General features: G+C 72.7%; 102 protein-coding genes, 1 tRNA gene, 3 pseudogenes and 1 riboswitch (2 of these 107 cut by a window edge). Of the genes and pseudogenes, 58 read left to right on the top strand and 48 right to left on the bottom strand.

The window, feature by feature from the left end; genetic code table 11:
- The 5 genes from ACZ6JS_RS18990 to ACZ6JS_RS18970 form a co-directional block, all read right to left on the bottom strand.
- Positions 1-271 carry the start of a 3-hydroxyacyl-CoA dehydrogenase NAD-binding domain-containing protein gene (locus ACZ6JS_RS18990; RefSeq protein ID WP_469299283.1) on the bottom strand. It extends 1,901 nt beyond the left edge of the window, so the window shows 271 of its 2,172 coding nt (coding positions 1-271); its start codon is at positions 269-271; its stop codon lies beyond the left edge, outside the window.
- Positions 272-315: 44 nt separating this feature from the next.
- Positions 316-1,530: an acetyl-CoA C-acetyltransferase gene (locus ACZ6JS_RS18985; protein WP_469299282.1), complete on the bottom strand. Its 1,215-nt coding sequence runs from the start codon at positions 1,528-1,530 to the stop codon at positions 316-318.
- Positions 1,531-1,597: 67 nt separating this feature from the next.
- Positions 1,598-2,740: an acyl-CoA dehydrogenase family protein gene (locus ACZ6JS_RS18980; protein ID WP_469299280.1), complete on the bottom strand. Its 1,143-nt coding sequence runs from the start codon at positions 2,738-2,740 to the stop codon at positions 1,598-1,600.
- 80 nt (positions 2,741-2,820) lie between these two features.
- The gene (locus ACZ6JS_RS18975) at positions 2,821-3,846 is read right to left on the bottom strand and encodes an LLM class F420-dependent oxidoreductase (RefSeq protein ID WP_469299279.1); all 1,026 of its coding nucleotides are present in this window, start codon (positions 3,844-3,846) and stop codon (positions 2,821-2,823) included.
- On the bottom strand, positions 3,846-5,033 hold the full coding sequence (locus tag ACZ6JS_RS18970; RefSeq protein WP_469299277.1) for a CaiB/BaiF CoA transferase family protein: 1,188 nt from the start codon (positions 5,031-5,033) through the stop codon (positions 3,846-3,848). Before ACZ6JS_RS18970 ends, ACZ6JS_RS18975 begins: the two co-directional genes overlap by 1 nt.
- A gap of 269 nt (positions 5,034-5,302) precedes the next feature.
- Here ACZ6JS_RS18970 and ACZ6JS_RS18965 point away from each other — a divergent pair, with 269 nt between their 5' ends.
- Positions 5,303-6,979, top strand: a complete 1,677-nt coding sequence (locus ACZ6JS_RS18965; protein ID WP_469299275.1) for a PKD domain-containing protein — start codon at positions 5,303-5,305, stop codon at positions 6,977-6,979.
- 197 nt (positions 6,980-7,176) lie between these two features.
- Complete coding sequence (locus ACZ6JS_RS18960) at positions 7,177-8,376, top strand: saccharopine dehydrogenase family protein (RefSeq protein WP_469299273.1); 1,200 nt, start codon at positions 7,177-7,179, stop codon at positions 8,374-8,376.
- 170 nt (positions 8,377-8,546) lie between these two features.
- On the opposite strand, the gene ACZ6JS_RS18955 is transcribed toward ACZ6JS_RS18960, so the two are convergent.
- Complete coding sequence (locus tag ACZ6JS_RS18955; RefSeq protein WP_469299272.1) at positions 8,547-9,224, bottom strand: endonuclease V; 678 nt, start codon at positions 9,222-9,224, stop codon at positions 8,547-8,549.
- Positions 9,225-9,250: 26 nt separating this feature from the next.
- Between ACZ6JS_RS18955 and ACZ6JS_RS18950 the strand changes: the two genes are divergently transcribed.
- Positions 9,251-9,550, top strand: a complete 300-nt coding sequence (locus ACZ6JS_RS18950; RefSeq protein ID WP_469299270.1) for a YciI family protein — start codon at positions 9,251-9,253, stop codon at positions 9,548-9,550.
- 189 nt (positions 9,551-9,739) lie between these two features.
- Here the strand turns inward: ACZ6JS_RS18950 and ACZ6JS_RS18945 are convergent, their stop codons facing one another.
- The gene (locus tag ACZ6JS_RS18945) at positions 9,740-10,801 is read right to left on the bottom strand and encodes a WD40/YVTN/BNR-like repeat-containing protein (protein ID WP_469299269.1); all 1,062 of its coding nucleotides are present in this window, start codon (positions 10,799-10,801) and stop codon (positions 9,740-9,742) included.
- 378 nt (positions 10,802-11,179) lie between these two features.
- Between ACZ6JS_RS18945 and ssgD the strand changes: the two genes are divergently transcribed.
- The 9 genes from ssgD to ACZ6JS_RS18900 all read left to right on the top strand — a co-directional run bounded on the left by ssgD (position 11,180) and on the right by ACZ6JS_RS18900 (position 18,690).
- Positions 11,180-11,596, top strand: coding sequence for a spore wall synthesis regulator SsgD (ssgD, locus tag ACZ6JS_RS18940; protein WP_469299267.1), 417 nt, complete (start codon positions 11,180-11,182; stop codon positions 11,594-11,596).
- A gap of 280 nt (positions 11,597-11,876) precedes the next feature.
- Positions 11,877-13,517: an ABC-F family ATP-binding cassette domain-containing protein gene (locus ACZ6JS_RS18935; RefSeq protein ID WP_469299265.1), complete on the top strand. Its 1,641-nt coding sequence runs from the start codon at positions 11,877-11,879 to the stop codon at positions 13,515-13,517.
- A 130-nt stretch (positions 13,518-13,647) separates the two neighbouring features.
- Positions 13,648-14,499, top strand: coding sequence for a helix-turn-helix domain-containing protein (locus ACZ6JS_RS18930; RefSeq protein WP_469299264.1), 852 nt, complete (start codon positions 13,648-13,650; stop codon positions 14,497-14,499).
- A gap of 135 nt (positions 14,500-14,634) precedes the next feature.
- Positions 14,635-14,856 carry a hypothetical protein gene (locus ACZ6JS_RS18925; protein WP_469299261.1) on the top strand — a complete coding sequence of 74 codons (222 nt, stop codon included), beginning with the start codon at positions 14,635-14,637 and terminating at the stop codon, positions 14,854-14,856.
- Positions 14,857-15,022: 166 nt separating this feature from the next.
- On the top strand, positions 15,023-15,994 hold the full coding sequence (locus ACZ6JS_RS18920; protein ID WP_469299260.1) for an acyl-ACP desaturase: 972 nt from the start codon (positions 15,023-15,025) through the stop codon (positions 15,992-15,994).
- A 72-nt stretch (positions 15,995-16,066) separates the two neighbouring features.
- Positions 16,067-16,369, top strand: coding sequence for a hypothetical protein (locus tag ACZ6JS_RS18915; protein WP_469299259.1), 303 nt, complete (start codon positions 16,067-16,069; stop codon positions 16,367-16,369).
- Positions 16,362-17,495, top strand: coding sequence for a hypothetical protein (locus ACZ6JS_RS18910; protein WP_469299257.1), 1,134 nt, complete (start codon positions 16,362-16,364; stop codon positions 17,493-17,495). The genes ACZ6JS_RS18915 and ACZ6JS_RS18910 overlap by 8 nt, the downstream gene beginning before the upstream one ends.
- A gap of 140 nt (positions 17,496-17,635) precedes the next feature.
- Entirely contained in the window at positions 17,636-18,112 is a 477-nt protein-coding gene (locus ACZ6JS_RS18905; RefSeq protein WP_469299256.1) for a hypothetical protein, read from the top strand.
- Positions 18,109-18,690: a hypothetical protein gene (locus ACZ6JS_RS18900; protein ID WP_469299254.1), complete on the top strand. Its 582-nt coding sequence runs from the start codon at positions 18,109-18,111 to the stop codon at positions 18,688-18,690. The genes ACZ6JS_RS18905 and ACZ6JS_RS18900 overlap by 4 nt, the downstream gene beginning before the upstream one ends.
- A 1-nt stretch (position 18,691) precedes the next feature.
- On the opposite strand, the gene ACZ6JS_RS18895 is transcribed toward ACZ6JS_RS18900, so the two are convergent.
- On the bottom strand, positions 18,692-18,943 hold the full coding sequence (locus ACZ6JS_RS18895) for a WhiB family transcriptional regulator (RefSeq protein ID WP_469299253.1): 252 nt from the start codon (positions 18,941-18,943) through the stop codon (positions 18,692-18,694).
- A gap of 457 nt (positions 18,944-19,400) precedes the next feature.
- Here ACZ6JS_RS18895 and ACZ6JS_RS18890 point away from each other — a divergent pair, with 457 nt between their 5' ends.
- The gene (locus ACZ6JS_RS18890; protein WP_469299252.1) at positions 19,401-19,781 is read left to right on the top strand and encodes a hypothetical protein; all 381 of its coding nucleotides are present in this window, start codon (positions 19,401-19,403) and stop codon (positions 19,779-19,781) included.
- Here ACZ6JS_RS18890 and ligD read toward each other — a convergent pair.
- Positions 19,718-20,737, bottom strand: a complete 1,020-nt coding sequence (gene ligD, locus ACZ6JS_RS18885) for a non-homologous end-joining DNA ligase (protein WP_469299250.1) — start codon at positions 20,735-20,737, stop codon at positions 19,718-19,720. The two genes, ACZ6JS_RS18890 and ligD, sit on opposite strands and share 64 nt — an antisense overlap.
- Before the next feature lie 75 nt (positions 20,738-20,812).
- Between ligD and ACZ6JS_RS18880 the strand changes: the two genes are divergently transcribed.
- A complete protein-coding gene (locus ACZ6JS_RS18880) occupies positions 20,813-21,880 on the top strand; it encodes an ATP-dependent DNA ligase (protein WP_469299249.1) in 1,068 nt (355 codons plus the stop codon).
- A gap of 51 nt (positions 21,881-21,931) precedes the next feature.
- On the opposite strand, the gene ACZ6JS_RS18875 is transcribed toward ACZ6JS_RS18880, so the two are convergent.
- Positions 21,932-23,377, bottom strand: coding sequence for an NAD(P)-binding protein (locus ACZ6JS_RS18875; RefSeq protein ID WP_469299248.1), 1,446 nt, complete (start codon positions 23,375-23,377; stop codon positions 21,932-21,934).
- A 178-nt stretch (positions 23,378-23,555) separates the two neighbouring features.
- Positions 23,556-24,572, bottom strand: a complete 1,017-nt coding sequence (locus tag ACZ6JS_RS18870; RefSeq protein ID WP_469299246.1) for an NAD(P)/FAD-dependent oxidoreductase — start codon at positions 24,570-24,572, stop codon at positions 23,556-23,558.
- Positions 24,573-24,637: 65 nt separating this feature from the next.
- Between ACZ6JS_RS18870 and ACZ6JS_RS18865 the strand changes: the two genes are divergently transcribed.
- A complete protein-coding gene (locus ACZ6JS_RS18865; protein ID WP_469299244.1) occupies positions 24,638-25,255 on the top strand; it encodes a helix-turn-helix domain-containing protein in 618 nt (205 codons plus the stop codon).
- Positions 25,252-25,770, top strand: coding sequence for a nucleotide triphosphate diphosphatase NUDT15 (locus ACZ6JS_RS18860; RefSeq protein WP_469299243.1), 519 nt, complete (start codon positions 25,252-25,254; stop codon positions 25,768-25,770). Before ACZ6JS_RS18865 ends, ACZ6JS_RS18860 begins: the two co-directional genes overlap by 4 nt.
- 259 nt (positions 25,771-26,029) lie before the next feature.
- On the opposite strand, the gene ACZ6JS_RS18855 is transcribed toward ACZ6JS_RS18860, so the two are convergent.
- The 4 genes from ACZ6JS_RS18855 to ACZ6JS_RS18840 all read right to left on the bottom strand — a co-directional run bounded on the left by ACZ6JS_RS18855 (position 26,030) and on the right by ACZ6JS_RS18840 (position 31,466).
- Complete coding sequence (locus tag ACZ6JS_RS18855; RefSeq protein ID WP_469299242.1) at positions 26,030-26,764, bottom strand: GOLPH3/VPS74 family protein; 735 nt, start codon at positions 26,762-26,764, stop codon at positions 26,030-26,032.
- Between the two features lie 45 nt (positions 26,765-26,809).
- Positions 26,810-28,906, bottom strand: a complete 2,097-nt coding sequence (locus ACZ6JS_RS18850) for a DHA2 family efflux MFS transporter permease subunit (protein ID WP_469299240.1) — start codon at positions 28,904-28,906, stop codon at positions 26,810-26,812.
- 72 nt (positions 28,907-28,978) lie between these two features.
- Positions 28,979-30,334, bottom strand: coding sequence for a 6-phospho-beta-glucosidase (locus tag ACZ6JS_RS18845; protein WP_469299238.1), 1,356 nt, complete (start codon positions 30,332-30,334; stop codon positions 28,979-28,981).
- A 142-nt stretch (positions 30,335-30,476) separates the two neighbouring features.
- Positions 30,477-31,466 carry a helix-turn-helix domain-containing protein gene (locus ACZ6JS_RS18840; RefSeq protein WP_469299236.1) on the bottom strand — a complete coding sequence of 330 codons (990 nt, stop codon included), beginning with the start codon at positions 31,464-31,466 and terminating at the stop codon, positions 30,477-30,479.
- Between the two features lie 216 nt (positions 31,467-31,682).
- Between ACZ6JS_RS18840 and ACZ6JS_RS18835 the strand changes: the two genes are divergently transcribed.
- The 3 genes from ACZ6JS_RS18835 to ACZ6JS_RS18825 all read left to right on the top strand — a co-directional run bounded on the left by ACZ6JS_RS18835 (position 31,683) and on the right by ACZ6JS_RS18825 (position 34,139).
- Positions 31,683-32,351 carry a helix-turn-helix domain-containing protein gene (locus ACZ6JS_RS18835; RefSeq protein ID WP_469299235.1) on the top strand — a complete coding sequence of 223 codons (669 nt, stop codon included), beginning with the start codon at positions 31,683-31,685 and terminating at the stop codon, positions 32,349-32,351.
- A 64-nt stretch (positions 32,352-32,415) separates the two neighbouring features.
- Positions 32,416-32,973 (top strand): toxin-antitoxin system, toxin component, encoded by a 558-nt coding sequence (locus tag ACZ6JS_RS18830; RefSeq protein ID WP_469299233.1) that lies wholly within the window; start codon positions 32,416-32,418, stop codon positions 32,971-32,973.
- Positions 32,970-34,139 carry an MAB_1171c family putative transporter gene (locus ACZ6JS_RS18825; protein ID WP_469299231.1) on the top strand — a complete coding sequence of 390 codons (1,170 nt, stop codon included), beginning with the start codon at positions 32,970-32,972 and terminating at the stop codon, positions 34,137-34,139. The genes ACZ6JS_RS18830 and ACZ6JS_RS18825 overlap by 4 nt, the downstream gene beginning before the upstream one ends.
- Before the next feature lie 79 nt (positions 34,140-34,218).
- Here the strand turns inward: ACZ6JS_RS18825 and ACZ6JS_RS18820 are convergent, their stop codons facing one another.
- Both ACZ6JS_RS18820 and ACZ6JS_RS18815 read right to left on the bottom strand, forming a co-directional pair.
- Positions 34,219-34,995 (bottom strand): bestrophin-like domain, encoded by a 777-nt coding sequence (locus ACZ6JS_RS18820; protein WP_469299230.1) that lies wholly within the window; start codon positions 34,993-34,995, stop codon positions 34,219-34,221.
- A 141-nt stretch (positions 34,996-35,136) separates the two neighbouring features.
- The gene (locus ACZ6JS_RS18815) at positions 35,137-35,724 is read right to left on the bottom strand and encodes a hypothetical protein (protein ID WP_469299228.1); all 588 of its coding nucleotides are present in this window, start codon (positions 35,722-35,724) and stop codon (positions 35,137-35,139) included.
- 148 nt (positions 35,725-35,872) lie between these two features.
- Between ACZ6JS_RS18815 and ACZ6JS_RS18810 the strand changes: the two are divergent.
- A pseudogene (locus ACZ6JS_RS18810) lies at positions 35,873-37,535 on the top strand (serine/threonine-protein kinase).
- A gap of 85 nt (positions 37,536-37,620) precedes the next feature.
- Here ACZ6JS_RS18810 and metG read toward each other — a convergent pair.
- Positions 37,621-39,336, bottom strand: coding sequence for a methionine--tRNA ligase (gene metG / locus ACZ6JS_RS18805; protein ID WP_469299226.1), 1,716 nt, complete (start codon positions 39,334-39,336; stop codon positions 37,621-37,623).
- 387 nt (positions 39,337-39,723) lie between these two features.
- Here metG and ACZ6JS_RS18800 point away from each other — a divergent pair, with 387 nt between their 5' ends.
- Together ACZ6JS_RS18800 and ACZ6JS_RS18795 are read left to right on the top strand one after the other, a co-directional pair.
- Positions 39,724-40,353: a sigma factor-like helix-turn-helix DNA-binding protein gene (locus ACZ6JS_RS18800; protein ID WP_469299224.1), complete on the top strand. Its 630-nt coding sequence runs from the start codon at positions 39,724-39,726 to the stop codon at positions 40,351-40,353.
- Between the two features lie 791 nt (positions 40,354-41,144).
- Positions 41,145-41,864, top strand: a pseudogene (locus ACZ6JS_RS18795) (IclR family transcriptional regulator domain-containing protein); the annotation flags it as partial.
- 407 nt (positions 41,865-42,271) lie between these two features.
- Here ACZ6JS_RS18795 and ACZ6JS_RS18790 read toward each other — a convergent pair.
- Positions 42,272-42,356 (bottom strand) — tRNA-Leu (locus ACZ6JS_RS18790).
- Positions 42,357-42,632: 276 nt separating this feature from the next.
- Between ACZ6JS_RS18790 and ACZ6JS_RS18785 the strand changes: the two genes are divergently transcribed.
- A complete protein-coding gene (locus ACZ6JS_RS18785) occupies positions 42,633-43,886 on the top strand; it encodes a low temperature requirement protein A (RefSeq protein WP_469299222.1) in 1,254 nt (417 codons plus the stop codon).
- Here ACZ6JS_RS18785 and ACZ6JS_RS18780 read toward each other — a convergent pair.
- Entirely contained in the window at positions 43,873-44,814 is a 942-nt protein-coding gene (locus ACZ6JS_RS18780; RefSeq protein WP_469299221.1) for a beta-ketoacyl-ACP synthase III, read from the bottom strand. The genes ACZ6JS_RS18785 and ACZ6JS_RS18780 overlap by 14 nt on opposite strands.
- A gap of 206 nt (positions 44,815-45,020) precedes the next feature.
- Between ACZ6JS_RS18780 and fdhD the strand changes: the two genes are divergently transcribed.
- Positions 45,021-45,848 carry a formate dehydrogenase accessory sulfurtransferase FdhD gene (gene fdhD, locus ACZ6JS_RS18775; protein WP_469299219.1) on the top strand — a complete coding sequence of 276 codons (828 nt, stop codon included), beginning with the start codon at positions 45,021-45,023 and terminating at the stop codon, positions 45,846-45,848.
- Here fdhD and ACZ6JS_RS18770 read toward each other — a convergent pair.
- From ACZ6JS_RS18770 to ACZ6JS_RS18760, 3 genes are read right to left on the bottom strand one after another with little or no spacing between them, the layout of a single operon-like run.
- Positions 45,838-46,161, bottom strand: a complete 324-nt coding sequence (locus tag ACZ6JS_RS18770) for a hypothetical protein (protein ID WP_469299217.1) — start codon at positions 46,159-46,161, stop codon at positions 45,838-45,840. The two genes, fdhD and ACZ6JS_RS18770, sit on opposite strands and share 11 nt — an antisense overlap.
- Before the next feature lies 1 nt (position 46,162).
- Positions 46,163-46,594, bottom strand: coding sequence for a (2Fe-2S) ferredoxin domain-containing protein (locus ACZ6JS_RS18765; protein ID WP_469299215.1), 432 nt, complete (start codon positions 46,592-46,594; stop codon positions 46,163-46,165).
- A 9-nt stretch (positions 46,595-46,603) separates the two neighbouring features.
- A complete protein-coding gene (locus ACZ6JS_RS18760) occupies positions 46,604-47,644 on the bottom strand; it encodes a bile acid:sodium symporter family protein (RefSeq protein ID WP_469299214.1) in 1,041 nt (346 codons plus the stop codon).
- A 158-nt stretch (positions 47,645-47,802) separates the two neighbouring features.
- Here ACZ6JS_RS18760 and ACZ6JS_RS18755 point away from each other — a divergent pair, with 158 nt between their 5' ends.
- The 7 genes from ACZ6JS_RS18755 to ACZ6JS_RS18725 all read left to right on the top strand — a co-directional run bounded on the left by ACZ6JS_RS18755 (position 47,803) and on the right by ACZ6JS_RS18725 (position 57,154).
- Entirely contained in the window at positions 47,803-48,654 is an 852-nt protein-coding gene (locus tag ACZ6JS_RS18755; protein ID WP_469299212.1) for a LysR substrate-binding domain-containing protein, read from the top strand.
- Between the two features lie 371 nt (positions 48,655-49,025).
- Positions 49,026-50,849: an AMP-dependent synthetase/ligase gene (locus ACZ6JS_RS18750; protein WP_469299211.1), complete on the top strand. Its 1,824-nt coding sequence runs from the start codon at positions 49,026-49,028 to the stop codon at positions 50,847-50,849.
- A gap of 127 nt (positions 50,850-50,976) precedes the next feature.
- Complete coding sequence (locus ACZ6JS_RS18745) at positions 50,977-52,245, top strand: ABC transporter substrate-binding protein (protein WP_469299209.1); 1,269 nt, start codon at positions 50,977-50,979, stop codon at positions 52,243-52,245.
- 9 nt (positions 52,246-52,254) lie between these two features.
- Positions 52,255-54,999, top strand: a complete 2,745-nt coding sequence (locus tag ACZ6JS_RS18740; RefSeq protein WP_469299207.1) for an ABC transporter permease subunit — start codon at positions 52,255-52,257, stop codon at positions 54,997-54,999.
- The gene (locus ACZ6JS_RS18735) at positions 54,996-55,760 is read left to right on the top strand and encodes an ABC transporter ATP-binding protein (protein WP_469299205.1); all 765 of its coding nucleotides are present in this window, start codon (positions 54,996-54,998) and stop codon (positions 55,758-55,760) included. The genes ACZ6JS_RS18740 and ACZ6JS_RS18735 overlap by 4 nt, the downstream gene beginning before the upstream one ends.
- A 109-nt stretch (positions 55,761-55,869) precedes the next feature.
- Positions 55,870-56,718 (top strand): aldo/keto reductase, encoded by an 849-nt coding sequence (locus tag ACZ6JS_RS18730; RefSeq protein WP_469299203.1) that lies wholly within the window; start codon positions 55,870-55,872, stop codon positions 56,716-56,718.
- 10 nt (positions 56,719-56,728) lie between these two features.
- Positions 56,729-57,154: an RICIN domain-containing protein gene (locus ACZ6JS_RS18725; RefSeq protein WP_469299201.1), complete on the top strand. Its 426-nt coding sequence runs from the start codon at positions 56,729-56,731 to the stop codon at positions 57,152-57,154.
- Between the two features lie 21 nt (positions 57,155-57,175).
- On the opposite strand, the gene ACZ6JS_RS18720 is transcribed toward ACZ6JS_RS18725, so the two are convergent.
- Together ACZ6JS_RS18720 and ACZ6JS_RS18715 are read right to left on the bottom strand one after the other, a co-directional pair.
- Positions 57,176-57,910, bottom strand: coding sequence for a class I SAM-dependent methyltransferase (locus ACZ6JS_RS18720; protein ID WP_469299405.1), 735 nt, complete (start codon positions 57,908-57,910; stop codon positions 57,176-57,178).
- A 29-nt stretch (positions 57,911-57,939) separates the two neighbouring features.
- A complete protein-coding gene (locus tag ACZ6JS_RS18715) occupies positions 57,940-58,245 on the bottom strand; it encodes a 4a-hydroxytetrahydrobiopterin dehydratase (RefSeq protein ID WP_469299199.1) in 306 nt (101 codons plus the stop codon).
- A 176-nt stretch (positions 58,246-58,421) separates the two neighbouring features.
- Between ACZ6JS_RS18715 and ACZ6JS_RS18710 the strand changes: the two genes are divergently transcribed.
- Positions 58,422-60,236 carry a hydroxysqualene dehydroxylase gene (locus ACZ6JS_RS18710; protein WP_469299198.1) on the top strand — a complete coding sequence of 605 codons (1,815 nt, stop codon included), beginning with the start codon at positions 58,422-58,424 and terminating at the stop codon, positions 60,234-60,236.
- A gap of 45 nt (positions 60,237-60,281) precedes the next feature.
- Positions 60,282-61,076, top strand: a complete 795-nt coding sequence (locus ACZ6JS_RS18705) for a helix-turn-helix domain-containing protein (RefSeq protein ID WP_469299197.1) — start codon at positions 60,282-60,284, stop codon at positions 61,074-61,076.
- Here ACZ6JS_RS18705 and ACZ6JS_RS18700 read toward each other — a convergent pair.
- The gene (locus tag ACZ6JS_RS18700; RefSeq protein ID WP_469299195.1) at positions 61,062-61,478 is read right to left on the bottom strand and encodes a hypothetical protein; all 417 of its coding nucleotides are present in this window, start codon (positions 61,476-61,478) and stop codon (positions 61,062-61,064) included. The two genes, ACZ6JS_RS18705 and ACZ6JS_RS18700, sit on opposite strands and share 15 nt — an antisense overlap.
- Before the next feature lie 258 nt (positions 61,479-61,736).
- Between ACZ6JS_RS18700 and ACZ6JS_RS18695 the strand changes: the two genes are divergently transcribed.
- Genes ACZ6JS_RS18695 through ACZ6JS_RS18685 form a run of 3 tightly spaced genes read left to right on the top strand, consistent with a single transcriptional unit; the run spans position 61,737 to position 64,710 of the window.
- Entirely contained in the window at positions 61,737-62,762 is a 1,026-nt protein-coding gene (locus ACZ6JS_RS18695; RefSeq protein WP_469299194.1) for a hypothetical protein, read from the top strand.
- Positions 62,759-63,208, top strand: coding sequence for a hypothetical protein (locus ACZ6JS_RS18690; RefSeq protein ID WP_469299192.1), 450 nt, complete (start codon positions 62,759-62,761; stop codon positions 63,206-63,208). The genes ACZ6JS_RS18695 and ACZ6JS_RS18690 overlap by 4 nt, the downstream gene beginning before the upstream one ends.
- A complete protein-coding gene (locus ACZ6JS_RS18685) occupies positions 63,205-64,710 on the top strand; it encodes an NAD(P)/FAD-dependent oxidoreductase (RefSeq protein WP_469299190.1) in 1,506 nt (501 codons plus the stop codon). Before ACZ6JS_RS18690 ends, ACZ6JS_RS18685 begins: the two co-directional genes overlap by 4 nt.
- 108 nt (positions 64,711-64,818) lie before the next feature.
- On the opposite strand, the gene ACZ6JS_RS18680 is transcribed toward ACZ6JS_RS18685, so the two are convergent.
- A complete protein-coding gene (locus ACZ6JS_RS18680; RefSeq protein WP_469299404.1) occupies positions 64,819-65,664 on the bottom strand; it encodes a bifunctional 5,10-methylenetetrahydrofolate dehydrogenase/5,10-methenyltetrahydrofolate cyclohydrolase in 846 nt (281 codons plus the stop codon).
- An 89-nt stretch (positions 65,665-65,753) separates the two neighbouring features.
- Positions 65,754-65,856: riboswitch (ZMP/ZTP riboswitch) on the bottom strand.
- A gap of 57 nt (positions 65,857-65,913) precedes the next feature.
- On the opposite strand from ACZ6JS_RS18680, the gene ACZ6JS_RS18675 reads away from it, so the two are divergent.
- The 3 genes from ACZ6JS_RS18675 (at position 65,914) to ACZ6JS_RS18665 (ending at position 68,938) form a co-directional block, all read left to right on the top strand.
- Complete coding sequence (locus ACZ6JS_RS18675) at positions 65,914-66,675, top strand: methyltransferase domain-containing protein (protein ID WP_469299189.1); 762 nt, start codon at positions 65,914-65,916, stop codon at positions 66,673-66,675.
- 215 nt (positions 66,676-66,890) lie between these two features.
- Entirely contained in the window at positions 66,891-68,486 is a 1,596-nt protein-coding gene (locus ACZ6JS_RS18670; protein ID WP_469299187.1) for an RNA polymerase sigma factor, read from the top strand.
- A gap of 95 nt (positions 68,487-68,581) precedes the next feature.
- Positions 68,582-68,938 (top strand): hypothetical protein, encoded by a 357-nt coding sequence (locus ACZ6JS_RS18665; protein ID WP_469299185.1) that lies wholly within the window; start codon positions 68,582-68,584, stop codon positions 68,936-68,938.
- A 6-nt stretch (positions 68,939-68,944) separates the two neighbouring features.
- On the opposite strand, the gene ACZ6JS_RS18660 is transcribed toward ACZ6JS_RS18665, so the two are convergent.
- The 6 genes from ACZ6JS_RS18660 to ACZ6JS_RS18635 all read right to left on the bottom strand — a co-directional run bounded on the left by ACZ6JS_RS18660 (position 68,945) and on the right by ACZ6JS_RS18635 (position 76,628).
- Positions 68,945-70,765: a vWA domain-containing protein gene (locus ACZ6JS_RS18660; RefSeq protein WP_469299183.1), complete on the bottom strand. Its 1,821-nt coding sequence runs from the start codon at positions 70,763-70,765 to the stop codon at positions 68,945-68,947.
- On the bottom strand, positions 70,762-71,823 hold the full coding sequence (locus ACZ6JS_RS18655; protein WP_469299181.1) for an ATP-binding protein: 1,062 nt from the start codon (positions 71,821-71,823) through the stop codon (positions 70,762-70,764). The genes ACZ6JS_RS18660 and ACZ6JS_RS18655 overlap by 4 nt, the downstream gene beginning before the upstream one ends.
- A gap of 100 nt (positions 71,824-71,923) precedes the next feature.
- Positions 71,924-72,358 carry an SRPBCC family protein gene (locus ACZ6JS_RS18650; RefSeq protein WP_469299179.1) on the bottom strand — a complete coding sequence of 145 codons (435 nt, stop codon included), beginning with the start codon at positions 72,356-72,358 and terminating at the stop codon, positions 71,924-71,926.
- Positions 72,359-72,412: 54 nt separating this feature from the next.
- Entirely contained in the window at positions 72,413-73,786 is a 1,374-nt protein-coding gene (locus ACZ6JS_RS18645; protein WP_469299177.1) for an amino acid permease, read from the bottom strand.
- Between the two features lie 75 nt (positions 73,787-73,861).
- Positions 73,862-76,072 carry a phage holin family protein gene (locus ACZ6JS_RS18640; RefSeq protein ID WP_469299175.1) on the bottom strand — a complete coding sequence of 737 codons (2,211 nt, stop codon included), beginning with the start codon at positions 76,070-76,072 and terminating at the stop codon, positions 73,862-73,864.
- Positions 76,073-76,223: 151 nt separating this feature from the next.
- Positions 76,224-76,628 carry a hypothetical protein gene (locus ACZ6JS_RS18635; protein ID WP_469299173.1) on the bottom strand — a complete coding sequence of 135 codons (405 nt, stop codon included), beginning with the start codon at positions 76,626-76,628 and terminating at the stop codon, positions 76,224-76,226.
- A gap of 141 nt (positions 76,629-76,769) precedes the next feature.
- On the opposite strand from ACZ6JS_RS18635, the gene ACZ6JS_RS18630 reads away from it, so the two are divergent.
- Together ACZ6JS_RS18630 and ACZ6JS_RS18625 are read left to right on the top strand one after the other, a co-directional pair.
- The gene (locus tag ACZ6JS_RS18630) at positions 76,770-77,546 is read left to right on the top strand and encodes an MBL fold metallo-hydrolase (protein WP_469299171.1); all 777 of its coding nucleotides are present in this window, start codon (positions 76,770-76,772) and stop codon (positions 77,544-77,546) included.
- A complete protein-coding gene (locus tag ACZ6JS_RS18625) occupies positions 77,543-78,202 on the top strand; it encodes a DedA family protein (RefSeq protein ID WP_469299168.1) in 660 nt (219 codons plus the stop codon). The genes ACZ6JS_RS18630 and ACZ6JS_RS18625 overlap by 4 nt, the downstream gene beginning before the upstream one ends.
- 48 nt (positions 78,203-78,250) lie before the next feature.
- On the opposite strand, the gene ACZ6JS_RS18620 is transcribed toward ACZ6JS_RS18625, so the two are convergent.
- From ACZ6JS_RS18620 to ACZ6JS_RS18605, 4 genes and pseudogenes are all read right to left on the bottom strand, one after another.
- On the bottom strand, positions 78,251-79,435 hold the full coding sequence (locus ACZ6JS_RS18620; protein ID WP_469299167.1) for an MBL fold metallo-hydrolase: 1,185 nt from the start codon (positions 79,433-79,435) through the stop codon (positions 78,251-78,253).
- Positions 79,436-79,510: 75 nt separating this feature from the next.
- Positions 79,511-80,728, bottom strand: a complete 1,218-nt coding sequence (locus ACZ6JS_RS18615; RefSeq protein WP_469299166.1) for an aminotransferase class I/II-fold pyridoxal phosphate-dependent enzyme — start codon at positions 80,726-80,728, stop codon at positions 79,511-79,513.
- Between the two features lie 150 nt (positions 80,729-80,878).
- On the bottom strand, positions 80,879-81,328 hold the full coding sequence (locus ACZ6JS_RS18610; protein WP_469299164.1) for a TIGR03086 family metal-binding protein: 450 nt from the start codon (positions 81,326-81,328) through the stop codon (positions 80,879-80,881).
- Positions 81,250-81,444: pseudogene (locus tag ACZ6JS_RS18605) on the bottom strand (hypothetical protein); the annotation flags it as partial. The gene ACZ6JS_RS18610 and the pseudogene ACZ6JS_RS18605, both read right to left, overlap by 79 nt.
- A 75-nt stretch (positions 81,445-81,519) precedes the next feature.
- On the opposite strand from ACZ6JS_RS18605, the gene ACZ6JS_RS18600 reads away from it, so the two are divergent.
- Entirely contained in the window at positions 81,520-82,350 is an 831-nt protein-coding gene (locus ACZ6JS_RS18600; RefSeq protein WP_469299163.1) for a methyltransferase domain-containing protein, read from the top strand.
- Between the two features lie 42 nt (positions 82,351-82,392).
- On the opposite strand, the gene ACZ6JS_RS18595 is transcribed toward ACZ6JS_RS18600, so the two are convergent.
- The 3 genes from ACZ6JS_RS18595 to ACZ6JS_RS18585 form a co-directional block, all read right to left on the bottom strand.
- Positions 82,393-84,360 carry a DUF5107 domain-containing protein gene (locus ACZ6JS_RS18595; protein ID WP_469299162.1) on the bottom strand — a complete coding sequence of 656 codons (1,968 nt, stop codon included), beginning with the start codon at positions 84,358-84,360 and terminating at the stop codon, positions 82,393-82,395.
- A 58-nt stretch (positions 84,361-84,418) separates the two neighbouring features.
- On the bottom strand, positions 84,419-85,324 hold the full coding sequence (locus tag ACZ6JS_RS18590) for an arginase family protein (RefSeq protein WP_469299160.1): 906 nt from the start codon (positions 85,322-85,324) through the stop codon (positions 84,419-84,421).
- Positions 85,325-85,421: 97 nt separating this feature from the next.
- The gene (locus tag ACZ6JS_RS18585; RefSeq protein ID WP_469299158.1) at positions 85,422-85,979 is read right to left on the bottom strand and encodes a GNAT family N-acetyltransferase; all 558 of its coding nucleotides are present in this window, start codon (positions 85,977-85,979) and stop codon (positions 85,422-85,424) included.
- A 34-nt stretch (positions 85,980-86,013) separates the two neighbouring features.
- Between ACZ6JS_RS18585 and ACZ6JS_RS18580 the strand changes: the two genes are divergently transcribed.
- Entirely contained in the window at positions 86,014-86,739 is a 726-nt protein-coding gene (locus ACZ6JS_RS18580) for a hypothetical protein (protein ID WP_469299156.1), read from the top strand.
- 123 nt (positions 86,740-86,862) lie between these two features.
- A complete protein-coding gene (locus tag ACZ6JS_RS18575) occupies positions 86,863-87,921 on the top strand; it encodes a vWA domain-containing protein (RefSeq protein WP_469299154.1) in 1,059 nt (352 codons plus the stop codon).
- Between the two features lie 3 nt (positions 87,922-87,924).
- On the opposite strand, the gene ACZ6JS_RS18570 is transcribed toward ACZ6JS_RS18575, so the two are convergent.
- The 4 genes from ACZ6JS_RS18570 to ACZ6JS_RS18555 all read right to left on the bottom strand — a co-directional run bounded on the left by ACZ6JS_RS18570 (position 87,925) and on the right by ACZ6JS_RS18555 (position 92,891).
- Positions 87,925-89,922 carry a prolyl oligopeptidase family serine peptidase gene (locus ACZ6JS_RS18570; protein WP_469299153.1) on the bottom strand — a complete coding sequence of 666 codons (1,998 nt, stop codon included), beginning with the start codon at positions 89,920-89,922 and terminating at the stop codon, positions 87,925-87,927.
- A gap of 13 nt (positions 89,923-89,935) precedes the next feature.
- Entirely contained in the window at positions 89,936-91,333 is a 1,398-nt protein-coding gene (locus tag ACZ6JS_RS18565; protein ID WP_469299151.1) for a M20/M25/M40 family metallo-hydrolase, read from the bottom strand.
- A gap of 1 nt (position 91,334) precedes the next feature.
- Positions 91,335-92,168: a M55 family metallopeptidase gene (locus ACZ6JS_RS18560; RefSeq protein WP_469299150.1), complete on the bottom strand. Its 834-nt coding sequence runs from the start codon at positions 92,166-92,168 to the stop codon at positions 91,335-91,337.
- 273 nt (positions 92,169-92,441) lie between these two features.
- A complete protein-coding gene (locus ACZ6JS_RS18555; protein WP_469299148.1) occupies positions 92,442-92,891 on the bottom strand; it encodes an SRPBCC family protein in 450 nt (149 codons plus the stop codon).
- A gap of 164 nt (positions 92,892-93,055) precedes the next feature.
- On the opposite strand from ACZ6JS_RS18555, the gene ACZ6JS_RS18550 reads away from it, so the two are divergent.
- A complete protein-coding gene (locus tag ACZ6JS_RS18550; protein ID WP_469299146.1) occupies positions 93,056-94,087 on the top strand; it encodes an Rv2578c family radical SAM protein in 1,032 nt (343 codons plus the stop codon).
- A 112-nt stretch (positions 94,088-94,199) separates the two neighbouring features.
- On the top strand, positions 94,200-95,771 hold the full coding sequence (locus ACZ6JS_RS18545) for an alpha/beta hydrolase (RefSeq protein WP_469299145.1): 1,572 nt from the start codon (positions 94,200-94,202) through the stop codon (positions 95,769-95,771).
- A gap of 240 nt (positions 95,772-96,011) precedes the next feature.
- On the opposite strand, the gene ACZ6JS_RS18540 is transcribed toward ACZ6JS_RS18545, so the two are convergent.
- Positions 96,012-96,566: an adenylosuccinate lyase gene (locus tag ACZ6JS_RS18540; protein ID WP_469299144.1), complete on the bottom strand. Its 555-nt coding sequence runs from the start codon at positions 96,564-96,566 to the stop codon at positions 96,012-96,014.
- A 394-nt stretch (positions 96,567-96,960) separates the two neighbouring features.
- Here ACZ6JS_RS18540 and ACZ6JS_RS18535 point away from each other — a divergent pair, with 394 nt between their 5' ends.
- The 11 genes from ACZ6JS_RS18535 to ACZ6JS_RS18485 all read left to right on the top strand — a co-directional run bounded on the left by ACZ6JS_RS18535 (position 96,961) and on the right by ACZ6JS_RS18485 (position 110,111).
- Entirely contained in the window at positions 96,961-98,757 is a 1,797-nt protein-coding gene (locus tag ACZ6JS_RS18535; protein WP_469299142.1) for a 3-hydroxyacyl-CoA dehydrogenase family protein, read from the top strand.
- 163 nt (positions 98,758-98,920) lie between these two features.
- Positions 98,921-99,736, top strand: a complete 816-nt coding sequence (locus ACZ6JS_RS18530) for a TetR family transcriptional regulator (protein WP_469299140.1) — start codon at positions 98,921-98,923, stop codon at positions 99,734-99,736.
- Positions 99,737-100,124: 388 nt separating this feature from the next.
- A complete protein-coding gene (gene ccrA / locus ACZ6JS_RS18525) occupies positions 100,125-101,462 on the top strand; it encodes a crotonyl-CoA carboxylase/reductase (RefSeq protein ID WP_469299139.1) in 1,338 nt (445 codons plus the stop codon).
- A 31-nt stretch (positions 101,463-101,493) separates the two neighbouring features.
- The gene (locus ACZ6JS_RS18520) at positions 101,494-103,575 is read left to right on the top strand and encodes a protein meaA (protein ID WP_469299137.1); all 2,082 of its coding nucleotides are present in this window, start codon (positions 101,494-101,496) and stop codon (positions 103,573-103,575) included.
- Entirely contained in the window at positions 103,572-104,546 is a 975-nt protein-coding gene (locus tag ACZ6JS_RS18515; protein ID WP_030962723.1) for an HpcH/HpaI aldolase/citrate lyase family protein, read from the top strand. Before ACZ6JS_RS18520 ends, ACZ6JS_RS18515 begins: the two co-directional genes overlap by 4 nt.
- A 4-nt stretch (positions 104,547-104,550) precedes the next feature.
- On the top strand, positions 104,551-105,063 hold the full coding sequence (locus tag ACZ6JS_RS18510) for a MaoC family dehydratase (protein WP_030027414.1): 513 nt from the start codon (positions 104,551-104,553) through the stop codon (positions 105,061-105,063).
- A 2-nt stretch (positions 105,064-105,065) separates the two neighbouring features.
- Positions 105,066-106,271 carry an acyl-CoA dehydrogenase family protein gene (locus tag ACZ6JS_RS18505; protein WP_469299135.1) on the top strand — a complete coding sequence of 402 codons (1,206 nt, stop codon included), beginning with the start codon at positions 105,066-105,068 and terminating at the stop codon, positions 106,269-106,271.
- Between the two features lie 186 nt (positions 106,272-106,457).
- Entirely contained in the window at positions 106,458-107,114 is a 657-nt protein-coding gene (locus ACZ6JS_RS18500) for a phosphatidylserine decarboxylase (RefSeq protein WP_469299133.1), read from the top strand.
- 64 nt (positions 107,115-107,178) lie between these two features.
- Positions 107,179-107,961, top strand: coding sequence for a CDP-diacylglycerol--serine O-phosphatidyltransferase (gene pssA / locus ACZ6JS_RS18495; protein WP_220818446.1), 783 nt, complete (start codon positions 107,179-107,181; stop codon positions 107,959-107,961).
- 155 nt (positions 107,962-108,116) lie between these two features.
- Positions 108,117-109,601, top strand: coding sequence for an AlkA N-terminal domain-containing protein (locus tag ACZ6JS_RS18490; RefSeq protein ID WP_469299132.1), 1,485 nt, complete (start codon positions 108,117-108,119; stop codon positions 109,599-109,601).
- 9 nt (positions 109,602-109,610) lie between these two features.
- Entirely contained in the window at positions 109,611-110,111 is a 501-nt protein-coding gene (locus ACZ6JS_RS18485; protein ID WP_469299130.1) for a methylated-DNA--[protein]-cysteine S-methyltransferase, read from the top strand.
- On the opposite strand, the gene ACZ6JS_RS18480 is transcribed toward ACZ6JS_RS18485, so the two are convergent.
- Positions 110,093-111,163 carry a class I SAM-dependent methyltransferase gene (locus tag ACZ6JS_RS18480; RefSeq protein ID WP_469299128.1) on the bottom strand — a complete coding sequence of 357 codons (1,071 nt, stop codon included), beginning with the start codon at positions 111,161-111,163 and terminating at the stop codon, positions 110,093-110,095. The two genes, ACZ6JS_RS18485 and ACZ6JS_RS18480, sit on opposite strands and share 19 nt — an antisense overlap.
- 203 nt (positions 111,164-111,366) lie before the next feature.
- On the opposite strand from ACZ6JS_RS18480, the gene ACZ6JS_RS18475 reads away from it, so the two are divergent.
- Complete coding sequence (locus tag ACZ6JS_RS18475) at positions 111,367-111,756, top strand: SHOCT domain-containing protein (RefSeq protein ID WP_469299127.1); 390 nt, start codon at positions 111,367-111,369, stop codon at positions 111,754-111,756.
- A gap of 7 nt (positions 111,757-111,763) precedes the next feature.
- On the opposite strand, the gene ACZ6JS_RS18470 is transcribed toward ACZ6JS_RS18475, so the two are convergent.
- Together ACZ6JS_RS18470 and ACZ6JS_RS18465 are read right to left on the bottom strand one after the other, a co-directional pair.
- Positions 111,764-112,192, bottom strand: a complete 429-nt coding sequence (locus ACZ6JS_RS18470) for a hypothetical protein (protein ID WP_469299125.1) — start codon at positions 112,190-112,192, stop codon at positions 111,764-111,766.
- A gap of 36 nt (positions 112,193-112,228) precedes the next feature.
- Positions 112,229-112,331, bottom strand: partial view of an NUDIX domain-containing protein gene (locus tag ACZ6JS_RS18465; protein WP_469299124.1) — the 3' portion only. Its footprint extends 398 nt past the window's final position; the window shows 103 of its 501 coding nt (coding positions 399-501); its start codon lies beyond the right edge, outside the window; it ends in the stop codon at positions 112,229-112,231.

The raw sequence follows: 112,331 nt of genomic DNA, 5'->3' as shown, positions 1-112,331 counted from the left end.
CGGTGCCGGTGTCGAAGGCGAGCTGCGCGTGCTCGGGGCGCAGCCGGATCATGTCCTTGAGGTCGCCGCCCGCGAAGAAGGTCTTCTTGGCGGAGGTGTAGATGATGCCGCGGATGGAGTCCTTCTCGGCCTCGGCGCGGTCGGCGACGGCCGCGATGGAGTCCTTGAAGGCCTGGTTCATGGTGTTGGCGGACTGGCCCGGATCGTCGAGGATCAGGGTGACGACGCCGGTCTCGTCCTGTTCCCAGCGGATCGTGGTGGACTCGCTCATGTTCGCTACTTCCGTGTCGGAGGGGTCGGGGGATACAGGACGGTTCAGAGGCGTTCGACGATGGTGGCGACGCCCATGCCGCCGCCGACGCAGAGGGTGACGAGCCCGTAGCGCTTGTCCTGGCGCTCCAGCTCGTCGACGATCGTGCCGAGGATCATCGCGCCGGTGGCGCCGAGCGGGTGGCCCAGCGCGATGGCCCCACCGTTGACGTTGACCTTGTCGAGGGAGAGGCCCATGTCCTTGACGAAGCGCAGGACGACGCCGGCGAAGGCCTCGTTGATCTCCACCAGGTCGATGTCGTCGATGGTCAGGCCGGCTTTGGCGAGGGCCTTGCGGGTGGCCGGGGCGGGGCCGGTGAGCATGATGGTGGGCTCGGAGCCGGAGACGGCCGCCGAGACGATCCGGGCGCGGGGCGCCAGCCCGTTGCGCTCTCCCGCCTCGCGGGAGCCGATCGCGACGAGCGAGGCACCGTCGACGATGCCGGAGGAGTTGCCCGCGTGGTGGACGTGGTCGATCTTCTCGATCCAGTGGTACTTCTGGAGCGCGACGGCGTCGAAGCCGCCGAGTTCGCCGATGTCGGCGAAGGACGGCTTGAGCTTGGCGAGGGTGTCGGCGGTGGTCCCCGGGCGGACGAACTCGTCGTGGTCCAGGACGGTCAGGCCGTTGCGGTCCGTGACCGGGACGACGGACTTCGCGAAGCGGCCGTCCTTGATCGCGGCGGCGGCGCGCTCCTGCGACAGGGCCGCGTACTCGTCGACGTCGCGCCGGGAGAAGCCCTCGATGGTGGCGATCAGGTCGGCGCCGATGCCCTGCGGCACGAAGCCGGTGTCCCAGTTGGTCATCGGGTCGGCGAACCAGGCGCCGCCGTCCGAGGCCATCGGCACGCGCGACATCGACTCCACGCCGCCCGCCAGGACCAGGTCCTCCCAGCCCGAACGGACCTTCGCGGCAGCCAGGTTGACGGCTTCCAGGCCGGAGGCGCAGAAGCGGTTCTCCTGTACGCCGGCCACCGTGTCCGGGAGCCCGGCCGCGATGGCCGCGATACGGGCGATGTCGGAACCCTGGTCGCCGACCGGGCCGACAACGCCGAGGACGATGTCGTCGATGGTCGCCGGGTCCAGGCCGGGGTTGCGCTCGCGCAGCGCGTCGATGAGTCCGACGACCAGGTCGATCGGCTTGGTGCCGTGCAGGGAGCCATTGGCCTTGCCGCGGCCGCGCGGGGTGCGGATCGCGTCGTATACGTAAGCTTCGGTGCTCACTGGTCAAGCCTTTCGGTGTGCTGGAAGGTCCTGGGAAGGTCCTCGGCGGGGCCGCGGGGTGAGGGGTTCAGCTGAGGAGGGACCGGCCGATGATCTCCTTCATGATCTCGGTCGTGCCGCCGTAGATCGTCTGGATCCGGCCGTCGGTGAAGGCCCGCGCCACCCGGTATTCGGTCATGTACCCGTACCCGCCGTGGAGTTGAAGGCAGCGGTCCGCCACGCGCTTCTGCAGTTCGGTGGCCCACCACTTGGCCATCGAGGCGTGTACGTGGTCCAGCTCGCCGTTGGAGTGGTCGGTGATGCACCGGTCGAGGAAGGTGCGGGTGACGGCGACCTCGGTGGCCATCTCCGCGATCTCGAACCGGATGTGCTGGAGCTTGGACAGCGGGCGCCCGAAGGCCTCGCGCTCCTTCACGTACTGCGTGGTGATCTCCAGCAGGTACTCGGCGGCGGCGATGCCGGCCATCGCGATGCCCATCCGCTCCTGCGCCAGATTGGTCATCAGGTGGACGAAGGCGCCGTTGAGTTCGCCGAGCAGGTTCTCCTTCGGGACGCGCACGTCGTGGAAGAACAGCTCGGCGGTGTCCTGCGCCTTCTGGCCGATCTTGTCGAGGTTGCGGCCGCGCTCGAAGCCCTCCGCTCCGCGCTCGACGACCAGCAGCGACAGGCCGTGCGCCCCGCCTTCGGGGGTGGTCTTGGCGACCACGATCACCAGGTCGGCGAGGATGCCGTTGGAGATGAAGGTCTTGGAGCCGTTCAGCACCCAGTGGTCGCCGCGGTCCTCGGCCGTGGTCCGGATCCCCTGCAGGTCGGAGCCCGCACCCGGCTCGGTCATCGCTATGGCGGTGATGGTCTCGCCGGAGCAGAAGCCGGGCAGCCAGCGGCGCCTCTGCTCCTCGGTGGCGAGCGAGGTCAGGTACGGCCCGATGATGTCGTTGTGCAGGCCGATGGCGAGTCCGGGCGTGCCCGCTCTGGTGAACTCCTCGGCGATCACTGCGGCGTAGCGGAAGTCGGTGTTCCCGCCGCCCCCGTACTCCTCGGGGACGGCCAGCCCCAGCAGCCCCTGTCGGCCGGCGGCCCGCCAGGCCTCGCGGCTGACGATGCCGTCCTTCTCCCACTGCTCGTAGTGCGGCAGCACCTCCTTGGTGAGGAAGGTGCGGACGGTCTCACGGAACGCCTCGTGGTCGGCGTCGAAGATCAGGCGCTTCATCGGACGGCTCGCTTCATCGCAGGACTCGTATCATCGGACGGCTCGCAGCATCGGGCGGTTCGCAGCATCGGAAGGGCTCGTCAGAGCCAGTTCTTGACGGTTTCGATCAGGCGGGCCGGCTCGGGGCCGACGGGTGTGACGTTGAGCATGGTGACGCCGGCCGCGCGGAAGGCCTCGACGCGCTCGCGCACGTAGCCCTCGGGCCCGCACAGGGTCATCAGCTCGCAGAACTCGTCCGGTACGGCGGCCGCGGCGTCGCGCGTGCGTCCGGCGAGGTAGAGCTCCTGGATCTTGCGGGCCTCCTCCTCGTAGCCGTAGGCGACCGCGAGGTCGTTGTAGAAGTTCTTGCCGACCGCGCCCATGCCGCCGACGTACAGCGCGATCTGCGGGCGGGCGCGTTCCCTTACGGCGGCCGCGTCCTCACCGATGGCGAGCAGGCCGCCCGCGACGGTCTGCAGGGGGCCGAGCTCCGGCGACCGCTCGGCCGTCCCCTCCGCGAGCGGGCCGCCCCACACGGCGGCGGCCTTCTCGGGGATGAAGAGCGTCGGCAGCCAGCCGTCCGCGATCTCGGCGGTCATCCGGACGTTGGCCGGGCCGAGTGAGGCGATGTAGACGGGAACCGCGTCGCGCACGGGCCGGGTGAGGATCTTCAGCGGCTTGCCGAGTCCGCTGCCCCGCTCCGGCGGCAGCGGCATGTCGGTGATGCCGTGGTGGTCGATCGTCTCCCGGCGCCAGATGCGCCGGCACAGCTCGACCGTCTCCCGGGTCCGGCCGAGCGGCTTGTCGTACGGCCTCCCGTGCCAGCCCTCGACGACCTGCGGGCCGGAGGCACCGAGGCCGAGGAGCGCCCGGCCGCCCGAGAGGGCGTCCAGCCCGGCGGCCGTCTGCGCGATCAGGCCGGGTGTGCGCGAGTAGACGTTCATGATCGCCGAGCCGATCTTCAGCCGCGCGGTGCGGGCGGCGAGGTAGCCCATGATCGTCGGGGAGTCGAAGCCCCACGCCTCGGCCACCCACACGGCGTCGAGGCCGGCCGACTCCAGCGCGGCCGCCTCGTCGGCGGCCCGGCGCGGGTCCCCGGCGTAGTCGAGCATCATCGACAGTTCCATCAGGCCTCTTTCGGGAGCAGGGCCGGTACGTCCCAGTCGGCGGCCACCGACTCGGTGTGGGCGCCCGGTTGGGCCGGGCCCGCGGTGACGGCGGCCGGGGTCGCGGAGAACCGCGGCGCGGGGGCGGGCTGCACGGTCCCGCCGAAGTCCGTGAAGGTGCCCCGGGCGGCGAGGTGGGGGTGGTGCGGGGCCTCGCGCAGCGACAGCACCGGGGCGACGCACGCGTCGGTGCCCTCGAAGACCGCCGTCCACTCCTCGCGCGTACGGGTCCGGAAGCGTGCCGCGACGGCCTCGCGCAGCTCCCCCCAGCGGGCGGTGTCCTTGCGGGCCGGCGCCCGGTCCGCGATGCCGAGGAGCTCCGTGAAGGTGTCGTAGAACTGCTGCTCCAGTGCGCCGACCGCCATGTACCCGCCGTCGGAGGTCTCGTAGGTGCCGTAGAAGGGGCAGCCGCCGTCGAGGAGGTTGGCGCCGCGCCGGTCCTGCCAGCCGCCCGCCGCCATCATCCCGTGGATCATGGCGGTGAGGTGGGCCGTGCCGTCGACGATGGCCGCGTCGACGACCTGGCCGCTGCCGGTGGCCCGGGCGTGGTGGAGTGCGGCGAGCACGCCGATCACGAGGTAGAGGGAGCCTCCCGCGTAGTCGCCGACGAGGTTGGCCGGGACCGCCGGGGGCTCTCCCGGGTTGCCGATCATGCCGAGGGCTCCGGTGACGGCGATGTAGGCGATGTCGTGGCCCGCGGTGTGTGCGAGCGGGCCCTCCTGGCCCCAGCCGGTCATCCGTCCGTAGACGAGCCTCGGGTTGCGGGCGTGGCACTCGGCCGGGCCCACGCCGAGCCGCTCGGCGACCCCGGGGCGGAAGCCTTCGACGAGGATGTCGGCCCGCTCGACCAGGTCCAGGACGCGCGCGGGCCCGTCGGCGGACTTGAGGTCGACCAGGACGGAGCGCTTGCCGCGGTTGGTGAGGTCGTGGGCGGGGTCGACCGCGAGCCCGCCGCCGCCGGGCCGGTCCACCCGTACGACGTCCGCCCCCAGGTCGGCGAGGAGCATGGCGGCGAACGGTCCCGGGCCGATGCCGGCCAGCTCGACGACGCGCACGCCGGCGAGCGGACCGCTGCCGCTCGCCGTCCCGGTGCCGGTCCCGGTGCCGATGACGGTGCCGGTGCCGGTCCCGTTCCCTGTCGCTGCCATCGAGCCCCCCGTGTCCGCGGTGTGGGTGGTGTGCCTGGTGTGCGGCTGTGTGACACAACTGATGTAACACCGGTGATGCTAGGAACGTGTTCCACCGAGCACAAGCCCCCGTGCCGGGCGTCGGCGGGATCGGCCGGCACCGGCCGATCCGCCACCTCGGCAACAGCGCGAGATCCCGGGCCCACCCCCCTGATGGATCTCCCCGCGACTCTGTACTCTGAACGAGCTTTCGAGCTGATCAAGCGTTCAATCAGATAAGTGGGGGATCGGTGCGCCGTCGCCGTCTTGTAATATCCGCTGCCGCCATCGCGGCGGGCGTTGGCCTCATCCCGGGTGTGGCCCAGGCCGACCCGGCCAAGCCGGACGCACGTGGCACCACCGCGCCGGACCTGGACCTGGGTCTCGGCAAGGACGCGAAGTCCAAGAGCAACACCTTCACCAGCCCGGCGGACCGCACGGTCCGCAAGGCCGCCGCCCCGTCCGCCAAGACCGGAACGGCCGCGGCGCAGTCCGTCGCCTCCGCCAACCCGGACCTCGCGGTCGGCCTGACCGCCTACGGCGTCACGGCGCACGGCACCGAGGTGGACACCACCATCACGAGCGTGGACACCGCGCTCAAGGTCACCATCGACTGGGGCGACGGCAAGTCGGACGTCTTCGACGCCTACGGCTCCGACAGCCGGACCACGGCCCACACCTACGCCGAGGTCGGCTCCTACACGGTCAAGGTCACCGTGGCGGACGCCGCCAACGCCGTCTCGGCCGTCAACGAGGTCGTCTTCGTCACCGCCGGCGCGGACTTCACCCCGTACGCCCCCACCCGCCTGCTGGACACCCGCAACGGGACCGGCGCGCCGATGGGCATGGTCCAGCCGTACAGCTCGACCCGCGTGAAGGTCGGCGGCAACGGCGGGATCCCGGCCAACGTCACCGCCGTGGTCCTCAACATCACGGTCACCAACACCTCCACGGAAGGCCACATCACCGCCTTCCCCGAGGGCACCGAGCGTCCGACCACGTCGAACGTCAACTACAAGGCCCGCCAGAGCGTCCCGAACCTGGTCATCGTGAAGGTCGGCAAGAACGGCTACGTCGAGATCGCCAACCGCGGCGGCGCCCCGGTCGACCTGATCGCCGACGTCACCGGCTACTTCTCCAAGACCGCGTCGAGCGGTTACACGCCGGTCACCCCGTCGCGCTTCGTCGACACCCGCGAGGGCCTCGGCACGGCGAGGGGCCAGCTCGGCGGCCGGAAGACCTTCTCCACCCAGATCAGCGGCCTGCGCGGGGTGCCCCAGGGCATCAGCGCCGTGGCGCTGAACGTGACCGTCACCAACCCGAGGGAAGCCGGCCACCTGTCGGTCTTCCCGGCCGGCGGCGCCACCCCGACCGCGTCCAACCTGAACTTCACCCCGGGCCAGACCATCGCCAACTCGGTGATCGTCCCCGTCAGCGCGGACGGCCGGATCAGCGTCTTCAACGGCGCCTGGGCGGGCACCGACGTCGTCGTCGACGTCGTCGGCTACTACAGCGCCGACAGCAAGGGCGCCTTCCTGCCGCTCTCGCCCGAGCGTCTGGTGGACACCCGCGACCCCCAGGACCCGGTCTACGGGAAGCTGTGGGGCCAGAGCTACATCTACATGCCGATGTCCTTCGACGACCCGAGCATCACGGGCTTCGTGCTGAACACCACGGTCACCAACCCGGAGGGCGACGGGCACCTCACGGTCACCCCGGACCCGAACTCGATCGACGACTACATCAACGAGACGGCCGGCTGGCCGACGCCGCCGGACTCCTCGAACCTGAACTGGACGAAGGGCAGCACCGTCCCGAACCTGGTCCAGGCGAGCACCGGCAGCAACGGCATCATCGACCTCTGGAACCGGGGCTGGGACGACGTCGACCTGATCGTCGACCTCTTCGGCCTGTACCAGCAGGACTGATCCACCGGCAGGTGGACCCACGGCGCCCCGGGCGCGGCCGCACGGCCGCGCCCGGGGCGCCGTCGTCGTGACGGCCCGTCAGGCCCTGGCGCCGCCCCGCCGCACTCGTCGGGCACCCGTCCGGCCCCTGCCCGCGCGCACACCGGCGCCCCGCGCTAGCCTCGGCCACCCACAACACCCCACTCGGAGGAGCTCTCATGAACGCAGGGGTCCCGCAGGACCGACCCGAACGGGCCTACGACATCGTGCTCTTCGGCGCCACCGGGTTCGTGGGCGCGCTGACCGCCGAGTACCTCGCCGCACACGCGCCCGCCGGGTGCCGGTGGGCCCTCGCCGGCCGGGACCCCGCGAAGCTGGAGCGGCTGCGCGAGCGGCTGGCCGCGATCGACCCCGCGTGCGCCACGCTGCCGCTGTTGCGGGCCGACGCCCAGGACACCGCCGCCGTACGCGAACTGGCCGCTTCCACCAGGGTGCTCGCCACGACCGTGGGACCGTACGTCTGGTACGGGGCCGGGCTCGTGGCCGCCTGCGCCGAGGCGGGCACGGACTACGTGGACCTCACCGGCGAGCCGGAGTTCGTGGACCGCATGTACGTGGAGCACGACGCGCGGGCCCGCGAGACCGGTGCCCGGCTCGTGCACGCCTGCGGCTTCGACTCGATCCCGGCCGACCTCGGCGCGTACTTCACGGTCCGGCAGCTGCCGGAGGGGGTCGCGCTGACGGTCGACGGGTTCATGCGGTCCAATGCCTTCTTCTCCGGCGGGACCCTGGCCTCCGCGCTGACCGCGCTCGGCCGCGGCCCCCAGACCCTGGCGGCCTCGCACGCCCGGCGCCTCCACGAGCCCCGGCTGCTGGGGCGGCGGGCGCGCGGACCGCTGGGGGCGCCGCGGTTCAGCCGCGAGACCGGCACCTGGGCGCTTCCGCTGCCCTCGCTGGACCCGCGGATCGTGACCCGGTCGGCGGCCGCGCTGGAGCGCTACGGCCCGGACTTCCGCTACCGGCACTACGCCTCCGTCAAGCACCTGCCCGTCGCGCTGGGCGGTGCGGCGGCGGTGGGCGCGACGGCGGCCCTGGCACAGGTGCCGCAGGCCCGGCGGTGGCTCATGAACCGCTGGGAGCCCGGCCGGGGGCCGGACGCGGAGCGGCGGGCGCGCAGCTGGTTCACCGTGCGGTTCGTGGGCGAGGGCGGCGGCAGGCGCGTGCTCACCGAGGTGTCGGGGGGCGACCCGGGCTACGGCGAGACGGCGAAGATGCTGGCGGAGTCGGCGCTCTGCCTGGCCCACGACGCCCTGCCGGAGGCCTCGGGACAGGTGACGACCGCCGTGGCGATGGGCGACGCCCTCATCCACCGCCTGCAGAAGGCTGGGATCACCTTCCGGGTGGCGGACGCCCGCTGACGGACCGGCTCGGGGCCGTCCCCAATCCCCCGGTGGATCAGCGCGCGGCAACGGATGCGGTGCGCCCCGAGGCGGAGGAGCGCCCTCGTGCCGGGCGCGACCCGGCGTTGCGGCAGGCGGCGAGACACCGGCTGTCGCCGTGCGCCCGGCGGGGATCACGGGACAAGCCCTCAGCAGGCCTCCCGCAGCGCCCGGCGGCACAGCGAGTCGGCGTGGCGGGTGGTCTCCGGGATCCGGAAGCGGGGGCTCAGGGCCAGGGTGTGGGTGCAGGCGTTGTCGAGCGACACCCTGTGCCCGACGGAGACGTACACCGGCTTGATGGCGTCCTGTGTGCGCAGCGCCCGCCCGACCTCGGCCCCGTCGTCGGCGAGCAGCGCGGAGGCGTCGCCCCGCCGCGTGCCCGGCTCCTCGTAGGTGGAGGTGAACGGGTTCTTCGCGACGCCGATGGAGGGCAGCCCGGTGACCACGCCGAGGTGGCACGCGAGGCCGAAGCCGCGGGGGTGGGCGAGGCCGTAGCCGTCGCAGACCACGAGACCGGGCTCGGCGGTCAGGGCGTCCAGGGCGGCCAGCACGGTCGGCAGCTCGCGGAAGGCGAGCAGCCCCGGCACGTAGGGGAAGCTCACGTGCCCGACTGCGGTGGCCTCCTCGACGACCTCCAGGGTGGCTGCGTCGAGCACCACGGCCGCTGCGGCGACCAGATCGCGCGAGTCGTCGTACGCGACGTCCACGCCGGCCACCAGCCCGCGGCCGGGTGGGGGGCCGGGCTCGTCGAGCACGACATGATGGCGCAGTTCGTCCTGTATCGCCCGGGCCTCGGCCTCGTCGGCGGGGGTCTTCACACTCGTCATGATGAACCGAGAGTAGCCTGGCGATCATGTTCGTCATGGAGCTCACCTACACCGCGCCCGTCGAGGCCGTCGAAGACGAGATGGACGCCCACATCTCCTGGCTGGACGGCCACTACGCCGCCGGCGTCTTCCTCGCGTCGGGACGCAAGGTCCCGCGCGACGGGGGCGTCATCCTGGCCGCAGGGGTGTCCCGGGCCGAGATCGAGAAGATCGCGGCCGAGGATCCCTTCACGGTCGCGGGCGTCTGCGCCTACCGCATCACCGAGTTCATGGCCACGAGGACCTCGGCGGACCTGGCGACGGTCCGCGAGAACCCGGTCACCTAGGACCTCTCTTCCGGATCCCGCCGGCCGGACCCGCGTCGTCCGGTGCCGCGCATCGCCGGGCGGAGGGGCTCCCGAGTACGGGACGTACTCGGGAGCCCCGACAACGCGGTCAGGTGCGATGCCGGGCGGCCCCGGCAACATCCGGAGGAGACGGCCCGGTGCTGTGGCGGTGTGACGGGCGGCGGTGGGTCAGCGGCGTTCCAGCCGTGCCACGCGGCCCTTCTCCCCTGCCGCCCAGCAGCCCGTGTCGGCGGCGCAGTCGACCGTGTCGAAGGATCCCGCGTCCAGCGGCCGCCAGTTGCGGCCCCCGTCCGTGGTCAGGTCCGTTCCGGTGGGTCCGACCGCGAGGGCCGTCCCCCCGCTGTACGGGTACCAGGCCGCGCCGGACCGGTAGGCCGGCGGCGGCGCCGCGGCCTGGCGCCAGGTGCGTCCGCCGTCCGCGGACACCGCCGCGGCCTGCGGGGAGGTCTGACCGGTGCGGTAGTCGCCGCCCACCGCGATGCCCCGCGTACGGTCGCGGAAGGCGAGGGCGAAGACCCCGCGTGCGGGATCTCCCGCCGGGACGGTGGATTCGGCCACCCGCCAGGTCCGGCCGCGGTCCGCGGAGTGCAGGACCCGCGCGCTCGCACCGCCGCCGGTGGCCAGCCAGACGTCGCGCGGGCCGGCGCTGACCAGGCACTGGCCGCTCGCCGCGAAGCCCGCCTCGCCCGGCAGCGCCTCGGGCATGCCCTCGCCGGGCAGCACCCGCCAGTGGCGGCCCCCGTCGTCCGTGGACAGGATGCGGAACCTGCCGTCCACCGGATCGCTCATGGCCAGCCCGTGCCGGGCGTCGAAGAACGTGAGGCAGTCGTAGAAGGCACGCGGGTCGGGGTTGCGGAAGGTCTCCGTCCAGGTGGCCCCGCCGTCCTCGGTGCGCAGCACCCGGGAGGCCTCTCCCTCGCCGATGGACAGGGCCACCGCGCGGCGTGCGTCGAAGGCCTCGATGTCGCGCAGTTCCAGTTGCTCCGCGACCGCACCTGGCGGCGAGACGTCCTGCCAGCTGCGGCCTCCGTCGAGCGTGCGCAGCACCGTCCCCTTCGAGCCGGCGACCCAGGCCGTGGTCCGGCTGACCGCGGCAAGTCCCCGGAAGCGGGCGCTGTGCCCGGTGTCCTTGAGGGACCAGCCGGCGGCGCGTAAGTCATGTTCCGGGCCCTGCTCTTCGGCGTGTGCGGGACCGGCGATCACCCCGACCGCCAGCATTGCCGCGCACATGCCAATTCCAACATCCAGAGGTCTCATGGCGCCGGAAGCTAACGCACCACGGATCCGCCGTCCAGAGGGCGTCCCCGCCGCTCGCCCGCCATGGGCCGCCGGGGTCCGCACCGGCCCTTTCGGCCGCGCGTTGCGCCTGTGGAGTGAGCGACAACCGGCCCTTCTGAGGAGCCCCCAGCGCCGGCGCGGCACAACGCGCCGCCTTCGCGCACTTCCGCCCGCACGGTCACTCTGTGCGATCACACAGGCGGGTTCCGGCCAGTCGGTGACACAGCTCACTCAAACGCCCATGCACGGATTTGCCGATTCCGGCGTCTATCGGGTTGCCGGGCCCCACCCCCGCAGTCCGGCAGCAGATCCGCCGCAAGGGAGTGAGCCTTGATCACTGTCATCGAGCAGGCCGCGCAGGCCCGCCTGGTCGCCACCGCGCCGAAGGTCGAGACCGTTCCCGTCACTCTGTGTTACGACCGGGCGGATCCGTTCGCCGTGCGCATGGCCTTCCCCGCCCCGGCCACGCTGGAAGGCGTCGAGGTCTCGTGGACCTTCTCGCGCGAGCTGCTGGAATCCGGACTGGACCGCCCGTCCGGCTTCGGCGACGTGCGCGTGCGGCCGTACGACGGGGAGCGGACCACGATCGAGTTCCACGCGGTGGAGGGCGTCGCGATCGTCCTGATGCTCACGGCCGAGCTGCACAGGTTCCTGGAGCGGGCCGCGACCGTGGTCCCGCCCGGTCTGGAGCACCTCTACCTCGACGTGGACCACAGCCTGGCCGAGCTGATGCGCGACACCTGCTGATCCCATGCCCGCCATAAATCGTTTGCGGGCGGCCGGGGGCCGCCCGTAGCGTCGTCGACGCCCCATCGCCGTCGAACGGAGCAGGACGTTGCTCTTCTGAGGTCCGAGACACCGACCAGCGCGACCACCCCGGTCATCGCGGTCACCGCGGCCGTCGGGACCCCGTGATCCCCGTCATCACGGCCACGGTCGCCGTCACTGCCGCGATCGCGCGTTCGCGATCCGAGCGTCGGCTGTCTCCCCGCGTTGCACGCACCACTCACGCAACCTGGAGGCCTCCATGAGTCACGCCCCTGCATTCATCACCTGCTCCGCCCTGTCCTTCGACTGGCCCGACGGCACCCCTGTGTTCGACGGTTTCCACCTGACCGTCGGCCCCGGCCGCACCGGCCTGATCGGACTCAACGGGAGCGGCAAGTCCACCCTGCTGAAGCTGATCGCCGGTGAACTCGCCCCGTCCGGGGGCCAGTCGTCCGTCGCCGGCTCCGTCGGCCACCTCCCCCAGACCGTCACCCTCGACACCGCACTGCGCGTGGACGAGGCGCTCGGCATCCACACCGCACGCGCCGCACTCCACGCCATCGAGGCGGGCGAGGCCACGGAGGCGAACTTCGCCGCCGTCGGCGACGACTGGGACGTGGAGGAGCGGGCCCTGGCCACGCTCGACCAGCTCGGCCTCGCCCGGATCGGCCTGGACCGCACCGTCGGCGAACTCTCGGGCGGCGAGTCCGTCCTGCTGCGCCTGGCCGCACTGCTGCTGGACCGCCCCGACGTCCTGCTGCTGGACGAGCCGACCAACAACCTGGACCTGCGCGCCCGGGGCCGCCTGTACGCGGCCGTCGAGTCCTGGTCCGGGGTGATGCTCCTGGTCAGCCACGACCGCGAGCTGCTGGAGCGGGTCGACCAGATCGCGGATCTGCGCGACGGTGAAGTCCGCTGGTACGGAGGGAACTTCACGGCCTACGAGGAGATGCTCGCCGCCGAGCAGGACGCGGCCGAGCGCATGGTCCGGGTCGCGGAGGCCGACGTACAGCGGCAGAAGCGTGAGCTCCTGGACGCTCAGGTCAAGTTGGCCCGGCGCAAGCGGTACGGCCAGAAGATGTACGAGAACAAGCGCGAGCCGAAGATCGTGATGGGCGCGCGCAAGCGTGCGGCTCAGGAATCGGCCGGCAAGCACCGGATCATGCACACCGAGAAGCTGGCCCAGGCCAAGGAGCGCCTGGGCCAGGCGGTGGAGGCGGTCCGCGACGACGCCGAGATCCGCATCGAACTGCCCGCCACCCTGGTACCGCCCGGCCGGCGCGTCCTGACCCTCGGCGATCTGCGCCTGCCGCACGGGGCCCGCGTACCGGGCGAGTGGGAGCTGCGGGGCCCCGAGCGGATCGCGCTGGTGGGCCGCAACGGCTCGGGCAAGACCACGCTGCTGCGCACCATCGCGGGGCAGCTCGCACCGGAGTCCGGGACGGCCGAGACGCATGTGACCACGCGGTTCCTGCCTCAGCGGCTGGACGTGCTGGACGAGGACCGCTCGGTCGTGGAGAACGTGGCGCGGTTCGCCCCGCAGGCCACCAACAACCTGATCCGGGCCCGGCTCGCACACTTCCTCTTCCGGGGCGGGCGGGCGGACCGGCCGGCCGGCACCCTGTCCGGCGGCGAGCGGTTCCGGGCGGCGCTGGCGGCCCTGCTGCTGGCCGAGCCCGCCCCGCAGCTCCTCATGCTGGACGAGCCGACGAACAACCTCGACCTGTCGAGCGTGCGGCAGCTGACCGATGCGCTGGAGTCGTACCGGGGCGCGCTCGTGGTGGCGAGCCACGACGTGCCGTTCCTGGAGTCGATCGGGGTGACGCGCTGGCTGCTGCTGGACGGCGATCTGCGGCCGACCACGGCCGAGGAGGTCCGGGAGGCGCTGTGGCACGGCTGACCGGCTGACGGGTGCGGCGTTCGCGGGTTCCCTTCCCCGCACGAGGTGCGTCATACGGGGCACGACGGCCGCGCCGTGTGGTACTTACGCTACAGACCGTAGCGAAACTCGTGCAGCGGGAAGGGGAGCCGTGCCACCCAGGAGCACACCCACCGCCAGGCAGCGGCGCCTCGGCTCCGAGCTGCGCAGGCTCCGCGAGGAGTCGGGCACGTCGGTCCAGTGGGCCGCGGCGCTGCTGGGGGTCGACCGCACCCGGATCCCCAACATCGAATCGGGCCGGATCGGCATCAGCGCCGAACGCGTCCGCACCCTCGCCCGCCACTACGGCTGCCGGGACCCCGAGCTCGTGGACCTGCTCGCGGCGATGGCGCAGGAGCGGCACAAGGGGTGGTGGGAGCGGCACCGGGGGACGCTGCCGCCCGGGCTGCTCGACATCTGCGAGCTGGAGCACCACTCGGTCGGGCTCCACACGGCGGTGACCACCCACATACCCGGACTCCTCCAGACCGAGGCGCACGCGCGGGCGGTCTTCGGTGCCGCCGACCCGCCGCTGCCGGAGTCCGAGCTCCAGGCGCGGCTCGCGCTGCGGATGAGCCGCCAGCAGGTGTTCGCACGGGAGCGGCCGCCGCTGTACGAGGCGGTGGTGCACGAGGCGGCGCTGCGGATGCGGTTCGGCGGGCCCGGAGTGGTCCGGGAGCAGCTGGAGCACGTACTCGCGCAGTCGGAGCGGGAGCGCACGACGGTCCTGGTCATCCCGTTCGGCGCCGGTGGCTTCCCGGGCTCGGGACAGGCCTTCACCTACGCCGCGGCGGCGCTGGGCCGGCTGGACACCGTGCAGCTGGACAGCTCGCACGGCTCGATGCTCGTCGACTCGGACGCGAAGCTGACGCGATACCGCGGCCTGCTGGAGGGGTTGCGCTCCCTGGCGCTGTCGGCGGCCGCCTCCCGCGACTTCATCCGCGCGGTCGTGCGGGACCTGTGACCGGGACGGGGGCGCGGTCCGGGCCCGGGCCGGGGTCGGGTCCGGGTCGGGGTCGGCTCCGGGTCCGGGTCCGGGTCCGGAGAGGAAACCGGGGAGCCCGGGAGACCGGGAGCCCGAAGAGAACCGGAGAACGACATGACAACTTCCGAGACCGCTTCGCCACTCCGCGCGGACATCGCCTGGGCGGAGCCGTTCTGCAGCGAGGGCGCCAACTGTTTCCGCTTCGGCCGCGACGCCGCCGGGCGGGCGTACATCGGAACGACGGGGTCCGGTGAGCACGTGTTTGATTCCGTCGAGGCCCTCCGCGCGCTCGTCTCAGCCGTCAAGGCGGGGGCCGCCGACCACCTCCTGGCGTGATTTTGCCGTTGCGTTTCCCTCCCGAAGCCCTCTCAAACTGCAGAGATAACCGGATGTAACCGGACATAGGTACGCCGGGGGCTTGGCTGGCCTTGATGCCGCGCTTAACCTACGACTCCGTAGGCTACGGAACCGTAGGTAATTCGCTTTGCACCCAGGAGTACCCGTGACGATCACCTCTCCCCACCTCGGCAGCTCGGAGGCGTGGACCGACGCCAAGCTGCTGTACGCGCTGGAAGAGGTGGTCGAAAAGGAGCTCAACCGCCACCTGACGGTCACCAAGGACTGGATGCCCCACGAGTACGTTCCGTGGAGCGACGGCCGGAACTTCCCGGGCTTCTTCGAGGACGGCGAGGCCTGGGGCCCGCAGCAGTCCAAGGTCACCGACATCGGCAAGATCGCGCTGGTCGTGAACCTGCTGACCGAGGACAACCTCCCCAGCTACCACCACGAGATCGCGACGCTCTTCGGCCGCAACGGCGCGTGGGGCACGTGGGTGCACCGCTGGACGGCCGAGGAGGGCCGCCACGGCATCGTGATGCGCGACTACCTGCTGGCCTCGCGCGCCGTGGACCCGGACAAGCTGGAAGCGTTCCGCATGCAGCACATGTCGGAGGGCTTCGAGTCCGACAACCGCCACTCCATGCTGCACTCCGTGGCGTACGTGGCCTTCCAGGAACTCGCCACGCGCATCTCGCACCGCAACACCGGCCACCAGTCCGGCGACCCGGTCTGCGACCGCATGCTGGCGCGCATCGCGCAGGACGAGAACCTGCACATGATCTTCTACCGCAACCTGCTGGGCGCGGCATTCGAGCTTGCCCCGGACCTGACCATGCAGGCGGTGCGGGACGTCGTCGTCAACTTCCGGATGCCCGGACACGGCATGCCGGGCTTCGAGCGCATGGCCGCGCAGATGGCCATCGGCGGGGTCTACAACCTGCGCATCCACCACGACGACGTGCTCGCGCCGGTCCTCCGCTTCCTCAAGGTCATGGACATCGCCGACCTCGGCCCGGAGGGCCAGAAGGCCCAGGACGAGCTCGGCCTGTTCATGAACGGCCTGAACGCCGAGGCCACGAAGTTCGACGAGAAGCTGGCCGCCCGCGCCGCGCGCCTCGCCGCCCGCCAGGGCTGACCGATTTCCGCCCGCTCGGGCGAGTGACGCCGATTGCCCTGGCAGAGCCGCGCTCTGCCAGGGTTTCGCGTCATGACGTCACTCCAGGTGGACATCGACCAGCTGACCCGCTTGACCCGCGCCCTGGACTCCTCGCTGAGCTCCCTGCGGGAGGCCCGGAGGGCCCTGGACCACGTACGGCCCGACCAGCTGGGCACGGCGGATCTCGATGCGGCGTGCGACGGCTTCCAGGAACGGTGGGCCTACGGCACCCGGGAGCTGACCAAACGGGTCAAGGCCGTACGGGAGGGCGTCGACCGCAGCGCGGAGGAGTACGCGGAACTGGAGCAGGCCGTCCGCGAGGCCTTCCTCCGTGCGGCGGCCACCCGTGGCTGAGCACGCGGCACTGGGCTTCGACCCGGCCCCCGGGAATCCGGCCGCGGTCCTGGCGCTGACCAGGAAGCTCGGCGCGTCGGCGAAGTCGCTCGACGAGGCCTCCCGTGTGGTGACGGACCTCGTCTCGCACAGCTCGTCGTGGCAGGGCGAGGCGGCGACCGCCTTCCGCGCCTCCCTCTCCCGGGACCTCCCCCGCTACCTGGCCTCGGCCCACACCTCCTTGGCGGAGGCCGCCCGCCGGCTCACGGGCTGGCACGACACCCTGGTGGCGCACCGCGAGCTGGCCGCGCGGTACGAGGCCCTGGCCGCGGCGGCGAAGACCGAGGAGGCCCTCACCGACACCCGCCGCCTGGCCCGCGAACTCGCCGCCGAACACGCCGCGGCGGCCCGCCGGGTGGCCGCGGCGCTGAACGCCGCGACGGACAAACTGGCCCCGAAGGAGCCGGGTCTCCTGGCCTCGATCTGGCGCAAGATCACCGAAGACCCCGCGGACGCCCTCTCGAACGCGTCGGCAATCCTCGGCTTTGTGGGCGCGCTAGTGGCCCTGGCCTGCCCACCAGCCGGCCTCGCCATCATGCTCGTGGGCAGCGGCCTGTCCTTGGCCGCGCTGGCCATGCACACCTCGGACCCGAAGTTCCGCAAGTCCCTGACGGACGGCTTCACCAAGGGCCAGTTCGACGCGGACTTCTGGAAGAGCAGCGTGACCCTCCTGGGGGACACTGCCGGATCGGTCCCGGGCGTGGCCGCCCTTGCCACGGGGGCCAAGGCCGGAACGGCCGCAGCCCGCGCAGCCGTGGCCGCCGCCCCGGAGGCCAGCGCGCTGACCGGACTTAGCCCTGGGGCCACTGCCTTCCGCCAAGCGGCGTGGTCCACGTCCGACGACCTGCGGCGCGTGGAGAGCCCTCTGACAGGATGGGCACTGCGGACCTCGACACAGGAAACCCGAGACCGGGTGGGAGTGGCCGTGGCGGGTACAGGAGCCCTGACCGCCGCGCTCGACTACGGCTCGGACGACGAAGCGGTCGAACACGGCTCGACGTCTGTCGACGGTACCCGGGGGGTCCTCGAGGACGGTCCCTCGGCCATCAAAAAGTCCGGCCGCGTGTGGTCGGGGCTGAGGCCGTGACGTATCCGAACCCCGTCCCTCCGATCTGGTTCCGCTTGCCTCCCGGCTTCCACGACGTCGGTCCTGGCGACAGGGCGGCACTGGACGCATGCGCTGAGGCCCTGGGCAGCACTGACGCTCAACAGGAACTGTCCCAGCTCATGGACGCCTTGGAAGGACTTGCCGGTCATGACATCGTGCACACCGCGATCGGCCTTCACCCTGAGGGGCCAGTCGGCGTCGCAACATCGTTGTTCTCACTGACCGTACGGCCGACCGAACAGCCCAACCCCCGGCTCACCGTCGCACGTGCAGCGATGGCGATCACACGCTCGCCACACTGGACCAGTTCCAATCGCCGGTTCATCGAGTTGCCATCCGGACTGCCCTGCTGCCTCGTCGCGGGCACCATTTGTGTGCCCGACGTGGAGAGTCGTGTATTTCAGGCCAGAGTCACGACTGTGCATCCGGACGGCCTCCACTTACTCGTCCTCGATCTGACCAGCGCGGCCACGCATCACGCTGAGGCCTATACGGACATCCTTGAGGCGGTCGCACACACCGCTCTCTTCTCGGACCCCGATCGAAGCGCACCGACAAAAGCCGGTACCTCACGCATCCTGGAGGTGCTTCTATGAGCCTGGCACTCACCAAGGTGGCCTGGGACCACGCTCCTACCGTTGTCGGCTTCAAGCGGCTGGTCCTCCGCCGCCTTGGATGGGTGTTCAGTCTCGGCGGACCCCCGCTGATCGCGCTGGCCTGCATCGGCCGCGTCCCCCACGCAGGAACAGTCTTCGCCCTGCTCACCATGCTCGCTGCTCCGCTGCTCCCCTGGGTGATCATCGCCTACGTCAGGCGCCACCGCGTCAAGGCCGTACTGCGGTCCTACCCCTGGCGCGAGTGGCCGTGCCGGCACCCGGTCCGCCCGCCCGGGAGTCCGGCGACGGTCGCCATCCCCTTTCGGGAGGACTTCACGGCCACGCTGCGGATCCTGCCGTTCCCCATCGCGCTCGCGCAGTTGGAGAACGACCACCCGGACCGCATCTGGTTCGCGGGCGACCCCCGCTTCGGCGGGGTCGTGTCGCCCGTCGGGGGGCATTACCCCGTGCGGGTCGTGCCCCACACGCCGCGGCGCGAGGAGTGTGGCGGCGAGGGGTTCGAGCTTGCGCGGCGGGTGGGGTTGGTCCGGGCCAGCGGGAAGGCCACGCGGACCTGAGTCAGCGGCGGCGGGAGCGCAGGGCGAGGCGCTCCGCCTCCGACAGGCCGCCCCAGACGCCGAAGCGCTCGTCGTTGGCCAGGGCGTACTCCAGGCAGGCCACCCGCCCCTCGCACGCCCCGCACAGCCGCTTCGCATCGCGCAATGAGGAGCCCGGTTCCGGGAAGAAGAAGCCCGGGCCGGTCTGGGCGCAGAGGGCGAGTTCGTACCAGGCGGCGGTGTCGGTTGCTGCGGCAGAGGTGTTCGTAGACATGCCGCAGATACTGGTCAGCGTTGATGGACGTCCGCTATACGCCTGATCAACATGCCGTACGCGGCCCCTCCCGGAGCATCGCACCCGGCACTGACAGCCGGGCCCTACCGTGCTGCGGATGAACGTGCCGCAGGATGCGGGCACATGGCTCTCCGGTCGCGCTTCGACACGCCGGCACATATATGGTCCGTCGCCGCCCTGCGCCCGTACGGCCCCTGTTCGCGACCACCTATGGGGCGGATCCGCTGGGGACGGTCGTCTCGTCGGTCGAACTGTCGGGACGGGTCCGCTGGGAGGGGGTGTATCCGGGCACCGGACGCCCCCGGTCCCGGCTGTCGCGGTATGGGACGCTCTGGCCCGCCCGGCCGACGGTCGGAGGCGGCTGGGCCCTGGAGGGGATCCTCCCCGACGGTTCCGTGGACCCGACCGTCACCTGCCGTGCCGGGCGGGAGAGGAGGTGGCGGCCCTCGTCGTGCTCGGCGACGGCTTCTGCGTCGGCTGGGCCGGCGCCTCCCCGAGGCTGCTCGCACCGGGCCGGCAGCCGTCGCGTGTGCCCCGTGTCGCCCAGGCGGCCGTGGTGCCGCCGTCCGCACCTCGGAGCGGAATCGGCCGGACCGTCATCCTCGACCTGGTGAGCGGGGCGCTCGTCGCCGCCACGGATTCCGCACCGTCGGGCCGCAACGCGATCGCAGGTCCCGGCGCGTTCCTGGTCGGCGCCTGGGGATACGGGGAGTGCACCGCACGCCGTATCGGCCGCGACGGAACGGAGAACGGTCAGTCCTCGTTCTTGGCGCGGCTGGGCTGGACGCGCTTGGGTTCCCCCGGCATTTTCGGGTAGTCCGGGGGGTACGGCATGTCGCCCATGCCGTGTTCGTGTTCGTCGCGGGCCGCGAGTTCCAGTACGGCGTCCAGGGTGAAGGCGTGGTCTTCCATGTCCGCGTGCACATCGCCCAGTTCGGCGAAACGGGCCGGCATCGTCACGATGTCGAAGTCACGCGGCTCCGCGTCGTCCACCTCCTCCCAGCGCAGCGGCGCCGAGACGGGGGCGTGCGGGCGGGGGCGGACCGAGTAGGCGGAGGCGATCGTGCGGTCCCGCGCCGTCTGGTTGTAGTCGACGAAGATCCGCTCGCCGCGCTCCTCCTTCCACCAGGCCGTCGTGACCTTGCCCGGCATGCGGCGCTCCAGTTCCCGGCCGAGGGCGATGGCGCACCGGCGGACCTCGGTGAAGGTCCAGCGCGGCTCGATCGGGACGAAGACGTGCAGTCCCCGGCCGCCGGAGGTCTTGGGCCAGCCCCGCAGGCCCAGCTCCTCCAGCAGGGCTCGAAGCTGATGGGCGGCGGCCACGGCGTGGTGGTAGTCGGTGCCCGGCTGGGGGTCCAGGTCGATGCGCAGTTCGTCGGGCCGGTCGGTGTCCTCGCGGCGTACGGGCCAGGGGTGGAAGGTGAGGCAGCCCAGGTTCGCCGCCCACAGGACGGCGGCGGGCTCGGTCGGGCAGATCTCGTCGGCCGTACGGCCGCTCGGGAAGGCGATGTGGGCGGTCGGGATCCAGCCGGGGAGGTTCTTCGGGGCGCGTTTTTGGAAGAAGGACTCGCCCTCCACCCCGTCGGGATAGCGCTCCAGGGTCGTCGGCCGGTCGCGGAGGGCGCGCAGGATTCCGTCCGCGACCGCCAGGTAGTACTCGGCGACGTGCCGCTTGGTGAGCCCGCGCTCCGGGAAGTAGACCTTGTCCGGGTTGGACAGCCGTACCGTCCGCCCGGCCGCCTCCAGCTCGATCGCATTGCCAGCAGCACCCATGGGGGCCACCGTAGGCGGGCCGGACCGCGGGCGCACACCGGGCGGGTCCGGACGTACCACCGCAGAATCGAAGGCATGGACCTGCCAGTGATGCCTCCGGTCAAACCGATGCTCGCCAAGTCGGTGGCGAAGATCCCGCCCGGCATGCAGTACGAGGCCAAGTGGGACGGCTTCCGGGCCCTCGTGCACCGCGACGGCGACGAGGTCGAGGTGGGGAGCCGCACGGGCAAGTCCTTGACCCGGTATTTTCCCGAACTGGTGGAGGCCCTGAAAGCGAATCTGCCCGCCCGCTGCGTCGTGGACGGCGAGATCGTGATCGTCCACGACGGGCGTCTTGACTTCGACCGGCTGACCGAGCGGATCCACCCCGCGCAGTCCCGTGTCGCCCTTCTGGCCGAGACGACCCCCGCCAGCTTCATCGCCTTCGACCTGCTGGCGCTCGGCGACGAGGCCCTCCTCGACGCCCCGCTCGCCGACCGCCGTTCCGCCTTGGTCAGGTCCCTGTCCACCGCACGGCCCCCCGTCCACCTCGCGCCCGCAACCACCGACATCGCGCTCGCGCAGGAGTGGTTCGAGCGGTTCGAGGGCGCCGGGCTCGACGGGGTGATCGCCAAACCGCTCGGCCTCCCCTACCGGCCCGATGCCCGCCTCATGTACAAGATCAAGCACGAACGTACCGCCGACGTCGTCGTCGCGGGTTTCCGTTTCCACAAGAGCGGTCCGATTGTCGGATCGCTCCTGCTCGGCCTGCACGACGCTCAGGGCACGCTCCAGCACGTGGGCGTCTGCGCCGCCTTCCCCATGAGGCGCCGGGCCGAGCTGGTGGAGGAGCTCGAACCCCTGCGGATGCCCGACCCGACCGGGCACCCGTGGGCCGCCTGGGCGGAGGAGTCCGCCCACGAGAGCGCCCGGCTCCCCGGCGCGCAGAGCCGCTGGACCGGCAAGAAGGACCTCTCATGGGTGCCGCTGCGCCCGGAGCGCGTCGTGGAGGTCGGATACGACCACATGGAGGGGGACCGCTTCCGGCACACCGCGCAGTTCCGGCGCTGGCGGCCCGACCGGACACCGGAGAGCTGTACGTACGCCCAGCTGGAGGAGGTCGTGGGCTACGACCTCGCCGAGGTGCTCGGGCAGGCCGGCTGAGAGCGGCCCCGGGGTCTGCGCCGGGGGCCGGCCGCGGCCCGGGGGGCCGCATCAGCCCGCAGTGAGCTTCTCCCACTCCTCCCGGTCCGGGCCCGCGTCGTTCGGCGCGTATTCCGGTCGCGCCGCCAGCCAGCGTGCCACCCGGGCCCGGACCTCCGGATCCGCGTACGCCCGCTCCGGCGGCTCCGCCAGGTGCCGGACCCGCGCCCTCGCCCGCATCACCTCGGGGTCCTCGAGCGCGCAGTCGAACAGCGCGGCCACCTCGCGCGCCGTCCCCGTACGCGCCGCGCGCGTCGCGAAGCGCTCGCCGATGGCCGCGTCGGCCACGACCTGGAAGTCGAACCACGGCTTCAGCGTCCGCACCGCCCACTCGTGGTGGTCCAGGGCGAACCGGTCCGAGCCGGGGTCCCGGTGCGCCGTACGGGCCACCCTGCGCGCCGCCCACAGCGCGAGGGAGGTGCCCTGCCCGAGGGTCGGGTTGGTGTGTGTGATCGAGTCGCCGACGGGCACCAGCCCGGTCACCACCGGCCCCCGCTCGTCCACGAGCGCGCTCCAGCGGTTGTCCAGGCTCGCCGTGGCCAGTACGCCCGACAGCGGGTCCGCGCCGAGCGCCAGCCAGGCCCCGCCGGGCGGGAAGGATCGGGCCGCCCGCTCGAAGACGGCGGGGTCGCGCAACGCCGCGCGTGTGGTGTCCGTGGTGTGCACGAACAGGGTCACGGCGAAGACCCTGTTGTCGGCGGGGAAGACCGCGCACCCGGCGAAGGCGCCGCCGGCCACCGCCCAGGGCCGCCGCGGCCCCTCGTCCATCCCGTCGGGCAACCGGTACCAGCGGCAGAAGTACGCGAGCCCCGTGCGGTGCCGTTCTACGACGGGCGGGCGGCAGCCCACTGCGCCGAGCCGGCGCTCGATGCCGCCGCGCCGGCCGCCCGCGTCCACGACGAGGTCCCCTTCGTAACCGCCCGCCCCCGTGGTCACTCCCGTCACCCGGATCCGGTCGGCGCCGCCGTCCCTGCCTGCCGAGTCGAGGTCGTCTTCGGTCCGGCCGCCCCCGGCCCGCGACGCGGTGATGAGTCCCGTGACCGGCTCGCCGTGGCGCAGGACCGCTCCGGGCTCCGCGCGCAGCGCCGTGGCCAGGGCGCTCTCCAGCACGATGCGCCGCGCCTGGAGCATCACGAGGTCCTCGTCGCCGGGGAGTTCGGGCGGCCGCACCTCGAACCAGTCCAGCTCGTGCCGCTCACGGGCGCCGAGCCGGAGCATCTGGGCGTACACGTCGGGCAGCTCGTTCCGCAGGACGTTGCGGGCGGCTCCCAGCAGCGCGTGCGGCTGGACCGCCTGCGGTACGGTCGGCCGCCGCCAGCCGAAGAAGTCGCGGTCGAGCGCGGTGCCGGGGGCGCGCGTGTCGCTCTCGAACAGCTCCGCCGTGTGTCCGCGCCGCGCCGCGAGCAGCGCGGTGGCGAGCCCGCCGATGCCGCCGCCGATGACCAGCACATGTGCCATGGAACGTCCCCCCGAACCGTTGGACCGTACGACGATCACACCGCCCAGAGCCTGCACGTACGGGGGCGGGCCGAAACCCGCACACGTGTCCGGCGCACCGCTGCCCGGCGCGCGGGTGGCGGCCGGCCCGGGCCGTACGGTCAGGCGCGATCCGCATGGCCGGCCGCACCCCGTACGGTCAGCCGCGTCCCGTCCGGCCGGCCGCGCCCTCAGCCGCGAGCGCCGCCGCGCCCGCGCGGTAGGCCTCCACCGCCCGCCGGGCCTCCTCCTCGATCAGGTCGGCGTTGAGGGCCGCGGCCGCCTGCGCGCCCTGGGCGGCCGCGCCCGCGACCTTCTCCAGGGGCGCGGTCACGTTGCCCGCCGCCCAGACCCCGCGGAGCGCGGTGGCCCCGGTGGCCGGGTCGGACTCGACGCACCGGCCGATCACGTGGCCGTCCCGCGTCATGTCCGTGGTGGGCAGGCCCAGGCTCGTCAGGACGCCCGAGCGGGCGGTGAACCGCGGGGCCACCACCAGCGCCCGGCACGGTACCGCGACCCCGCCGGCCAGGGTCACCCCGGCCAGCCGGTCGTCCTCGAGGACAAGGCCGGCCACCTCGCCCTCGACGACCGGGATCCCGAGGGCCGCCAGCAGCTCCCGGTCCTCCTCCCCCAGCGGCCAGGTGTGCGCCAGGAGCGTGGTCCGCCCGCTCCAGTGCCGCCACAGCTGCGCCTGGTGCACGGCGAGCGGGCCGTCGGCCAGCACCGCGACCGGCCCGTCCCCGACCTCCCAGCCGTGACAGTACGGGCAGTGCAGCACGTCCCTCCCCCAGCGCTCCCCGAGCCCCGGCACCGCCGGCAGCTCGTCCACCAGGCCGGTGGCGACCAGCAGCCGCCGCGCACGCACGCGCGAGCCGTCCCCGCAGCGGACCAGGAAACCCCCGTCGGGCAGCCGGTCCGCGGCGACGGCCGTGCCCGGCCGGATCCGCCCGCCGTAGCCCTCCACCTCCGCGCGCCCCCTCTCGAGCAGCTCGGCCGGGCTCGCCCCGTCCAGGCCGAGGTACCCGTGCATGTGCGCGGCCGGGGCGTTGCGCGGGCTGCCGGAGTCGATCACGAGCACGGAACGGCGGGCCCGGACCAGGGTGAGCGCCCCGGCCAGTCCGGCCGCACCGCCACCGACGACGACCACGTCGAACGAGTCTTCCCTTGCGTTGTCCATGTCTGCGAGGGTCTGCCCGCGTACGCCATTTGACAAATGTTCTTGCCGAAGCGGCAAATGGAGTCATGGCCCCCGAGAAGCAGGACGAGGAACTCGCCGACGTGCTCACGGCGGTGGGCCCGCGGCTGCGGGCCCTGCGCCGGCAGCGCGGCACCACGCTGGCCCAGCTGAGCGAGACCACCGGCATCTCGCTCTCCACGCTTTCCCGGTTGGAGTCCGGGCAGCGCAGGCCGACGCTGGAGCTGCTGCTTCCGCTGGCCAAGGCGCACCGGGTGGCCCTGGACGAGCTGGTCGGCGCGCCGGAGACGGGGGATCCTCGGATCCGCCCGCGCCCCTTCGTCCGACACGGCCACACCTACGTGCCGCTGACCCGCAACTTCGGCGGGGTGCACGCCTTCAAGCAGATACTCCCACCCGTCGAGGGTCCGCCGCCCGTACCCGAGCTGAAGGTCCACGAAGGCTACGAGTGGCTGTACGTGCTGTCCGGGCGGGTCCGCCTGCTGCTCGGTGAACACGACCTCGTGCTCGGCCCCGGAGAGGCCGCCGAGTTCGACACGCGCACGCCGCACGCCTTCTGCAACGCGGGTCCGCAGCCTGCGGAGTTCCTCAGCCTCTTCGGCCCCCAGGGCGAACGGATCCACGTCCGCGCCCGGCCCACCACCTCTTCGGAAGGACGTCCATGAGCACCACCGGCGCCGCACGCCCCGAACGCCCCGAACGGGCCGTTCCCCAGCCGAACGCCGTCGTCGGCGTCGGCCTCGTCGTCATCCGCGGGGACGGCCGGGTGCTGCTCGGCCAGGCACACGACGGCCGTTGGGAGCTGCCCGGCGGCAAGGTCGACCCCGGGGAGGGCTTCGAGCAGGCCGCCGCCCGGGAGCTCGCCGAGGAGACGGACCTGCGGGTGGCCCCCGAGGGCGTGCGCGTCCTGTCCGTACAGATCGAAGCGAAGTCCGGCCTGACCCGGCTGACGGCGGCCGCCGTCACCACCACGGCGCAGGGGGTGCCCGCCGTCACCGAGCCCCACAAAATCGCCCGCTGGGAGTGGTTCGCGCCCGCCGAGATCCCCTCGGCGCTGTACGCCCCCTCGGCGGCCGTGCTCCGCGCCTGGCGCCCCGATCTCACGGAACTGCCGTACGTCCCCTCGTACGACTACCCGACGACGGACCCGGTTCGCACACCCGAAAGGCCCGACGCTTGATAAATTAGGCGAATTGTCTGGTTGTTTCATCGTCGACGCCCGCGGCGTGGGCTCCGAGGCCGCCGGACGGGTCAGGACCACCTGGCGGTGGAACACCTCCTCGGCCGCCCCTCGGGGCAGTCCTGCACGGCAGCGCCGGGCAGGGGTCCAGCGCAAACCGCAGATCCGGGGCCGGCGCCAGAAGCCGGAGCGGATGCCGGACAGCCGCGCCCGGTCCCCGGCCCCGGGCGGCCGACACCCTCGGCGGACCGCAGGCGGCTCAGCTGACCGCGACGACCGTGGCCGCCATCACCACCACCATGGCGGCCTGCATGTCGCGGATGGCCGCGTGGACGCCGTCGGCAGCCCACTGGCCGGCGGCTATCTCCGCCATCCTCGGCTTCACCGCGGCGGGGCTGTGGTCCGGGAAGGCCAACCGGTGCAGTTTCGCTCCGTGGAGCAGCGCTATGAGGCCCGCCGTGCGGTCGTCGGGCAGGGCGCCCCCGAGGACGACAGCGTCCAGCCGTCGGCGCAGGGCGTGCTCGACCGTGCCGTCGACCTCGGGGTAGCGCCGCCGGGGGAACACCCCCAGCACCTTGTTCACCTGCTCCGCCACCAGGCCGCGCTCGCCGAGCCGCTCCAGCACCGGGCCGGTCGCCTTCATGTGGTCCTTCGTCAGCCAGTCCACCACCCGGCGCCGGCTGCGCCCGCCCAGCCAGGTCTCGATGTGCCGGAGCCGGCCGTCGAGCAGCGGCTCCCCGGTGGGTGCGGTGCTCCTGAGCTCCAGGTGCCTGCCCGAGACCGACACCCGTTCCGCCAGGACCAGGTCGAGCAGGAGCGCCCCCGCCAGGGCCGGTGCCACCGCCTGGCGCTGCCTCACCGCCCCGGACTCGTCGTCCAGGGACAGGAGCATGATCTCCTCGGCCAGCGTGATCGTGATCCCCATGTGCGTCGCCCCCAGGTCCTCGTGCTTCTCGTAGGGAAGGACGACGGGAGACCATCCGGAGTTCCGCACCGGCCGCCATGATCGACAAGACCGGCGCCGGGCCCTGCCCGCAACCTAGTGCCGCACGACCGTCTTCGGCGCGAAGTGGCCCTCGCCCAGGTCCTCGGCCAGCAGCCGCTTCGCGATCGCGTCCGCCGCGACCCGCAGTTCGGCGCTGCTCGGCCGGCCCCGGTCCTTCTCCAGCTGGTCGCCGAGCCACTTGGCCCATGCCGCCGAGATGACGTCGGCCTCCCGCTGCCCGGCGGGCGTGAGGCTGAAGTAGGCGGCGTCGCGGGTAAGGAAGCCCTCCTCCACCATCCGGTCGAACACGGGGAGCAGTACCTCCGGCGGCAGCGAACGACGCCCGGCGACCAGGCCGATGCTGGAGTAGCCGATGGTCCTGGTCATCAGTTCCACCTGCATCACCGTCCACGCGCCTGCGATGTCCAGCCGGGTGTCGGAGGATTCGACGATCTCCCGCGCCGTGTCCGCCCCCATGTTCCGCACGAGTTTGCCGACCGCCAGCTCCAGCAGTCTGGCCGAGTCGCCCGAAGCCGTGGCCGGCGAACCGAAGCCGTCGCCCATGTCCGTGGACCCGGCCCGGGCGGTGTCGCGCAGCTTGACCTGCTTGAGGAAGAGCGCCACGACGAACCCGAACACCGCCACCGGCACGGTCCAGAGGAACACCGTCTGCAGGGCTTCCGCATAGGCCTCGACGATGGGTGTGGCGGCGGCCGGATCGAGCTTGTGCACGCCCTGCGGGGTCGAGGCGGCCCTGGCCAGCTCCGCCGGATCCCCTCCGGTGGCCCGCGCCGCGTCCGCGACCGCCTCATCCAGGCCGGGTCCCAGGTGGTTGGCGTAGATCGTTCCGAAGACCGCCGTGCCGAAGGCGCTGCCGAGCGTACGGAAGAAGGTGACCCCGGAGGTGGCCGTGCCGAGATCGGCGTAGTCGACGGTGTTCTGCACGGCGATCGTCAGCACCTGCATGGACAGGCCGATGCCGGCGCCGAGCACGAACATGTAGAGCGATTCCAGCAGGCTGTCGGTACCCGGCTCCATCCGCGACAGCAGGTACAGGCCGATGCCCATGACGGCGTTGCCGACGATCGGAAAGATCCGGTATCGGCCGGTCCGGCTGACGACGTTGCCGCTGAAGACGGAGGCGAGCAGCAGGCCGAAGACCATGGGCAGGGTCCGGACGCCCGAGATGGTGGCCGAGTCCCCGTCGACGTACTGCAGATAGGTCGGCAGGAACGTCATCGCGCCGAGCATCGCGAACCCGACCACGAAGCTCAGCACGGAGCACACGGCGAAGACCGGATTGCGGAAGAGCCGCATCGGGATCATGGGCTCGACGGCGCGCGTCTCGGCCAGGCAGAACAGCGCCAGCGCCACCGCCCCGCCCGCGAACAGGCCGATGATCACGGGGGAGGTCCAGGCGTACTCGTTGCCGCCCCAGCTGGTGGCCAGGATGAGGGCGCTCGAGCCGACCGCCACCAGGGCGATGCCGAGGTAGTCGATGACCGGCTTGCCCGAGGCCCGTACGGCCGGGATCGTCCTGGCGGCCGCGATGACCACCAGGATGGCGATCGGGACGTTGACGTAGAAGCACCACCGCCAGCTCAGCTGGTCGGTGAAGAAGCCTCCGAGCAGCGGCCCGATCACGGTGGCGACGCCGAAGACCGCGCCGATCGCACCCTGGTACTTGCCGCGTTCGCGCAGGGGCACGACGTCGGCGATCAGCGCCATGGCCGTGACCATCAGGCCGCCGGCGCCGACGCCCTGGACCCCGCGCCACACGATCAGGAACGTCATGTTGCCGGACAGGCCGCACAGGAAGGAACCGCTGATGAAGACGATGGCGGAGATCTGGAAGATCAGTTTTCGGCCGAAGAGGTCGCCGAACTTGCCCACCAGGACCGTCGCCACGGTCTCCGCCAGCAGGTAGGAGGTCACCACCCACGACATGTGGTCCCCGCCGCCCAGGTCCCCCACGATCGTGGGCAGGGCGGTTCCGACGATCGTCTGGTCGAGGGCCGCCAGCAGCACGCCCAGCATGACCGTGCCGAAGACGACGTTGCGCCGGCGCCGGTCGAGCACGGGGGGCGCTGCGGCTGCGGCGGGGGCAGTGGTCACATCTCGCACTCTCACAGCACGTCCGCCGCACCGCATGCGGCGCTGGGCTGTCGGAGGGACCCTCGAACGGCCCCGCGCGCCGCCCGGCCCAGGGACCGGGGAGGGGGGTCAGCGCAGGTGGGCCAGGCCCGGATGCGCCGTCGCGTAGCCGTCCAGCAGCCGCCGGGCCACTGCCACGGAGTCGACCAGCGGGTGCAGCGCGAAGGCCTTCACGGCGTCGGCCCGCGCACCGCTCGCGGCCGCCGCCAGAACCTCCCGCTCCACGGCCTTGACGGCCGTCACCAGCCCCACCGCGTGCAGGGGCAGCTGCTCGACGCCCATCGGGTGGGCGCCGTTCGCGTCCACCAGGCAGGGCACTTCGATGACTGCTTCGGCGTCCAGGACGGAGAGCGTCGAACCGTTGCGGACGTTCAGGATCAGCGTGGCCCGCTCGTCCCGGGCGATGGCCCGCATCAGCGCGAGGGCGACCTTCTCGTAGCCCCCGGACTCCAGGTCGCTCTCCTCGCGCTCGCCCGCGCCGGCCGCCTCGCGGTTCTCGGCCATGTACGTGGCCTCGCGCTCGGCCCGGGTCCGGTCCCACGCGGCCAGGGCGGCCCCGGCCGGCAGCCCGGGCCGTCCGGCCTCGGCGTAGAAACCGCGCTGCTGGTCGCGCAGGAAGGCCCCGCGGGTCTGCGCGGCCTCCTGGTACGCCCGTACGGTGTCACGGTTGAAGTAGTAGTAGTGCAGGTACTCATTGGGGATCGCGCCGAGCGAGCGCAGCCACTCGGCGCCGAAGAGGCGGCCCTCCTCGAAGGACTCCAGCGCTTCCGTGTCGGCCAGCAGCTTCGGCAGTTCGTCGCGTCCGCCGATGCGCAGCCCGCGGACCCAGCCCAGGTGGTTGAGGCCCACGTAGTCGATCCAGGCGTCCTGCGGCCGGGCGCCCAGCAGCCGGGCGATACGCCGGCCGAGGCCCACGGGCGAGTCGCAGATACCGATCACCCGGTCGCCGAGTTCCTCGGCCATGGCCTCGGTGACCAGGCCGGCCGGGTTGGTGAAGTTGATGACCCAGGCCTCGGGGGCCGCACGGGCGATGCTGCGGGCGATGCCACGGGCCACGGGGACGGTCCGCAGTCCGTACGCGATCCCGCCCGCGCCCACCGTCTCCTGGCCCAGGACGCCTTCGGCCAGGGCTACGCGCTCGTCCGCGGCGCGCCCTTCGAGGCCGCCGACGCGGATGGCGGAGAAGACGAAGTCGGCCCCGCGCAGGGCCTCGTCGAGGTCCCGGGTGGCGGTGACGGCCGGGGGGTCGGGCACCGCGGCGGCCCTGGCGAGGTCTTGGAGGACGCGGGTCATGGCGGCGAGCCGCGCGGGGTCCTCGTCGTACAGCGTCACGTGGGACACCCGCCCCTCGGCGTGGTCCCCGAGCAGCGCTCCGTACACGAGCGGTACCCGGAAGCCGCCTCCGCCGAGGATCGTCAGCCGCACGCCCCTACCGCCCTTCGCCAGTGCAGATGCCGGTTCGGATGCCCGCCCGGACGGACACCCGCCCGGATGGCGATGCCGATGCCACGATCGACGGCAGAGGACCTCCGGCGGGCGTCCGCCCGCACCAGTCTGCCCCCGTCGGTCACTCTCCCAGCGACGGCACGGCGCGCAGCCGGGCTCCCGGCTGGTGGGGAATGGCCGTGAGCCCCCGGGGCGGCCCCGTCGGCACGCCCTGCGGGCCCGACAGGATCAGGGTGATACGGGTGAGCCCCATCTCGTCGAGCATGCGACTGGTCTCGGCCACCATCCGGCAGCGCACCAGGCCCCACCGCGGGTCGGGGTGGCGCACGGTGCGCACCGCCCCGTCCTGCTCGGCGGCCTCCGGCCCCCGCTTGCTCAGCCAGTGGGGGACGCCGTACCGGTAGGCCGCCTCCATGAACGGGTCACGGGCCACCTCCTGGCGGATGCTGCACAGGCCCTCGTCCTCGGGGGCAACGGCCAGCGCCGCCGCGAACTGCGCGAGCAGGGGTACGCACCAGCCCGGCTCGTGGTCCTCCAGCACGGCCGCCGCGTCCGGGTGGAACAGCACGAAGCGCAGGAAGTTGTCGTCCGGCAGGGCCGTCGGGTGCGGCCGTACGGACTGGAAGAGCTGGTCGAAGGCCGAGTTGGTGAGGGCGACGTCCCACCGGTGGTCCACCAGGAAGCTCGGGTAGGGCACGGCTTCCATGAGGGCCGCGTAGTCGCACAGGTAGTCGCGCTGCGCCGGGTCCTCGGGGAGCCGGTTCTCGTCGGAGGCCCGCCACGTGGGCGGGGGGTCGCGGTCGACCATGACGCGGAAGAGCCAGAAGCACTGGCGCTCGCTCATCTCCAGGGCTTCGGCCAGGGCGAGGAGCTTGCGGTCCGTCCACTCCTTGACCAGGCCGCGTTCCCAGTTGCCGTACGCGCGCACGCTGATGCGGAGCCGGGAGGCGAGGTCCTCCTGGCTCAGCCCCAGCTCCTCGCGGCGCTGGCGCAAAATCTCCTTGCGTCGCTCCGACCGCACGGCACCGCGCGCGGACTCCTCGCCCGCCAGGCGCTCTTCACCGGCTCGGGCGAGGCCATCGGACGGGCCCACCGCTGCGAGATGTGGCACTGAGAGCTCCCCCTCCTCCGGTCTGGATCTTCATTTCCGTGTGGCGATCCTGCTACCGACTTCATTCGAGTGTCAACTATTGTGGCAATTCAAGCCTCTTGACAGCTCATTCCCGCCACAGCTGTGGCACGTTCTAGCCCTTCCGGGCGAGAGCGGCTAGATTCCAGAAGCCGACCATGTGCCGTACCGACTTCGCGCGATCTAGGAGAACCACTGGTGACAGACGGCTTCCCGGCTCCCGTCGCGGTGGCCGACGCACCCCTGGCAGCGACCATCACCCGCGTCGCCGAACTCGCGGGCAAGATGGGCCGCGACCTCAGCCAGGTCTTCGACCTGCGACGCCTCTCCGAGGCATCGGGCGTGCCCACGGATGTGGTCAAGACCCTGCTCGAAGGCAGGCCGGCCGGCGAACCCGACCTCCAGGCCCGCTTCCTGCAGCGTCTCGACCTGCTGCGGCGCACCCGCGTCAAGCCGAACGGCCGCCGGTACACGCAGCAGGAGATCGCGGACGGCGCCGGCATGTCGAGGCAGCAGGCGGGTGCGCTCATCAACGGCGACCGCCGCCCCACCATGGAGCATTGCGACGCGATCCAGCGCTTCTTCGGGGTGCACGCCGGGTTCCTCACGGCCCACGACGCCGACGCCCTCACCGACGCCCTCCAGCGGACCGAGCAACAGCTCCTGCAGGACTACGCGGGACGCGCGCGGGAAACCGTACCGGCACCGGCCGCATCGGCGGGCGATCCGCTGGCAAGACTCCTGCAGAACCACGGTGTAAGGGGCATTGCCTGGCGCGCTGCCCAACTGCCCAGCGACAAGCATCGGGACAAGGTGACCGAATGGCTGGACATGCTCCTCGAAAGCGTCAAACCGAACGAATCCTGACCCAGTCGAAAGTCTGGGTCTGATCCTTGAGTCCTGATCCGGATCCGCGCCGACGGGGAGAACGGTGAGCATAGGCAGAGAGCAGCGGCGGTTGTGCGGGGAGCTGGTGGCCGGCATCCGGCTGACCGCCCCCGTGGAACCCGTGGACCTCTACGCTGCCCTCTGTGAGGGCATGAGCAGACACCGCGGCCGCCGGGTCGACTTCCGGATGGCGTCGTTCCCGCCCCGGACGGCCAGCGGTCTGTGGCTCGACATGGCGGACCGCGATCTCGTGGTCATCGAGGAACGCACCGCACCCGACCACCAACTGGTCATCCTGGGCCATGAGCTGTGGCACATGAAGGCGGGCCACTGCAGCCACCACGTCGACGGCGCCGCCGTCGCCGCGCGGCTGCTGTCCGACGAGGCCGACATCGGCGAGACGGTCCGCCGTGTCGCCGCGCGCACGCGCGCCGACGTCCAGGAGGAGACCGAGGCCGAGACCTTCGGCTTACTGCTGGGCAGCCGCTGCAGGAGCTGGCTGGCCGGGTCGGCGGGCCACCGGGCTCCCGTCCAGCGCAACGACCTCGCGGGCCGGATCGAGGCGTCGCTGGGCTACCGGGGACTGAGGAACGACCGTTGACCGGTGAGGACTACTACATACCGGCAGCAGCGATGGCGGTCTCCCTCGCCTTCAAGCTGCCGGCCCTGCGGCACAACTGGCGCGACCCGCTCCTGCGCTCGGTGGTCGCCCTGCTGGCCCTGGCGGGCGCCGTGTTCGCCTTCGCCGCTCCGCCCACCATCGCGGCGGTCAACCGCTGGACCGGGATCGCCAACTTCTCCGCCCCGCTGGTCTACTGCCTGATCACCGCCTTCAGCGCCTCCTGCCTGGTCCTGATGGTCAACTGGCGGGGCGGGCCGCCCGAACAGACCCGGCGCGTCTCGCGCCGCTGGATCCTCGGCTACAGCATCGTGATCGTGGCCCTGGTCGTCCTGTTCGCACTGGGTGAGACCCCCGAGGAACGCCTGCGGGACTTCGACACCTTCTACGCGAACACGCCGTACGTCGGCCACATGATCGCCCTCTACCTGCTGGCGCACCACGTGGCGGCGGTGGTGATGGTGGTCCTGTGCTGGCGGTGGTCGCTCCAGGTGCGCGGCTGGCTGCGCGTCGGCCTGATGATCATCGTGGCCGGCTACCTCTTCAACCTCGGCTACGACGCCACGAAGATGACGGCCGTGGTCGCCCGCTGGCTCGGCAACGACCTCGACGGCCTGAGCACCTACGTGGCCCCGCCGCTCGCCTCGCTGGGAGCGCTGATCAGCGCGATGGGCTTCGTGGTCCCGCTCGTGTGCCAGCGCCTGTCGGACCACTGGCAGACCTGGGCCACCTACCGCCGGCTCGGCGCGCTGTGGCACGAGGTGCAGATCTCCGCGCCGGCCGGCACTCCCTCCGTGCAGATGGCCTGGTGGTCGGCGGCGGAAATGCGCGTGATCCAGCGGGAGTCCGACATCCATGACGGGTTCCTGCACCTCGGCCCCTACTTCGACAAGGGCCTTCGCGACGACGCCTACGACAGCGCACTCTCCGAAGGCGCCGACGAGGAGACCGCCCGCGCCGTCGGTGACGCCGCCATGGTCGCGGCCGCCGTACGGGCCCGCTCCGCAGACCCCGACGGGCAGACCATCGGCGAGGACGAGGAGACCCTGCCGGACACCTCCGACGGGCCTCGCGACCTCCTGCGGATCTCCGACGCGCTGCGGCGGTCGCCGGTGGTGCAGGCGGTCCGGAGGCGAGCGACCGTCTGACCGACCGGCCGTCCGTCGTACACGGCAGTCGGCCGGTGCCCCGTCAGGGCGCCGGCCGGCCGCGGTGGCGACTTCCCGCTCAGCGGGCCGCGGCCACCGCCGTCTTCGGGAACAGCTCCTGGAACGGCCCTGCCGAGTCGATCCCCTCCCGCCCGTACGGCGCGTCGAAGCTCCACACCATGAACAGCAGGAACACGATCAGCGCGCTGAAGAGTCCCGCGAGCAGCAGCTCCCGCCCCGAGCGCCGGATCTGCAGCGTGAAGATGAGCCCGACGGTGACCACCCCCCCGACCAGCAGCCCGAACCACACCACGCCCGGCAGCGTCGACTCCGAGCTCTGGGTCCGCGAGTGGCGGGCCTCGTCGGCGGCCGCGATGTGGTCCAGCAGCGGCTGGTAGGCCTGCGCCTGGAGCTCGGTGGCCGGGCTCTGGTGGGTGACGGAGGTGCGGAGCTTGCCGAGCAGCGCGCCGCCCTCGGCCGACGCGCCCTCGCCGGAGGTCAGCAGTGGCCAGTCCACGGCCACGGTGTGGGCGACGTACGCGTCCACCTCGCCCCGGATCCGGTCGCGGACCGCGGCCGGGTAGACGTCGGCGCGCTGGGTGACCTCGTACAGCGCCTGGGCCTCCCGGCGCACGCTGTCCTCGGCGGCGCCGCGCGCCTCCCATACGCCCGCGATGGCCAGGCCGAGCACGATCGCGTAGACCACGCCCACCATCATCGTCATGTACTCGATGACGTCGGGGGTTTCGCTGGTGTCCTCGTCGGCGGCGGCCCGGCGGTGCCGGATCGCCGTGATGGCGAGGACGAGGGCGCAGACGAGCACCATGGCGATGGCCAGGACCAGCCATTCGGACACGTGGATTCTCCCGGTGTGGATCGTTGGACGGATCAGGGACGACTGGACGGATCGGGGACGACTGGACGGGTCTGGGGCGAGCGGAGGGATGCGGGGCGAGCGGAAGTGGGCGCACCTGCGGGCGGCGCGCGGGCGGCGGGATCAGCCGCGTCCCTTGGAGCGCGGTCGCAGGGCGGCGGCGGCGAGTACGGCAGGGGTGGTGACGACGACCATGAGCATGACGGTGGACATTCCGCCGGGGCCGCGCCGCTGCACGGCGACGGAACGGTACGGACGTACGTGGAAGGCGCTCACCTGCGCGGCGGCGGGCCTGGGCCGGGGCGGGGCGGCCGCTTCGGCCGGCGCCGGCACGGCAGCCTCCCCGGGCACCGGCGCGGGCGGCGGCGGCTCCGCAGGAGCGGCCACCGCCTCCGCCTCGGCGGCGGGCGCTGCGGCGTCCACCGCGGCCGCCGGCTCCGCCGGCCCGGGCCGCTCCACCGCGGGCCGTCCGGGCCCGGGGGCCCGTCCGGGGTGGCGCACCGTGAGCCCGGCGTCGGCGCCCGGCACGGCGACCCGTACCGAGGGCCGGCCGGAAGGCCGAACCGGGGGCCGCTTCGGCTGGCCGGCGGGCACGCACAGATCGACGCGCGCCCCCCGGCCGGGACCGTCGCCCGCGACCGCCACATGGCCGTGGAGCGGGCAGAGCGCCGCCACCAGTCCCGCCCCGGCGAAGTAGTGCCAAGCGGTCACCGCGCGTCCTCCCGATTCCGCAGCAGACATGAGGGTTACGTCTGAAGAAACGATCACGTCCGAGCTTCGACACGCGGCGGACCGGGGAAGATCGAAACGGCACGGAAGCGGGCGCACGGGCCGGGTGGCGATGCGGCATGATGGCGCCATGCCGACCGAGGGGGAGAACGCCCGCCTGATCGCCGGGCGTTATCGACTGGACGCCAAGCTCGGGCGCGGCGGCATGGGCGTCGTGTGGCGCGCCACGGACCAGCTGCTCGGCCGCCGCGTCGCCGTCAAGGAGATGGTGCTCGACCCGGCGCTGTCCCTGGAGGAGGCCCGGCTCCAGCGTGAGCGCGCACTGCGCGAGGCGCGCGCGGCCGCGCAGGTCAAACACCCGCACATCATCGTGGTGCACGACGTCGTCGAGGACGGCGAACGCCCGTACATCGTCATGGAGCTGGTCGAGGGCGGCTCTCTGGCCGACCGGCTCTCCCGGACGGGGCCGGTGGACCCCGCCGAGGCCGCCGAGATCGGGATCGCGCTGCTCGGAGCCCTGCGGACGGCACACGCGGGCCGGGGTGCTGCACCGTGACATCAAGCCGGCCAACGTCCTGCTGGAGGCTCCGGGAGGACGGGCCGTCCTCACCGACTTCGGCATCGCGCGGGTGTCGGGGGCGACGACGCTGACCGCCACCGGGGCGTTCGTCGGCTCTCCCGAGTACACCGCTCCCGAGCGGATGTCGGCGCGGACTCCCGCCGGGCCGGAGTCCGACCTGTGGTCGCTGGGCGCCCTGCTGTGTGCGGCCGTCAGCGGGGCGTCGCCCTTCCGCCGGGACTCGTTGGGCGGGGTCCTGCACGCGGTGGTCTACGACGAGATCCGGCCGGCCCCCGCGTGCGGGCCGCTGCTGCCGGTGGTGCGGGGGCTGCTGCAACGCGACCCCGCCGCACGCCTCGGTGCGGACCGGGCGCAGGACATGCTGCGGGCGCTGGCGCCTTCGGCCGGCGGCCGCACCCCGACCCGGCGCAGCGTGCCCGGGGTGCCCGGCGCCCGGACGACGACCGCGCCGGGATCCGAGCCTGCGCCGAGGCCCGCCGCGCAGACCGCGCCCCTGACCGCGCCGCCGGCCGGCGCCACCGCGCGGCGGCGGCCGGTTGCGGCTCTGGTCGCCGGTCTGCTCCTGGCCGCGATCACGGGCGCAGGCGTACCGGCCGCCGCGCTGCTGATGAACGAAGGCGACCCGACCGACCGCAGCGACCGGCCCGCGGCCACGAACGGAGCCGCGGGCTCCCCGGTCTCGCCGCCGGGCGTCCAGGTCTCCGCGTCGGCGCCCGTACCGGCGGCGACCGGGCAGCCGACCGGTGGCCCGTCGGACGGCAAGGCGGCCCCGGCCGGCTACCGCCGCGTCCAGGACCCGGCGGGCTTCTCGCTCGCCGTTCCCGACGGCTTCACACGCAGGACCGACGGTCCGCGGATCTTCTACATGTCGGCGGACGACAGCTTCCGCATCGGCACCAGGGTGTCGGCTCCCGAGTCGGGCGGTCCGCTCGCCGTGCACCAGCGCTCCCACGCCAACGGGCCGACGACCAACCCCGGCTACCGTGACGCCGAGGTCGCCGTGAGCACGCACGACGGGCACGAGGCCGCCCTCTGGCTGTTCACCTGGGACGGCTTCTCCGCAACCGAAGGCCCCCGGCACACCCGCGACCTGTGCTGGGAGGAGGGCGGGCGCCTCTACGACGTGTGGGTCTCCGCCCCGGTCGGACGCAGCGCCGAGGCCCGCTCCCACTTCGACACGGCGGTCCGCACCTTCACCCGTGCCGGGGGCTGAGCCCGTCCGGCGTGCGCGCCCGGGTACGCCTGAGGGGCGCGACCCGCGGTCGCGCCCCTCAGGTCGGACGGGTCCCCGGCGGGTGTCAGCCCGCCTCGGTGCCGCCGAAACGCTCGCGGTAGGACTCGAGGTCCTCCTCGGTGACCCGGGCGAAGAGCACCGGCGGCACCGTGAACGGCGTGCCGGCCGGGACCGCGTCCAGGGCCTTGGCCTGCTCCGGGGTCACCCACGTCGCGGTGTCGTCGGCGAGGGCGAACGCCGACCGCATGGCGCGCGCCGAGGCCGGGATGAACGGCTCGGAGACCACGGAGTAGAGGTGAATGAGGTTCATCGCGGTACGCAGGGTGAGCGCCGCGGCCTCGAGGTCGGTCTTGACCTCCAGCCAGGGGGCCTTCTCGTCGAGGTAGGCGTTGCCGGCCGACCACAGGGCGCGCAGCGCGGCCGCGGCCTTGCGGTACTGGAGGGTCTCCATGTGGCGCTCGTACTCGGCGAGCAGCTCGGCGATCTGCTCGCCGAGCTTCGCCTCGGCCTCGCCCGCGGGGCTGCCGGCCGGGACCTCGTCGCCGAACTTCTTGCGGGAGAAGGTCAGGACGCGGTTGACGAAGTTGCCGAGGGTGCCGCCGAGGTCCTTGTTGACCGTGGCGGCGAAGTGCTCCCACGTGAAGGACGAGTCGTCGGACTCGGGGGCGTTGGCGATCAGGAAGTAGCGCCAGAAGTCGGCCGGGAGGATCTCCAGCGCCTGGTCGGTGAAGACACCGCGCTTCTGCGAGGTGGAGAACTTGCCGCCGTAGTACGTCAGCCAGTTGAAGGCCTTGACGTAGTCGACCTTCTTCCACGGCTCGCGGGTGCCCAGCTCGGTGGCGGGGAACATGACCGTGTGGAACGGGACGTTGTCCTTGGCCATGAACTGGGTGTAGCGGACGTCCTCGGCCTCGTACCACCAGGCCTTGTAGTCGCGGTTCGCCGGGTCGGCGTCCGCCCACTCCTTGGTGGAGGCGATGTACTCGATCGGGGCGTCGAACCAGACGTAGAAGACCTTGCCCTCGGCCGCCAGGTCGGGCCAGGTGTCGGCCGGGACCGGGACGCCCCAGTCGAGGTCGCGGGTGATCGCGCGGTCGTGCAGGCCCTCGGTCAGCCACTTGCGGGCGATCGAGGAGGCCAGCTGCGGCCACTCCTCCTCGTGCTCGGCGACCCAGGCCTCGACCTCGTGCTGGAGGTTGGACTGCAGGAGGAAGAGGTGCTTGGTCTCGCGGACCTCGAGCTCGGTGGAGCCGGAGATGGCCGAGCGGGGCTCGATCAGGTCCGTGGGGTCCAGGACGCGGGTGCAGTTCTCGCACTGGTCGCCGCGGGCCTTGTCGTAGCCGCAGTGCGGGCAGGTGCCCTCGACGTAGCGGTCCGGCAGGAAGCGGCCGTCGGCGGGCGAGTAGACCTGCCGGATCGCGCGCTCCTCGATGAAGCCGTTCTCCTGGAGCTTGCGCGCGAAGTGCTGGGTGATCTCGGCGTTCTGCGGCGAGGAGCTGCGGCCGAAGTAGTCGAAGGACAGCTCGAAGCCGTCGTAGACCGCCTTCTGGGCGTCGTGGGCCTGCGCGCAGAACTCGGCGACCGGGACGCCGTTCTCCTTGGCGGCGAGCTCGGCGGGGGTGCCGTGCTCATCGGTGGCGCAGATGTAGAGGACGTCGTGGCCGCGCTGGCGGAGGTACCGGGAGTACACATCCGCCGGAAGCATCGACCCGACCATGTTGCCCAGGTGCTTGATCCCGTTGATGTAGGGAAGCGCGCTGGTGATCAGGTGTCGAGCCATCCTCGGATGCTCCATTTCCTATGTGCGGTGCAAGGTGACGTCACGGACTGTGAGTGCGGTCATCGTATCGAACCGCCGAAACGCCACGCGCCGCGTTTTTCGGGTGGATGTAAAGCAAAAGCGAGGACAGTGACCTCTTGCGTCACGGCCCTCGCGATCGCGCCCATGGTACAGCGGGACGGTGGCGCGCCGGACCGGAGGACCGGCCCGTGATACGGCGGCACCGGCGGACGGCATATGCATACGTGCTGGCTGGAGCCTCGCCCGATCGACACCGATCACGATTCGATCATCTGCGACGCAATGCTTCCCAGGTTTCTTCTCTGCGCCCCCCGAGTGCGCCTGCGCTGCTTTCCTGTTCTGCGCACCAGGGGATGAGGTGGAGCGGTGAGCGATGTCGGACCGGAGGAGTCCGGTGGGGCCGTGGGACTGCCGAGCCGGCGTCGGCGGCCGACTCCCATGAGCCAGTGGGACCCTGCGGCACGCCTGTCGTACTGGGCCTTCCATGCGAACCGGCGCCCTGCGTACATGCGCTTCGCGTACCTGCAGCTGGGCTCGGACGCGGCGGCCGAGGCGGCGGTGGACGCCACCTTCGACTCGATCATGGGCGACTGGCTGCGGATGCTCCACATGGACCGCCTGGACGCCTACGCGTGGACCGTCCTCAAGCACTGCCTCGTCGACCGCCGGCACCGGCTCCACCCCTGGCAGCAGGAGCCCGAGCCGATGGACATCAGTGCCTTCGAGGCGGCCCTCGAGGAGGCGCACGCCGACCAGTACGACGTGCTGACCGACACCATCCGCTTCTATGCCGCCGTCTCCCGCCTCGCCGAGCGCCAGCGCGACGTCGTGCTCCTGCGGTACGGGCTCCGGTGCAGCCCCGGTGAGGCCGCCTCCGTGATGGGCGTCGACGAGGCCACGGTCCGCTCCTACCTCGGCCAGGCCCACCGGCGCCTCGCCCGGCTGCTCGACACGTCCGCCGATCCGGCGGAACCGGCCGAACCAGCCGGGTCATGAGGCGCCGCGACCGGCTGGAGCGGCCGGACGGCGAACCGGCGCCCCGCTCGCTGGCCGAGTTCCTCGCCCGGGCGGGCGTCCGCGACCGCTACCGCCACTACGACCTCGGTGCCGCCGAGGCCCGGCTGTTGCGCGCGACACCGCACCCGCACGTCCCGCACCGTGCCCGGCGCCGGACGGCGCACGGCTGGAGCGACCCGGTCCGGGACCGCCCGCTCGACGCCGAGCGGGCCCGGCGCGACCTCAAGGCGATCTGCCTGGACTCCGTGTGCGCCCCTGACGCCGCGGCACACCTGGACTCCTTCGCCGGTGTACGCACCGATCTGGCCGGCGCCGTCGTGTTCGGCTGTCTGCTGCACCTCGCCGGGATGCGCGAAGGCGCCCGGTTCTGGTGGCAGTTCGCCGCGGCCTCCGGCAGCGCGCGGGCCGCCGCGGCCGCCTACTGCCTCTTCCTCGACCACTCCCGGCGCGGCGAACACCACGACGCCCGGCACTGGGCGCGGGAGCTGGGCCGCCGCGGCTTCCGGCCGAGCGGCCGGCGGGACCTGCGCGAGATCCGGCTGTGCGCGCAGGCCGCCGTCCTGCGCTACGTCGACCAGGTCGAGGATCCCGACCTGGGGCCGGTGCCGTTGCCCAGGCCGGGGCTGTCGGGTGCGCTGAGCGCGTTCCTCCCGCCGCCCGCCCCGGTCATCGCGCCGACGGCGGCCCGGCCGGCCGCCGGGCCGCTGCGCCACCCCGCGCTGACGGCCGCGGCCCGCAGGACCGTCGTACAGGGCGGCACGGGCGAGGCGCTGGCGCAGGCCCGCCGCGCGCTGGCCGTGGTACGCGTCCTGGAACGGCATCCGCTGGGGGTGCGGGCCGACCAGCTCGCCCGGGAGTCGGGCCTCGCGGAGGCGGAGCTGCGGCCGGTGCTGGCGATGCTGTGCGAGGAGGAGTACGCGTACCGGCCGGGGGCGGGGGTGTACGGTCGCGGCCCGGCCCTGGACCGGCTCGCCGCTCCGGGCGGCCACGGCCTGGCCGGGCAGCTGCAGCGCACCCTGGCCCTGGCCCGGGACAGCGCGGGAGCCGCGGTGTACCTCAGCCGGTACGCGGGCGGCGAGGTCCACATCACGCAGATGGCGGCGGGGCCGGCGACCCCTCCGGTGCGGGAGTGGGTCGACTTCCGGGACGCCGCGCACGCCAGCGCGGTCGGCAAGTGCCTGCTGACGCAGCTCGACCACGACCGCCGTGCGGACCACGTCGCCCGGCACCGGCCCGCCCGGCTCACCCCGCAGACCATCACCGACAGCCGGGCCCTGTTCACGGCACTCGACGCGGTGGCTCCGGGAGCTCCGGTCTTCGACCTGCTCGAGTACTCCCCGGGGGTCGTCTGCTCGGCCGTTCCCATCGCCGCGGGGGGAGCTGCGGGGAGCCTCGCGCTGTCGCTGCCGGCGGCCCACGCCCACCGGCTGCGCTCGGCCACCGAGGCGCTGCGCCGCAAGGCCGTACCGGTCCTGCTCGCGCTGCTCCTGACCGGCGCGATCCCCCCGGATGCCGCGGCCTCCCCCGTGGTCGAACCGGGCCCCGCGCCCGGCCGGCCCGAGCCCCTGCCGATGCGGGCCCCGCTCACCCCGGAGACCCTGCGCCACCTCCGGCTCCTCTTCCGCACCCCGCTCGCCGAGGCCGCGGCGACGGCACAGGGCCCGCACCTCGTCAGCGACACCACGGCCGCGGCGGCCTATCTCTTCGAAGCAGCTGCTGCGGACGGCGCCGCCCCCCGGCTGTCCCTCCCCCACACCTTCACGTCGGTGACCCCGGGCAGCCTGACCAGCCCGACAGGACTGGTGGTACTGGGTACGTGAGCGGTACCCCCCAGGCGGCCGGAATGCCGGGGCGGAGAAACAGAAGAGCCCCACACGCTGTGTGGGGCTCTTGCTTGTGTCCGAGGGGGGACTTGAACCCCCACGCCCGATAAAGGGCACTAGCACCTCAAGCTAGCGCGTCTGCCATTCCGCCACCCGGACCGGTGGTCGGCCCCGGTTTCCCGCGGCGACATGGACAACAATAGCAAAGGATCGGCGGCTCTCCGACCACTTATCCAGGCGGCGGCGGTCCGCCACGCCGGGCTGACCTGCGCGCATGCCCCCGGAGGCGGCGACGGGACGGGGCGTCTCGCCGCGAGCGCGGGCGCAGGCGGACCGGCGCGGGCGGGCACCCTCGGCTTCCGGATGTCGCCAACGGGGTGGACAGCGGCGGCGCCGGACGGTCGGATGGCTGCGCACACATCCGGGGGGAGCCGCATGGAAACCGAGCACCGCGTCAGCACGCTGGAGCTGTTCTTCGACCTCGTCTTCGTCTTCACCATCACGCAGTTGACGGTGCTGCTGGCGGACGATCTGACCCCGCGGGGCGCGGGGCAGGTGGTGCTGATCTTCACCGTGCTCTTCTGGATGTACGGGGGCTACGCACACCTGACCAACCAGGTACCGCCGGACCGGACGGTCCGGCGGGTGCTGCTCATGCTGGCCATGGGCGCGTTCATGGTGTGCGCGCTGGCCGTGCCCACCGCCTTCGGGGCGGGCGGTGTCGCCTTCGGCCTGGGGTACCTGCTGGTCGTTCTCGTGCACGGCGCGCTGTTCACGCAGGCCCACGGCCGCGGGGTGCTGTGGTTCGCGCTGCCCAACGTGTTGTGCGCGCTGGCGGTGACGGCCGCCGGGTTCTTCGACGGGCTGCCGGCCTGGGGGCTGTGGCTGCTGGCGCTGCTTCTCCAGTTCGTGACGCCCGTGGTCGTGCAGCGGGTCGCGGCGAGTGGGGACGCGGCGGAGCCCGAGGCCGCGGCGGAGCGGGAGGCCGCGGCGGAGCGGGAGGCCGCGGCGGAGCGGGAGGCCGCGGCGGAGCGGGAGGCCGCCGAGGAGACGGTCGGCGACCGGCTCGGCGGCATGAACGCGGCGCACCTGGTCGAGCGGCACGGTCTGCTGCTGATCATCGTCTTCGGTGAGTCCGTGATCGCGATCGGTATCGGGGTGGGGTCGCTGCCCCTGTCCGCCGGAATCGCGGGCGGCGCCTTCCTGGCGCTCACGATCGCGTCCGCGATGTGGTGGATGTACTTCGTGCGCGACGAGGGCCGGGCCGAGGAGGTCTTCGCACGGACGCCGCCGGATCGGCGTTTCAAGCTGGCGATGGTCGCGTACTACTACGCCTTCCTGCCCGTGCTGCTGGGCATCGCCGTCTTCGCGGCCGGGGTGAAGAAGACGATCGGGCACCTCGGGGAACACCTGCACGCCGGCCCCGCGGTCGCGCTGGCCGGCGGGGTCGCGCTCTATCTGGCCGGGAACCTGGTCTTCCGTGCGGTGCTGGGCCTCGGGCCGGCCCGCTACCGCGCGACGGCGCTGGTGCTCGCGCTCGCCACGGTGCCGGTCGGGACGGGCTGGACGGGAGCCGGCCAGCTGGTGGCCCTGGCGGTCGTCCTGGTCGGCGCGGTGGTCGCCGAGGGCGGCCGCTCCCCTGCCGCGCAGGCGCGGGGACCGGCCGCCGAAGCCGTCACGGGCAGCTGATGACCTGACCGGCGTAGGAGAGGTTGCCGCCGAAGCCGAAGAGGAGGACCGGCGCGCCGGAGGGGATCTCGCCGCGCTGGACCAGCTTCGACAGGGCCATGGGGATGCTGGCCGCCGAGGTGTTGCCGGATTCGACGACGTCGCGGGCGACGACGGCGTTGACCGCGCCGATCCTGGCGGCGAGCGGCTCGATGATGCGCAGGTTCGCCTGGTGGAGGACGACCGCGGCCAGCTCCTCGGGGGTGACGCCGGCCTTCTCGCAGACCTTGCGGGCGAGCGGCGGGAGCTGGCTGGTGGTCCAGCGGTAGACGGACTGGCCCTCCTGGGCGAAGACCGGCGGGGAGCCCTCGATGCGGACCGCGTTGCCCATCTCCGGGACGGAACCCCACAGAACGGGGCCGATGCCCGGCTTCTCGCAGGCCTCGACGACGGCCGCGCCGGCGCCGTCGCCGGTGAGCACACAGGTGGTGCGGTCGGCCCAGTCGGTGATCTCCGTCATCTTGTCTGCGCCGATGACCAGTGCGCGGGTGGCGGAACCGGCCCTGATGGCGTGGTCCGCCGTGGCCAGGGCGTGGGTGAAGCCCGAGCAGACGACGTTGATGTCCATGACGGCCGGGCTGCCGCCCATGCCCAGCTTGGCAGCGACACGCGCGGCCATGTTGGGCGAGCGGTCGATCGCGGTGGAGGTGGCGACCAGGACGAGGTCGATGTCGTCCGGGGTCAGGCCCGCGCCGGCGAGCGCCTTGCCGGCCGCGTGGTAGGCCAGCTCGTCGACCGGCTCGTCCGGGCCCGCGACGTGGCGGGTGCGGATGCCGACGCGGGAGCGGATCCACTCGTCGGTGGTGTCGACCATGGCCGCGAGGTCCTCGTTGGTGAGCACTTTCGCGGGCTGGTAGTGCCCTAGCGCCACCACGCGTGAACCGGTCATGGGCGGGGTCCCCCCTCGTAGGCAAGTCAGGATCACCCAGCTTTGCCTGCTACCGGTGGGTACGGGTGCGTGTGACCCGACAGGATTCCGGCCCCTGATTTTGGAGCTTCCCGAGGAGCTCCCTGCCCGGGACCAGGTCGGATGCGGAACCGCGAGAATGAGTACGTCGGGCATCGGCGAGAAACAGAAGGGGTGGGCTGATCACCATGGGACGGGTCACCGAACGCCGTCGCGTCGTCCGGATCCGGAACGGCGGGGCGGGTGTCCGCCCGGACACACTGGTGGCCGAGGAGCCGCTGGAGATACGGCTGAACGGCAGGCCGCTGGCCATCACGATGCGCACGCCGGGTGACGACTTCGCCCTGGCGGTTGGCTTCCTGGTGAGCGAGGGGGTGCTCGGCACGGCCTCCGACGTCCAGGCGGTCACCTACTGCGAGGGGGCGGCTCAGGACGGGTCGAACACCTACAACGTGGTCAACGTGCAGCTGGCCGCCGGGGTCCCGGTGCCGGACATCACGCTGGAGCGGAACGTCTACACCACCTCGTCCTGCGGTCTGTGCGGGAAGGCCAGCCTGGACGCGGTCCGGACGGCGAGCCGGTTCCCGGGGGTCGCCGTCGATCCGGTGCGGGTGCCGGTGGAGGTCCTCACCGGGCTTCCGGACCGGCTGCGCGCGGCCCAGAAGGTCTTCGACCGCACGGGCGGCCTGCACGCGGCGGGGCTGTTCACGGCCGGGGGCGAACTGCTCGACCTGCGCGAGGACGTGGGCCGGCACAACGCGGTGGACAAGATCGTCGGCCGCGCGCTCCAAGCGGGACGGCTCCCGCTGACGGGCGCGGTGCTGCTGGTCTCGGGCCGGGCCTCTTTCGAACTCGCGCAGAAGGCCGTCATGGCGGGCATCCCGGTGCTGGCGGCGGTCTCCGCGCCGTCCTCGCTGGCGGTGGACCTGGCGCTGGAGTCGGGCATGACCCTGGTCGGCTTCCTGCGCGGCCCGGACATGAACATCTACGCGGGCGAGGAGCGGATCACCCTGTAGCGGCGCGCCGGAACGGCTCCCTGCTGCCGCGTTCGTCGCCGAGGAACGTGGCCCGCACGTCACTGCCATCGCCCGTGGTGCCCTCCTTGCCCGTGCCGCGGAGCGTGAACCAGTGGTCACAGGCCTGTACGGCGGGCGTCCCGTATGCGGCGGACTTGATCAGGATCAGGATCCCCGGGTCCTCGTCGGAGTGCCGGTCCTGCGCAGTCAGCGGCACGGAGGGTCTGCCGCCTTCGGTCCAGAACGCCGTGTTCACGGTGACCAGGACCGGCAGACCGAACAGGACGAGCACCGCGCGGGCGAGGTTCTGCACGTCAGCGCCCCCGGCGGCCCCGGCGCGTGGAGGGCGCGGGCGGCTTCGGGGCCGGCGGGTCGATGCGGTGGAGGTCCAGGGTGGCCGGGAGCGGGGTGGAGCCCGGGCCGCCGGATTCGGCCCAGGCGATGATCTCGTCCGTGGCGGTGTCGTCCAGGGCCCAGCCGAACCACACCGCGCGGGCGCCGCGGCGGCGGGCTTCGGTGGTGGGCTGGACCACGATGACGTTGGCCTGGGCGCAGGGGCCGAGGCAGTCGCTCGTACGGACGGCCAGGCGGCCCTGGGAGGCGGCCGCGGCCTCGCGCAGCCGGGCGAGCTGGCCGGCGTGGTCGGAGCCGGGGTTCTTGCGGGGGTCGCCGCAGCAGCAGCCGCGGCAGACCACCAGGGTGCAGGGGCGTTCGGCGTGGGCGCCGAGCGGGCGTATCCAGGTCACCACCGCACGTTACCGGCCCTGGGGAGCCACCTGTTGGGACGAGCGGGAGACCTCCGCCACACGGTCGGCGGCGAGTTCGGGCCGGGGGTCCTCCGCACGGCGCCGGGCGAGGACCGCGCAGACCATCAGCTGCATCTGGTGGAAGAGCATCAGCGGGAGCACGGCGAGGCCGGCCTGTGCGCCGAACAGCACGCTGGCCATGGGAAGTCCGGCGGCCAGGCTCTTCTTCGACCCGGCGAACTGAATGGCGATGCGGTCCTCGCGCTCGAAGCCGAGGCGGGCGGCGCCGTACCAGGTGACGAGCAGCATGACCGTGAGGAGTACGGCTTCCAGGAGCATCAGCGCGCCCAGGCGCAGGGGGCTCACCTGCTGCCAGATGCCGGCGGCCATGCCCGCACCGAAGGCGGTGTAGACGACGAGCAGGATCGAGCCGCGGTCGACGTATCCGAGGGTCTTCTTGTGGCGGGTGAGGAAGCCGCCGACCCAGCGGCGCAGGGCCTGGCCCAGGAGGAAGGGCAGCAGGAGCTGGAGGGTGATCTTGAGGAGGGAGTCGAGGGAGAAGCCGCCCGTGCGGCCGCCGAGGAGGACGGCTGCGAGGAGGGGGGTGAGCACGATGCCGGCCAGGCTGGAGAAGGAGCCGGCGCAGATCGCGGCGGAGACGTTGCCGCGGGCGATGGAGGTGAAGGCGATCGAGGACTGGACGGTCGAGGGGACCAGGCAGAGGAAGAGCAGGCCGCTCTGGAGGGCGGGCGGCAGGAGGCCGGGAGCGAGGGCGCACGCGGCGAGGCCGAGGACCGGGAAGAGCAGGAAGGTGCAGGCGAGCACGGTGAGGTGCAGCCGCCAGTGGCGCAGGCCGTCGAGCGCCTCGCGGGTGGAGAGCCGGGCGCCGTAGAGGAAGAAGAGGAGGGCCACGGCCGCGGTGGAGGCGGCGCCGGCGGCCGTGGCGGCCGCGCCGCGCGCTGGGTACAGGGCGGCGAGGGCGACGGTGGCGAGCAGGGCCAGGATGTACGGGTCCAGGGGGAGCCGGGCGGGGAGGTGCGGGCGGCGCATGCGCGGGTGCTCACTTGCTTTCGGGGCGGGTGGGACCGGGTGCTCTCCCTCCCTTCACGGTGTTCCTTTTCATGGTCGCGCCCCGACGGTGATCGGGAAACCCGTACACCGCTCTGACTGTCATCACAGAACACGATGAGGGGCCCTAGGATGGGGGGGTGTACGAACCGGTGCAGTTGCGGACGTTCCTCACGGTGGCCCAGACGCTGAGCTTCACGCAGGCCGCGGGGCGTCTCGGCGTACGGCAGTCCACGGTCAGCCAGCACGTGCGGCGGCTTGAGGAGGCGACCGGGCGGCCGCTGTTCCTGCGGGACACGCACAGCGTGGAGCTGACGGAGGACGGCGAGGCGATGCTCGGCTTCGCGCGGACGATCCTGGAGGCGCACGAGCGGGCGGCGGCCTTCTTCACGGGCACGCGGCTGCGGGGGCGGCTGCGGTTCGGAGCCTCGGAGGACTTCGTGCTGTCGCGGCTGCCGGAGATCCTGGAGGGCTTCCGGCACCAGCACCCCGAGGTGGACCTGGAGCTGTCGGTGGAGCTGTCGGGCACGCTGCACGAACGGCTGGACGCGGGGCGCCTCGACCTGGTGCTGGCGAAGCGGCGGGGGCCGGGGGACGAACGGGGCCGACTGGTCTGGCGGGACCGGATGGTGTGGATCGGCGCGGAGGGGCTGCGGGTGGATCCCGAGCGGCCGGTTCCGCTGATCGTGTTCCCGCCGCCGGGCATCACCCGGGCGCGTGCCCTGGAGGTGCTCGAACGGGACGGCCGGGCGTGGCGGATCGCGTGCACGAGCGGCAGCCTGAGCGGTCTGGTCGCCGCGGCCCGGGCCGGGCTCGGGGTGATGGCGCACACGCGGGGGCTGATCCCGCCGGGTCTGGTGCGGGTGGGCGGGCTGCCTGAGCTGGGGCCGGTGGAGTTCGCGCTGCTGCGCGGGCCGCGTGCGTCGCCCGCGGCCGAGGCGCTGGCGGCGGCGGTCCTTTCGGGCGCGGACCGGCTCACCCGCACGGGCTGACCGCCTGCACCGGCCGGCCCGCCCCTCGAAACACTCGCCGGACCACCCGGCGGACCGTCTGCCGGTCCCCCGGCGCAACGTGTCCCCGACCAGCCGGTACGGGCCCGCCGCACCACCGGTGCACCGTCTCGCGGACCGCTCGGCGTGCCACCCGGCGGACGGCCCGGCGGACCGCCCGGCGCGTCGGCCCGGCACCCGGCGCACGGGAGTGGCCGCGGGGCGCACGGTGACCGGCCCGCGCCCCGTGAGCCGCACGTCAGCGGCGTGAACGGCGTGATCACTGGGGAGGTCTTGTGGAGGTATCCGAACGCCGATCAACCCCCCTTGACGCTGAGGTACGTTCACCGCGGCGCGCGGAGAGGAGCGGGGCCTTGCGCGAGATCACCGTCCCACCGATCGTCACGGGCGCGCCTGTCGGCGGGCTGGCCGACGTCGTCTTCCAGCACGCCCGGGACGAGCCGGACCGGGTGGTCCTCGGCCGGAAGACCGCCGGGGTGTGGCGGGACGTGACGTCCGGCGAGCTGGCCGCCGAGGTGCTGGCGCTCGCCAAGGGGCTGCTGGCCCAGGGGGTGCGGTTCGGGGACCGGGTGGCCGTCATGTCCCGCACCCGGTACGAGTTCACGCTCTTCGATTTCGCGCTGTGGGCGATCGGCGCCCAGCCCGTCCCCGTCTACCCGACGTCCTCCACCGAGCAGGTGCACTGGATCCTCTACGACACCGACTGCACGGCCTGCGTCGTGGAGAACGAGGACCAGGCCATGACGGTGGGGTCGGTCATCGACCGGCTCCCCCACCTGAAGCGGCTGTGGCAGCTGGACGCCGGGGCGGTGGACGCGCTGGTCGCCGACGGCCGCTCGGTCGCCGAGGACGTCGTGCACCGCCACCGCGGTGCCGTGACGCCCGACGCGACGGCGACCGTGATCTACACCTCGGGGACCACCGGCCGCCCCAAGGGGTGCGTGCTCACGCACGCGAACTTCATGTACGAGACCGACACCCTGGTGGCCCGCTGGGAGTCGGTGTTCCAGGGCAGGCAGGGCGACCGGCCGTCGACGCTGCTCTTCCTGCCGCTGGCCCATGTCTTCGGGCGGATGGTGGAGGTGGCGGCCGTGCGGGCGCGGGTCAAGCTCGGGCACCAGCCGGCGCTGGCGGCGGCCGAGCTGATGCCGGACCTGGCGGCGTTCCGGCCGACCTTCGTGCTCGGCGTACCCCACGTCTTCGAGAAGGTCTTCGCGGCCGCCCGCCGCAAGGCGGAGGCGGAGGGGCGTACGGGGCCCTTCGACCGGGCCGTGGAGACGGCCGTGCGGTACGCGCAGGCGCGCGAGGAGAAGGCCTTCGGCACCGGGCCGGGCCCGTCGGCTGCGCTGCGGATGGAGCACCAGCTCTTCGAGAGGCTCGTGTACGGGAAGGTCCGGGAGGCGATGGGCGGGCGGGTGCGGTACGCCATGTCGGGCGGTTCCGCGATGTCGCGCCGCCTCGGGCTGTTCTTCGACGGCGCCGGGATCACGGTGTTCGAGGGGTACGGGCTGACGGAGTCCTGCGCGGCGGCGACGGCGAACCCCCCGGAGGGGACGAAGTACGGGACGGTGGGCCGACCGATCCCGGGCAGCACGGTGCACATCGCGGACGACGGGGAGGTCTGGCTGCACGGCGAGCACATCTTCTCCGGCTACCTGGGCGACCCGCGATCCACCGAGGCGGTGCTGCGGGATGGGTGGCTGGCGACCGGAGACCTGGGGCGGCTGGACGAGGACGGCTATCTGACCATCACGGGGCGCAAGAAGGACATCCTGGTGACGTCCAACGGCAAGAGCGTCGCCCCGGCGGCGCTGGAGGAGCGGGTCCGTTCGCATCCGCTGGTGGCGCAGTGCGTGCTGGTGGGCAACGACCGGCCGTACATCGCGGCGCTGATCACCCTGGACATGGAGGGGATAGCGCACTGGCTGTCGATGCGCGGCAGACCGCAGATGCCGGCCGCGGACCTGGTGAGCGACCCGGAGCTGACGGCGGAGGTCCGCCGGGCGGTCGTGGCCGCCAACACCCTGGTCTCACAGGCGGAGGCGATCCGCACCTTCCGGGTGCTGGGCGAGCAGTTCACGGAGGAGCGGGGGCTGCTGACCCCCTCGCTGAAGCTCAAGCGCAGGGCGATCGAGAAGGTGTACGAGAAGGAGGTCGCCGCGCTCTACCGGACGTGAACCGCGCCGGATCCGGGGCGCGGAACCACCACATCTGACGGTTCGTCACTTAACTACGCCATGAATATTGACGATCCGTCAGCTCACACACAGAATGCGGGGATTCCGACCGGAGGGGATCCCCGACATGTTGCGACCGATCCGCACCCTGGCCGCCGCGGCGGCGGCCGTCGCGCTCGTCTCCGCCTGCAACTCCGCCTCCGGCAACGGCACCGCTCCGGGCGGGCCCGGCGACGCGTCCGGCATCACGCGCGGGGTGAGCGCCGACTCGATCAAAGTGGGCGGCATCGTCTCCATGACCACAGCCAGCGGCTACAGCAAGAAGGACACCGACCTCGGCGCCAGGGCCCGCTACCTGAGAGCCAACGCCGAGGGCGGAGTCAACGGCCGCACGATCGAATACCTGGGTGCGGAGGACGACGGCCAGGACCCCGCGAAGAACATGGCGGCCGCCCGCAAGCTCGTCCAGCAGGACAAGGTCTTCGCAGTGTCCCCCATGAGCTCCGTGACCTTCTCGGGCGCCGACTTCCTGGAGCAGGAGAAGGTGCCCACCTTCGGCTGGGGCACCCTGCCCTCCTTCTGCGGGCCCACGTACATCTACGGCTTCAACGGCTGCCTGGTCCCCTCCCCCGGCGGCACCCTGAACCAGACCTGGCCCGAGGGCATCGCCCAGATCCTCGGTGGGGCCAGGGGCAAGTCGGTCGCGGTCATCGCCAACGACAGCGACGCCGGGAAGTTCGGCATCCGGACCTTCCAGCAGGGCTTCGCCAGCGCCGGCTTCGAGGTCTCCTACGCCAAGGCCTCCGTACCGGGCACCGCCGTCCCCAGCGACTGGTCCGCGTACGTGAAGGAGATCCTCTCCAGCGACGACGGCAAGGCCCCCGACGCCGTGGTCTCCGTCATGCAGACCCCCAACAACATCGGACTCTTCACCGCTCTCAAGCGCAGCGGGTACGAGGGGCTGCTCTCCGACCCGACCGACTACGACCCCGGGCTGCTCGCCCAGGACGCAACCCGGCAGGCCCTCGACGGGGTCCACGTGCTGCTGCAGTTCCAGCCGTTCGAGTCGGACCATCCGAGGATGGCGCAGTTCAAGGCCGACATCAAGGCGGCCGCCGGCGGCAAGGACGTGCCGCTCACCATGCACCATCTCACCGGTTACATGTCGGCCGACCTGTTCGTGTCCATCGCGCAGAAGGCCGGCAGGAGCCTGACCGTCGAGTCCTTCCAGGCGGCCGCGCAGAACTTCTCCGACACCGGCACGCTCGTCGGCGACCGCGCCCTGCCCAAGGGGCAGAAGGACAGCTTCGGCTGCGGGGCGCTCGTACAGCTGAAGAACGGCGCGTACGAGGTCTCCGTCCCGTTCAAGTGCCACGAGCCCATCCCCTTCAAGTAGGGCCGCGCCATGGGGGATCTGCTCGTCCTCGTCCTGAGCGGTCTGGTCTCCGGCGCCCTGTACGCGCTGCTCGCCACCGGACTGGTGCTCTCGTACTCGGCATCCGGACTGTTCAACTTCGCCCACGGGGCCACCGCCTACCTGTGCGCGCTCACCTTCTACGAACTGCACTCCGGGCTGGGCTGGCCGGCGGTCCCGGCGGCACTGCTGGTGGTGTTCGTCCTCGCGCCCGGTCTGGGCTGGGGTCTGGACCGGCTGATGTTCCGGCGGCTCGCACGGGTCGGTGAGACCGCGCAGATCGTCGCGACCATAGGGCTGCTGGTGGCGCTGCCCGCCGCCGGACTGTGGGCGGTCGAACTGCTGGCGGACGCGGGCGCCCCGGTGGAACCGGCCGAGAACCGGTTCGGGCTGCCGGGCGTGGGGCCGAGCCCGGCGAAGTCCTGGCAGCTCACGGAGGGCGTCGGCATCGACTCCGACCAGCTGATCACCTGGGTGGTCACCGCGCTGGTGGCGGTGGCCCTGTGGGTGCTGATGCGGCACACGCGGACGGGACTGCGGCTGCGGGCCTGCGTCGACAACCGCTCCCTGACCGAACTGCGCGGGATCAGCGCCGACCGGCTGTCGTCGGCGGCATGGATGATCGCCTCGGCGCTGGCCGGGCTGGCGGGCGTACTGGCGACCCCGCTGCTGGGCCTGTCCGCCCACGACTTCACGCTGTTCCTGTTCGTCTCGGCCACGGCGGCGGTCATCGGGCGGTTCGCGTCCGTACCCCTCGCCTTCGCGGGCGGGCTGGGGCTGGGGGTTCTGCAGAACCTGGTCGCGGGCTACGCGTCCTTCGCCGAGTCCGTCACGGGCTTCCGTACGGCGGTGCCCTTCCTGATCCTGTTCGGCGGGCTGCTCGTACTGACCCGCAGGGCCCGGACCGCGGGGGTCTCCGCCGTGGACGCCCCGCCGGTGGACCACCTCGACGGGGCTGCGTGGGGGCGGCGGTGGGGGGTGTGGGCGGCGGGCGCGGGACTGCTGTGCGTGGCGTTCTACACCGTGACGACACCCTTCTGGAGCGGGCTGCTGGCGCAAGGGCTTGCCGTGGCCCTGGTGTTCATGTCCTTCACCGTGGTGACCGGGCTCGGGGCGATGGTGTCCCTCGCACAGGGCACCTTCGTCACCGGGGCCGCGCTCGTGGCCGGGCTGCTCATGAGCCGCGGCTGGCCCTTCGCCGCCGCGCTGGCGGTCGGCACGTGCGCGGCGGCGCTCCTGGGGGCACTGGTCGCGCTGCCGGCGCTGCGGCTCGGCGGCAGATCGCTGGCGCTCGCCACGCTGGCCCTGGCCTTCCTCGCCGACCAGGTGCTGTTCCAACTGCGCTGGCTGCGCAACGGCGACACGGGCTGGTCGGTCCCCCGCCCCGTCCTCGGGCCGGTGGACCTCTCCGACGACCGGGCGCTCGGAGTGGCCCTGGTGGTGCTCGTCGCGCTGGTGGCCGCCGGGCTGAGCGCGCTGCGCGGCTCCCCGTCGGGGCGCGCCATGCTGGCCGTACGGTCGGCTCCGGCAGCGGCGGCGGCCTCGGGGATTTCGGTGCTGCGCACCAAACTGCTGCTGTTCACCCTGTCCGCCGGGCTGGCCGGGTTCGGGGGCGTGATGTACGCGTCGTACCACACCCGCGTCACGGCGACCGACTTCACGGCGATGACGGGCCTGGTCTGGCTGGCGGTGGTGGTCGCGGCCGGCGTGCGGCGTCCGCAGTACGCGGTGGTGGCCGGGCTGGTGTACGCGGTGGCCCCGCGGCTGCTGTCCGACTACGTGACGGAGTCCGCACACCTGCCGGTGATCCTGTTCGGCCTGGCCGGACTGGCCCTCGCCAACGACCCCGACGGGTACTGCGCGGCCGTACCGGTACGGCTGGCCCGGCGACGGGCACGGCTTCCCTCGGGGCCTTCCCCCGCCCCGGACAGGACGAATCCGCCGGCGTTGCAGGCCCGGGGCTGCGACGCGGAGCCCCGCGACGGGGGGCCGGGGACGGAACCCGGCCGCTCGGGAAGGGACGGGGCGGGGAAGAGCCCCGCACGGCCCGCCCTCGAGCTGCGCGGCGTCACGGCCGGATACGACGGCGGGCTCGTGCTGCACGGGATCGACCTCGTCGTACGGCGCGGGGAGATCCTCGCCGTGCTCGGGCCGAACGGCGCCGGGAAGAGCACCGCGTGCCGGGTGGCCGCCGGGCTCCTGCCCGCCGACGCCGGGGCGGTGTACGTGGCCGGGCGGGACGCCACGGGCGACGGCGCCGTACGCCGGTCGCGGGCCGGGGTGGTGCTCGCTCCCGAGGGCCGGGGGATCTTCCCGTCCCTGACCATCGAGGAGAACCTGGCCCTGTACCTGCCGGAGGCGGACGCCCGGGACTGCGTCTACGACCGCTTCCCCCGGCTGGCCCAACGCCGCGGGGTGAGCGCCGGCGCCCTGTCCGGCGGGGAGCAGCAGATGCTGGCCCTGGCTCCCCTGCTGCAGCGGCCGCCCGCTGTGCTGATCGCCGACGAGCCCTCGCTCGGGCTGGCGCCGCGCGTCGCGGAGGAGGTGTACGCGCTGCTCACCGAGCTGCGCGACGAAGGCACCGCGCTGCTCCTGGTGGAGGAGAAGGCGGCCGGGATCCTGGGCGTCGCCGACACCGTGGCCTGCCTCTCCCAGGGCCGGGTCTCCTGGTGCGGCCCGCGTGACGAGGTGGAGGCCGACCGGCTCACCGAGGCGTATCTGGGGATGGGCACATGAGCGGCTACGTGCTCCACGCGGCTGGTGTCGGCGTGCGCTTCGGCGGCGTCGAGGCGCTGAGCGGGGTGGACCTCGGGGTCCGGGCGGGGGAGGTGTGTGGGCTGATCGGGCCCAACGGGGCCGGTAAGACCACCCTGTTCGACGTCATGTCGGGAATCCGCCGGCCCGACCGGGGCCGGATCCTGTTGGACGGGGCGGACATCACACGCCGCTCCCCCGTCTGGCGGGCCCGGCACGGAATGCGCCGGACGTTCCAGCGCCAGCAGCTGTTCGGGCAGCTCAGCGTGGCCGACAACGTGCTCGTGGCGCAGGAGTGGCGGGGCGGCGGGGGCGGCCCGGCCGCCGACCTGCTCGCCCTCCCGGCCCGGCGCGCCCGGGAACGGGACCGGCGGGTGCGCGGCGAGCGGGTGCTGGCCGACTGCGGGATCGGCGGGCTCGGGACCTCGTGCGCCGGAGGGCTGCCCGTCGGGCAGGCCCGGATGGTCGAGCTGGCACGTGCGGTGGCCGATCCCCCACGAGTGCTGCTGCTGGACGAACCGGCGTCCGGCATGTCGGCGCCCGAGCGCGAACGGCTCGCCGCGGTGGTGCGGCGGCTGGCGGCGGAGCAGGGATGCGCGGTGCTGCTGGTGGAGCACAACGTGGCTTTCGTGATGGACCTCTGCGCGCGGGTCGTCGTACTGGACCTCGGGACGGTGCTCGCCGAAGGCACGCCGGCCGAGGTGCGGGCGGACCCGCTGGTGCGGGAGGCGTACCTCGGGTGACGGACACGCCCGGCCGGCGGGAATACGTGGTGCGAGGGGCCGGTTGTCGCCCCTCGTACGACGCTCTACCACCGCGCACCAACGCGCCGACGTGAGGGAACGACCCGACGTGAACCAGGTCCCGGCCATCAAGCTCAACAGCGGCACGCTCATGCCCCAGCTCGGCTTCGGCGTCTGGCAGGTGCCGGACGCGGAGGCGGAGCGCGCCGTGGGGACCGCCCTGGAGGCCGGTTACCGCAGCATCGACACGGCGGCCATCTACGGCAACGAGAAGGGCACGGGCAAAGCCGTCGCCGCGTCCGGGCTGCCGCGCGAGGAACTGTTCGTCACCACCAAGCTGTGGAACGGCCCGAAGCAGACATGGGGCCGCGACGCGGTGCTGCGCGCCTTCGACGACTCCCTCGCCAAGCTGGGCCTCGACCACGTCGACCTGTACCTGATCCACTGGCCTCGCCCGATGCGCGACGACTTCGTCGCCATCTGGAAGACCTTCGAGGAGATCGCCGCGAGCGGCCGCGCCAAGGCGGTGGGCGTGTCGAACTTCCGGCCGCAGGACCTGGACCGGATCGCCGCCGGGAGCGCCCTGGTGCCGGCCGTGAACCAGGTCGAGCTGCATCCGCTGCACCCGCAGGCCGCACTGCGCGCCGAGCACGCCGCGCGCGGCATCGTCACCGAGGCGTGGTCCCCGCTGGGCCAGGGCAAGGAGCTCCTCACGCTGCCGGCCGTCACCGCGATCGCCGAGGCGCACGGCCGCAGCGCCGCGCAGGTGGTGCTGCGCTGGCACCTCCAGCGCGGGAACGTCGTGATCCCCAAGTCCGTGACCCCGGCCCGCATCCGGGAGAACCTGGACGTCTTCGGCTTCGAGCTGGACGCGGCCGAGATGGCCGCGCTGGACGCCCTGGGCGCGGGCGCGGCGGGCCGCCGGATCGGCCCGGACCCGGCCGAATTCGACGTGTGAGGGCGACCGGGTGAACCTTCCCGAAGGGATCTACCGGATCCGCAACGTGGACAGCGGGCTGGTGCTCCAGCTGGAGGGCGCCTCCCGGGTGCGGGTCGGCCCGGACGGCCCGCCCGCTCCGGAGGCCGCCCGCCGGTGGCTGATCGCGCCGGTGCACAGCGGCGGCGGGATCTTCCACGTGGTGAGCGAGGACAACGACAGGCGCCTCGACGTGGCGAACGCGTCGACCGAGAGCGGGGCCCGGGTGCAGGTGTGGCGGGCGAACGCCTTCGGCGCGCAGGAGTGGATCGTCGAGGAGCACCTCGACGCCCCGGGCGTGGTGTCCTTGATCGCCTGCATCAGCGGCCTGCCGCTGGAGGCCGACGCGCAGGGCCGGGTCCGGCAGGGCGAGGACACCGACTCCCCGTCGCAGTGGTGGCGGCTGGAGCCGGCGTGAGCGCCGGCCCCGGCCGGGCCGTCACATCCGTACGAAGCTCCGCAGGCGGTACACCGGCTCCGCGCGCGGGGTGTCCTGGTCGGGCAGCAGTTCGAGCCGGGCAGCCAGCTCCGGTGCGGTGATGCCGCGCGGGACGATGCGTGAGGCGTACCGTCCCGCGAGCAGCGCCTCGGCGGAGCCGCGCGGGGTGCGGCCCTGGCCGTGCCCGGTGAAGCGGGCCTCGCCGCCGGGGCGCAGGCCCGCCCGGGCCGCGTGGGCCTCGACCTCCCCGGAGGCGTCCGAGGGGGTCGGGGTCAGGTGCGCGGCGAAGACGGCGTCGATGTCGCTGCCGACATCGTGCGCGGAGTCCTTGTCCACGGTGGCGACGAGGACCCCGCCGGGCCGCAGCACCCGGGCCGCCTCGGCGATCACCGCGGGCACCAGCCCGGGCTCCCGCAGCAGGTGCAGCAGCCACACCGCGCTCACCGCGTCCAGCGAGCCCGGGCGCAGGGGCAGCCGGGCGGCGTCGGCGAGGGCGACGGGGACGCCGCGGCGCAGTGCGGCGGCGGCCATGCCGTGGGAGGCGTCGGCGCCCAGGACGCGCAGCCCGGGGCGCGTGAGCCGGGCGGTGACGATGCCCGTGCCGCAGCCGAGGTCGAGGAGGGTTCCCACGTCCGCCGGGAGGAGGCTGAGGACGGCCGCCGCGGCGGCCTCGGCGCGGGGGATACCGCCGCGGGAGGCGTCGTAGACCTCGGCCTCCGCGTCGTAGTCGAGCAGGGGTTTCGCGGTGGGTATGTGCGTGGTCATCAGCTCGCGCCGTGGGCGGGGGCGAGGGACTCGACGCGCTCGGCGAGGGCGAAGTCGGTCTCTGTCACCACGCCTCCGGCGTCGTGGCTGTTCACGGAGAGCCGCACGGTGTTGTAGCCGAGCGTCAGGTCGGAGTGGTGGTTCAACTCCTGCTGGACGGAGGCGATGTGGGCGACCAGGGCGCTGGCCGCGAAGTGGGTGCCCAGTCGGTAGGTACGGATGATCCGGTCGTCCTCGAAGGCCCAGCCGGGGAGTTCCCTCAGGCGGTCCTCGATCTCCTTCTGCGACAGCGGTTCACTCGGCATGCACCCGGCTCCTTTTCCCCGTGACGTGTAGTCAAGGTTCCCACAGTGCACGCCGGATCGAACCTTTCGCGCCATAGTGCGCTCGGGTACTTCTGCGCCTTCCGCCCCCGGCGCGCGCCCCTTAGGCTCCTGCGCCGAACGGGACTGTTACCAGCGGTAACGAAAGGGCATTCGCCATGGCGGGCACCGGAAGTTCCAGGCGTACGTTCATCGCGGGCACGGGCGCCGCGGCCTTGTCGGCCCAGGCCGCGGCGGCCCTGGCGGCGCCGGCGGCGGCCGCCGCCACCGCCTCGGCGGAACAGCCCGCACCGCCCTCGACGCCGCAGCCGAACGGCCGGCGCGTCGCCGTCCTCGGCGGCGGGGTCGCGGGCCTGACCGCGGCGCACGAACTCGCCGAGCGCGGCTACGCCGTCACCGTGTACGAGCGCCGGGCGCTCGGCGGCAAGGCCCGCAGCATGGACGTGCCGGGCAGCGCCCGCGGCGGCCGCAGACCGCTGCCGGCGGAGCACGGATTCCGCTTCATCCCGGGCATCTACCACAACCTGCCCGACACCATGCGGCGCATCCCCTTCCCGGGCAACGAGAACGGGGTGTGGGGCAACCTGGTCGCACCGCCCGAGATGATGTTCGCCCGCGCCGGGGGCCGCGAGGACCTGCGCGGCCCCATCCCCTGGCCCGGCCACTCCCCCGCCGCCCTCACGCCCGAGGAGGTGCGGCGCGCCCTCTCCGGCATCCTGCAGACCGCGGTCCGGCTGCCGCTGCACGAGACGGCGTACTTCGTCGACCGCGTCCTCGTCTTCCTCACCAGCTGCGACGAGCGGCGGACCGAGGTCTGGGAGAACACGCCGTGGTGGGAGTTCACCCGCGCCGCGCGGATGTCGAACGAGTACCAGCGCATCCTGGCGGTCGGCGTCACCCGCAACATCGTGGCGACCAAGGCGGAGGAGGCCTCCACCCGCACGGTCGGCACCCTCGGCGAGGCCTTCGTCTTCAACCTTCTGGGCCGCGGGGCGGACGGCCCGCCGGACCGGATACTCAACCTGCCGACCAACGAGGCGTGGATCGACCCGTGGGAGGCACATCTGCGCTCCCTCGGCGTGAATTTCAGGATCGGCTGGACCGTACGGGAAGTGCAGTACGGAAACGGCCGGGTGAGCGGGGTCGCGGTCGAGAGCCCCGACGGCGCGCGGCAGACCGTGACCGCCGACCACTACGTCAGCGCCCTGCCCGTCGAACACGCCCGGCGCACCTGGAGCGCCGGGCTGCGGGCCGCCGACCCGATGCTGGGGCGCTGCGACAGGCTCCAGACCGACTGGATGACCGGCATCCAGTTCTACCTGACCGAACGGGCCCCGCTGGTGCACGGCCACTTCAACTGCATCGACTCACCCTGGTCGTTGACGGCGATCCAGCAGGCGGAGCACTGGCCGGCGCGGGACTTCCCCGCCGACTACGGCGACGGGGCGGCGGTCGACTGCCTGTCGGTGGACATATCGGAATGGGACAAGCCGGGGATCCTGTACGGGAAGACGGCCAAGCAGTGCACCCGCGACGAGGTGGCGCGCGAGGTGTGGGCGCAGCTGAAGGCATCCCTCAACGACGCCGGCAGGACGCTGCTGTCCGACTCGAAGCTGCACTCGTGGTTCCTGGACCCCGGGGTGGACGGGCTCGGCACCCCGAACCCCACCAACGAGGACGAGCTGCTGATCCACCCGGTCGGCACGCTCCGCAACCGGCCGAGCGCGGGCACGCGCATACCGAACTTCTTCCTCAGCGGGGACTACGTCGCCGTCGACATCGACCTGGCGACGATGGAGGGCGCCAACGCGTCGGCCCGCGCGGCCGTCAACAGCCTGCTGGACCAGGACGATTCGACGGCGCAGCGGTGCACCGTCCGGCCGCTGTACCGGGCGCCGGAGATGGAGGCGGCCAAGCGGCACGACCTGTGGCGCCACCGCCTCGGCCTGCGCAACGTCTTCGATGTCGGCTGATCGCGCCGGAGTCCCCGTCCGGCGGGCTGGGCTACCGTCGGGGCCATGACCTCCTCGACGCCCGCGGTCGGCGCCCTGCTCCGCGCATGGCGGGAGCGGCGCGGCATCAGCCAGCTGGAGCTGGCGGGCCGCGCCGACTCCTCCTCCCGGCACATCAGCTTCATCGAAACGGGTCGCTCCCGGCCGAGCGAGGAGATGCTGCTCAAGCTCGCCGACCACCTCGACGTCCCGATGCGCGAGCGCAACTCCCTCCTGCTCGCCGCGGGTTACGCCCCCCACTACGCGCAGACCGCACTCGACGACCCGGCGATGGAGACGCTGCGGGAGGGCATCGAGCGGCTGCTGACCGGATACGAGCCCTACCCGGCGCTGGTCGTGAACGCCACGTACGAGGTCGTCGCCGCCAACCGGGGCATCCTGATGCTGCTGGACGGTCTGCCGGAGCACCTGCTGACGCCTCCGCTGAACGCGATGCGGATCACCTTGCACCCCGAGGGCCTGGCGCCGAGGATCCGCAACCTCAGGGAGTGGCGCGGGCACCTGCTCGCCCAGATGGAGCGCCAGATCGCCCTGGCCCGCTCGGAGCCGCTGCGCGCGCTGTACGAGGAGGTCTCCGCCTACCCGGTGGCCGAACGCCCGGGCGGGGGCGGACCGGAGGAGCCCGTCCCGTACATCGCGCTCCCGCTGGTCATCGAGCACGACGGCCACCTGTTGTCCTTCGTGTCGTCCATCGCGACCTTCAACACGCCGATGGACGTGACCGTCGCCGAGCTGGCCATCGAGACGATGCTCCCGGCCGACCCGGCGACGGTGAAGTACCTGCGCTCACTCGGCGACTGAGCGCAGGGCGAGCTGCTGGAGCACGGCGAAGCCGGCGACGGTGAGGGCCTGCGCCGGGATCCACACGGTCCCGGCGACGGTCGGCGAGAACCAGACGACGAGGGCCACCACGCTCAGCGCGGCCCAGGCGTAGTTGGTCTCGACGACGGCCTTCACGGCGAGCGCCGGGGGCTGGCTGCGCGAGGCCAGCCACCCTACGGCGGCGCCGTACAGCACGAGCATGACGCCGAGGGCCAGGAGCAGCTCCTGCCCGACCCCGAGCAGCCGTCCCAGCGGCGCGGAGAAGGCGGCGTAGGCGAGGCCGTTGCCGGTGGTGACGACGGCGTCGAGGGCGAGGAAGCGACGCAGCGCGAGCTGCGGCACGGAGGTACGGGCGAAACCGGCGAGCAGGGTCGCGGACATGGGGAATCAGCCTCTTCGAGGTCGAACGGGCAGGTGGGAGCCGGATTCCGGAACCGGGTGCGCGGCCCCGGAAATCCGACGCCCCCACTGTGCCGCGACCCGCCACGGGGGTCGATTACCTCCGAGGTCATGCCAACGGCTTTTGAGGCCGGCGCCAGGAAACATTGGGGGTTCCCGTGGTTCGGCAGGGGGTGGGGGGCTAGGCTTCACGCAGCCCGAACCACTCGAACGCCTTGTCGACATATGGAGATTCCGCCGGTGCGAGCCACCGCACGACCCGACCTCCCCGCGATCTGGCGGCGTGTCGCGGCCCTCGCGGAGCGGTGCGGCCGGGATCCCGGCGAGGTGCTGGCGGTGGGACGGCTGAGCCACCTGTCCGGCGTCGCACCCCAGCGCGTTCCCGGTGTGGTGGCGGGGACGGCCGCCGAAGTGCCCCTGGAGCAGCGTGTGCACCAGCGGTTCCGGCTGCTGCGCGCGACCCGGCGCGACAAGCACGGCCGGGAGTGGCCGCTGGCCGCCATCGCCCACGACTTCGACGCGCCCGGCGCCTCCCTCGGTCCGCTCAACGCGGGGACCGGGCTGCTGCGAATGGGTCACGCGGCGGGCGTGCAGCGGTTCTTCGGCGTCTATGCCGGCTTCCTGCTGGCCGACAGCAAGAGCGCGGTGGAACGGGCCCTCGCCCTGTCCGCCACCACCGTCTCGGACGGCCGGGAAGACCTGGAGCACCTCTCGTACCTGACCGGCATGACGCCCCGGGCCATCCGGCAGACCCTCGACGGCCGGCCGCCCCGGCTCCACCTGAAGGAGCAGGTGCACCAGCGGTTCGAGCACCTGCGGCGCACCCGGCCGCGGGAGGACGGCCAGGCCCACTCGCTGACGGCCATCGCCAAGTCCTTCGATGCGACGGGGCAGTCGCTGACCCGCCTCGCCCAGGGCGAGGGCATGCCGAACCTCGTGGCGGCCGCCGGGATCCAGCGCTTCTACGGCGTCGACGGCGGTTTCCTGCTCGCCGACGACACCGAGGCGCTCGCCACCGCGCTCGCGCTGATCGAGGGCGAACTGGAGTGCGTGGAACGGGAGCGGGAGAATCCGATGTTGGCCGTGCTGCGTGCCCACGACGTACGCAGCATCGTCACGCGGGCCGGCCGGCTGTCGCCCCAGGGCTGGAAGTCCCTGGCCGACCACTTGGACGATCTCCTCGCACGCGAGGGGCAGCTCGGAATTCCGGGCGGGAAGGGCGGGGCGCCGACCGAGGGCGCCGCCGCCGAGGGAGAAGCACCATGAGGACCACACGGGCCGTGCGCAAGCTGGGCTCCGAGGTGCTGGAGGGCGCACGCCCGAAGGCCCCGGCCAATGCCGGGGAGATCGTCGTGGCGCTGTGCGCCGCCTACGCCCGGCGGCGCGGCGGAGATCGGAAGGTGGACTTCCACTTCACCTCCTTCCCGCCCGGCACCGGACCGGACACGGTGGTCCGGCAGGCCGCCGCACGCGCCGACCAGGGGGACCCGGCGGAGATCCGGGCCGAGACCTTCGGCCTGCACCTCGGCACCATCCTGCGCCCCCACCTGCCGTCGCCCCGGGAGCAGCAGTTCCCCGAGGTGATCGAACGCACCAAGTCCTCACTCGGCTGGGGGATGCCCCGTGCCACGCCGTGCCCAGCACCAGCCAGTCGCCGCATCCCTCACGCCGATGCCCTCAGCACGGCCCTGACAGAGAGCACGCCACGATGAACCAGTCCTCACCGCCCCGCCACGCCGTCGTCATAGGCGGCAGTCTGGCCGGCCTCCTCGCGGCCGCTGTCCTCGCCGAGCACGCCACGGTCACCGTCATCGACGCCGACCCGCTGCCCGAGGGGCCGGCCCCGCGCCGCGGGCTCCCGCAGGCCCGGCACACCCACCTGCTGTGGTCCGGCGGCGCCCGGGCCATCGAGCGGATCCTGCCCGGCATCACCGACGACTGGACGAAGGCCGGCGCCATCCGCCGCAGCCTGCCCACCGACCTGGTCACCAAGACCGCCCAGGGCTGGATCCCGCGCTGCGGGGAGAAGCAGTTCAACATCTCCTGCAGCCGCGACCTCCTCGACTCGGTGGTCCGCGCCCGCGTCACCGGCCTCGCCGGGGTGTCGACCCTCCAGCAGAGCCGGGTCCGGGGCCTGGAGGGCACGGCGGCCCGGGTCACCGGCGTCCGGGTCGACACCCCCGGGGAACAGGACCGGCTGGTGACGGCCGATCTCGTGGTCGATGCCAGCGGCCGCGGATCACGGGCCCGGACGTGGCTCCAGGCACTCGGAGTGAGCGGCATCCGGCAGGCCGAGGTCGACTCCGGGCTCGTCTACGCGACCCGGATCTTCGAGGCCCCCGCCGGCGCACACGAGATGGGCTTCCCCATCGTCAACGTGCAGTCCGACCCGCGGGTGCCCGTGCCCGGGCAGACCGCCACGATCGTGCCCATCGAGAACGGCCAGTGGCAGGCGACCCTGTCCGGCACTCGCGGCGGCCAGCCGACGGGCGACCCCGACGCGTTCATCCCGTTCGCCAAGTCCGTCCGCGACCCGATCGTCGGCGAGCTGCTGGAGCACCGCAAGCCCCTCACGGACGTCGCCGTCACCCAGGGCACCGCCAACCGCCGGATCTACTTCGAGAAGGCCGAGCTGCCCGACGGCTTCTTCGCCGTGGGCGACTCCGTCGCCACCTTCAACCCGTTGTACGGACAGGGCATGACCGTCGCCGCCCAGGGACTGCTCGCCGTACGCACCCTGCTGCGGGGCAAGGGCCTGGCCCACCCCGGGATCGGCCGCGAGGCGCAGCGCGTGATCGCCCCCCAGGTCGGCACCGCCTGGGAGCTCGCCACGTCGCAGGACATCCTGTATCCGGGCGCCACCGGGATGAAGCCGCGCGCCGGCACCAACGTGCTCAACGGCTATGTCAACCGCCTGATGACGGGAGCCACCACGGACGAGGCGCTCACCGCCGCCCTGTTCAACGTCCTCACCATGAGTATCGAGCCCACCCACTGGCTCCGCCCGGCGGTGGTCTGGCACGTGGTGCGCGCCTCCGACCGGGGCGCGCTGAAGGGGCCGCCGCTCACCGCGGCGGAGCGGGCCGTGGCCGGGCTCGACCCGGCGCCCGGCGCAGGCGCCGGCAGTGCGGGCGGGGGCGGCGCCGGCGCCGCCCCCGCCGGTCCGGCAACCGATCCCGTCGGCCCCGCCGACCCCGTCGGACAGGCCCGATGAGCGGCGAGACCGCCCTGGCCGGCGAGTTCCGCACGTGCACCTGAGGGCCGGGACACGGCGGCGCGCCGGACCGGAGTCCGGGGCGCCCCCGGTTGCCGGCCGGGTGGATCAGAGCTGCGCGAGGTCCAGCCCGGCCTGCGCCGCGGCGGCCTGCACGGTCTGCTCCAGCAGGACGGCGATGGTCATCGGTCCGACACCGCCCGGCACGGGCGTGATCAGCGACGCCCGGGCCGCAGCCGACTCGAAGTGAACGTCGCCGACGTTGCCCTCGTTGTAGCCGGCGTCCAGGACCACCGCGCCCGGCTTGATGTCCTCGCCCCGGATGAACTCGGCCTTGCCGACAGCGGCGACCAGCACGTCCGCCTGGCGCACAATCGAGGACAGGTCCCGGGTGCGGGAGTGGCAGTAGGTGACGGTGGCGTTCTGCTCCAGCAGCAGCATCCCGGCCGGCTTGCCCAGGATCGCGCTGCGGCCGACGACCACGGCGTGCTTGCCGGTCAGGTCCACGTCGTACGCGGCGAGCAGGCGCATGATGCCGCCGGGGGTGCAGGAGACGAAGCCCGGCAGGCCGAAGCCCATGGCCGCGAAGGAGTGCATGGTGACCCCGTCCACGTCCTTGCCGGGGGCGATGGCCTCGAAGGCGGCACGCTCGTCGATGTGGTGCGGGACGGGGTGCTGGAGCAGGATGCCGCTGATCTCCGGGTCCTCGGACAGGGCCGTGATAGCCGCCACCAGCTCCTGCGTGGTGGTCGAGGCCGGCAGCTCCACGTGGCGGGAGGTGATCCCGGCCTTCGCGCACCGGTTCTGCTTCATGCGCACGTAGGTGACGGAGGCGGGGTCCTCGCCGACGAGTACGGTCGCGAGGCAGGGCGCGGTGCCGGTGCGCTCGGTGATCTTCGCCGCGAGGGCGGCGGTCTGCTCCGAGATGCGGCGGGCGAGGGAGGTGCCGTCCATCAGCCGGGCGGTGCCGGCGGCGGGGGCGGTCTGCTGGGCAGTCGTCACGGGGTCTCCTGAACGTCGCTGCGGTGCGCGGTGCGCGGATCGCGGTTCGCCCAGGCGCGCGGCAGTCGACGTACGGGAGGTCCTCGGGTACGCCGGGCCGCTCCCCGGTGGTGATCCACCCGAACGCCAGTCACGGCCCGCCGACCACTGTAGTCGACCAAATCGGTGGTCGTCCGGCGCCCGACCTGCGACGATCAGTACATGACGCGTACTTTCGACCATCTTGTCGCCGAGGCCGAGTCAGTGTCCGTGGACGGCTGGGACTTCTCCTGGCTCGACGGGCGGGCCACCGAGCAGCGTCCTTCCTGGGGGTACCAGCGCCTGATGGCCGAGCGCCTGGCCCGGGTCCGGTCCGCCCTGGACATCCAGACCGGCGGCGGCGAGGTCCTCGCCGGGTCCGGCCCCCTGCCGCCCCTGACGGTGGCCACCGAGTCCTGGCCGCCCAACGTCGAGCGGGCGACCCGGCTGCTGCACCCGCTGGGCGCGGTGGTGGTGGTGGACTCCGACGAGCCGCCCCTGCCCTTCGGCGACGAGGCATTCGAGCTGGTGACCAGTCGGCACCCGGTGACCATCTGGTGGGACGAGATCGCCCGGGTGCTGACACCCGGCGGAACGTATCTCTCGCAGCAGGTCGGCCCGGCGAGCGTCTTCGAACTCGTCGAATATTTTCTCGGGCCCCAGCCCGAGGAGGTCCGGCGCGCCCGGCACCCCGACGACGCGGTCGCCGACGCCACGAAGGCGGGTCTCGATGTCGTGGACCTGCGCTCCGAGCGGCTGCGCGCCGAGTTCCACGACATCGGAGCCGTGATCTACTTTCTGAGGAAGGTGATCTGGATGGTGCCCGGCTTCACGGTCGGGCAGTACCGGGACCGCTTGCGCGAGCTGCACGAACGGATCGAGCGCGACGGTCCGTTCGTCGCGCACACCGCCCGCTTCCTGATCGAAGCCCGCAAAAAGGGCTGACGCGGAGGGCGGACGGATTCGCGCCGGATCGGGTTGCCCGGTCGCAGCGTGGCGCAGGTCACTCAATTCAGCGCGTAACGAATCGACTCGGGCATGCGATGAACCGACAGGTGTCCTCGCGCGGCCCGGAATACAGACCCCCCTCGGGTCTGTTTCCCGAGTTCGCGTGATGATGTCCCGCCCACCCCATATTTGTTCGCAACGAGAGGCTCCTTGTGTCGCTCAGCCCGTCCCGTACGTTCCCTCCGGAGATCGCCGAATCCGAGGCCCTCGTCGCGCTCGTCGAGCGCGGCCGCGAGCAGGGTCACATCAACGGTGACGACGTGCGCCAGGCCTTCGAGGCCGGCCGCATCCCGGTGGACCAGTGGAAGCGGGTCCTGCGCAGCCTGAACCAGGTCCTCGACGAGGAGGGTGTCGCCCTTCACGTCAGCGCGGCCCCCGCCACCAAGGCTGCCGCCAAGAAGCCCCGCAAGGCTGCCGCCGCCCCCGCCCGCACCGTGGCCAAGAAGGCCGCCGCCGCGCCCCGCCCCATCGGTGCGCGCAAGACCGCGGCCCCCGCCGCGGCCACCGCGGTCACGTCCACGGCCTCGGCGATATCCGCTCCGTCGGCCGCCGCGGCTGCGGAGGCGGCGCCGGCCGAGGCCGCCGCCGAGCCGAAGAAGCGCACGGTCAAGAAGACCGCCGCCAAGAAGACCGCCGTGAAGAAGACCGCCGCGGCGAAGAAGACCAGCGCCAAGGACGCCGACGAGGGCGAGAACCCGGTCGTCGAGGGCGAGGACTGGGCGGCCGAGGACCTCGTCGACGAGGCCGAGGAGGGGGCCCCCAAGGCCGGCGCCCAGGGCTTCGTGCTGTCCGACGACGACGAGGACGACGCCCCGGCGCAGACGGTCATGGTGGCCGGTGCCACCGCCGACCCGGTCAAGGACTACCTCAAGCTCATCGGCAAGGTGCCGCTCCTCAACGCCGAGCAGGAGGTCGAGCTCGCCAAGCGCATCGAGGCCGGTCTCTTCTCCGAGTACAAGCTCGAAGAGGAGGAGGACCACAAGCCCGCCTTCAAGCGCGAGCTGGAGATCCTCGTCGAGGACGGCCGCCGCGCGAAGAACCACCTGTTGGAGGCAAACCTCCGTCTGGTGGTATCCCTGGCCAAGCGCTACACCGGCCGCGGCATGCTCTTCCTGGACCTGATCCAGGAGGGCAACGTCGGCCTGATCCGCGCCGTGGAGAAGTTCGACTACACCAAGGGCTTCAAGTTCTCCACGTACGCGACCTGGTGGATCCGGCAGGCGATCACGCGCGCCATGGCCGACCAGTCGCGCACCATCCGCATCCCCGTGCACATGGTCGAGATCATCAACAAGCTCGCCCGCGTGCAGCGCCAGATGCTCCAGGACCTCGGCCGCGAGCCCACTCCGGAGGAGCTGGGCAAGGAACTCGACATGACCCCCGAGAAGGTCATCGAGGTCCAGAAGTACGGCCGCGAGCCGATCTCCCTGCACACCCCGCTGGGTGAGGAGGGCGACAGCGAGTTCGGTGACCTCATCGAGGACTCCGAGGCCGTCGTGCCTGCGGACGCGGTCTCCTTCACCTTCCTGCAGGAGCAGCTCCAGTCCATCCTGGGCACGCTCTCGGAGCGCGAGGCGGGCGTGGTCTCCATGCGCTACGGCCTCAACGACGGCCAGCCGAAGACCCTCGACGAGATCGGCCGCGTGTACGGGGTCACCCGTGAGCGCATCCGCCAGATCGAGTCGAAGACCATGTCGAAACTGCGCCACCCGTCGCGGTCGCAGGTGCTGCGCGACTACCTCGACTGAGTCGGTCTCCACCGGCACGCCCCCGACCTGCGCATACGCGGGCCGGGGGCGTTCTGCGTCGAGGGGTGGGATCGTGGCGTGAGGAGGTTCCGTCCATGGCCGACACCCCGCTCCCGCCCCCTCCCGCGCAGCCCCCTACGTGGGGTCCGCGCCCCGAAAGGCCGACGCGCTCCGCTCCCGGCCCGAGGAAGCCGCGCCGGATCTTCTTCTGGGTCTTCCTCGCGGTCCAGGTGTTCTTCCTCGTCTGGATCATCGCCGCGCTGAACGGCGCCGACGCGGATCCCGAGGCCTGTGCGGGGCTGACGGGGGACGCGCTCCAGGTGTGCCGGGACGCCGGGGATGTCGGCACCGCGATCGGCGTCTGGCTGCTGGTCGCCCTCTGGGCGGCCGTGGACGTCATCCTCGCCACCACCTACGGCATCTACCGGCTGGGCCGAAGGCAGCGGTCGTGACGGCCGTCAGGTCAGGCGGAAGACGGGACCCCTGGGGGTGAAGGGGAGGGAGGCTCCCTGGGGGATCAGGTAGGCGTGCTCGCGGCGGATGCGCAGGGTGTCGCACCAGCCGTCGGTGATCACCAGGAGCGGCGCCGAGCGCGGGAAGTCCTCGGCCCGCTGGAGCAGGTCCACGCCCGGCTGGAGCACCGTGCCGCCCCGGCCGCGGACCCGGACCCGGCCGGCGATCTCGGTCGGCGGTACGTAGCCCGCGTCGTACGGCGCCGCGTCGCAGAACACCACCCGCGCCGCCGGGACGTCGCGGGCCTCGGCGTAGGAGGCGATCGCGCCCAGCGCCTTGCCGAGCAGTGCGGCGTTCATCGACCCGGAGGTGTCGAGGACCACACCGAAGGTGCAGCGGGCGGTCTCCTCGGGAGGGAAGTACCGCCCCGCGCGCGGGATGTCCGGCGTCGAGGCCTGGCGGCGCGCCGGACGGGCGTAGGACCGTACGGGCTCCGGCCTCGGCACGTACTCGTCGAACCAGCGGGCGAGCCGGGCGTCCCAGGGCACGGGTGGGTGGGCGAGGGCCCGGATCTCCTGGACGAGCCCGGCGGGCAGCAGGCCGCGCCCGTCACGCACGTGCAGGTCGAAGCCCTGGACGAGGCCGCGCCGGTAGAAGTCGTCGAGGTCCGTGTACGGGCGCGCCGCGCCGTGCGCGAGGGGCTCGCCCAGGATGTCCCCGGCGCCCTTGCCGCGCAGGGTGGCCAGGCGCCGCATCCGGCGCAGGTCGGTGGCGATCCGGTCGTACACCTCCTCGACGGAGAGCCCGCGCAGCGCCGGGTCGTGCAGCAGCCCCTCGGGCATGCTGCCGATCCGCATCTCGACCAGCCAGTCGTTGACGACGTAGTCGGCGGCGACGTTGTGCAGGTACGGGTCGCGGCCGCCGCGGCGCCCACCGTGGCGCAGGGCGGCGTGCAGCATCTCGTGGGCCAGGATGAACCGCCACTCGTCGTCCTGGAAGGTGCGCAGCGGGTTGATGTAGATCTCCCCCGCGGTGGCGCTGACGGCCGCGACGGCGATGTCCTGGGCGCGCGCCAGCTCGGCGTCGGCGACGACGGTCAGGCCGGCGGCGAGCCCGCCGAGCAGCGGGTACGAGGACACGAACCAGTTCAGGGCCCGGTCCCACGGGCGCTGCTCCACCCGCTCGCCGGTGTTCCGGTCGCGGCGGCCGCCGGCCGCGTCCATGGCGGCGGAGACACTGCGGGTCAGGGCGGCGGCGAAGGCGCTCTGCCAGTCGGGGACGGCGGCGCCGCCCCAGGCCCGCCAGGTGGTCAGGACCTGGTCGGGGCCGCGCCCGGCGGTGCCGCAGTGCTCGTAGTCGGCGGGGATGCCGTCGCGGCGCCAGCGGGCGGCGAGCTCGTCCTCGTCGCCGCCCGGATAGGCGCCGGGCAGGTGGTCGGGGGTGCGGCCGACCGGGAAGGTCAGCAGGAAGCGGTTGACGACCGCGCAGCGGGCGGCGAGGTCGAAGGGATCGGGCTGGGTGCGGTTCTCGTCCTCGGCGGCCGGCACGTGACCGAAGCCGAGGTGCAGGAGGGCGTGGGCTATCGCCCACGCCCATTCGCGGGGTTCGGCCCGCCGCGTGGGGTGCACGTGGACGACGCCGTTGGAGGTGACGGCGGCCAGGCCCTGGGCCGGCGACTGCGGGCAGCCGGGCTCGCGGCAGATCTTGCCGTCGAGGGCGCCGAGGGCCGGGTTCTGCTTGACCAGGGCGAGGCCCTCGGCGAAGGCCTGTGCGGCAGGGTCGGGCTTGGCGGCGGCCTTCGTCCGGGCCTTCCCACTCCGGCTCACCGGCGGGCCTCGACCAGCCGCGGCATGTCCCGGGCGGCTTCGATCAGGAACCACCCGGGCAGCACGGGCAGGCCGTCGGCGTCGTCGGCGATGACGGTCTGGGCGACCTCGACGGAGATCTCGGCGAGCTGGACCAGGAGCGACTTGAAGCGGTGGGTGTGCTGGCGCAGGGCGGGCGAGACGTGTTCCTTCTGCGCCGGGAGTTCCTTGAGCAGGCGGCCCCGGAAGGCCTCCGCGAGGTAGTAGAGCAGGTCGCGGTCCTGGAGCCGGGCGGGCCAGGAGGCGTCGCCCTTCAGGATGGCCTCGATGCCGAAGGTGTGGCGCACGATCTTGGCATAGCCGCAGAAGGAGACGGCGTGCGCGGGGGTGAGCGTGCCGTGGGCGACCACCTTGAGGGTCTGCTCGTCCAGCTCCGCGCCGAAGGAGTGCAGGGCGTCGGAGAGCATGTGCCAGGAGCGCGGGGTGGAGAAGGGCTCCTCGGTCTTGGGCGGCTGCGACCAGAGGTGGTCGGGCCGGTCGGTGAGGTAGTCGGTGACCCACGGGTGGATGCCGTGCTCGCCGGCCCACACCAGCCAGTCCTGCGCGGACGCCCGCAGGTGGACGTGGGTGAGGCGGTTGACCAGCGCGGACGCGATGGGGCGGGCCAGCGCGTTGTCCGTGGCGCGGTTGCCGGCGCCGATGACGATGGAGCCGGCGGGCAGTTGGTAGGAGCCGATCCGGCGGTCGAGGATCAGCGAGTAGAAGGCCTTCTGGACGTCCGGGCTCGCGGCGTTGAGCTCGTCGAGGAAGAGGCAGTACGGCTCGTCCCGGGCGATGGCCTGGGGCGGGCAGAAGACGGAGCGGCCGTCGCGGATCTGCGGTACCCCGATCAGGTCCTCGGGGGCGAGCTGCGTGCCGAGGAGGCTGACGCACTCCAGGCCGAGGGAGTCGGCGAACTTCCGTACGAGTGAGGACTTCCCGATGCCGGGCGCCCCCCAGAGGAACACGGGCCGCACAGTGGCGAGGCCGAGCAGCAGTTCGGGGATCTGGGCGGGGGTGACGGTGACGGCAGCCTGCACGGGCGGGGACGTCCTTCGGGGCGGGGCGGTGTGTGGTGCGGCCAGTGTGGTCACACCGCACACCGCCCGGCATCCGGTTTTCGCCCGGGCGCCGCCCGGTTCAGGTCTCGATGAGGTGCTTGAGCTTCTCCTCGTTCAGCGGTATCTCCTTGCGCGCGTACGGCTTGACGACGAGCGGTACGAGGACCCTGCCGAGGCCGTGGCCCTCGAAGTCGAGGCTCAGCGTGAGCCGGGAGCGCGTCCCGTCGCCCAGCGGCTCGACGGTGCCCCGGACGTCGCCGCGGACCGGGCCGTCGATGCCGTGCAGGTGCCAGCTCCTCGGCGGGTCGTACTCGGTGAGCTCCATGGTCGTCGGGAACTCCCGGCGGCCGATCCGGCGCCGCACGGCGATGAGCGAGCCGACGGCCGGATGTCCGGCGCCCCGGACCGACACGGCGCTCTTCTGCCACTCCGGCAGGTGGGAGGCGTCCGAGGCGTAGGAGAAGACCTCTTCGGGACTGCGGTCGATCTCGATGCTTTCTCTGATCGCGGACATGGCGAACCTTTCGTGCCCCCTGAAAGGCGCTGTCCTTCCACGCTACCGCGCAGGTCAGGCCGCTGTCCGCTGCCTGCGGGCGGCCATCGCGGCGTACACGGCGACGCCGGCGAAGAGGAAGAGCACGCCCTGGTAGACGGCGGCGTATCCGGAGCCGGCCACCAGCCACATGGAGAAGCCGAAGGCCAGGACGGCGAGGGCACCGTCACGGACCAGGCGCCCCCGCCGGACGCGTTCGCCCTGGCCGGAGAGCAGGAAGTAGATCTGGGCGGCCGTGGAGAGCAGGTAGGGGACGGTCGCGGTGAAGGTGGTGACGAGGACGAGGATCTCGAAGACGCCCTCGGAGCCGGCCGTGTAGTTGTAGACGGTCAGGGCGGAGGCCAGGGAGGTCGTGACGACGACGCCGACGACCGGGACGCCGCGCCGCTTCTTCTCGAAGGCCCGCGGGAACAACCCGTCCTTGGCGGCGGCGTACGGGGTCTGGGCGCTGAGCAGGGTCCAGCCGTTGAGGGCGCCGGCCATCGAGACGACGGCGGCGCAGGCCACGAGGGTGCCGCCCCATGTGCCGCCGAACATGGCGTCGACCGCGTCGGTGAAGGGGGCTTGGGAGGAGACCAGCTTCTCGTGGGCGACGAGGCCGAAGACGGAGAGGGTGCCGAGGAGGTAGACGACGGCCGCGCCGGTGGTGCCGAGGATCGTGGCCCGGCCGACGTTGCGCGCGGGGTCGCGGACCTCTCCGGCGCTGACGGCGGCGGACTCCACACCGAGGTAGCTGAAGAGGAGGATCGCCGCGGAGGCGGACAGCGCGCCGGCGGGGCTCTGGCCGGTCGCCTGGAACGGGCCGAGGTTGGCGGGGTCGAAGAAGAACAGGCCGCCCACGGCCACCAGCAGCAGCGGGGCGAACTTCAGCACGGTGGCGACGAGTTGGACAGCGCCGACGTAGCGGGTGCCGGCCAGGTTGGCGAGCGCGGGCAGCCACTGCATGGCCAGGGCCGCGAGGCACATGGACCACTTGTGCTCGCCGATGGCCGGGAAGAGGACGCAGAGGTAGCCGACGGAGGCGACGGCGAGGGCCGCGTTCGACACCCAGGAGGTTATCCAGTAGCTCCAGGCGGCGAGGAAGCCGGCGAAGTCGCCGAAGGCGGCGCGGGCGTAGACGTACGGACCACCGGTCTGCGGGTGCCGGTGGGCGAGGCGGCCGAAGACGAGCGCGAGGGCGATCGCTCCGAGGGTGAGCACCGCGAAGGCGAGGAGGCTGATGGTGCCGAAGGGCGCGACGGAGGCGGGGAGGAGGAAGATCCCGCCTCCGATGATGTTGCCCATGACCAGGCAGGTCGCGATGGGGAGGCCGAAGCGCCGGGCATGGGGGTCGCGGCCCGGCTCGGGGGGTGCGGTGGCCTCGGCGGGCAGGGCTGCGGTGCTGGTCATCGGTGGTGCGCCTCGGGTCGTCTCACATGGTGGGCGGGTCGACACATGGTCGGCCACCGTACGGGACGTACCAAATCAGCGGTTTTCGTCCCGCGCGGTCAGCCCCCCGGAAGGAAGGATTCCGCCGTTGGGGCCTTCCGACGGGGAATTCTGCGGCGCCTTGCGCGAGGTCTCCCCGCCGACCGCTTCCACGGCCTCCGCGGGCGGGGCTGCCGCGTACCGCTCCGTGTCGCGGGACGCGGGGTCGGCCGCCCACCTGTCCCCCGGTACGGCCACCGGGACCTGCGGGCCGTCCGCCTCCCTGAGCCAGCCGCGCAGCACCCCGTGCACGGCCTCGGCACCGACCAGTTCATCACCGGGGTCCGAGAGCTCCGCGGGCCACATCAGGAACGGATGCCCCTGCTCCCCGCCCAGGCCGCCGTGGGAGCCGATCTGCTCCTCGAAGGCGTGCACCGCGCCCGTCTCCGGGTCGTACGCCGAGTTGACCATGATGTCGGCGACGTGCGGGAAGGCGTCGGCCCGGCGGACGGCCGCGGCCGCGCCCGGCCCGAAGGCGGCCAGCATCTCCTCCGCCTCGCCGGGCGCGTCCAGCCGGGCCTCGGCCCCGCCCGCGCCCAGCACCACCCCGTCCACCAGCAGGAAGCCGACGCCGGGATGGTTCGCCAGGGTCGCCAGCAGCGCGGGGTGCGCACGCTCGATGCAGGCCCTGGAGGCCCGTCCGGGGACGTCCGGGAAGGAGATCAGGGCGAGGTTGCCGGAGGCCAGCACCACCGGGTCGGATCCCGTCACCGGGCGGTCCTCACCCTCCTCCTCCGGCCGGTGGAGGGCGGCGAGGACCGCCGCGCGGGCCTCGGCCCCGCTGCTCGTACGGCCGGCCTTGCGGGAGACGGGCAGTCCGCAGCCCGCCCGCACCAGGTCCTTGAGGGTCAGCCCGTACCGTGCGAGGAAGGTCTCCCCCGGACTCTGGCCGTGGTCGGACAGCAGCACGATGCGGTACGGGCGCGGTGCGTGCTCGGCGACCCGGGCGATCAGCGCGAGGCTGCGGTCGAGGCGTTCCAGCACCTGGTCGGTGTCCCGGCCGCGCGGGCCCGAGTGGTGCGCGACCTCGTCGTAGGCGACGAGGTCGGCGTAGACCACGGAGCGCCCCGCGAGCATGTCGCCGATCACCGCCGCCACGACGACGTCCCGCTCGACCACGGTCGCGAAGGCGCGGATCAGCGGGTAGAGCCCGCCGCGCGAGACCCGCGGCCGGTCCCCGCGGATCCGTGCCCGCAGGGACTGGACGACCTCGCGGCCCGCGTCGGCGACGAAGGACAGGGCCGTGCGGACGGCGTTGGCCGGATCGGAGAAGTACGCGAAGTAGCCGGAGCGGGACCGGTTGGCCCGTCCGCGCCGCGCCGAGACCGAGAGCACGAGCGCCAGCTGGTGTGCGCCGCCGCTGAAGAGGTTGCCCCGGCTGGCCCCGTCGAGCGTGAGCAGTCCGCCGTCGCCGGTGCGTTCGACTGCCCGCCGCTGGAGTTCCGCGGCGCTGGTGGGCCGGTTGCAGACCATCACCTCGCGGGTGTCCTTCTCGTACCAGCGGAAGGCGGGCACGTCGAAGGTGGAGCCGTGCAGGATGCCGAGCTGGCTGGCGCCGGTCTGGCTCGACCAGTCCGTGCGCCAGGACGTGATCCGGTGGCCGCGCTCCAGCCAGCCGGCGACGGTCGGCATCAGCGCGCTGTTGCAGGCCTCTCGCAGCACTTCGTACCCGACCCCGTCGAGCTGGAGGACCAACAGCCCGGGCGCGGCCGCCCCCGTGCGGGGCGCGGCTGCGGGGCCCTGCCGGCGGCGGCGCCGGTCGGCGAGCCGGTAGAGCCGGCGCCGGTAGGCCTCGTCGTCGCGCACCGCCAGCGCGGTGGAGGTCGCCGAGGCCACCGCGGACATCACGGCGGCGACGACGACCGCGGTCTCGGGGGCCGCCTCGCCCCGCCCGTCGGGGATCAGGCTGAGCGCTATCAGCAGGAGCGAGCCGTTCAGGAAGAAGACGAGCAGTCCCAGCACGAGGGCGGGCACGAGCAGCAGGGCCCGTACCAGCACGGGCCAGACGAGGGCGCTGAGCAGGCCGAAGGCGCCGGCACCCCAGGCCGCGGTGAGGCCGATCTGCGTGATGCTGTCGCTGTCGCCGGACCGGAGCCGGAAGTCCGGGAGGATTCCGGCCAGGGCGAGCATCGTGAGGGTGGACACCGCCCAGACGAGGACCACCCGCACCAGGGCGTTGCCCGTGGTCCGCCACCGCCGTCGCCGCACCTGCCACCCCCTGGCTCGTCTCCCGCTTCCAGGCTCGCACAGCGGGGGCGGCACGGCCGGGCGGCCGTACGGCGTGCAGGAGCGCGCGGCGGGTCGGCCGGGCGGGGACCTGAGCGCAAGTACGGCCGGATGCGGCCGGACGGGGCGGCGGTCAGGTGCGGGCGCAGCCTGCGGTCGGCATGGACAGCCGCCGGTGCACCTCGGCCTTCATCGCGGAGGTGTACCGGGGCTCTTCGTCCCCGGCGGTCTCCAGGCGCAGCCCGCGCCGTGCGCATTCGGCGGTGAACTCCTCGACGCAGCACAGCGCGCGGGCCAGTACCCGCTGGTTGGCGGCGACAAAGAGGTCGACCCGCCCGCTGGCTATCTCGGACCAGAATCCGCAGTGGTCCGCACGCATCCCGTAGACCAGCAGCTGCTTGGTCACCACGTACCCCCGGTCCGCCGCCCAGCGTGCGCACACGGCGTGCTGGCCGCAGGAGTCGACGGCGAAGGGGTCGGCGTCCAGGTCTTCGAGCGGGGCCAGGCTGGCGATCGCGGCCACGCGCAACTCTTCCATGCCGCCGGACCCTACTCCGATCCGCCGCCCGAGAGGAGGGGCTGCCGGGTTCGGATTCCGACGCGGTGGCGGGGGCCGCCGGCCCGGCATGATGGGTAGGACACCCCGAGTCCGACGGGACGGCGAGGGAGGGAGGGCCTGGTGCCGGTGGAGATCACCTGGTGGGGCCATGCGACGTGCACCGTCGAGGATTCCGGGGTGCGGCTGCTGACGGACCCGTTGTTCACGCGGCGGCTCGCACACCTGCGGCGGCGCCGCGGAGCGCTCCCGCCGCCCGAGGCGGCGGTGGCGGACGTGGTGCTGGTGTCGCACCTGCACGCGGACCACCTGCACCTGCCGTCGCTGGGGCGGCTCGCGCCCGGGACCAGGCTCCTGGTCCCGCGGGGGGCGCGACGGGCGGTCCCGGGGCTGGCCCGGCTCGCCGGGCTGCGCGGGCTGACGGTGACGGAGACCTCGCCGGGCGAAGAGGTCCGCGTGACGGAGGGCGTACGGGTCCGGGCGGTCAGCGCCCGGCACGACGGGCGGCGGCTGCCGTTCGGGCCGCACCGCGCGCCGGCGCTCGGATACGTGGTTCTGGGCTCCGCTCGAACGTACTTCGCCGGGGACACCGGGCTGTTCGCCACGATGGCCGACGAGGTCGGGCCGGTGGACGTGGCCCTGCTGCCGGTGGGCGGCTGGGGTCCGTACCTGGGGCCGGGGCACCTGGACGCCGGGCGGGCGGCGCACGCGCTGGTGCGGCTGGCCCCGGCGGCGGCGGTGCCGGTCCACTACGGGACGTACTGGCCGGTGGGGATGGACGCGGTGCGGCCGCACGAGTTCCACGCGCCCGGCGAGGAGTTCGAACGGCGCGCCCGGCAGTTGGCGCCCGAGGTGTGCGTGCGCGTACCGGGGCACGGTGAGCGGGTGCGGCTGCCGTGACGCTCCGCGACCTCACGGCTGTGGCAGCGGCGGCAGCCGCGGGGGCCGGCCAGGTACCGCCGGAGACCACCCAGCAGGCGGTGGGCTATCCGGCGCTGTTCGTGCTGGTGGCGCTGGGGGCACTGGTGCCGGTGATTCCGACGGGGGCGCTGGTGAGTTCGGCGGCGGTGGTGGCGTTCCACCACCAGTCGCCCTACGGGGTGCTGGCGGTGTTCGCGGTGGCCGCGCTGGCGGCCTTCACCGGGGACCTGGCGCTGTACTGGCTCGGGCAGCGCGGCGTGCGGTCCCGCAACGGCTCGCGGTGGCTGGCGGCGTTGCGCGGACGGGCCACGCCCGAGCGGCTGGAGCAGGCTCAGACCCGGCTGGACGAGCACGGGGTGACGGTGCTGGTGCTCTCCCGGCTGGTCCCGGCGGGCCGGATCCCGGTGATGCTGGCCTGTCTGCTGGCCGGGCTGCCGCTGCGCCGGTTCGCCCGCGGCGACGGCCCCGCCTGCGTGGCCTGGGCGGCCACGTACGGGCTGATCGGCATCCTGGGCGGCTCGCTCTTCTCGGAGCCGTGGAAGGGGGTGGCCGCGGCGGTCGGCCTGGCCCTGCTGATCAGCGCGGGCCCGGCGGCCTGGCGCCGGCTGCGCCGTAGCCCGGGAGGCACGGCCTGAGGGTGTCGTGCCGGTGGTGTCCCGGCCGGGCGGCCGTGCCCGGCGGCACTAGGCGGTGTCCGGGCCGGTGGCCGTATGCGTATCCGGGTCCGCCGTCTCCGTCACCGGATCCGGATCCAGTTCCGGGTCCGGGTCCGGGTCCGGGTCCGGGTCCGGGTCCGGGTCCGGGTCCGGCAGGGTGCGGGAGGCGCCGACCGGGAGGTCCCAGAGGTCTTCGCGGGGCAGTCCCGACCGGGACCAGGCGGCCAGGGTGCGGTGCAGGGGCTCCATGACCGGTTCGGCGGAGAGCACGAAGGCGGCCCAGTGCATGGGGGCCATCCTGCGGGCGCCGAGGTCGAGACAGGCCTGGACCGCTTCCTCCGGGTCGGCGTGGACGTCGCCGAGCCACCAGCGCGGGGCGTACGCACCGACGGGCAGCAGGGCGAGGTCGATGCCGGGGTGGCGGAGGCCGATCTCGCGGAACCAGCGGCCGTAGCCCGTGTCCCCCGCGAAGTAGACCTTCCTCGGCACCGGGCTCAGGGTGTCGGTGAGGATCCAGCCGCCCCACAGCGACCGGCAGGTGTCGAGCAGGGACCGCTTCGACCAGTGGTGGGCCGGGACGAACTCGAACCGTACGCCGCCCAGTTCGGCGGATTCCCACCAGTCGAGGTCGGTGACCCGGGTGAAGCCCCGGCGGCGGAACCAGCCCGCCAGGCCCGCCGGGACGAAGAGGGCGGTGTCCCGGGGCAGCCGCCTGAGGGTGGGGGCGTCGAGGTGGTCGTAGTGGTTGTGGCTGATCACGACCGCGTCCACCGGCGGCAGGTCCTCCCAGCGCACCCCGACGGGCGTCATCCGGGACGGGGTGCCGAGGATCCGCCGGGACCAGACGGGGTCGGTCAGCACGGTCAGTCCGCCGGTCCGCACGACCCAGCTGGCGTGCCCGGCCCAGGTGACGGACACCTCGCCGGGGGCCGTCGCCGGCAGCGGGCCCGGCTCGTACGGCAGGTCCGGGATGCCGCGCAGCCCCTCGGGGCCGGGCCGGAAGGCGCCCTCGCGGGCGAGCCGGGCGAAGGCGCGGACGCCGGGGAGCGGGGCGGTCAGCCGGTCGGCGAACGAGCGGGGCCAGCGCCGGTGTTCGCCGAGCGGGCGGGGGGCGGAGGGGAGCGGGGCCGGCCGGCCGGCGGCTTGGCGTACGGGCCCCGCGGAGGGGGCGGCCGGGGCGGGTGCGGGGGCGGCGTCCGTCCGGTCGCTCATCGAGAAGTCTCCGTTCGCCGTGGTCGCGGGTGCGGGTGCGGGTGCGGGGTCGCGGCGGGCCGGGCGGCCCGGGGGTCAGGCCAGCCCGGCCAGGACCGATCCGAGGAGGTCCAGGGAGCTCCGCACGTGCGGCAGTTCGAGCGGGTCGCGGGCGGTGAGCACCGCCAGCCGCTCCTCGGGGGTGGAGCCCAGCAGCGGCCCGGTGGACAACCTGACGCGCAGTGCGCCGAGTTCGTCCGCGAACCGCTGCCCGCCGGGGGTGGGCGCGCCGAGGCGGCCGCCGAGCCAGTCCTCCAGTTCCATGGCGTCGCCGACGCCGTGCCGGGCGAGTCCGGCGCGCAGCGGCGTGAGGTCGGCGTAGAGGTGGCGTCCGGCCTGCGGAGGCCTGGCCAGGGCTCCTGCCGCCCGGATCTCCCGGTGCGCGGCGGCGGCCACCAGGCCGTGCAGTCGGGCGGCCTCGTACGCGCGGGCGGCGACGGCGTCGGGTTCGTCGAGGGCGTGCGCGGCGGCGCCGGCGACGGGTCCGGCGACCACGGCGCCGGTGGCGGTGAGGACGTCGAGGGTGCCGGCGCGCAGCCGGACCCCGCGCGGCGTGCCGGGAAAGCGGACCACGGCGGCGGGCCAGCCTGCCGGGAGCAGCGCGCCGGACAGGTCGACGAGGACCGCCGCCTGGTCGGGCAGCATCTCGGCGGGGCTCAGGACGAGGTCGTCGTGGGGCCGGTGGAGGGTGTCGCGCCAGCTCTCGTCGCTGACGACGAACAGCCCGGCGGACTCGGCGGCCTCACAGGCCTCGCGCACCAGCTCGGGCGGCGGGACGGTCGCGGTCGGGTCGTCGGCGACGGACAGCAGCAGCACCCGCGGGTCGCCGCCCTCGGCACGCACCCGCCGTACGGTCTCCAGCAGGGCGTAGGGGTCCGGTACGCCGCCGCACTCGGCCGGGGTCGGCACGTGGTAGGCCCGCCGCCCGAGCAGCCTGACCTGCGGGGTCCACCAGGCGGGGCAGGGCCGGGGCAGCATCACATCGCCCCCGTACGCCCCGAGGAGGGCCAGGAGCAGCGCCGGGGCGCCGGGGCCCGCCGCCACGTTCTCCGGTGAGGCGGCGAGCCCGCGCCGGCCCCAGTACCGGCAGGCCGCCTCGCGCAGTGAATCCCCGCCGCCCGGGGGCTGCGGGGCGGAGCGCCCGGCGGCAGCGCCGAGGACGGAGATCAGTTCGGCGAGCACGGGCAGGCCCGGCTGCGGCGCGGGCGGGCCGTAGCGGACCGGGCCGCGGCCCTCCGCCGTCGTGCGCTGCATCCCCGCCACCGCTGTCCGCCTTCCGCGTTCGTCGCGCCGCACTCCGCCGATCCTGACCTTTATACGATTAATTGGCCGTATATGCCCGTTGTCCGACGCCGACCGTCACCCCGGCCCGCCGACACGCCGCCCGCCCGTCGGCTTCGGGCGTCAGCCCTTGCGCCCCACCATCGCGAGCAGCCTGGTCTGCGCGTCCGCACCCGCGGGGACCTCGACCGGCTCCGCGTACATGCCGCCGGCCGCCAGTGCGTCGGCGTACGGCATGAGCTCCTTGATCGAGAACTCGACGAGGGTTACGGGCAGCCGGTCGTCGACCCCGATGCCGCGGCAGAGGTCCCAGCCGTGCACGACGCAGTCGGCGGTCAGCTCCGCGCAGTACGCCGACCCCGGCGCGGGCCCGTACGAGAGGCGCACGGTCCGCTCCAGCGCGCCGGAGGCGGCGAAGGCGGCGTGCGCGGCCCCTGAGGCCCTGTCCCAACCCGCACGGTCCATTCCGTGCACGGCGTGGGCGCGGCCCACTGGTCGCCCCTCACGGCGCGCACCTGCTCGCCGAAGAAGCGCAGCGCTTCGGCGTGCCGTTCGAGCAGCGTGTCGGAACATGGCTCCCCCACCGCCCTCCGCCGGGGGTGACTCCCGCGCTGCAACCCTCCTCGCCCGCGCACCGCGCTGCCAGATACCCACCCGAAGCCCCTGCAAGGAAAGAGTGGTGTCCACATGTCAAAACGCAGATCTCAAATGACGAACTGGTCACTTACGGTGGTCCCAACGCTTCGACCAGGAGGGGTACGGCCATGGACGCCACGAACGCCGCCAGGGAGACCGCCGTCTACACGCACGGCCACCACGAGTCGGTCCTGCGCTCGCACCGCTGGCGCACGGCCGAGAACTCCGCCGCCTACCTGATCGGCGAGCTGCGCCCCGGCCTGTCGGTGCTGGACGTCGGGTGCGGCCCGGGCACCATCACGGCGGACCTGGCCGAGCTGGTCGCACCGGGCGGCCGGGTCACCGCCGTCGACGCGGCCGAGGACGTCCTGGCGCAGGCCCGGGCGCAGGTGGCGGAGCGGGGCTTGGACGGCGCCGTGTCCTTCGCCGTCGCGGACGTGCACGCGCTGGACTTCCCGGACGACTCCTTCGACGTGGTCCACGCCCACCAGGTGCTGCAGCACGTCGGGGATCCGGTGCGGGCGCTGCGTGAGATGCGGCGGGTGTGCCGTCCGGGCGGGCTGGTCGCCGCGCGCGACGCCGACTACGCGGCGATGACCTGGTACCCGGCGACGCCGGGGCTCGACGAGTGGCTGGACCTGTACCGGCGGGTGGCCCGAGCCAACGGCGGCGAACCGGACGCGGGCCGCCGGCTGCGGTCCTGGGCCCGGCAGGCCGGCTTCACGGACGTGGCCTCCTCGGCCACCGCCTGGTGCTTCGCCACCCCGGAGGAGACGGCGTGGTGGTCCGCGCTGTGGGCCGACCGGACGAAGGCCTCCTCGTACGCGGGCATCGCCGTCCGCGGCGGCCACGCGACGACCGGCGAGCTGGAGGCGGCGGCGGAGGCCTGGCACGCCTGGGGCACCGATCCGGACGCCTGGTTCTCCGTCCTGAACGCCGAGATCCTGTGCCGGGCCTGAGCCCGCGGCGGCGGTGGCGGGTGCCCGCCCGCGGGCGGGGGATCAGACCGGCGGCCGCATCCGGAAGTCGTAGCGGGCGGGCAGCGGGCAGTCGGTGAGGGCGGACCACACCTCGGACAGGGATTCCTCGCCCTCCCGCAGGTCGGGGAGTTCGAAGCCGTCCTCGAAAACACGGCGGGCCGCCCGCACATGGCCCTCCGCCGCGAGCAGCCGGGCGGCCAGCAGCCGGAAGCGGCCCTGTTCGCGCAGGGCCGGCCGGAGCCCGTCCCAGACGGCCCGGGCCTGGGGCAGCCGGCCCGCCGTGAGGAGCGCGGCCATCGCCTCCTGGCCGAGGGCCGACTCCGCGGCCGTCCACGGCCCGTCCCCGCGGCTCTCCACCGCCATGCCCTCGAAGGCCGCCGCGAATCGGTCGGCGGCCCGCGCCGCATCGCCCGCCAGTGCGTCCGCCACCGCCAGGCAGCGCAGCAGCGGCCACCGCGACGGGGCGAGCGCCAGGCCGCGCTCCCAGCTCCGTACCGCCTGGGCGGTGTCGCCCGCGTGCCACTGCGCCACCCCCAGGTGGTACTCGGTCAGCGGATCGGCGGGAGCCGTCTCCAGCATGTCCCGCCAGTGCGCGGCGACCAGGCTCGGCCCCGGCGGCACCATCCGGCGCGGGGCGGGCAGAACGCCCGTGCGCCACAGGGCCAGCCACGGTTCCTGCTCCTCGCCCAGCGTGGACTCCTCAAAGGGCGTGCCCGGCAGCCGGTGGCCGGAGCACAGCACCTCCAGCGCTCCCCAGCCCGAGCCGACCGCCAGCCGCTCCCCCGGTTCGGTGTCGGCGCTACCGCGCCACGCCTCGTACGCCGCGTCCACGTGTTCCCGCGGCAGTACGGCCTCCAGCGCGTCCTGCGCCGCGCCGCGGGCCGCCGCCCAGTCCGCTCCGTGCACCGCCGAGGGCTCCGCCGACAGCGGCCCGTACGCCTCCAGCCAGCTGAACTCCGCCCCGCCCTCGAGCCGTACGTGCTCCAACTGGGTCCGGGCCAGCCCGGCCTGGATCTCCGCGTAGCCGCCCGTGCCCGGCTCGGTCAGCCACTCCTGCCAGCGCCGGCCGCCGCCGCCCGCGCCCCACACGAACAGCTTGCGGCCCCGCAGCCGCCCGGTGGAGGTCTGCACCAGCCCCCGCCCACCGGCGTCCAGGCAGGCGATCCAGGGCCGGGCCCCGTCCGGGACCTCGTAGAAGAAGTCGGCCGGGTACTCGCTGCGCAGCGGGTACGTGCGGTCCGCGGCCTCCCACTCCGGCACCGGGACGCGGCGCAGCGAGCGCTCGTACCCGAAGTGCCAGGCCGCGTCGGCGGGGGCCAGGACCCGGCTGCCCGGGTCCTCCGGGACGGCGGTGTTGGACCACCAGTACACGGGTGCGGGCCGCTCGTGCGGGTTGCGCACGCGGACGCCGACGTAGAGGAACTGCGAGTCCCCGGGCAGCCACAGGTCCACCTGGAAGGGCAGGTCGCGCAGCCGCTCCCACTCCCACAGCCGGACCATCGCGCCGCCGTCCGGGGCGGGGACCAGTGCGGCGTGCAGGGGGGCGCAGGACAGGGTGGTGTGGCCGGTCGCGCCGGTGTTCCACTCGATGCCGCCGGAGAACCAGGCGCCGTTCAGCGCGAAGTTGGCGGGCTGGAACACCGGGTTCCGGTAGAGCAGTTCGCGCCCGGTCGGCAGGTGGACGAGCGAGTGGACGCGCCCGCCCAGACCCGGCAGCACCGTGACCCGCAGGTGCTCGTTCTCGATGACGACGGCCTCGAAGTCCCGCTCCGCGCGCTCCCGCCGGTACCCGTCGCGGATCCGTACGGGCAGCAGCGAGCGCAGCGGGGCATACCCGATCTGCCGGGCCATGTCCCGCGGCAGACCGTCGCGGGAGCGCTCGTCCAGGACGTGGACGCCGTCGGGTGCGCGCAGGGCGGGCAGCGGGTTGTCGGAGCCCAACGGGGCTGCGGGGAGGGTCAGTACGGCACGTCGGACGGTGGTGGCCATGAGGAAATGGAACACGCCACGGCGGCCGGTGCACAGGGATTCCGCGGATCACCACCGGTCAGGATGACGCAAGGGCTCCCGTCACGAGATCCGCGAGGAGCGCGCCCGCACGGCCGTCCGGGTCGAGGTCCGGGTCGTAGATGGTGACGTTCAGCCCGACGCAGCGCGGGGAGCCCACCAGCACGCCCAGCAGTTCGGCGAGTTCCTCGGGCAGCAGGCCCCCGGGGTCGGGGCTGTCCACGGCGGGCATCACCTCCGGGTCGAGCACGTCGGCGTCCAGGTGCACCCAGAATCCGTCGGTCACCGGCGGGTGAAGGCCCTCCAGCGCGGAGCGGGCGACGGCCGCGGCGCCCCGGCGGCGGATCTCGCCGACGGTGGCGGCGAAGATCCCGGCTTCCGCCAGCTCGAGGAGGTCCGCGTCCCCGTCCCGGATCCCGAACAGCCGGACGTCCTCGTCGCGCAGGTACGGCGCGAGGCCCTCGATGTCGCTGAGGGAGGCCTGCCCGCGGCCGGTGGCCAGGGCCAGCTCCTCGCCGCCCGCGGCCCCGACGGGCCCGTTGACGGCGGTGTTGCCCGGGTGGCGGAAGTCGGCGGAGCCGTCGACGGCGGCCAGACCGTAGCGGCCGGTCCGGCGCATGGCGAGCGAGGCGCCGAGCTGGATGGAGCAGTCCCCGCCGAGGACGACGGGGAACTCCCCGGCCCGCAGATGGCGTTCGATCCGGTCGGCGAGGGCGACGGTGTACGCGGCGAGCGCGTCGGCGTTGAAGACGCCGTCGCCTTCCGTCCAGTCGCCGCGGTCGTAGCGGGGCGGGACCACGACACCGCCCTCGCGCGCGCCGAGCCTGGTCAGCAGACCGTGCTCGCGCAGGGCGCCCGCGAGCTTGTAGACACCGGGGACGGTCCCGGGCGCGGGCGGCCGCAGACCCAGGTTGGACGGGGCGTCGAGCAGTACGAGGGTGCGCATCCACCCATCCTGCGCGATGAGGCGCCGCGGCGGAGGAAATCGTCGCGACCGGAGCCCGGGGCGGAGCCGGGGCCGGTCGACGCCGCCGCCTGCGGCGTCATCGTGCGCGCGGCATCCCGGCGGTGAGGGCCCAGCGTTCGTGGTCGCGCCAGGCTCCGTCGACGTGGAGGAAGTCGGGGGACAAGCCCTCCAGCCGGAAGCCGGCGCCGCGGACCAGTGCGATCGAAGCGGTGTTGCCGGGCTGGACGTTGGCCTCCAGCCGGTGCAGGCCGAGGCCCTCTCCGGCGGGGGCGAAGGCGTGGTCGAGGACCAGGCCGAGGGCTTCGCGCAGGAGCCCGCGGCGCGCTGCGTGCGTGAAGGCCCCGTAGCCGAGGGCCCCGCACTGGAAGGCGCCCCGCACGATGTTGTTGATGTTGACGAATCCGGCGAGCGCTCCGGTGCCGAGCTCGCACACGAGGAACCCGGCGCGGGCGTCGCCCTCGGTCAGCCGGGCGGCGTAGGGCTCGTACTCCTCGACGGTGGCGGGCGGGTACAGCCAGGGGTGGTGGAGGTCCCGGCTCTCGCGGACGCGCGCGGTGAACTCGGGCCCGTCGGCGAGCCGGTAGGGCCGCAGGCCGACGCGGCTCCCCTCGCGGACGAAGGTCGAAAAGGTCATCCGCCAAGGCTAGGTGCTGTGGCACGATCGCATCATGATCACGGATGGGACGAGTGCGGCGCTGCGCCGCCGGGCCGCGCTGAACAACGCCTCGTGGTGCGACGCGGTCTGCCGCGCGCACGGGCTGTCGCCTCGGTACGACGGCGGGGACCTCTGGCTGAGCCCGGTGCGGACCCCGCCGCTGTATCCCGATGCCGTGACCCTGGACGCGGCCGTCCCGGTGGAGCGTGTGCTCCTGTCGGTCGACACCGCCTCCCCCGGCTGCTCGGTGAAGGACAGCTTCGCCGCCCTGGACCTGGCCGGGGACGGCTTCGAGGTGCTGTTCGAGGCGCAGTGGATCCACCGCCCGGCCGGGGCAACGGTCCCGGCGGCGGGCCCTGCCGCACTGGAGTGGTCCGAGGCCGGCGACGCCACGGAGCTGGCGGCCTGGGAGGCCGCCTGGAACGGCGGGGAGAGCAACGGGCTGTTCAAGCCCTCCCTGCTCGGCGGTGACAGCGCCTTCCTCGCGGGCCGCGCCGGGGGCCGGATCGTCGCCGGGGCCGCCCTGCACACCGGCGGTGGCGTGGTGGGCGTCTCCAACCTGTTCGCCCGTGACGGGGCAGACGCCGACGCGGCCTGGGCGGGCGCCCTGACCGCGATCGCCGCCCGCCGGCCGGACCTGCCGGTGGTCGGATACGAGCACGGCGAGGACCTGGACGCCGCACTGCGCAACGGATTCACCCCCGTCGGCCCGCTGCGCGTCTGGCTGCGGACCTCGTGAAAGCCGCCGTGACGACCGCATGACGGTGTCCTGCTGCGGGTGATTTTCCGTCAAGCTCCGTTGTCAGTGGGTCCCCATAGTGTGGAGACATCACTCGGGGAGCTTCGGAAAAGGAGCGCAGTCATGTCCGCACACAGGATCCAGCACAAGGTGAACCACGTCGCGCTGGTGGTGGACTGTTCGGGTTCCATGCATCAGCACCAGAATCAACTCATCCGGGTCGTGGACGAGTTCGTGTCGGGGCTGAAGGCCGAGTCGGACCGTCTCGGCCATGAGACGCGGATCAGCCTCTATTCCTTCGACCACAGGGTGGAGAACCTGGTCTGGGACATGGACGTGAAACACCTGCCGTCCATGCGGGGCCTTTACCGGGTGAAGAACGGCGCCACCGCTCTCATCGAGGCATCCCTGAAATCCCTGGACGACCTGGGCCACATCTGGGAGGAATACGGCGAGCACAGTTTCCTCCAGATCGTGGTGACGGACGGCGAGGAGAACGCCTCGGGCGGCGACCGCCGGCACGACGGCGACATGGCTGTGCTCGGCCCCTGGCTCGACCGGATCACGGCGACGATGGGCTCGCTCCCGGACCACTGGACCTCCGCGATCCTCGTCCCGAACTCCCTGGCGAAGCGGACCGCCCAGAACTACGGCTTCCCGGCGGGGAACATCGCCATCTGGGACGCGGACTCCCAGGAGGGCGTCAAGGAGGCCATCGGCACCGTGCGCGCCGCCGCCACCGGTTTCCTGCGCGGCCGGGAGAAGGGCGTGCGAGGCACGAAGAACCTGTTCGCGGTCGGCCAGGACGTTTCCGTCGACGACGTACGCGCCCAACTCGAACCGATCGCGGCCGGCAAATACCGGCTGCTGGAGGTCGACGAGGACATGGGAATCCGCGCCTTCGTCGATGCCCACCCGGATGTGGTCTACGAACGAGGCTCCTGCTATTACCAGTTGGGAAGCCGCGTGCAGGTGCAGCCCGACAAGGAGGTCGTCGTCGTCGAGAAGAAAACCGACCGGGCCTACACGGGCGACGCGGCGCGCAGCCTCCTCTTCGGCACGGGAATCCGGGGTACGGTCTCCGTGAAGGCGGGCCACAACCCCGAATTGGAGGTCTACGTCCAGAGCCGTTCGGTGAACAGGAAGCTCAAGGCGAGGACCCGCCTGCTCGTCATGGTCTGAGATTCACGAAGAGGTCTCCAGGGCAAGCCTCGGCACGTCGCTGCGTTCGATCCCGAAGACCTGGGAGTACAGCGACAGTTCTGCCTCCAGCGCCCGGACCATGGTGTCGGCGCGGCGGAATCCGTGGCCCTCGCCCTCGAAGGCCAGGTAGGCGTGCGGGACCGGGCGGCCCCGCATCGCGGCCGTCAGCCGCTCCGCCTGCGCCGGCGGGCAGACCGCGTCGTCCAGTCCCTGGAACAGGACGAACGGCGCCGTGATCCGGTCGGCGTTGGCCACCGGGGAGCGCTCGCGGCTCACGACGGCGAGAGTCTGGGGCGGGCCGGCCAGGCCGTCGATGTAGCGGGATTCCAGGTCGTGGGTCTCCTCGGCGAATCCCAGCAGGTCCAACACCGGATAGATGATCGCCGCGCAGGCGTACAGGTCCGTCGCGGCCAGCGACGCAGCCGCAGTCCAGCCGCCCGCGCTGGCGCCGCGGATCGCGAGCCGGGCGGGATCTGCGGTGCCCTCGGCGGCCAGTGCGCGGGCCACCGCCGCGCAGTCCTCCACGTCCACCACGCCCCACTGTTCGCGCAGCCGCTCCCGGTAGGCGCGGCCGTAGCCGGTGGAGCCGCCGTAGTTCACCTCGACCACGCCGATCCCGCGCGAGGTGAAGTAGGCGATGTGCAGGTCGAGTACGGGGGGCACGTGGTCGGTGGGCCCGCCGTGCGCCCACACCACGTACGGGGGCAGCTCGTCGGCGGGTGCCCGGCAGGCCGGGTGGTGCGGCGGGTAGACGTGCGCGTGGATCTGCCGGTCGTCCGGGCCGAGGAAGGTACGGCTCTGCGGCTCGGGGTAGTAGGCCGGATCCACCGGGTCCGCGCCCTGCGCGCCGACGGCCCTGGCATGCCCGCTCGCGGTGTCCAGCTCGACCACCTCGTAGGCACTGCGCGGGCTCGCGGCGACCCCGTAGACCCGGCTGCCGTGCACGGCGAGCGTCGGCTGCCAGTTCGTCCAGGGCCCGGCCGCGTCCACCAGGTCGCCGCTCTCCGGGTCCAGGATGCCGAGCACCGAGGATCCCTGGCCGTGCAGTACGGCGACGAGTCCGTCGGGGAGCGGGGCGATCCAGCGCAGTCCGGGCTTCCACAGGGCTCCGCCGAACTCCTCCTCCCGCAGGCACAGGTTGACGACCCGCCCCGTGTCCGGGTCCACCCGGTACGGGTTCCACCAGCCGCCGCGGTCGCTGACCGCGAGGAGGGTTCCGTCGGCCGTCCATTCGACCTGGGCGACGGACTCGTCGGGGCCGCCGAGGACGGTCCGGGCGCCGGCGAGCCGCCCGTCGGCGGTGACCTCGGCCAGCTGCAGCGCGGTCCCGTCCCAGGGCATCCGGGGGTGGTCCCACACCAGCCACGCCGCCCGCCGGCCGTCCGGGGAGAGCCTGGGGCCGGTGGTGAAGCGGTGCCGGTCGTCGGTGAGCTCCCGTACGGCGGCGCGGTCCCGGGCCGCCGATCCGTCCAGCGGGACGGCGGCCAGCACCCGGCGCACATCGGTCGGTGCGGGTCCCGTGAACTCCTCCAGCACGCACCATACTTCGTCACCGCGCAGTACCGGGTCGGCCCAGCGCAGCCCGCCGCCGGTCGCGGACACCGGGGTGAGGGGCCGCGGGTCGGGGGCGCCGGGCGCGTCCGGCTCGTACGCGTACAGCCGCTGGTCGGCGAAGTGGACGAAGACCAGCAGGGGGCCGCCGCTCGCCCGCTCGGTGCCCGCCCAGGGCAGTCCGCCGTACTCGGTGAGCCGGCTGCGCACGTTCCACGGCGCGGGCAGCTCGCTGACCTCCGTCCCGGACCCGGCGGGGCGGCGGCGCACGAGGGTGCGGCGGCCGGCTTCCCGCGGCCGGGGCTCGGTCCACCACACCTCGGGGCCGACCGCGCCGAGGTACTCGGGACGTCCGTCGAGCGAGGCCGCGAGGCCGGCATCGATCGGCGAGGGCCAGCTCCCATAGGGGCAGGTCTGCGCGGCGGCCATCACCGGGCCCCGTTCACAGGGTCCGCAGGGCGCGGTCGAGGACGCGGACGCCGAAGTGGAGGGCCTCGACGGGGACCCGCTCGTCCACGCCGTGGAAGAGGGACCAATAGTCGAAGCCGGGTGGCAGCTTCAGCGGGGAGAAGCCGTAGCCGGTGATGCCGAGCCGGGAGAACTGCTTGGCGTCGGTGCCGCCCGCCATGCAGAAGGGCACCACGTGCCCGTCCGGGTCGAACCGCTCGACGCACTCGCGAAGGACTGCGTAGGTCCGCCCGTCCACGGGTGCCTCGAGCGCGACCTCCCGGTGGTGGAACTCCCAGGTGACGTCCGGGCCGGTGAGCGCGTCGAGGGTGGCGGTGAACTCGGCCTCGCCGCCGGGCAGGGTGCGCCCGTCGACGAAGGCGGTGGCCTGGCCGGGGATCACGTTCAGCTTGTAACCGGCGTCGAGCATGGTCGGGTTGGCGCTGTTGCGGACGGTCGCCTCCACGAGGGCGGCGGCCGGACCCAGCTTGCCGAGGACCGAGTCGAGGTCGAAGCCGGGGCGCCGCGGGTCGACGGACAGGCCCTGGAGGGCGGCGAGTTCGGTGATGCACGCGCTCACGGTGCCGGTGAGCCGGACCGGCCACTCGTGCTCGCCGATCCGGGCGACCGCGGCGGCGAGCCGGGTGACGGCGTTGGCCGTGTTGGGCTTGGATCCGTGGCCGGTGGTGCCGCGCGCGGTCAACTTCAGCCAGGCGGTGCCGCGTTCGCCGGCGGCGATCGGGTAGAGGGCGCGGCCGCGGCCGGTGTGGACGGTGAAGGCGCCGGATTCGCTCAGGCCCTCCGTACAGCCTTCGAAGAGTTCCGGGTGGTGGTCTGCGAGGAAGCCGGAGCCGTCGACGGCGCTGTCCTCCTCGTCGGCGGTGTAGGCGATCACGATGTCCCGGCGCGGCCGGACTCCCGCGCGTGCCCAGGCGCGTACGACGGCCAGCACCATCGCGTCCATGTTCTTCATGTCGACGGCGCCACGGCCCCAGACGACACCGCCCTGGACCTCGCCGGAGAAGGGGTCCACGCTCCAGTCGGCGGCCTCGGCGGGGACCACGTCGAGGTGTCCGTGGACGAGGAGGGCGTCGGCGGACGGGTCGGCGCCCGGGATCCGGGCGACGACGTTGGTGCGGCCCGGGGTGCGCTCCAGCAGGAGCGGTTCCAGGCCGGCGGCGGCGAGCCGTTCGGCGACGTATTCGGCGGCCGGCCGCTCGCGGCAGTCGCCGCCGCCCCGGTTGGTGGTGTCGATCCTGATGAGGTCCGAGGTGAAGGCGACGGCCTCGTCGAGGGCCGCCGCGTCGACCGTGTCCACGGCGTTCCCGGCGTCCGAGAATCCGTTCACGGCGCCGCCGGCTTCGGCGGGGACCCCGGTGTCGATTGCGCGCATGTCAGCCATACTGCTCCTCCACGGCCGCCGAGACGACCGTCGTGACGGCCTTGAAGGCGCGGATCCCCTCGTACATCGTCTCGCTGGTGTACGCGACCCTGCGCTCCCCGCTGCGCCGCACCCCCGGAACCACGGTGGCGGACATGGCCAGGTGTTCGGCGTCGAACTCCAGCTCCACGGTGAACGGGCCGCCGGGCACCGGTTCGCGCCGGACGGCGAGGGCGGTGGCCTCCTTGGCCGCGGCCCGGATGTCGGCGGCGGTGCGGGCGGGGGTCCGGCAGACGGCGGCGTAGCGCGAGACGTGGTCCTTGACCGCGACGGTCACCGCCTCCGGGGCGTAACCGGCGGCGTCCACACAGGTCAGGTCGTCCCCTGTGACCAGGATGACCGGGACCCCGTACTCGGCGACGACGTGGGCGTTGAGCAGCCCCTCGCTCGCGCGGGTCCCGTTGAGCCAGACACCGGTGATGGAGTTGGCCAGGTAGGTGTGGGCCAGGACGCCTTCGGTGCCGGCACCGGTGTGGTAGCCGACGAAGGCGACGCCGTCGACGTCGCCGCGCTGGACGCCCTCGACCATGGAGAGGGACTTGTGGCGGCCGGTGAGCATCTCGGCCCGGGCGTCGAGCCGCTCCAGCAGCAGGTTGCGCATGCTCCAGTGGGCCTCGTTGATGACCACCCGCTCGGCGCCGCCGTCGTAGAAGCCGAGCACGGCGGCGTTGACGTCGGAGGTGAACATCCCGCGGCAGCGCTCCCACTGGGGCGTGCCGGGCAGCACGTCCGCGGGCCAGGTGACGCCGGTGGCGCCTTCCATGTCGGCGGAGATGAGGATCTTCATCGGGCCCCCGGGCAGTCGGTTGCGCGGTCGCGCTCGACGCGGCCGGCACGCACTGCGCCCACCCTAAGGGCTGTCCCCCGCTCCGGGGTGGATCAGCGCGCGGCGTCCGTTCCGGCGCCCGGCCGCGGTTCGGCCGGGAGGGGTCGGGGGCGGAGCCGGGAAGGGCCGGGGGGCGGGGGCGCAGCCGGGAAGGGCCGGGGAGGAAAGTCCACCCGATCCGGTGAGGCGGCGGGGCTCTGCCCGGGCCCGCCCGGGCCCGGGCAACGGCCTTGCTCAGGCCTTGCCTTCGACTTCCGCAGCCAGGTTGGCCAGCAGGGTGTCGTAGATGCGGCCGAGGCCCTTGGGCGCGAAGGTGCGCTCGAAGAAGCCGCCGATGCCGCCGGCGCCGTTCCACACGGTGGTGACGACGGCCTTGGACCTGCCCTCGCCGGCCGGGGTGACCACCCAGGTGGTGACCATGGAGGAGTTGCGGTCCTTCTCCACGAGCTGTCCGTCGGTGGGCTCGGTGACCTCGAGCAGGCAGTCGCGCACGCGCTTGCTGGTCGCCTGGAGTTTCCAGTGCACCAGGGTGCCCTCGCCGTCGCCGCCCTCGAGCACTTCGTACTCGCTGAAGTGCTCGGGCAGCAGCTTGCCCCGGGTTCCGCTGTAGTCGGCCAGCGTGTCGAAGACCGTCTCCGCGTCGGCCCCGATGATGCGCTCCGTGGTGGCCTCGACCTGCGCCATACCTGTTCCTCCAGCAGTTGTGTCCGCTCGTCACGGCGAAGCCAACCACCTCCGGGGCGGTGGCCCAAATCCGGGTCGGCCGCCGAGCAGCGGGCTTCCGCGCCCGCACGATCATGGGAACGTTTGTTCTATTCTCTCGGCAGAGCCAGCAAGGGAGGCGCACCATGCGCTGGGAGAACCTGACCGAGGGCCCCGCGGGGCCGGCCGCGCTCTTCGGGGCCGGCGCCGTCGTGACGCGCACCGTCGACACACCCGAGTTCCGGGGGATCACCTTCCACGAGGTACGGGCCCGGTCGATCGTCAACCGGGTCCCCGGCGCATCGCGCATGCCGTTCGAGTGGACCGTCAACCCCTACCGCGGCTGCAGCCACGCATGCGTGTACTGCTTCGCCCGCAAGACGCACAGCTACCTCGACCTCGACACCGGCCTCGGCTTCGACTCCCAGATCGTCGTCAAGACCAACGCCCCCGAACTGCTGCGCCGCGAGCTGGCCGCACCCCGCTGGACCGGCGCGCACATCGCCATGGGCACCAACGTGGACTGCTACCAGCGCGCCGAGGGCCGCTACCGGCTGATGCCGGGGATCATCGAGGCCCTGCGCGACCGGGCCAACCCCTTCTCGATCCTCACCAAGGGCACGCTGATCCTGCGCGACCTCCCCCTCCTGCGCGAGGCCGCCGAGGTCACCGAGGTGGGGATCTCGGTCTCCGTCGGCTTCACCGACACGGCCCTGTGGCGGACCGTGGAGCCCGGGACCCCCTCGCCGGCCGCCCGGCTGAACGCCGTACGGACCCTGACCGGCGCCGGGATCGAGTGCGGGGTGCTGATGGCCCCGGTCATCCCCTTCCTCGGCGACTCCCCCGCCCAGCTGCGGGCCACCGTGCGGGCCGTCGCCGAGTCCGGCGCCACCTCGGTGACACCCCTGGTACTCCATCTGCGGCCGGGGGCCCGCGAGTGGTTCACCGCCTGGCTGGGCAAGCACCACCCGCACCTCGTCGAGCGCTACGAGCGGATGTACGCGGGCGGCTCGTACGCGCCCACCTGGTACCAGCGGACGATCACCCGCCAAGTCCACGAACTGGCCGCCGAATTCGGCATCGGCCCGGCCCGGCGGGGCGATACCCGCAGGACCACGGGCCCCGAACGCCCGGACGGGCCCGAGCCGGCCGGGGCCACCCAGCTCACCCTCCTCTGACGTCCATCACGCCCTGAACGGTCATCACATCGGGCCAATAGCCCTTCCAATGCCGCCTTCCAGGCGTGGTTTCCGGGACGATTCCGCCCAGAACCCTCGGCTGGGAGGCCCCATGCTCCACCCCTTGAAGAAGCGCGCCGCCGTCCTGCTGGCGATCTCCACCGTCGCCGCCGCCCTCACGAGTCCGGTGACGGCCGCCCCTGCATCGCCCGCGGCCGCGGCGGCCGCGCAGGCCGCCCTGCGCTGGACCGGCTGCGCGACGCCCCGCTACCCGACGCTGCAGTGCGCGTCCCTCGAGGTGCCTCTCGACCACGACCGGCCCGCCGGCCGGACGATCACGCTCGCGCTGACCCGGGTCCCCCACACCGCCAAGACCTCCCAGGGCCCGCTGCTGGTGAACCCGGGCGGCCCGGGCGGCAGCGGGCGCGCGCTCGCCGGGTTCGTCGCCTCCGCCCTGCCCAAGGACGTGGCGGCGCAGTACGACGTGATCGGCTTCGATCCCCGGGGCGTCGGCAAGAGCGAGCCCGCCCTCGACTGCGGGGCCGGGCACTTCTCCCCGGTACGGCCCGACTCCGTACCGCAGGACGCGGCCACCGAGCACGCCAACCTGGACCGCGTACGGACCTTCGCCGAATCCTGCGGCGCCAAGCACGCGGACGTGCTGCCGCACATCGGCACCGTCTCGGCCGCCCGGGACATCGAGGTCCTGCGCACCGCCCTCGGTGCGGAGCGCATCAGCTACTTCGGCTACTCCTACGGGACCTACCTGGGCGCGGTCTACGCCAAGCTCCACCCGGGCCGGGTGCACCGGCTCGTCCTTGACTCCGTGGTCGACCCGAACGGGGTCTGGTACCAGGACAACCTCGCCCAGGACCTCGCCTTCGACGCCCGCCACAAGGCGTTCCTCGCGTGGATCGCCCGGCACGACGCCACGTATCGGCTCGGCACCGACCCTGCGGCGGTCGAGGCGCGCTGGTACGCGATGCGGCAGGCGCTGCGGGGGGCGCCGGCCGGCGGCAAGGTGGGCCCGTCGGAGCTGGAGGACACCTACATGCCGGGCGGCTACTACAACGGCTACTGGCCCAGCCTCGCGGAGGCCTTCGCGGCCTACGCGGTGAAAAGGGACCCGAAGCCCCTGGTGGCGGCATACGAGCGGTTCGGCGCGGTGGAGCCCTCGGCGGGCAACAGTTACAGCGTCTACACGGCGGTCCAGTGCCGGGACTCGGCCTGGCCCCGGGACTGGAACGAGTGGCGCGCGGACATGTGGCGCACCCACACCAAGGCGCCGTTCATGACCTGGAACAACGCCTGGTACAACGCGCCGTGCGCGTTCTGGCCGACCGAGCCCCTCCGGGCCCCGGACGTGACCAACGCGGATCTGCCGCCCGCCCTGCTCCTGCAGGCGACGGACGACGCGGCGACGCCCTTCCACGGGGCGGTCAGCATGCGGGAGAAGCTGTCGGGCGCGGCCCTGGTGGTCGAGGAGGGCGGCGGCAACCACGGCATCGCCCTGAGCGGGAACAAGTGCCTGGACGAGAAGGTGGCGGCCTACCTGAGGACGGGGCAGGCCGCGGACGCCGCCTGCCCCGCGCAGGCGGCCCCGCAGCCGACGGCGGCGACCCGGGCCGTGCCATCCTCGGCGGGCGGCGCCGCCCTGCACGGCCTGCTGGGCTTCCGCGGCTGACCGCAGGGGCCGGCGGGCGGTCCGGCAGCCCGCCTGCCGGCCGGTCTGCCGGGCCTCGGGCCGGCAGCACCGCGAAGGCCTCCACCTCCACCAGGAGTGCCCACGGGGCCAGGGCCGAGACCTGGACGGCCGGGGATTCTCCTCGAGGCGCACCGACCCCTTCGGGTGCGGACATGCGGGTCGGGTGGCTTCCTCCGTGACCGGTCGTGGGCCGCTCCTGTCAGTCCTCGACGGCGCCACTCAGTCCTCGAGGGCCCGCAGGGCGGTCGTGGCGGCCACGGCCAGGCGGGGATGGGACTGGGCGCGGGTGAGGATTTCGCGTGCGCGGGGGTCGCCGAGGGCGCCCAGTCCCTCGACGCAGGCCAGGGCCACCCGCCAGTAGGGGTCGTTCGGGGACAGCAGCGCGGACAGGGTGGCGAGCAGGGCCGGTACGGACTCGGGGGCGCGGAGCGCGGTGAGCAGCCGGACGGGCTGGAGGGCGTAGGCCGTGCGCAGGCCGTTGGTGGCGAGGGCCGCGGCCGCGCGGGCGGTGCGCGGGTCGCCGAGGACGGCCAAGGCCTCGGCGGCGGCGGCGCAGCGGGGCGGGTCCCGGTGGTTGAGGAGCAGCACGAGGGATTCGAAGGCGCGCCGGTCCCCGGCGAGCCCGAGCCGGTACGCGGCCAGTTCGCGGGCCCACAGGGGCAGCCCGGCCGAGGTCAGGGAGTCCGCGAGAGCGTCGGGCCCGGCCGCGAGCAGTACCTCGTACTCGGGGGACCCGCCCGCCTCCGCCCGCAGGCGCTCCAGCACGTCGTTCACCCGGCCCACCCTAGGGGGGCGGGGCGGTCGGCACGCCGGGTTCACGCAGATGATCAAGCGCGGTTGATCGATGATCGATGATCGGTACATTTCGGCGGTACAGGTCACATCTCCGCGCTCTGGCGCACCAGTTACCGGCGAGTTACTGTCGTTGCAACACGTACGAGGGCGGCCTGGTGACGCAGCCGCCTCGTGCCGGTCGGTTCGTTTCGCATGCACGGCATGACCCCGGGACAGGGTCCTGCCGCTTCCGCCCCCGGGTCCGCCCGCCGGGTTCCCCGTCCGGGCCGTCCGCGCCCGGGCTCCTCACCGCACGGCATTCCGTACGGCATCCGCGCGCGCTGTGCGCCGCGCGCTCCCCTCAGTCGTCACCCTCTTCCACTGGAGTCCCTCGATGGACCGTCAGTCCAGTCAGCCCACCCTCCAGACCATCGCCGTCGTCGGACTCGGCACGATGGGCACCGGCATCGCCGAGGTCCTCGCCCGGGCCGGCCGCGAGGTCATCGGCATCGACATCAGCGAGAGCGCCGCCCGCCGGGCCTCGGCCTCCCTCGCCGCGGCGACGGCGCGTTCCGTCACCCGGGAGCGGCTCACCGAGCAGGAGCGGGCGGACGTCCTGGCCCGATTCCGCACCTTCACCGACCTGGCCGCCGCGGCCGAGGCCGATCTCGTCATCGAGGTCGTGCCGGAGTCGTACGAGGTCAAGCAGCAGGTCTTCCGCGAGCTCGACGCGGTCGTGCGGCCCGACACCATCCTGGCGACGGGCACCAACGCCCTGTCGGTGACCCGGCTCGCCGCCGAGTCCCAGCGCCCCGAGCGCGTGCTCGGCCTGCACTTCTTCAATCCGGTCCCGGCGATGAAGCTGGTCGAGGTCGTCTCCTGCGTCCTGACCGCCCCGACGGCCGTGGAAGCGGTCACGGAGCTGGCCCGCGAGCTCGGCAAGGAGCCCGTCGCGGTCGGCGACCGGCCCGGTTTCGTCGCGGACGGCCTGCTCTTCGGCTACCTCAACCAGGCCGCCGCCATGTACGAGGCGAAGTACGCCTCCCGCGAGGACATCGACGCCGCGATGCGGCTCGGCTGCGGCCTGCCCATGGGCCCGCTCGCGCTGCTCGACCTGATCGGCGTGGACACGGCCCGCACGGTCCTGGAGGCCATGTACGCCTCCTCCGGCGACCGGCTGCACGCCCCGGCCCCGATTTTGGGGCAGCTGGCCGAGGCCGGGCTGGCCGGGCAGAAGTCCGGGCGCGGCTTCTACACGTACGAGGCGCCCGGCAGCTCGGTGATCGTGCGTGACCTGCAGACCCCGCTGGACGGGTCCCTGCTGGGTGCGGGCCGCCCGGTGAGCTCGGTCGGCGTGGCCGGCTCCGGCACCATGGCGAGCGGCATCGCGCAGGTCTTCGCCCAGTCCGGGTTCGACGTGGTCCTGGCGGCTCGCAGCCAGGAGAAGGCGGAGGCCGCCAAGGCCGCCATCGGCAAGTCCCTGGGCCGTGCGGTGTCCAAGGGCCGGCTGACACAGGAGGCGGCCGACGGGACCCTGGGCCGGATCACCCCGGCCGGGTCGCTGGACGCCTTCGCCGAGGTGGACCTGGCGGTGGAGGCGGTCGCCGAGGACCTGGCGGTCAAGCAGGAGCTGTTCGCGGCGCTGGACAAGGTCTGCAAGCCGGGTGCGGTGCTGGCCACCACCACGTCCTCGCTGCCGGTGATCGCGGTGGCCCGGGTGACCTCGCGTCCGCAGGACGTGATCGGCATGCACTTCTTCAACCCGGCGCCGGCGATGAAGCTGGTCGAGGTGGTCCGGACCGTCCTGACGGCCGACGACGTGCACGCCACGGTCCGCGAGATCTGCGTGAAGGTGCGCAAGCACCCCGTGGACTGCGGCGACCGGGCCGGCTTCATCGTGAACGCGCTGCTGTTCCCGTACCTCAACAACGCGATCAAGATGGTCGAGGAGCACTACGCGAGCCTCGACCAGATCGACGCGGCGATGAAGCTGGGCGGCGGCTACCCGATGGGACCGTTCGAGCTGCTCGACGTGGTCGGCCTCGACGTCTCGCTGGCCATCGAGAAGGTTCTCCACAAGGAGTTCCGCGACCCGGGCCTGGCCCCGTCCCCGCTGCTGGAGCACCTGGTGGCGGCGGGCTGCCTGGGCCGGAAGACCGGCCGCGGATTCCGTGAGTACGCCCGGCGGTAACCGAGCGGGCCATGAGCCGGATGCGTGGGGAGGGCTGCTCGGGTCCGCCGGACCCTCACGGCGGACTGACCCTCCCGAGCCCAGTGCGGGCTCTCCCCCGCATCCCCCCCTCTCCCACCCCCCTCAGGCGCGCTCCCCTGCGCGAATGAAGTACTTTCGCTCTATGTCCCAGCCCGCCAAGACCTCGCCCCGCGCCTCCTCGGCCCCCGACGCCCCGGAGAGCGCGGCCGGCACCCGGGCTGCCGCCCAGCGGCTCAAAATGCGCCGTGAGCTCGCCACGGCGGCCATGGAGCTGTTCGCCACCAAGGGGTACGAGGCGACGACGGTCGACGAGATCGCCGCGACGGCGGGCGTCGCGCGGCGGACCTTCTTCCGGCACTTCCGGTCGAAGGAAGAGGCGATCTTCCCCGACCACGACGACACCCTGATCCGCGCCGAAGCCGTCCTGGACGTCGCCCCGGCGCACGAGCACCCGCTCGACACGGTGTGCCGCGGGATCAAGGAAGTCATGAAGATGTACGCCGCCTCGCCCGCGGTGTCGGTGGAGCGCTACCGGCTGACCCGCGAGGTGCCGGCGCTGCGGGAGCGCGAGATCGCCTCCGTGGCCCGGTACGAGCGGCTCTTCACGCGCTACCTGCTGGCGCACTTCGACGAGACCGACCACCACGACGGCAACGACGACCCGCTCCTGGCCGAGGTGGCCGCCTCGGCCGTGGTCACGGCCCACAACCACGTGCTGCGGCGCTGGCTGCGGGCCGGCGGCCAGGGCGACGTGGAGGCGCAGCTGGACCACGCCTTCTCGATCGTGCGCAAGACCTTCGGCACCGGGATCGGCGCGGGCCGCACCCTGAGCACGGCGGCGCCCTCCGCGCCGGCGGCGGTCCGCACGGAGGGCGAGGTGCTGGTGGCGGTGGCGCGTACCGACGCGCCTCTGGACGAGGTCATGCGGACCATCGAAGAGGCACTGCGCGCGAGGTAGCCGCACCGGAAGCGATGCTCGTCACAGCGGCCGCCCCCGAGGAGGGGGCGGCCGCTTTCGTATGTCCGGCTTGCCCCTACTCGACAGTAACTCTGATCGATCATCGCTCATCTGCGCAGGTCAATAGGCAAATGAGAGAAAGTTTTGGCACGCGGTGCCTTGCCGGGTGACACGGGGTGCCATACGTTGAAGTCGTCCGGATGTCCCCGCGACCCACGCCCACACGGCACGGAACGCGCCCCGGACGCCTGCGTCACCAGGCACCCGCACGCCCCACCACGGGCGGCGCCCAGCACCACAGCACCGCCGGACCGACGGCACACCGCAACCCGCACCACGCACCCGTTCACCTCAGCGCACCCTCATCAGCGCTAGCCGGAGGCTCACCGTGAAGGACATCCTGGACGCGATTCAGTCGCAGTCCGCCACCGCCGCAGACTTCGCAGCCCTGCCGCTGCCCGACTCCTACCGCGCGGTCACCGTGCACAAGGACGAGGCGGAGATGTTCGCCGGGCTCACCACGCGCGAGAAGGACCCGCGCAAGTCCCTGCACCTGGACCACGTGCCGCTCCCCGAGCTGGGCCCCGGCGAGGCCCTGGTGGCCGTCATGGCCTCCTCGGTCAACTACAACTCCGTGTGGACCTCGATCTTCGAGCCCGTCTCCACCTTCAGCTTCCTGGAGCGCTACGGGCGCCTGTCGGAGCTCACCAAGCGCCACGACCTCCCGTACCACGTCATCGGCTCCGACCTCGCGGGCGTCGTCCTGCGCACCGGCCCCGGCGTCAACGCCTGGAACCCGGGCGACGAGGTCGTCGCGCACTGCCTCTCCGTCGAGCTGGAGTCCTCGGACGGCCACAACGACACGATGCTCGACCCCGAGCAGCGCATCTGGGGCTTCGAGACCAACTTCGGCGGCCTGGCCGAAATCGCGCTCGTCAAGTCGAACCAGCTGATGCCCAAGCCCGACCACCTGAGCTGGGAGGAGGCCGCCTCCCCCGGCCTGGTCAACTCCACCGCCTACCGCCAGCTGGTCTCCAGCAACGGCGCCGGCATGAAGCAGGGCGACAACGTCCTGATCTGGGGCGCCAGCGGCGGCCTCGGCTCCTACGCCACCCAGTTCGCGCTGGCCGGCGGCGCCAACCCGATCTGCGTCGTCTCCTCCCCCGAGAAGGCCGACATCTGCCGGTCCATGGGCGCCACGGCGGTCATCGACCGCAACGCCGAGGGCTACAAGTTCTGGAAGGACGAGAACACCCAGGACCCCCGCGAGTGGAAGCGCTTCGGCTCCAAGATCCGCGAGCTGACCGGCGGCGAGGACATCGACATCGTCTTCGAGCACCCGGGCCGCGAGACCTTCGGCGCCTCGGTCTACGTCACCCGCAAGGGCGGCACCATCACCACCTGCGCCTCGACCTCGGGCTACATGCACCAGTACGACAACCGCTACCTGTGGATGTCGCTGAAGCGGATCGTCGGCTCGCACTTCGCCAACTACCGCGAGGCGTGGGAGGCCAACCGCCTGATCGCCAAGGGCAAGATCCACCCCACCCTGTCGAAGGTCTACTCCCTGGAGGAGACCGGCCAGGCCGCCTACGACGTCCACCGCAACCTCCACCAGGGCAAGGTCGGCGTCCTCGCGCTGGCCCCCGAGGAGGGCCTGGGCGTCCGCGACCACGAGATGCGCGCCAAGCACCTCGACGCCATCAACCGCTTCCGCAACGTCTGAGTCCGTTCAAAGGCCTAAGGGACAGCCTGAGATGACAGAGCGCCAGAAGGACCGTCCGTGGCTCATGCGGACGTACGCCGGCCACTCCACGGCCGAGGCGTCCAACGAGCTGTACCGCCGCAACCTCGCCAAGGGCCAGACCGGCCTGTCGGTCGCGTTCGACCTGCCGACGCAGACCGGCTACGACCCCGACCACATCCTCGCCCGCGGCGAGGTGGGCCGGGTCGGGGTCCCGGTCTCCCATCTGGGCGACATGCGGCGGCTGTTCCAGGACATACCCCTGGAGCAGATGAACACCTCGATGACGATCAACGCCACCGCCATGTGGCTGCTGGCGCTCTACCAGGTGGCCGCCGAGGAGCAGGGGGCTGACATCTCCCAGCTCCAGGGCACCACCCAGAACGACATCGTCAAGGAGTACCTCTCGCGCGGGACGCACGTCTTCCCGCCGGGGCCGTCCCTGCGGCTGACGACCGACATGATCGCGTACACGGTCAACCACATCCCGAAGTGGAACCCGATCAACATCTGCAGCTACCACCTGCAGGAGGCCGGGGCCACCCCGGTCCAGGAGATCTCGTACGCGATGTCCACGGCGATCGCCGTCCTCGACTCGGTGCGCGACTCGGGGCAGGTTCCCCAGGAGCGCTTCGGCGAGGTGGTCGCCCGTATCTCCTTCTTCGTGAACGCGGGCGTCCGCTTCATCGAGGAGATGTGCAAGATGCGCGCCTTCGGCCGCATCTGGGACAAGGTCACCAAGGAGCGCTACGGCATCGAGAACGCGAAGCAGCGCCGCTTCCGTTACGGCGTCCAGGTCAACTCCCTGGGGCTCACCGAGGCACAGCCGGAGAACAACGTCCAGCGCATCGTGCTGGAGATGCTCGCGGTCACCCTCTCCAAGGACGCCCGCGCCCGCGCGGTGCAGCTGCCCGCCTGGAACGAGGCGCTGGGCCTGCCCCGCCCGTGGGACCAGCAGTGGTCGCTGCGCATCCAGCAGGTCCTCGCCCACGAGAGCGACCTGCTGGAGTACGACGACATCTTCGCCGGATCCCACGTCATCGAGGCCAAAGTCGACTCCCTGGTCGCCGACTGCCTGGCCGAGATCGACCGGATCCAGGAGATGGGCGGCGCCATGGCCGCCGTCGAGTCCGGGTACCTGAAGTCCCAGCTGGTCTCCTCGCACGCCGAGCGGCGCGCGCGGATCGAGGCCGGCGAGGACAAGATCGTCGGCGTGAACTGCTTCGAGCAGACCGAGCCGAACCCGCTGACGGCCGACCTCGACGGCGCCATCATGACGGTGGACCCGGCCGTGGAGGCCTTCACCGTCGAGCGGATCGCCCGCTGGCGCACCGAGCGGCAGGAGTCCTCGGACCGGCAGGGGAACGGCGACCCGTTCGTCTTCCCCACCACGCAGCAGGCGCTGGAACGCCTCAAGGAGGCCGCGGCGGGCACCGAGAACCTGATGGAGGCCACCCTGGAGTGCGCCCGGGCCGGTGTCACCACCGGTGAGTGGGCGGGCGCGCTGCGCGAGGTGTTCGGCGAGTTCCGGGCCCCGACCGGGGTCTCGTCGGCCCCCGTCGCCGTGGCCGCCGAACCGGGCACTCCGATGCACGAGGTCCGCGAGAAGGTCGCCCGCACCGCCGATGAGCTCGGCTCGGGCCGGCTGCGCCTGCTGGTGGGCAAGCCCGGCCTGGACGGGCACTCCAACGGGGCCGAGCAGATCGCCGTCCGCGCCCGCGACGCCGGCTTCGAAGTGGTCTACCAGGGCATCAGGCTGACGCCTGAGGAGATCTCCTCCGCCGCGCTGGCCGAGGACGTGCACTGCGTGGGACTGTCCATCCTGTCCGGATCGCACAGCGCCCTCGTCCCGGACGTCCTGGAGCGGCTGCGCGGAGCGGGGGCGGGTGACATCCCCGTCATCGTCGGAGGCATCATTCCGAACGCCGACGCCGTCGCGCTCAAGGCCGCGGGGGTCGCCGCGGTCTTCACCCCGAAGGACTTCGGCATCACGGAGATCATCGGCCGTATCGTCGACGAGATCCGCAAGGCCAACAAGCTCGCCCCCCTCGACACAGACAACGCACTCGTTGCAAGCACGGAGGTCCCCGCATGACCACGCCAGTCCACCCGGTGAACCGCCTTCGCCCGCGTCGCTCCTGCCTCGCGGTGCCCGGCTCGAACCCGCGGTTCCTGGAGAAGGCCCAGGGCCTGCCGGCCGACCAGGTCTTCCTGGACCTGGAGGACGCCTGCGCCCCGCTCGCCAAGGAAGGCGCCCGCCACACCATCGTGGACGCGCTGAACAACGGCGACTGGACCGGCAAGACCCGCGTCGTGCGCGTCAACGACTGGACCACCCACTGGACCTACCGCGACGTCATCACCGTCGTCGAGGGTGCGGGCCAGAACCTCGACTGCATCATGCTGCCCAAGGTCCAGGACGCCCAGCAGGTCGTGGCCCTCGACCTCCTCCTGACCCAGATCGAGAAGACCATGGGCTTCGAGGTCGGCAAGATCGGCATCGAGGCGCAGATCGAGAACGCCAAGGGCCTGGTGAACGTCGACGAGATCGCCGCCGCCTCCCCCCGGCTGGAGACGATCATCTTCGGTCCGGCCGACTTCATGGCCTCGATCAACATGAAGTCCCTGGTCGTGGGCATGCAGCCGCCCGGCTACCCGGCGGACGCCTACCACTACATCCTCATGCGGATCCTGATGGCGGCCCGGACGCACAACCTCCAGGCCATCGACGGCCCCTTCCTGCAGATCCGCGACGTGGACGCCTACCGCGAGGTGGCGGGCCGGGCGGCCGCGCTGGGCTTCGACGGCAAGTGGGTGCTGCACCCCGGCCAGGTCGACGCGGCCAACGAGGTCTTCTCCCCCTCCCAGGAGGACTACGACCACGCCGAGCTGATCCTCGACGCGTACGACTGGTGCACGTCGGAGGCCGGCGGCAAGAAGGGCTCCGCGATGCTCGGCGACGAGATGATCGACGAGGCCAGCCGCAAGATGGCCCTGGTCATCGCCGGCAAGGGGCGGGCCGCCGGCATGCAGCGCACCACCAAGTTCGAGATCCCGGAGGCGTAGGGCCATGCAGTTCGGACGCACGTACGAGGAGTTCGAGGTCGGGGCGGTCTACAAGCACTGGCCCGGGAAGACGGTCACGGAGTACGACGACCACCTCTTCTGCCTCCTGACCATGAACCACCACCCGCTCCACATGGACGCGAACTACGCCGAGAACACCACCGACTTCGGCAAGAACGTGGTCGTGGGCAATTACATCTACTCGCTGCTGCTCGGCATGTCCGTGCCGGACGTCTCCGGGAAGGCCATCGCCAACCTGGAGATCGAGTCCCTGCGGCACGTGGCGCCGACCTTCCACGGCGACACGATCTACGGCGAGACCACGGTCCTCGACAAGACCCCGTCGAAGTCGAAGAACGACCGCGGCATCGTCTACGTCGAGACCAAGGGCTACAAGCAGGACGGCACCCTCGTCTGCGTCTTCCGGCGCAAGGTGATGGTCCCGACCGAGACGTACATCAAGGAGCGCGGCGGCGAGCAGCCCGGCCGCCCCCAGCTGAAGACCCAGGAGAAGTAGCCATGGCCCGACTCGCCCAGACCGCCGGGCTGACCGACGTCCAGCGGGAGATCCTCAAGACCGTCCGCGAGTTCGTCGACAAGGAGATCATCCCGGTCGCCACCGAGCTGGAGCACCGCGACGAGTACCCGCAAGCGATCGTCGACGGCCTCAAGGAGCTCGGCCTCTTCGGGCTGATGATCCCGGAGGAGTACGGCGGCCTGGGTGAGTCGCTCCTCACCTACGCCCTGTGCGTCGAGGAGATCGCACGGGGCTGGATGTCCGTCTCGGGCATCATCAACACGCACTTCATCGTGGCGTACATGCTCAAGCAGCACGGCACGCAGGAGCAGAAGGACCACTTCCTCCCGCGCATGGCGCTGGGCGAGGTGCGCGGCGCCTTCTCGATGTCCGAGCCGGCCCTCGGCTCCGACGTGTCGGCCATCTCGTCCAAGGCGGTCAGGGACGGCGACGAGTACGTCCTGAACGGCCAGAAGATGTGGCTGACGAACGGCGGCAGCTCCACGCTGGTGGCCGTTCTCGTCCGGAGTGACGAAGGACACCCCGAGGGCACCGCGCCCCACAAGTCGATGACGACCTTCCTCGTCGAGAAGGAGCCCGGCTTCGGCGAGGTCCGCCCCGGCCTGACCATCCCCGGCAAGATCGACAAGATGGGCTACAAGGGCGTCGACACGACCGAGCTCATCATGGACGGACTGCGCATTCCGGCCAATCGCGTCCTCGGAGGCCGGACCGGCCGAGGGTTTTACCAAATGATGGACGGGGTCGAGGTCGGCCGCGTCAACGTGGCGGCGCGTGGCTGCGGCGTCGCTCAGCGTGCTTTCGAGCTCGGCGTCTCGTATGCCCAGCAACGTCACACTTTCGGCAAGGCGATCGCCGAACACCAGGCCATCCAGTTCAAGCTGGCCGAGATGGCTACCAAGGTCGAAGCCGCTCATGCGATGATGGTGAATGCAGCACGCAAAAAGGACTCTGGGGAACGAAACGACCTCGAAGCAGGGATGGCGAAGTACCTCGCCTCCGAATACTGCAAGGAGGTGGTGGAGGACGCCTTCCGCATCCACGGTGGATACGGATTCTCGAAGGAGTACGAGATCGAGCGCCTCTACCGCGAGGCACCGATGCTGCTGATCGGCGAAGGTACCGCCGAGATCCAGAAAATGATCATCGGGCGACGCCTGCTCGAGGAGTACCGACTCCAGGGCTGAAAGTCCCTTTTGCGGCGGATCTTACCCGGGTCCGTCGCAGCAAGGTCACTAGCAGTCACTGGCCGACGGCCATCGACTCGGCTTCTGGCTTGCCCAGTTGTTGCGCGCAACCGATAGCATTCCAGTAAAGCCGCCGTCCCGTCCCCCTGTTTGCGGCGCGGCAATCACCCGCTACGAAGGTCATCCATGCCCCACAGCCAAACCTCTGCACCCCGCGACAGCCGACTCGGCGTACGTCTCGCCCGCGGAGCATCGCCGTGGCTTCTGCCGACCGTCGCCACCGCGGCGCTCAGCCTCACCCGGGCCCGCAGGTCCGGGCGCTGGGCCGCTGTGGCCGTGCCCGCAACCGCGCTCGCCGCGGGCATGCTGTGGTTCTTCCGTGACCCCGAGCGTGAGATCGCTCAGGGCCGTGTCATCTCGCCCGCCGACGGTGTGGTGCAGAGCATCATGCCGTGGAAGGACGGACGGACCCGGGTCGCGATCTTCATGAGCCCGCTCAACGTCCACGTCAACCGCGCGCCCCTCGCGGGCACGGTGACGTCCGTGGAGCACATCCCCGGCGGATTCGTCCCGGCCTTCAACAAGGAGAGCGAGAACAACGAGCGCGTTGTCTGGCACTTCGACACCGAGCTCGGTGACATCGAGATGGTGCAGATCGCCGGCGCCGTGGCCCGGCGCATCGTCCCGTACCTGCCGGCCGGCACCAAGGTGGAGCAGGGCGAACGCATCGGTCTGATCCGCTTCGGCTCCCGCGTCGACATCTACCTCCCGGAGGGCGTCGAGGTCGCGGTCGAGGTCGGTCAGGCCACCACCGCGGGGGTGACACGAATTGACCGTGACTGACCCTGAGACTCCGGCCGCCGGCTGGGTGCCCGAGTCCTCCGAGGAGGAGTCCGCCGAGGACGACATGCCGCTCTCGCTGCGGCTGTCGATAGCGGACACCCTCACCCTCGGCAACGCCACGTGCGGATTCATGGCGGTGTACTTCACCACCACCGGGATCCTCATCCCGCACCTCACCGGGAGCGGCGAGACGGGCATGGCACGCAACAGCGCCGCCACGGCGGTGATACTGATGCTGCTCGCCGCGGTCTTCGACCTCTTCGACGGCATCGTGGCCCGCAAGCTGCGCAGCTCGCCGATGGGTGCCGAGCTGGACAACCTGTCCGACCTGATCAGCTTCGGTCTCGCTCCGGCCTACTTCGTCCTCGTCTACGGCATGGTCGCCGTCGACGCGGACCAGAAGATGTCGGCGCTGGCCGCGATCGTGGTGCTGCTCGCCGTGGTGCTCCGGCTCGCGAGATTCAGCTGCGTGACGATGAAGGACGGCATGTTCCAGGGCATGCCGAGCCCCTTCGGCGCGCTGACGGTCGTTTCGATCGTGCTGCTGGAACTCCCGTTCATCCCGACGCTGCTGGCGATCATCGGGGTGGCGTGGCTGATGGTGAGCCGGGTCGAGTACCCCAAGCCGCGGGGTGTCCTCGCGGTGGCGATGCTCTGCTGGATCATCAGCGCGATGGGGCTGCTGGCGGCCTGGGCGTTCGACGCCCCGGGCGGTCAGCTGCTGCTCCAGACCGGCTGTGCCCTGCAGATCGCGATGGCTGCGACCATTCCGCTGTTCGCGACGACGCGGAGGGCCAACACCTTCCGCCACAACCGCCGCGAAGCCCGCGCCACGTCGCTGCGCTAGCCCGGCAGGTTCGAGGAGGCTCCGGATGCCACGGCGTCCGGGGCCTTCTGCGTGTCCGGGGACCGGCACGGGGGCGGCCGCAGCCCGCAGCCCGGGATAGCCTTGATGTCGGAAAACCGCCAGCCGCCGAGGATCACCCCCCGGATCCTGGAGCCATGCACACCGACACCGAGCGCTGCGTAAGGGCCGTGCAGTCGAAGGACGCCCGCTTCGACGGCTGGTTCTTCACCGCAGTCCTGACCACCCGGATCTACTGCCGGCCCAGCTGTCCCGCCGTGCCGCCCAAGGTCGAGAACATGACCTTCCTGCCCAGCGCCGCCGCCTGCCAGCAGGCCGGGTTCCGCGCGTGCAAGCGCTGCCGGCCCGACACCAGCCCCGGCTCCCCCGAGTGGAACGCCCGCGCCGACGCCGTCGCCCGGGCGATGCGGCTGATCCAGGACGGCGTCGTCGACCGCGAGGGCGTCCCGGGCCTGGCCGCCCGCCTCGGCTACTCCACCCGCCAGGTCGAACGGCAGCTGCGCGCCGAGCTCGGCGCCGGCCCGCTCGCCCTGGCCAGGGCCCAGCGCGCTCAGACCGCCCGGCTGCTCATCGAGACCTCCGAGCTGCCGATGGGCGACGTCGCGTTCGCCGCGGGCTTCTCCTCCATCCGCACCTTCAACGACACGGTCCGCGAGGTCTTCGCCCTCTCCCCGAGCGAGCTGCGGGACCGCTCCGTGAAGGCCGGACGGAAGAAGGACGCCCCGCCCCGGATCCCCGGAACGATCAGCCTCCGGCTGCCGTTCCGGGCCCCCCTGAACCCCGACAACCTCTTCGGGCACCTCGCAGCGACCGCCGTCCCCGGCGTCGAGGAGTGGCGTGACGGCGCCTACCGGCGCACTCTGCGCCTCCCCCACGGCACCGGCGTCGTGGCGCTGACCCCGCGGCCCGACCACATCGGCTGCCGACTGGCCCTCACCGACCTCCGCGACCTGACGATCGCCATCAGCCGCTGCCGTTGGATGCTCGACCTCGACGCCGACCCCGAGGCCGTCGACGAGCAGCTGCGCTCCGACCCGCTGCTGGCGCCGCTCGTGGACAAGGCCCCGGGGCGCCGGGTCCCGCGGACGGTCGACGCGGCGGAGTTCGCCGTACGGGCCGTGCTCGGCCAGCAGGTGTCCACCGCGGCGGCGCGCACGCACGCCGCACGGCTCGTCGCGGCGCACGGGGAGCGCGTCGAGGACCCGCTGGGCGGGCTGACGCACCTCTTCCCGTCGCCGCAGGCGCTGGCCGGACTCGACCCGGAGTCGCTGGCCCTGCCGCGCAGCCGGCGGGCCACACTGACCACCCTGGTGTCGGCGCTGGCCGATGGTTCGCTGCCGCTCGGCATCGACAGCGACTGGGACGCCGCCCGGGCGCGGTTGTCGGCACTGCCCGGCTTCGGGCCGTGGACCACCGAGGTGATCGCGATGCGGGCGCTCGGCGACCCGGACGCGTTCCTGCCGTCCGATCTGGGCGTCCGGCGCGCGGCGCAGGGGCTGGGGCTGCCGTCGTCCCCCTCCGCGCTCACGGCGCGGGCCGCCGGTTGGCGGCCCTGGCGCGCGTACGCCGTCCAGTACCTGTGGGCCACGGACTCCCACCCCATCAACCACCTGCCCGTCTGAGGAGCAGCCATGAACGTCAAGCAGCACACCGTCGTCGACAGTCCGTACGGTCCGCTCACCCTGGTCGCCGCGGACGGCGTCCTCAGCGGCCTCTACATGGCCGGTCAGCGCCACCGGCCGGCCGAGGAGTCCTTCGGGGAGCGGGTGGCCGCCGCCGAGGGGCCGTTCCCCGAAGTGGTGCGCCAGCTGACCGCGTACTTCGCCGGGAAGCTGACCGCGTTCGACCTCCCGCTCCGGTTGGAGGGCACCGGGTTCCAGCGCAGCGTCTGGGACCAGCTCGTGCGGATCCCCTACGGCGAGACGTGGTCGTACGGGGAGCTGGCGGCGAGGCTGGGCAAGCCGAACGCCTCGCGCGCGGTGGGTCTGGCCAACGGTAGGAACCCGGTCGGGATCATCGTGCCGTGCCACCGGGTGATCGGTGCCTCCGGCAGCATGACCGGCTACGGCGGCGGGCTCGAGCGCAAGGTGCGGCTGCTGGCCTTCGAGGCGGGTCAGGGTCTGACGTCGTAGAGGACGTTGAAGGGGTCTTCGGCGGGGGAACGGGTGACGTCCGTGAAGCCGGCCTCGGCGCAGAGGGCGCGGACGGTCTCCTCGGGCAGGCCGCAGGTGCCGAGGGCGGCTCCGTCTCCGGCCAGGGACGTGGTCATGCAGTAGAAGACGCTGAACCCGTACAGGAGTGAGGCGACGGGGCCGACGTTCTCCTCGGGCCGGTCCCGGGAGTTGATCTCGAGCATGAGGTAGTCGCCGTTGTCCTTGACGGCGGCTCTGATGGCGCTCAGCAGGCCTCGGGGGTCCGCCGCGTCGTGGATGACGTCGAAGGTGGTGACGATGTCGTACCGGTCGGGGAGACCCTGTGCCACGTCCAGGAGGCGGAAGGAGACCCGGTCGGCGACACCCGCCCGCTCGGCGTTGGCGCGGGCGCGTTCCACCTGTGCCGGGAAGACGTCGAAGCCCGTGAACCGTGAGTGCGGGAACGCCTTGGCCAGGACGATCAGGGCGCGGCCGGCGCCGCAGCCGACGTCGGCGACGTGGCTGCCGCGTTCGAGCTTCCCGACGACGTGCGGGAAGGTGGAGAGCCAGTCGTCGATCATGACGCTCTCGAACCAACTGCCGGAGAACCGGCTCATTCCGTCCCACACGGAGGGAGGGTAGGCGGCCTGCGGCACGCCGCCGCCCGTCCGGAAGGCTTCCACGAGTTGTTCGTAGGGCTGCCACAGGCCGGGGAGCATCTGGTGGACGCCGCCCAGGAACATCGGTCCCGACTCCTCGGCGAGTGCGGGAACGTGCTCGGGGGGCAGGGCGAAGGTGCCCGGTTCGGGCTCGGTCAGGTAGCCCGCGGCCGTGAGGCCGCGCAGCCACTCGCGGACGTAGCGTTCGCGGAGGTCCAGGCGCTCCGCAAGGTCCTGGCTGCGGGACGGGCCGACCGCGGCGAGCTCCTTGAACAGGCCGAGCCGGTCGCCGACGGCGCACAGGGCTGTGGCCATGGCTCCGCTCAGGTCCCCGAGTGCCTTTTCCATGAAGGCTTCGACCTTCGAGACGTCCGGTTCCCGGGGTGCGGCCATGGGTGCGTGCTCCTGTGGGGTCGGCTGCGGCCACGGGGTGTGGCCCGGAGCCCCAAGGCAAGCACCCGAGCGCCCTTCGGCGGGGTCGCCGCAGCGGTGGCGGGGCCGAAGTCACTCCAAGGGGGCCGGGGCATATCGTTCCGAATGCGGACATACGTGAGCACCTGTATGAAAGAGATACCGCTAAACGATCGGAGCCGGGCATGGACGACTATCCGCTGCTGAACCTCTTCTGGACGATGCTGTGGCTGTTCCTGTGGATCATGTGGTTCTTCCTGCTCTTCAAGATCATCACGGACATCTTCCGTGACCACACCATGGGCGGCTGGGGCAAGGCGGGCTGGCTGATCTTCGTCCTGATCCTGCCGTTCCTCGGCGTGTTCGTGTACCTCATCGCCCGCGGGAAGAGCATGACCGAGCGGGAGATGAAGCAGATGCAGGAGAACGAGGCGGCCTTCAAGCAGTACGTCCAGCAGGCGGCCGTCCCCGGCGGCGGTTCGGCGGACGAGCTGCACAAGCTCTCCGCCCTCAAGGACAAGGGCGACATCACCCAGGAGGAGTTCGACCGCGCCAAGGCCAAGCTCCTGGCCTGACCGGGGGTCAGACCACGACGAGCGGGACGAGCAGTGCGAAGGCGGCGCCGGCCTCCACGGCGTAGCCGTAGAGCGAGGGGTGCTGCACGGGGGCGGCGAGCAGCACCACGCTCTGCCGGGTGGCGGCCGCCGCCACCCAGTCGGTGTCGGCGCCGAGGCTGCCCTCGTACCAGCCCTCGCAGGCGCCGGGGCCGGTGACGGCGAGGAAGTCGTCCTCGCGGCGGTAGAGGGCCCGCCAGTCGGCGGCGGGTGTGGACCAGCCCTCGAAGTCGGCGAACCGGGCCCAGCCGCCCTCGCGTATCGCGGTGTCGAAGAGCCACACCGGCGTCCCGTCGGGGGTGACCTCGCCACCGGCCTGCTGGTCCGTCGTGAAGTGGACCATGGGCAGGGCGTCCGGCCCGTCGGCCGTGCTGGGCCAGGCGTACATCGTGATCATCTTCTGATTCTGTCCTGGTCGAAGTAGGCCGGGGGTTTACGGGGTGACCGGGCGCCGGCCGTTCTCCAGTTCCGCGGTGCCCTCACCCGACCGGAGGACGCGGTAGGCCTCCTCGGCGCGTCGGCCGAGCGATCCGGGC

The organism is Streptomyces sp. NPDC046349, from assembly GCF_055587885.1.
Note: the sequence above shows the minus strand (reverse complement) of the source record. Positions and strands in the feature narration are given on the sequence as shown.

Excerpts from the sequence above, each read along its gene's own strand:
- ACZ6JS_RS18980 (WP_469299280.1), bottom strand. The coding sequence starts at position 2,740 with ATGAAGCGCCTGATCTTCGACGCCGACCACGAGGCGTTCCGTGAGACC.
- ACZ6JS_RS18975 (WP_469299279.1), bottom strand. The coding sequence starts at position 3,846 with ATGGAACTGTCGATGATGCTCGACTACGCCGGGGACCCGCGCCGGGCC.
- ACZ6JS_RS18970 (WP_469299277.1), bottom strand. The coding sequence starts at position 5,033 with ATGGCAGCGACAGGGAACGGGACCGGCACCGGCACCGTCATCGGCACC.
- ACZ6JS_RS18960 (WP_469299273.1), top strand. The coding sequence starts at position 7,177 with ATGAACGCAGGGGTCCCGCAGGACCGACCCGAACGGGCCTACGACATC.
- ACZ6JS_RS18955 (WP_469299272.1), bottom strand. The coding sequence starts at position 9,224 with ATGACGAGTGTGAAGACCCCCGCCGACGAGGCCGAGGCCCGGGCGATA.
- ACZ6JS_RS18950 (WP_469299270.1), top strand. The coding sequence starts at position 9,251 with ATGTTCGTCATGGAGCTCACCTACACCGCGCCCGTCGAGGCCGTCGAA.
- ACZ6JS_RS18945 (WP_469299269.1), bottom strand. The coding sequence starts at position 10,801 with ATGTGCGCGGCAATGCTGGCGGTCGGGGTGATCGCCGGTCCCGCACAC.
- ACZ6JS_RS18935 (WP_469299265.1), top strand. The coding sequence starts at position 11,877 with ATGAGTCACGCCCCTGCATTCATCACCTGCTCCGCCCTGTCCTTCGAC.
- ACZ6JS_RS18925 (WP_469299261.1), top strand. The coding sequence starts at position 14,635 with ATGACAACTTCCGAGACCGCTTCGCCACTCCGCGCGGACATCGCCTGG.
- ACZ6JS_RS18915 (WP_469299259.1), top strand. The coding sequence starts at position 16,067 with ATGACGTCACTCCAGGTGGACATCGACCAGCTGACCCGCTTGACCCGC.
- ACZ6JS_RS18905 (WP_469299256.1), top strand. The coding sequence starts at position 17,636 with ATGGACGCCTTGGAAGGACTTGCCGGTCATGACATCGTGCACACCGCG.
- ACZ6JS_RS18900 (WP_469299254.1), top strand. The coding sequence starts at position 18,109 with ATGAGCCTGGCACTCACCAAGGTGGCCTGGGACCACGCTCCTACCGTT.
- ACZ6JS_RS18895 (WP_469299253.1), bottom strand. The coding sequence starts at position 18,943 with ATGTCTACGAACACCTCTGCCGCAGCAACCGACACCGCCGCCTGGTAC.
- ligD (WP_469299250.1), bottom strand. The coding sequence starts at position 20,737 with ATGGGTGCTGCTGGCAATGCGATCGAGCTGGAGGCGGCCGGGCGGACG.
- ACZ6JS_RS18880 (WP_469299249.1), top strand. The coding sequence starts at position 20,813 with ATGGACCTGCCAGTGATGCCTCCGGTCAAACCGATGCTCGCCAAGTCG.
- ACZ6JS_RS18875 (WP_469299248.1), bottom strand. The coding sequence starts at position 23,377 with ATGGCACATGTGCTGGTCATCGGCGGCGGCATCGGCGGGCTCGCCACC.
- ACZ6JS_RS18870 (WP_469299246.1), bottom strand. The coding sequence starts at position 24,572 with ATGGACAACGCAAGGGAAGACTCGTTCGACGTGGTCGTCGTCGGTGGC.
- ACZ6JS_RS18865 (WP_469299244.1), top strand. The coding sequence starts at position 24,638 with ATGGCCCCCGAGAAGCAGGACGAGGAACTCGCCGACGTGCTCACGGCG.
- ACZ6JS_RS18860 (WP_469299243.1), top strand. The coding sequence starts at position 25,252 with ATGAGCACCACCGGCGCCGCACGCCCCGAACGCCCCGAACGGGCCGTT.
- ACZ6JS_RS18850 (WP_469299240.1), bottom strand. The coding sequence starts at position 28,906 with ATGCGGTGCGGCGGACGTGCTGTGAGAGTGCGAGATGTGACCACTGCC.
- metG (WP_469299226.1), bottom strand. The coding sequence starts at position 39,336 with ATGGCTCGACACCTGATCACCAGCGCGCTTCCCTACATCAACGGGATC.
- ACZ6JS_RS18785 (WP_469299222.1), top strand. The coding sequence starts at position 42,633 with ATGGAAACCGAGCACCGCGTCAGCACGCTGGAGCTGTTCTTCGACCTC.
- ACZ6JS_RS18780 (WP_469299221.1), bottom strand. The coding sequence starts at position 44,814 with ATGACCGGTTCACGCGTGGTGGCGCTAGGGCACTACCAGCCCGCGAAA.
- fdhD (WP_469299219.1), top strand. The coding sequence starts at position 45,021 with ATGGGACGGGTCACCGAACGCCGTCGCGTCGTCCGGATCCGGAACGGC.
- ACZ6JS_RS18760 (WP_469299214.1), bottom strand. The coding sequence starts at position 47,644 with ATGCGCCGCCCGCACCTCCCCGCCCGGCTCCCCCTGGACCCGTACATC.
- ACZ6JS_RS18745 (WP_469299209.1), top strand. The coding sequence starts at position 50,977 with ATGTTGCGACCGATCCGCACCCTGGCCGCCGCGGCGGCGGCCGTCGCG.
- ACZ6JS_RS18740 (WP_469299207.1), top strand. The coding sequence starts at position 52,255 with ATGGGGGATCTGCTCGTCCTCGTCCTGAGCGGTCTGGTCTCCGGCGCC.
- ACZ6JS_RS18735 (WP_469299205.1), top strand. The coding sequence starts at position 54,996 with ATGAGCGGCTACGTGCTCCACGCGGCTGGTGTCGGCGTGCGCTTCGGC.
- ACZ6JS_RS18715 (WP_469299199.1), bottom strand. The coding sequence starts at position 58,245 with ATGCCGAGTGAACCGCTGTCGCAGAAGGAGATCGAGGACCGCCTGAGG.
- ACZ6JS_RS18710 (WP_469299198.1), top strand. The coding sequence starts at position 58,422 with ATGGCGGGCACCGGAAGTTCCAGGCGTACGTTCATCGCGGGCACGGGC.
- ACZ6JS_RS18705 (WP_469299197.1), top strand. The coding sequence starts at position 60,282 with ATGACCTCCTCGACGCCCGCGGTCGGCGCCCTGCTCCGCGCATGGCGG.
- ACZ6JS_RS18700 (WP_469299195.1), bottom strand. The coding sequence starts at position 61,478 with ATGTCCGCGACCCTGCTCGCCGGTTTCGCCCGTACCTCCGTGCCGCAG.
- ACZ6JS_RS18690 (WP_469299192.1), top strand. The coding sequence starts at position 62,759 with ATGAGGACCACACGGGCCGTGCGCAAGCTGGGCTCCGAGGTGCTGGAG.
- ACZ6JS_RS18685 (WP_469299190.1), top strand. The coding sequence starts at position 63,205 with ATGAACCAGTCCTCACCGCCCCGCCACGCCGTCGTCATAGGCGGCAGT.
- ACZ6JS_RS18680 (WP_469299404.1), bottom strand. The coding sequence starts at position 65,664 with ATGGACGGCACCTCCCTCGCCCGCCGCATCTCGGAGCAGACCGCCGCC.
- ACZ6JS_RS18675 (WP_469299189.1), top strand. The coding sequence starts at position 65,914 with ATGACGCGTACTTTCGACCATCTTGTCGCCGAGGCCGAGTCAGTGTCC.
- ACZ6JS_RS18665 (WP_469299185.1), top strand. The coding sequence starts at position 68,582 with ATGGCCGACACCCCGCTCCCGCCCCCTCCCGCGCAGCCCCCTACGTGG.
- ACZ6JS_RS18650 (WP_469299179.1), bottom strand. The coding sequence starts at position 72,358 with ATGTCCGCGATCAGAGAAAGCATCGAGATCGACCGCAGTCCCGAAGAG.
- ACZ6JS_RS18645 (WP_469299177.1), bottom strand. The coding sequence starts at position 73,786 with ATGACCAGCACCGCAGCCCTGCCCGCCGAGGCCACCGCACCCCCCGAG.
- ACZ6JS_RS18635 (WP_469299173.1), bottom strand. The coding sequence starts at position 76,628 with ATGGAAGAGTTGCGCGTGGCCGCGATCGCCAGCCTGGCCCCGCTCGAA.
- ACZ6JS_RS18620 (WP_469299167.1), bottom strand. The coding sequence starts at position 79,435 with ATGAGCGACCGGACGGACGCCGCCCCCGCACCCGCCCCGGCCGCCCCC.
- ACZ6JS_RS18615 (WP_469299166.1), bottom strand. The coding sequence starts at position 80,728 with ATGCAGCGCACGACGGCGGAGGGCCGCGGCCCGGTCCGCTACGGCCCG.
- ACZ6JS_RS18610 (WP_469299164.1), bottom strand. The coding sequence starts at position 81,328 with ATGTTCCGACACGCTGCTCGAACGGCACGCCGAAGCGCTGCGCTTCTT.
- ACZ6JS_RS18600 (WP_469299163.1), top strand. The coding sequence starts at position 81,520 with ATGGACGCCACGAACGCCGCCAGGGAGACCGCCGTCTACACGCACGGC.
- ACZ6JS_RS18595 (WP_469299162.1), bottom strand. The coding sequence starts at position 84,360 with ATGGCCACCACCGTCCGACGTGCCGTACTGACCCTCCCCGCAGCCCCG.
- ACZ6JS_RS18590 (WP_469299160.1), bottom strand. The coding sequence starts at position 85,324 with ATGCGCACCCTCGTACTGCTCGACGCCCCGTCCAACCTGGGTCTGCGG.
- ACZ6JS_RS18585 (WP_469299158.1), bottom strand. The coding sequence starts at position 85,979 with ATGACCTTTTCGACCTTCGTCCGCGAGGGGAGCCGCGTCGGCCTGCGG.
- ACZ6JS_RS18580 (WP_469299156.1), top strand. The coding sequence starts at position 86,014 with ATGATCACGGATGGGACGAGTGCGGCGCTGCGCCGCCGGGCCGCGCTG.
- ACZ6JS_RS18575 (WP_469299154.1), top strand. The coding sequence starts at position 86,863 with ATGTCCGCACACAGGATCCAGCACAAGGTGAACCACGTCGCGCTGGTG.
- ACZ6JS_RS18570 (WP_469299153.1), bottom strand. The coding sequence starts at position 89,922 with ATGGCCGCCGCGCAGACCTGCCCCTATGGGAGCTGGCCCTCGCCGATC.
- ACZ6JS_RS18565 (WP_469299151.1), bottom strand. The coding sequence starts at position 91,333 with ATGCGCGCAATCGACACCGGGGTCCCCGCCGAAGCCGGCGGCGCCGTG.
- ACZ6JS_RS18560 (WP_469299150.1), bottom strand. The coding sequence starts at position 92,168 with ATGAAGATCCTCATCTCCGCCGACATGGAAGGCGCCACCGGCGTCACC.
- ACZ6JS_RS18555 (WP_469299148.1), bottom strand. The coding sequence starts at position 92,891 with ATGGCGCAGGTCGAGGCCACCACGGAGCGCATCATCGGGGCCGACGCG.
- ACZ6JS_RS18550 (WP_469299146.1), top strand. The coding sequence starts at position 93,056 with ATGCGCTGGGAGAACCTGACCGAGGGCCCCGCGGGGCCGGCCGCGCTC.
- ACZ6JS_RS18545 (WP_469299145.1), top strand. The coding sequence starts at position 94,200 with ATGCTCCACCCCTTGAAGAAGCGCGCCGCCGTCCTGCTGGCGATCTCC.
- ACZ6JS_RS18535 (WP_469299142.1), top strand. The coding sequence starts at position 96,961 with ATGGACCGTCAGTCCAGTCAGCCCACCCTCCAGACCATCGCCGTCGTC.
- ACZ6JS_RS18530 (WP_469299140.1), top strand. The coding sequence starts at position 98,921 with ATGTCCCAGCCCGCCAAGACCTCGCCCCGCGCCTCCTCGGCCCCCGAC.
- ACZ6JS_RS18520 (WP_469299137.1), top strand. The coding sequence starts at position 101,494 with ATGACAGAGCGCCAGAAGGACCGTCCGTGGCTCATGCGGACGTACGCC.
- ACZ6JS_RS18515 (WP_030962723.1), top strand. The coding sequence starts at position 103,572 with ATGACCACGCCAGTCCACCCGGTGAACCGCCTTCGCCCGCGTCGCTCC.
- ACZ6JS_RS18510 (WP_030027414.1), top strand. The coding sequence starts at position 104,551 with ATGCAGTTCGGACGCACGTACGAGGAGTTCGAGGTCGGGGCGGTCTAC.
- ACZ6JS_RS18505 (WP_469299135.1), top strand. The coding sequence starts at position 105,066 with ATGGCCCGACTCGCCCAGACCGCCGGGCTGACCGACGTCCAGCGGGAG.
- ACZ6JS_RS18500 (WP_469299133.1), top strand. The coding sequence starts at position 106,458 with ATGCCCCACAGCCAAACCTCTGCACCCCGCGACAGCCGACTCGGCGTA.
- pssA (WP_220818446.1), top strand. The coding sequence starts at position 107,179 with ATGCCGCTCTCGCTGCGGCTGTCGATAGCGGACACCCTCACCCTCGGC.
- ACZ6JS_RS18490 (WP_469299132.1), top strand. The coding sequence starts at position 108,117 with ATGCACACCGACACCGAGCGCTGCGTAAGGGCCGTGCAGTCGAAGGAC.
- ACZ6JS_RS18485 (WP_469299130.1), top strand. The coding sequence starts at position 109,611 with ATGAACGTCAAGCAGCACACCGTCGTCGACAGTCCGTACGGTCCGCTC.
- ACZ6JS_RS18480 (WP_469299128.1), bottom strand. The coding sequence starts at position 111,163 with ATGGCCGCACCCCGGGAACCGGACGTCTCGAAGGTCGAAGCCTTCATG.
- ACZ6JS_RS18475 (WP_469299127.1), top strand. The coding sequence starts at position 111,367 with ATGGACGACTATCCGCTGCTGAACCTCTTCTGGACGATGCTGTGGCTG.
- ACZ6JS_RS18470 (WP_469299125.1), bottom strand. The coding sequence starts at position 112,192 with ATGATCACGATGTACGCCTGGCCCAGCACGGCCGACGGGCCGGACGCC.